Here is a 115,343-nt window from a genome sequence, read left to right as displayed (position 1 = left end):
CATGGCCTCCAGCACCGGCAGCCCGAACCCCTCGCCGCGCGACGGGAACGCCACCACGAGCGCGCCCCCGAGGAAGCCCGCCAGGTCCGGCATGCGCAGGAACCCGGGGCGCACCACCTTCACCGTGGCCTCGACCTCCCGGCAGGCTGTGTCGACGTCGTCCTCGTGGACGCCGCCGCCGAGCACCAGCGCGGGCGGCTCGTCGAGGTTCTTGACGGCGGCGGCGAAGCCGCGGATGAGGTTGGGGACGTTCTTGCGGGGGTCGAGCGCGCCGAGGAAGGCGACGTAGGGCCGGCCGTGCAGGCCGAACCGCTCGGCCGCGCGCCTGCGCTCCTCCTCGCTCGGCGGGTGGAACAGGCCCTGGTCGACGCCGTGGTAGGCGACGTCGATGCGGGTGGGATCGGCGGCCAGCACGCGGACCAGCTCGTCACGGGTGGCCTTGGACGGCACGATGAGGCGGGTGGCGTGGCGTACGGCCGTGCGGGTGGCCGAGCGGAAGAACGCCGCCTTGCTGGGGCTGTCGTGCTCCGGCTCGGTGAACCAGGTGACGTCGTGGACGGTCGCGACCGTGGGCAGTCCCGCGCCCAGCGGGATCGTGTAGTAGGGCGCGTGGATGACCTCGGCTCCCGCCTGGCGGGCGAGCAGCGGCAGGCCGGTCTGCTCCCAGGTGAGCCGGGCGGCGCGGTTGGTGAGCGAGACCGGACCCGGCCGGATGTCGGCCGAGGGCGCGAGGCGGCGGTACCGGTCCGCGTCGGGCCGCTGGCAGACCACCACGAGGTCCGCCCCCGCGGCGTCGAGCCCGGCCACCAGTCCGTCCACGTAACGGATGAGGGCGCCGCGGTCCGTGGGGACGGCCGCCGCGTCGACGAGCACTCGAGGCATTACGAAGATCTTCTCCCCTCAAGATCAACGTGGGAGCCCTGGCGTCCCCCTCTGGGTTCAGCTTATGACCAGCCTCCCCCAAATCGAGGCTCAAATCACACGCCGCCGCGCCGTGCAGCTATTCCCGCCAAACCCGCGCAGATCAGGTCCCCGATCACGATGATCATCCTGGAGCAGAGCGCCATCGCGATGGCCGATCCCTGGTCCAGCACCGGGGACAGCACGGCCACCATGGCCACCTCGCGCACCCCCGCCCCCGCCGGTACGACGAAGGTCAGGATGCCGAGGCACCACGACAGCGCGAACGCCCCGACGGCGAACAGCAGGCCGCCCTGCGGGACGAGGAAGTACAGGTGCAGGCCGTAACACGTCCAGCCGGCCAGGGCCCAGCCGAGCGCGGTGAGCATGCCGCGGCGGGTGAGCGGCCGCTCCAGCGGCTCCTTCCTGAGCCTGCGCAGCCCGAAGCCGATCACAGCGTTGATCACCTTCGGCTCCAGCAGCACCAGCAGCACCGGGACCAGCAGGAGCAGCCAGCCGAAGCGGTCCCAGCCGAGCGTCACCAGGGTGACGAGCAGGCCGGTGGCGAGCTGGATCGGCATCGTCAGGAAGAACGCGGCGGCGCTGCGCGCCCGGGGCACGCCGAGGTCGCGGCCCATCTCCATCTGGGCGAGCACCGGCCAGACCGTGCCGGGGATGTACTTGCCGAGCTGGCCGACGAAGAACACCTTGGCGGCCGGGCGGAACGGCAGCGGCGAGCCGAGGTCGGCCAGCAGGGTGCGCCAGGTCAGCATGCCCCCGAGCAGCGCGGCGACCACGCCGGCCAGCGAGGCGGCGAGCATCGGCCAGCTCAGCGTGGCCAGCCCGGCCACGACGTCGTCCCACCGCGAGGCCACGGCCCAGCCGCCGAAGCCGAGGGCGATCAGCAGGAACCCGAGGCGGACGACCCGCCGGGCGACCGGCCGCCGCCCGACGCCGGCCTCGGTGCTCACAGCGGCTGCGGGGGTTGCGGGAGCGCGGCGCCCGCCGGGCGGCGCGGCGTCTTGGTGGCCACCCACAGGTACGTGGGCACGAGCGGCAGCGTCAGCCGCAGCACCGCCCGCGGCGTGCGCGCGAGCACCGCCTGCGCCGCCCGCCCCACCGCGCCGGGGAACAGCTCCGAGCCGGCGAAGCGGGTGGGGGTGGCCAGCACCGGGAGCGTGTAGTCCCACACGTGGAAGGCCCGCAGCATCCGGCGCAGCCCCCGGCGGGTGCGGTAGCGCTCGTAGTAGTGGTCGGCCCGGCCGAAGGCGCGCACGTAGCGGTCGGCCAGCGCGGGCGGCAGGTAGGACAGGAACGGCAGCTTGTAGTGGGGCTCCATGATGCCGAGCCGGTTGCCCAGGCCGAGGTAGAGGACGCCCTTGTCGGACAGCACCCGGTGCATCTCGGCCACCACCGCGTCGGGGTCGACCACGTGCTCGTAGATGTGGTTGAACACCAGCACGTCGATAGAGCCGTCGGGGAACGGCAGAGCCGTGCCGTCACCGCAGACGAACGCCACCCGCCCGCCGAACCGGTCCGCCGCCCTGCGCAGCCCCGGCACGTCGATGTCCACCCCGAGCGTGTGCCCCGCGCCCGCGCCCGCCAGCTCGTCGGCGATGAACCCGGCCGAGCAGCCCACGTCACCCACGACCAGGCCGTCGAGCGAGCCCTGGAAGTGCTCCAGCACCGCGATGATCTTCGCGGCCTTGCGCCTGCGCTTGGCCTCGTCGAGCATGGCCGACTGGAACTCGGAGTACTCCAGCTGCGCGACCCGTTGCTTTCCCACGACTTGCTTTCCCACGGGGCCCAACAGTACCCGCGACCGGGCCGCCGATCGCCCGGCCGAGCGTGCCCCCTACCCGGTCCCGCTGATCACGCGTACCCTTGGCGGATGCTCCGCCGCCTGCTGCGCGTCGTGCTCGCGCTGGTCGCGCTCGGTTTCCTCGGCTACGGCCTGGCGCGCAACTGGGACGAGACCACGTCGGCCGTGGCGCGGCTGTCGCCCTGGGCGCTGCCCGGCGCGTTCGCCGCGGTGCTGGCCGGTCAGTTCTGCAGCCTGCTCGCCTGGCGCCGGGTGCTGGCCGGGCTCGGCTCGCCGCTGCCGCTGCGGGTCGCCGGCCGCATCATGTTCGTGGGGCAGCTCGGCAAGTACATCCCGGGCTCGGTCTGGGCGTACGCCGCGACGATGGAGCTGGGCCGCGACCACGGCAGCCCGCCGCGCCGGACGTTCGCCTGCATCTCGCTGTCGCTGGTGATCAACCTCGGGGTGGCGCTGTCGATCGCCGCCGCCACGCTCGCCACCCAGCAGGTCCTGCGCCAGGCGTGGTACCTCCTGCTGCTGGTGCCGGTGATCATCGTGTGCCTGCACCCGAAGGTGCTCACCTGGGGTCTCAACCTGGCGCTGCGCCTGGCCCGCAAGGAGCCGCTGGAGAGCGTGCTGCCCGGCCGCGCGGTCGTGGCCGCCGTGGGCTGGACGGCGCTCGGCTGGTTCGTGTACGGCATCCACACCTGGCTGCTCGTCGGCCGCTGGGACCTGTACGTGATCGCCACCGGGGCCTACGCGTTCGCCTGGGCCACGGGGCTGCTCGCGTTCTTCGTGCCCGCCGGGGTGGGGGTGCGCGAGGGCGCGATGGTGCTGGTCTTCACGCCCATCGTCGGCACCGGGCCGGCCCTGGCCGCGGCGGTCGTGTCACGGCTGGTGTTCACGCTGTCGGACGTGGCCGCCGCGGGGATCGCGTTCCTGCTGGGCCGTCAGAGCGCCAGCAGCTCCGAGGCGTACGCCGACCAGAACGGCTCGGGGTCGACCGCCTTGACGCCCGACCGCAACCTCTCCGGCTCGCCCGAGGCGTAGAAGCGCTCGATCGCGGCGCGCAGCGCCCCTACGTCGCCCGGCTCCACCAGCAGCCCGTCCACCCCGTCGGTGACGTGGTCGGCCAGCGCCCCCACCCGGGTCGCGATGACCGGCACGCCGTGCTCGTGGCCGAGCCACACGTTCTGGCTCGCGGTCGCGCTCCGGTACGGCAGGACCAGCGCGTCGGCGCGGGCGAACAGCCCCGGCACGTCCTCGGCCGCCACGTAGCCGGGCCGCAGCTCCACCCGGTCGCCGACGCCCAGCTCGTCGATCAGCGCCCGGGTCTCGTCCAGCCCGCCCCAGAACTCTCCGGCCACGGTCAGCGACACGTCCTCGGGCAGCGCGCGCAGCAGCAGGTCGAGCCCCTTGTACGGCCGCACCAGGCCGAAGAACAGCAGCCGCCGGTGAACCCCCGAGGACGGCTCGGCCCGGGTGGAGGGCAGGTGCGGCGGCAGCCCGGCCACACGCACCGGTGTGGCGGCCAGCGTCCTGGCCAGGTCCGCCTGCTGCCCGGAGTGGGCCAGCACGCCGTCCACCCGCCGCAGCAGCGCCCGCATCAGCGGCCGGTCGTACGGCTTCGACTCGTGGGGCAGCACGTTGTGGCACAGCGCGACGGCGCGGGCCCGGCGGCGCAGGCCGTACAGGATGCCGAGGTAGGCGGGCACCTGCACGGGGCTCAGCACGGCGAGGACGACCAGGTCGGCGGAGCGGAGCCGCCGGCCGGCGGCGACCCACCCGTCGGGGCGGCGCCAGTCGAGCCGGCGCTCGGTCCGGGGGTACGGCGTGCCCTCGGGGGCGTCGATCGTCTGGCGGCCGGGGTAGAGGAACGACGGGTACTGGGCCCGCCATGACTCGATGACCACGTCGTGGCCCAGCGCGGCCAGCCGGTGCGCCAGCTCGGTGGTGTGCTGGGCGCCGCCCCCCTTGTACGGGTAGGTGGGGCCGACGATCGCGACGCGCACGCTACTCGCCCCGCGACCGCACGATCAGGTCGGCCAGCAGCGCGACCGAGCCGATCAGCAGGCCCGACAGGAAGATCATGACGGTGTTCTCCGGGAAGTAGAACGGGTGCCGGACCATGTCCCAGATGCCCTTCACCAGCCCGATGGCCACCAGCCAGAGCGCCGGCGGCATGAGCACCTTGAGCGGGTTGAAGTACATGATCATCCGCAGCACCTGGAGGATGTAGCGGTAGGCGTCGGAGACGAAGCTGAACTTCGACTTGCCGGCCCGCTTGGCGTACTCGATCGGCAGGTAGTGGACGTCGTGCTGGTTCATCAGGAACGACAGCGTGATCGTGGTTACGCAGGAGAACCCGGGGGGCAGGAGCCGCAGGTAGGGCCTGGCCACCGACTTGCGGAAGGCCCGCAGCCCCGAGTTGAGGTCGGGGATCTTCTGGCCGGCGAGCATCTCGGCCACCTTGCGGATCACCCACTTGGCCGGCACGCGCAGGACCTTGTGGGAGCCCTCCTCGGTGGTGCGGGCGCCGACCACCTGGTCGATCGTGGCGTCCTTCTCCAGGAGCTGCACCAGCTCGGGGATGCGCTCGTTGGGGTAGGTCATGTCCGCGTCGGTCCAGACGACGATCTCGCCCCGGGCCTCCTGGGTGCCGATGCGGCGCACGGTGCCCGAGCCGCCGTTGCGGTGGAAGGCGCGGATCCTCAGGTGCGGGAAGCGGGGCGCCGCCTCCTCCAGCCGGGCCAGCGTGTCGTCGGTGGAGCAGTCGTCGACCGCCACCAGCTCGTAGGTGTAGCCGCTCGTGTCCATCGCCCGCGTGATGCGCTCGACCTCGTCGATGACGTGGTCCTGCTCGTTGTAGCAGGGCAGGACGATCGTGACGTAGGGCGCTTCATCCACGGTGGTTCCACTCTGGGCGATCTCAGGCGTGCTCACGTGCGTCGAGGGTACTCTGCCCCGAGGCGGCCCGGGTCCACATCCGCGCGCCCCGCCGCTGCTCCACGCGCCTTCCGGGAGCCCCTCGCGGTCAGCCGGCGGCCATCCAGGCCGTGATCCGCAGCGTCCATGTGGCGTCGGGCGGGCCGGTCAGCGAGCGCTCGTCCTGGCGTGTCTCCAGGCCCATGACCTGCGTCGGCGTGCCGTACGGCGCGACCTGGGCCGGGTCGGCGGCCAGCACGACCGGCACGCGCCCGGCCGCCCTGATCCTCGCCGTGAGCCGCCGCACCTCGTCCGCGGGCGCGGTGTCCTTCCCGTCCGTACGGCGGACCTCCGCGACCGGCAGGCCGCAGGAGCCCCGCACCACCTGCATGAGCCGGTCGCCGGTGACGCGCTCGACGACCAGCACCGACGCGTTCGCCGGGAACCGCGCGCACATGGCGGCCACGGCCGCCCGCTCGCCCCGCTCGACCGGGCTGAACGCCGTGCCGATGGACGTCACGACCGGCGGCACCAGCAGCAGGGCCACGCCCGCCGCGGTCACCCACCGGGGGCCGCGCGCGCCGTACCGGCGCCACCGGGGCCTGTCGCGCACCCACCGGACGCCCCAGAACGCGAGCAGGATCAGGCCGGGGATCACGACGGGCACGAGCCGGCGCGACGCCCACGGGTGGTCGGGGGTGATCTCCGGGCGCAGCAGCGTGGTGACCGTGGTCCAGCCGATCACCGCCAGCGGCAGCAGCCAGGGGAACGGCCGGCCGTCGCGCAGCAGCCGGCGCACCAGGACGGCGGCGGCCAGCGTCGCCAGCAGCACGGCGGGCACGCCCAGGTACCAGACGACCCAGTGCAGCGACTGCTCGAAGTAGAGGTGCTCGCCGTCGAGCGGCAGGCCGTTGCTGCGCTGCGTCTCCTCGATGAACCGCGCGGTGAGCCGGTCCTCCGGCGTCACGGGCACGCGCCGCACCGTCTGGAACAACGGCCGCGCCGCCAGCCCCGCCATGACGAGGACGGTCAGCGCGGCGCCCGCCATCGGCAGCCACCGCGCCAGCCGCTGGGGGCGCGGCAGGCGCGCCACCCACGGCGCCACCGCCGTGCCCAGCACGGTCAGCGCCAGCACGGCCGCGCAGATCAGCAGCAACGGCTGGACGGACCGCGACAGGTACGCCAGGTAAGGCCGGGCCAGCTCGTACGCCGCGTACAGCCCGAGCCCGGCGCCCACGGCGACACCGGCCAGGAGCGGCGGCCCCGCCACGCCCTCCGGCCGGCCGGAGCGGCGCATCGCCACCAGCAGCCCGGCGAACGCCAGCACCGGCAGCACGTCACGCAGCCCGTCCACCCGCACCAGCACGGCCAGCCCGAACACCAGCCCGGCCACCGCCGCCTCCGCCCACCTGCGGCCCGGCGCGCCCGGCGCGGCCACGGCCCGAGACAGCGTGTCGTGCAGCAGGGCCAGGCCGCCGAGCAGCAGGATCAGCGACGGGATCTCGCTCAGCGTGGTGCGCGAGGCGTAGAGCACCGGCTGGCACACCGCGAACGCCAGCGCGGCAGAGGCCGCCCACCGCGCCCCCACCAGCCGCGCCGCCACCCCGGCCACCGTGAGCACCGCGAGCGCCCCCAGCACGGCAGGGGTCACCAGCAGCCCGCCCGCCCACTGACCGGCGGCGAACAGCAGCGGCGGGCCGGGCATGAACTGCGGCACGACCGCGCCGTTCACCTCGTAGAAGCCCATGCTCTCGAACACCAGGGCCGGGTCCGGCCCGCCGAACGCCGCCAGCTGCGGAGGGATCGGGAGCGAGCCGCGGCCGGCCAGCCAGACGGCGTACTGGGCGTAGGTGGCCGGGTCGCGCCGGACCACGAGCTGCTCGGAGTGCAGGACGGCGTTGAACACGCCGGACGCGAGGGCCGTCCCGGCGACCCCGGCCACCTGCCACCGTCCCGCTCCGAGCCCGTCCTTGAGCCCTGGGCCGTCACCGGCCGGGGAGCGGAGGGCGGCCAGGCACAGCAGCGCGATCACGGGCAGGCCGAGCGCCAGCGCGGGCAGCGGCCGGTACACGCCGGCGAGCAGCAGCGGGAGACCGGCCAGCAGCCAGCCCGCCACGACCAGGGCGGGCAGCACCGAGGCCACGGCGAGCACCCTGCCCGCCGACGGCCCTCGCGCCTGGCCGAGCCCGCCGGATCCCATCGTGATCGCGAGGGTATCCGACCTGCGGGTACAACCGGGCCGGGTAGCGTACGCGACGTGCGTCATCGTCCAGCGTCCCACCGGCTCTCCCGCCCAGCGGCGCGCGGGGCCACGGTGGCCCGTCGTATCCCCAGGCACGGGTGGTTCCTCGGGGTGCTGGCCGCCGGCGCGGCGCTGCGGGTGCTGACCATGCTGGGCTACCGGCCGGTCCTGTGGTTCCCCGACTCCTACACCTACATCGTCACCGTCTTCCGTCCCCGCCCCGACCTGGTGCGCCCCGCCGGCTACTCCGCGTTCCTCAAGCTGCTGGAGCCGTTCCACTCCTTCGCGGCGGTGGCGGCGGCGCAGCACCTGCTCGGGCTGGCGACGGGCGCGCTCGTGTACGCGGTCGCGCGCCGGGCGGCGCCCCGGTGGGGGGCCGCCCTGGCGGCGGCGCCGGTGCTGCTCGACGCCTACCAGGTCGAGCTGGAGCACCTGCTGGTCTCCGACACGCTGTTCATGTTCCTGCTGGTCGCGGCGGTGGCGCTGGCCATGGGCGGAAGGCGGCGGGCCGTGGCGATCGGGCTGCTGCTGGCCGCGGCGACGCTGACCAGGACCGTGGGCCAGCCGCTCATCCTGGTCCTCGCGGTGTGGTTCGTGCTGGCCGGGCGGTTGCGGCGGGCCGCGGTGGTGCTCGCCGCCGCGCTGATCCCGCTCGCCGCGTACGGCGCCTGGTTCTACGGCACGTACCAGCGCACGGGCCTGGTCGGCGCCAACGGCGCGTTCCTGTACGCGCGGACGATGTCGTTCGCCGACTGCGCGAGGATGGACCCGCCCGCCGACCTGCGGGTGCTGTGCGACCCGCGCCCGCCGGAGCGCCGGCCGCCCTCGCAGGAGTACCTCTGGGCCGCCGACTCCCCGCTGGTCGAGCTGCCCGGCATCACGTTCACCAAGGCGAACGACGACCTGGCCGCGCGCTTCGCGACGCTGGCGATCCGCTCGCAGCCGCTCGACTACGCCGGCTCGGTGCTGTCGGAGCTGGGCCGCACGTTTGTGTGGGGCCGGCCGGTCTACCCCGACCAGGAGGTCTACGGCTACTACGAGCTGCCGTCGGCCTCGCCTCCTCCGCCGGGGCGCCGGGCTGCGCAGCTCGGCGTGGACATGGGCAAGAGGTACGAGCAGGGGCCGATCGGCACGGAGGTGGTCGAGCCGTACGCCGGATGGATGCGCGCCTACCAGGGGGCGGTCCGACTGCCCGGCGCCGTGCTGCTGGTGATCCTGCTGGCGCCGCCCGCCCTCGTCGCCGTGCGGGCGGCGAGACTCCGGAGGGGCGCGGCCGGAGATCCGGCGCCGAGGCGGTTGCCGCTCTGGGTGCTGCCCTGGTCGGTGGCCGTGGTGCTGCTCGTCGTGCCGCCCGCGGTGGCCGAGTTCGACTACCGGTACGTGCTGCCCGCCGTGCCGCTGGCCTGTCTGGCGGCCGCTGTCTCTACCCGCGATGAGCTGGCCAAACCCCAAGAGTTTGAAGATGATATTCCACGGATTGTCTAGCTCTGAGTATGCTTTTGGCCGGTAACATCACGCCCGGGTCACGGCGAATTCCGCCGGTCATGGCTACGGGTACGCCGTACGTGACCTAGTCTCGTGGCGCAGAACGACCATGCCGAAGCGTGAGGCGCGCAGACCAGGCGAGGGGGCGTATGAGTGACTACAGGAGCGTGTCCGTGCAGGACCGCAGGGTCGCCCCGACAGAGCTCGGCCACCGGATGTCCCGCCGAGCGGCGGCGGGATCCCCGCCTCCCCCTGCGCCGGGTGACGGTGACGAGCCTCCGCGCGGCGGCCGCAGGGCCGCCCCGGGCAAGGGCGGCGGCGTCAACAAGATGCGCGTCCTGGCCTGGATCAGCATCGGCGCCACGACGGTGATGGTCGCGGGCGCGCTGACCGGCTACACGGTCTACCGCGACGCCTTCGGCGACATCCACCAGAAGCCCGTCAAGATCCTCACCCCGCGGCCGCCGAGCACCGGCGCGCTCAACGTGCTCCTGGTCGGCTCCGACACCCGCGCGGGCGAGGGCAACGCGAAGTACGGCCAGAAACTGGCCCGCAGCGCCGACGCGGGCGGCAAGCGCACCGACACGATCATCCTGCTGCACCTGTCGCCCAACCGCGACAAGGCCCAGCTCATCAGCTTCCCGCGGGACTCGATGGTGCAGATCCCCACCTGCCAGAACGAGACCACCAAGCAGCCGATGCCGGGCTACCGCGGCCAGATCAACGCCGCCTACAGCTCCGGCGGCATCTCCTGCACGATGTCCACGCTGGAGACCCTCACGGGCATCCGCATCGACCATTTCGTCGAGGTCGACTTCAGCGGGTTCAAGAACATCGTCGACGCCCTCGGCGGCATCCAGATCTGCCTCAGGTCCGGCGTCGACGACAAGAACTCCAAGCTCAAGCTGCCGCCGGGCAAGAGCCTGCTGAACGGCGAGCAGGCCCTCGGTTATGTGCGGCTGCGCCACTACGGCGACGGCAGCGACATCCAGCGCATCAAGCGCCAGCAGATCTTCCTCAGCAAGGTCGTGGCGAAGGCGACCAGCGGCGAGCTGCTCACCAACCCCGTCAAGCTGACCGGCTTCATCAAGGCCGCGGCCCAGTCCGTGACCATGGACCCCGCGCTGGCCGGCGACACCGCCAAGCTCCTGGAGATCGCCCGGAGCGCCGAGAAGCTCACCGCGAACGGCGTCAAGTTCATCACGATCCCGTGGGTCCCGGACCCCGCGGACAAGAACCGGGTCGTCTGGAAGGAGCCCGACTCCACCGAGCTGTTCAACGCCATCAAGAGCGACATCGAGGTGGCCAAGCCGGAGCCGTCGACCAGCACCGGCACCGCGCCCAAGGTCGCGCTCAAGCCCGAGCAGGTCCAGGTCCAGGTGCTCAACGGCACCACCACGTCGGGCCGGGCGCGCACGGTCGCCGACCAGCTCAGCAAGCAGGGCTTCAAGGTCGTCGGCCTCGGCAACTACCAGGCCCCCGACGGCAAGACGATGGCCAAGACCGAGGTCCGCTACGCCAAGAAGGCCGCCGACGGCGCCGACTACGCCGGGGTGCTGGCCGGGATGGTCGTGCCCAAGCCCGCCCCCACGGCCGGCAAGATCAGGCCCACGACCACGGACGTCTACACCTCGCCGGTCGCGCTGCCCTCGGGCGGTGCCAAGGCCGCGGGCACGCCGGTGATCCAGCTGATCGTCGGCGAGGACTTCCAGGCGGTCAAGGTCGAGAATCTTCCTGACAGCGTCAAGAACAGCACCATCGTCGCCGCGGACCAGAAGAACGTCTGCACGTGACCTCCGAGTTCCCTGTGTAAGCGGGCCTTCGGATGCGTGTCGAGAGACAGGACCGTCCTGGCCGGGATATCGTGGTGCGGGTCGGCGACACCGCTCGTCCTCCACCGTCAGGGCGTCTGTAAGGCGTGGCGGCCGTCGCGTTCCCCCGGCCCCGAGCGAAGCTGAGCGACTCCGTAGTGTCTGAGACCAAGCCGTCCGCCCCGGTCACCACTCCCCCGGCTCCCGGGGGTCCCGGCGAGGCCGCCGGCCCCGCGAGCACGGGAGCCAGCTGGCCGCTGCCGGAGGAGACGTTCTGGAGCGAGCAGACCGATCCCCACGGTGTCCGCCCCGACCCGCTGGCCCTCGGAGCGGCGCCGCCCGCCACGGACGACCCGAAGACGGCTCCCCGGACCCCGAGCGCTCCGCCCAGCGCCCCGAAGGCGGCTCCGGGCGACCTGGCGGCGCCGGTGACGGCGGTGGCCGAGGCTCCCCGGGCGCAGAGCGCGCCGGAGCAGCAGCCCGAGCCGCCCCGCCGTAAGCGCGACCCTTACCTCGACAACGTCAAGTTCCTCCTGATCGCCCTGGTGCCCATCGGCCACTCCCTGGTGCCGACGCTCGACGCCGACTCCTCACGCGCCGCGTACATCTTCATCTACGTCTTCCACATGCCGCTGTTCGTGGTCATCAGCGGCTACCTGTCCCGCAACTTCTGGAACTCCAACGCGAAGACCAACAAGCTCGTCGACACGTTCGTCGTGCCGTACGTCATCGTGGAGGTCGGCTACGCGGTGCTGCGGTCCGCGCTGGGCCAGAAGTGGTCGCTGACCATCATCGACCCGGCCTGGCTCAACTGGTACCTCCTGGCGCTGCTGTTCTGGCGGCTGTCCACTCCGGTGTGGAAGCGGATGAAGTACCCGGTGCCGGTGGCCATCGCCATCTACCTGTTCTCCGGGTTCTCGCAGATCTCCGGCGACTTCAGCATGGACCGCTTCTTCGGCCTCATGCCGTTCTTCGTCATCGGCCTGGTCATGCAGCCCGAGCACTTCGAGCTGCTCGACCGGCGCTGGATCAAGATCGTCTCTGTGGGCGTGCTGGCCGCCGCCGCCGCGGTCGCCATCTACATCGCGCCGAAGGCGACGCTCAAGCCGTTCTACTTCAAGCACAGCTACGCGGACATGGACCTGTCCTGGTGGATGGGCCTCGGCGTGCGCATGGGCCTGCTCGTCTGCTCGCTCGCCGTGTGCCTCGCGGTGCTCGCGCTCGTGCCCCGGCGCGAGACGTGGTACTCCGACCTGGGCACCCGCACCCTGTACTGCTACCTGCTGCACGGCATCCCGGTGCTCATCGCCAAGGAGATGGGCTGGCTGGAGCTGCCGTGGCTGCACGGCCCGCTCGGCGTGCTGGCGATCAGTTCGAGCTGCTTCGCGCTGGCCATCGTGCTGTGCCTGCCGGAGACCCGCACGGTGTTCAAGTGGGTGCTGGAGCCGCGCCTGACCTGGTTGTATCGGCGGCCATCCGGAAGTTAAGCGGTAGTTCGGCCCGCATTAACGTCATTGACCTGGTCAGCACCGAGCATCGACGCATGCGGGTATGCGTAGCCACCACCGTCCACCATCCCGAGGACGCCCGGATCATGCACCGGCAGATCAGGGCGCTGCTCGACGCGGGCCACGAGGTGACCTACGTCGCGCCGTTCACCCATTTCAACGTCACACCGCCGATGGGCCTCGCCCCGATCGACGTGCCGTACGGCGGGCACTTCGGCCGGGCCGCCACCGCGCTCAGGCGCGGCCTGCGCGGCGCGGACCTGCTGCTCGTCCACGACCACGCGCTGCTGCGCCTGCTGCCGCACCGCCGCCCGCCGGTCGTGTGGGACGTGCGTGAGCCCGTCTCCCCCCGGCGGCTGGCGCGGGCCGGGCGGCGGCACCACGTCTGCTCCTCCTCCGTGGTGCCGGAGGCGACCGTGGTGTCCCCGAACCCGCCCGCTCCCGGCGACACCCGGGTGGTCCACCTCGGCCGGCTGTCGGCCGAGCGCGGCCTGGCGGAGCTCATCAGGGTGGCCGAGCGGCTGGTGCCGCACGGCATCCGGATGGAGCTGATCGGCGCCGCCGAGCCGGGCGTCCGCCCGCTGCTGCGCGACGCCCAGCGGGTCGGCCTGCTCGACTGGTACGGCCACGTCCCGAACCGGCACGCCCTGCGGATGGCCGAGGGCGCGCTGGCCGGCCTCTCCCTGGCCGCCGAGACGGTCACGGGGGTGCCCACCAAGATCCTCGACTACATGGGCCGCGGGGTTCCTGTGATCACCACACCGCAGGCGGCGCCGCTGGTGGAGGGGGTCGGCTGCGGGATCGTGGTGCCGCTGGACGTGGACGCGGTCGTGGACGCCGTGCTGGACCTCAAGGAGGACCCGGCGCGGCGGGTCGCGCACGGCGCGCGCGGTCACGCGGAGGCCCGGCTGCGGCACCACTGGCCGGACCAGGCACCGGCGTTCGTGGCCCGGATGGAGGCGTGGGCGGGGGTCACCGCCCCGGTCCGTCACTCCGCGGTCAAGATCCCCCTGTCGCGAGGGGCCTGACGGGACGGTCGAGATCGAAGGCCACGTCGGCCAGCCGGATGGTGCGCACCCGCGGGTCCTCCAGGAGCTTGCGCAGGTCCTCGACCGAGGCCAGGTCGTCCATGTAGGCGTACACGAGACCCTCCTTCGCGGCCTTGCGCAGCCGGGCCAGCGACAGGTCGAAGCGGTGGAGGTTGGCGTCGTCGTAGTCGCGCAGCATGCCGACCCAGCGGCGGAAGTTCTCCAGGTCCACCCTTGGCTGCGCGTCGCAGGGAGTCTCCTTCTCCATGTTCAGTGGAGCGCGGTCCCAGGTGGTCATGTCCCACGTAATGGGGACCGAGCCGGGACGCCGCTCGTAGACGACCCTCGCCGTGCACCCGTGGCCGAGCCTCCCCAGCTCCTCGGGCGTGACAGGACTGGTGAACTCGACGACGGCCATCGCGTTGAGGGCCGTGGGCAGCCGCGCCAGCACCTTGCGCACCTGCTCCTTCCCCGCAAGGTCGGTGCCGACCTCGCCCAGCGCGGAGCTGAGGCGGGTGTTCGCGTAGTTTCCGAGGGGCAGCCGGCCGACCCGGCCGAAGAAGTCCTGGGTGATGGTGTAAGAGCTGCCCGCATCGCCCTGGAAGCCGCCCTGGGCCCGTCTCTGGCGGGCGGAGACGGTGAGCGACATCGACAGCGGCGTGGTCTGGCAGCAGTCCTGGACGTCGATGGCGTACGCCGGGTTGTAGATCTTGAAGGCGGTGCCGAGCACGTCCCACATGCGCCGCTCACGGTCGCCGCGCTTCTGCACCGCCGCCGAGCCGAGCGTCGCGACGAGCGCGACCGCCACCAGCGCGGCCAGCACCACCGTCGCCGTCCTGACGATCCCCCGGCGGACCGACCTGCGGGTCGCCCTGGGGTCGAAGTCCGGCAGCTCCAGCACCGGCTCGTCCTCGCTCATCGCACTCCTCCGTACGTCTCGGCGAACGCGGCTCTCGCGCGCCACACCGCGGTCTTGATCGTCGCGTGCTTCGTGCCGGTCATCGCGGCCACCTCCACCAGCGAGAAGCCTTCGAGGTAGACCAGCGTGAGCAGCCTGCGGTGCCGCTCCGGCAGCCGGTCGAGGGCGTCGCGCACCTCCAGGGCGTCCACGTGCAGCGGCGGCGCGCCGAGCTCGTCGGCGTCGGGTAACGCGAGCTCCCGGCGCGAGCGCCGGACGTGGTCGATGAGGACGTTGCGGGCGATCGTGAGCAGCCAGGCGGCCGGGTTCTCGCCGCGCCAGCCGAGCAGGGCCCGGGTCGCCTTGACGAACGTCTCCTGGGCGAGATCCTCGGCGAGATGGGAATCGCGGGTGCGGCGCAGCAGGAACCCGCACACGAGCGCCCAGTGCTCGCGGTAGAGCTCCTCGATGATGACGGCCTCCGCGTGGTCAGGATGGTCACATCAGCACAGACGGTGCCCCCCCGGGAATGGTCACATCGCTTTCCGGTTGATGTACTGGACGCATGGCATCGCATGTGATCCAAGGGCGTACGGTCAGCATGCCTGTCGAGGTCAGAGACGCGACCGTCTGCAGCGCGATGTTCCCCGTGCGGGCCGACGCGGCCCGCGCGGTGATCGCCTACTCCGGGCTGGACGTGGCGGAAGTGCTCCCGGGCAAGGCCGTCTGCGTGTTGACGTTCGTCGACTACCGCGACGGCGACCTCGATCAGTACCACGAGTTCGGCATGGCCTTCATGGTCAGGCCGCCGGGCGTGGCGGGGTCGGCCGGGCTGGCCGACCTGAGGCAGGCGGGCGTGTTCATCCACTGGCTGCCGGTGGACCAGCGGTTCACGCTGGAGGCGGGGCGGTCGATCTGGGGGTTCCCCAAGGAGCTGGCGGACATCGAGCTGCGGCTGTCGTCGCCGTACAAGCGTTGCATCGTGCGCAAGGACGGCCGGCTGGTGCTCGACATGCTGCTCCGGCCGGGCCTGCCCGTGCCCGGTTCCGGGCCCATGACGCCGCTCGACGCCTACACCCACCACGACGGGCTGACGCGGCGCGTGCCCTGGTCGGTGCGCCCGCGCGGGGTCAGGGTGCGGCCGGGCGGGGCGCTGATCCGGCTCGGCAACCACCCCATCGCCAAGGAGCTGAGCGAGCTGGGCCTGCCCAAGCGGGCCCTGACCTCGACCACGGTGGAGCGCGTGGAGATGACCTTCGGCGAGGCGCTCAACCCCTAGGCGGACCGCGCCTCCGGACGGGGCTGAGGGCTGGTTCCTCAGGCCCGTCCGGAGGGCAGGTCAGACGATCGGGGGGCGGCCGAGCTTCACCATGCGCCAGGCCGTCCGCCACGCCATCGGACGGCGCTCGCCGGCGGACGTGCGCAGCCCTTCGAGGAAGCCGGCGAACCACGCCTTCAGCGCCTCGGAGGAGCCCCGCTCGCGGATCACGGTCAGCACGATCCAGTCGAGCAGGTAGAGGGCCGCCAGCGGCCACGGCAGGTTGCGGCGGGCCAGCCAGACCCGGTTGCGGGCGTTGAGCCGGTGGAAGTCGGAGTGCCGGGTCGGCGGGACCTGCGGATGGTACATGACCGTCTCGGCGTCGTACTCGATCCGGTAGCCTTCGCCGAGCAGCCGCCAGGCCAGGTCGGTCTCCTCGTGGGCGTAGAAGAACCGCTCGGGCAGCCCGCCCACCTGGAGGAAGGCCGAGCGCCTGATGGCCGAGGCGCCGCCGAGGAACGTGGTGACCGGCGAGGACCGCTCGGGATCGCCCGCGCGCAGCCGGGGCACGTGGCGGCGCTGGCCGGTGCCGCCCTCCGGGTCCATCACCCGGAACGAGATGACGGCGAGGTCGGGCTCGGTGGCGAACCGGTCGCGCACGTGGGAGACGACCTTCTGGTTGGCGTACCAGCCGTCGTCGTCGAGGAACAGCACGACGTCGCCGGAGCACTCCTCGACGCCGCGGTTGCGGCCGGCCGGGATGCCGGTGTTGCGGTCGAGCCGGATCGTCTTGACGATCGCGGCCGAGCCCTCGGGTGGCGTCGCCGACACCTCGGGCACGTCGGCGCCGTTGCCGACGATCACCACTTCGACGTCGCCGTCGATCTGGTTGAGCGCGGACTCGACCGCCCGGTTCAGCTCCGCGACCCGGTTGCCCATGGTGAGGATGACGCACGAGATCTTCAACGAATCATCGTCCTGACGCGTTGAGAGCACGAGCGGAGCATTCTTTCATGATCACCGAGTCTGCTGGTCGCATGGTCCTGATGTTGGTGGAGCTAAGCGTATCGGAACCGGTCGTGAACCCCCGCCGAACGACGGAGGTCCGATCAATACGACGGCCGAGACGGGCAACCGGTTCCGGGCTACTGATCAAGCAAGCCGCCTCGACGCCATGATGCTGACCAGGTGGAGCACGACCTGGAGGCAGGCCGCCACGAAGCAGGCGACGAGCAGCACCCGGGTGGCCGTGAAACCGCCGATCACCATGTCGATCACCGTGGTCACCACGACGAGCAGCGAAAGCTCGATCGGCTGCACGATCCGGTGGAACTTCGTGGCCCCCAGCACCCGCCTGCCCAGTCCCAGCAGCCCGGAGCGGAACTGCGCGACGGACGCCTCGGTGGCGGCCGGCAGGCCGCCCTTGGCCCGCGCCACGTCCACGAGGTCGGTCTCGGCCTTGATGAGGATCGCGCCGAGCGCGGCGGCGACCCCCAGCACGGTGTACCAGTCGGGCAGGACGGCCGAGACCCGCCAGCCGAGGCCGACGAGCACCGCGGCCTCGGTGAAGTAGGCGCCGACGCGGTCCAGGTAGACGCCGGTCAGCGAGGTCTTGCCGGTCCAGCGGGCCAGCTCGCCGTCGGAGCAGTCGAGCAGCAGGTAGACCTGCACGAGCAGGGCGGCGACCACGACGGCCCAGAACCCCGGCAGCGCCAGCACGACCCCGGCCGCGACCCCCGCCAGTGTCATCACCCAGGTGAGCTGGTTGGGCGTGACGGGCGTCTTGGTCATCAGCCAGGTGACGTAGATGGACATCCGGCGCATGTAGAGCACACCTGCCCAGTGCTCGCCGTTCCTGCGCTCCAGATGGCCCGCGGGCTGGGCCACCCGCCGCAGCTCAGCTACCGAAGGCCCGGACATAGTCCTCCACCCGATCGCGGATCTCGGACTCCCCCATGCGAAGGTGCTCCAGGATCGTGTAGCGGCCGGGACGCGTGGCGGGGGCCAGCGCGACGGCCTCGGCGAACTGCTCCGCGCTCAGCCCGATCTCGGCCGGCGACACGGGCAGCCTGTGCCGGCGCAGGCAGCCCGTCACCTGCGCGAGCCGGGCGTCGTCCTCCCTGAGGAAGAAGCAGAAGGCGGCACCGATGCCGGCGAGCTCGCCGTGGTTGGAGGTGCCCGGGAAGAGTTGGTCCACGGCATGAAGGATCTCATGGTCGCCGCCGCTCGAAGGCCGTGAGGACCCGGCGATCACCATCGACATCCCCGACAGGATCAGGGATTCGGCGAGGACCGTCAGGAACGCGTCCGACTCGATCGAGTCGGGGCGGCCGATCAGCGCCTCGGCGGAGGTACGCGCCATCGAGCAGGCCAGGCCGTCGATCGGCTCGCCGCGCTCGACGTTGCTGAGGATCCAGTCGTCGATGGCCGACAGGTTGCTCACCACGTCGCCCACGCCCGAGCGGACCAGCGACTCCGGCGCGTTGTGCACGAAGTCGAGGTCCACCAGGATCGCCAGCGGCATCGGCACGCCGAAGGAGCCCTTGCCGCCCTCGTACGTCAGCGAGGCCGTCGGGGAGCAGATGCCGTCGTGGGACAGGTTGGTGGCCACGGCGACCATCGGGATGCCCGCCAGGGAGGCGGCGTACTTCGTCGCGTCGATCGTGCGCCCCCCGCCGACGCCCACGACCACCTCGTAGGCGCCCTTACGCAGGTCGGCGCCGAGCGAGACGGCGGCCTCGACCGACCCGTCGGCGACCCGGAACACCTCGGCCTCGTCGAGCGTGGGCGCGATCAGGCCCTCGATGTGGTCGCCCTGGCCCGGCCCGACCGCCACCGCGACACGGCCGGAGGTCGCCACCCGGCTGTCGGCGAGCAGCGCGCCGAGCTGCGCCACCGCGCCCCGCCTGACCTCCATGGTCAGCGGCGCCGGCAGCATCCGCGCTAGCAACGGCATGCGGCCCCCTCAGGAGCGGCTCGAAGCGGCATCCGGGCCCCCTCAGTAGCGGACGGCGATGGTGCGGGCCTTGGCCAGGTCGTCGTGGTTGTCCACCTCGACCCAGTCGACCTCGCCGATCGGCGCGACGTGGATGCCCTCGCCGCGCTCGATCATCTCCTGGTAGCCGTCCTCGTAGTAGAGCTGGGGGTCGCGCTCGAACGTGGCGCGCAGCGCGTCGGCGAGCCGCTCGGCGGCGCCCGGCCGGATCAGCGTCGCCCCGATGTACTCGCCGTACGCCTCGGCCGGGTCCATGAGCTTGGTGATCCGCTTGACCGCGCCGCCGTCGAGGGTGACCTTCATCTCCTCGTCGGCCAGCTTCTTCACGTCGTCGACCGCGAGCAGGATGTCGCTGGTCTCGGGAGCCGACAGGAGCGTCTTCTCGACCGAGACGGGGTGGACGGTGTCGCCGTTGACGAGCAGCGCGCCCTGCGCGAAGTACTCGCGGGCGCACCACAGGGAGTAGGCGTTGTTCCACTCCTCGGCCTTGTCGTTGTGCACGAGGGTGAGCTTGACGCCGTGGCGCCGCTCCAGCTCCTCCTTGCGCTCGTGCACCGCCTGGGCGGCGTATCCCACGACGACCACGACCTCGCGCAGGTCCACCTCGGCCAGGTTGCGCAGCGCGATGTCCATGATCGTCGTCTCGCCGTCGACCGGCACGAGAGCCTTGGGCAGCGTGTCGGTGTACGGCCGCAGACGTCTTCCGGCTCCAGCGGCCAGCACCATTCCCAGCAACGTGCACTCCTCAGTCGAGCGTGACTCCGTACGGACGGGCCCCGTCCGCGGGGCGGATCGCTGAACGCGCCCCGCCGTACGCACGGACTCCGTCACGTGGTGGGTCGCCGGACGCGCACCACCGTAGGCCCAAAGGTTAGTTGGCTTTGGGCCCTGTGCGGGTAATCCGGCGTCAGTCTTGTGTTCCCATGTCGGCCGCCTCGGGCGCGGGCTCCGGTCCGGAGCGCGGCGCGGCGAGCCAGCAGGTGAGGCTCTCCCACCCGAACAGGCCCCACAGGTAGAGCGCGAGGAGCGCGTAACCGAACGTCATCACGCCGGCGACGCCCGCCAGCGCGATCACCAACATCCGCCCCTCCCACCCGAGCCCGAGCTTGGACAGCCACGGCGGCGGGTAGACCCGCTGCCGCAGCCGGTACACCAGGTCGTAGTGGTGGAAGGCGAGCGCGCCGAGCAGCGCCACGATCAGCACCGGGTGGACGCCGTGGGCGAACCCGCAGGCGGCGACGAAGGAGTACTCGATCACCCGCAGGATCGGCGGCACCAGCCAGTCGAAGCGGCCGTCGTGCGGGTGGGAGCTGCCCGGCCCGGCCAGCAGCAGCGTCACGGCCGGCGCGAAGAGCGCCAGCCCGTCGCTGCCGGCCACGCCCAGCATCAGCAGCACTCCGGTGACGAACGCGCCCGCGATGACCGGCGGCAGCGGCGGGAGCTGGCCCGCCACGAGCGCGCCCATGCCGCGCGAGAGCGACCCGTCGTCGCGGTAGGCGACGACCGTGCTCCTCGGCACCGGTGTCATGTGCACGGTGATCATCGCGTCGACCTCGCGATCCGCCCGGTGAGCTGGTAGAGGGCCGCGACGCTGCCCCAGGTGATGAGCGCCGCGAACGTGACGCGGGCGTTGAAGAAGGCGGCGGTCACGGCTATCAGGGCCATCCGCTCGCCGATGGGCAGGACGATCATCTTCTTCGCCCAGCGGACGATCGAGTCGCGCTCCAGCCGGTGGGCGATGCCCAGCGCTCCCGGCCCGGGAGCGCCGGCCCGCCCGTCGGTCTCCTCCAGCAGCGAGCGCACCGGCTTGGCCCACATCGCGCCGATGCGGTTGGCGTCCGCCACCGACCCCCCGAACGCGAAGTCGATCGCGTGCCGGACGACCTGGAGGATCATCGCGGCGATGGCGAGGTACCAGATGCCGTCGGGCCCGCCGTTCTGCCACGGCAGGCCGTCGGCGTAGCCGATGGCCAGACCGGCGTAGACGACGTACTCCTTCAGCCGGTCGGCCATCCCGTCCGCCCATGCCCCGAGCGGGGTGAACGCGCGGGTGTAGCGGGCGAGCTGGCCGTCCAGGCAGTCGAGCACGAACGACAGGTAGACCAGCGCGGCCCCCGCCACCTGCCCGCCGCGCGTGCCGGCCGAGAACCAGACCGCCGCGAGGACGGCCAGGGCGACGGAGCAGCCCGTGACGGTGTTGGGCGTGAGCTTGAGCCGGGCCGCGGGGCGCACCAGATGGCGTGACCAGGTGGAGACGAAGAACGTGGTGAAGAAGCCGTCGCGGTCCTTGATCGCGGTGTCGAGGCGCACCTGGTCCTCGTCCACCTCCGCGAGGCGGGCGATCGCGCTGTCGCAGGTGGACTGCCCGGCCACCCGGTCGGCGTGCAGCCGGCCGAGCCGGGCGGCGCGGACCCGCGCACCGGCCCTGACCATGCCCACCAGGAGCAGGTCCACGGCCTCGACGGTGCTGACGGGGCCGAGCCGCCCGCTCTCGGCGAGGTCGGCCAGCTCCTCCGCGACGTCGGCGAGCGAGGCGAGGTCGGCCTCGCCCGCCTGGAGCACGCCGCGGAAGGTGGCGTTGGCCTGCGGAACGGTGTGGAAGGAGCTGCCCGCGGCGACCACCCGGCCGCCCTCCACCCGTACGGGCGGGCGCAGCGGCCCGCCCTCCGCGTCGGACGAGACGAGCGCGGCGGAGCCACGCGCGGGGTGCTGGAGCAGCAGCCCCAGCGCGTCGGTGTGGGCGACGAGGTCGGCGGGCAGCACGACGACGGCGCCGGTCGAGCCGCGGGCCAGCTTGGCCACGGCCCGCAGGTCGGCGCCGAGCCCTCCGGCGTTGTCGGCATGCTCCGCGTCGGGCTGCTCTCCGTACGTGAGCAGCGCGCCGCCTGGCGTCAGCACCTGTACGTCGCGGACGGAGAGCGTCGCGAGCTGGTCGCCGAGCCGGTCGAGCAGCGTGCCGTCCGCGTAGGAGAGCCTGCATGCCGGGGTCGTGGCGAGCAGGACCACCGAGGCGGCCGAGCTCGCGCGGGTCAAGGAGTCGGTCAAGGCGCAGGTCCTCCCGGTAGTGAGGGAGTGCGTGGACTCAGCGTAGCGACAGGGCGACGGGATATCACGGACCCAGGCCGTTACGCTCCGGGTATGGATTCTGGGTTGCGCGCCGTCGGGGTCGTTCTGGCGGGCGGAGTGGGGCAGCGGATGGGGCTCGGGCGGCCCAAGCAACTCGCCACGATCGCCGGGCGGACGATCCTGGAGCACACGATCGCCCTGTTCGACGGCTCCCCCGACATCGACGAGGTCGTGGTGCTGATGACGCCGGGCCTCGCGGACGAGGCGAGGGCGCTGGTCGGGCGGGCCGGGTTCCGGAAGGTCAGCCAGGTGGTCGAGGGCGGGGCGAGCCGCACGGAGAGCACCTGGCGGGCGCTCCAGGCGATCGGCACGGAGGAGTGCGACGTGCTGCTGCACGACGCCGTCCGGCCCTTGCTGGAGCCCCGGATCATCACGGACTGTGTACGGGCTCTGCGGACCCATCGGGCGGTCGAGGTGGCGATCCCCAGCTCCGACACCGTCTTCACGGTCGACTCGGGCCCCGCCGGGGAGACTATTGCGGAGGTTCTGGACAGGTCGCGGCTGCGACGCGCACAGACGCCGCAGTGCTTCCGGCTGTCGGTCATCAGGGAGGCGTACGAGCGGGCGCTGGCGGACCCCCACTTCGGCAGCCGGCCGGCGACCGACGACTGCGGGGTGGTGCTGCGGTACCTGCCGGACGTGCCCATCCACATCGTGCCGGGCAGCGAGCGCAACCTGAAGATCACTCATCCGGTGGACGCGCGGATCGCGGCCGGGCTCCTCGCGACGTCGCCGGCGCCGGTGGTGCCGGAGGCGGGCCTGCGGGCGGCGCTGGCGGGGCGGACCGTGGTGGTGCTCGACGCGGGGACGGGTCCGGGGAGCGCGGGTCCGGAAGGCGCGGAGGCGCGGGCGGCGGCGGAGCTGACCGAGCTGGCCGCCGGGCACGGCGCGGTGGTGCGGGTCCTGTCCCGCGAGCGGGACGGGCTGCGGCTGGACGACCGTGCCGCCGTGGCCAAGGCCCTGGCCGGGGTGGGGCGGATCGACCATCTGGTCCTGGCCGTGTCCCCTGGACGGGCGGGGAGCCTCGTGGACGCCACGGACGAGAGCGTGGCCGAGGCGGCGGTGTCCGGCTACCTGGGGCCGGTCAACGTGGCGCGGGCCGCGTACCCGCGCCTGCGGGAGAGCGGCGGGGGGCTGCTCCTGTGGGCCCCGGCGCCGCCGGACGCCCCCGGCCTGGTGGACGCGGCCGGGGCGGTGCCGGGCCCGGGGGACGCGCTGCGGGCGCCGGCCGGGGCGGCGGTGACCGCGCTCGCCCGGTCACTGGCCGCCGAGTGGGCCGGCGAGGGCGTGCGGGTCAACTGCGTCACCACCGGCGGGACGGGCTCCGGGACAACCGGCGGGGCACCAGGCGGGACGGCGCGGGCGTCGCTGGCCGTACTGGCGTCGGGCCTCACGGGTCAGGTCGTGGACCCGTCACTCGGCGACGGCTGACGGCCTTCCGCGAGCGCCCGGCCGTCCGTACGGCGCGGACCGGCTCGTACGGGGCGAGGACGGCCCCGTACGGGCGCGGGTCACCTCGCGGTGCGCGCGCCCGTGACGGTCGTCAGTGCAGCTCCAGGTGGCCCTGCTGGGGCGACGGGCGGGCCAGCTTGCGCGGGCTGGTCAGGAAGCCCCAGCCCCACGAGAGGTGCATGGTGGCGTACACCAGCGGCAGCTTGGCCTTGACCGCCGCCGGATGGCCGCTGCCCGTCAGCACCGAGCCGACCACGAGGGCCAGCGCGTAACCGCCCGGGATCACCAGCCCGAGCGGGAAGAACGGCGAGACGACCAGCCCGAGCGCGATGGCCAGCACGGCGGCGGGCGGCGCGAGGTAGCGCAGGTTGATCGTGCCCTCGTGGGTGCGCGAGACTACGCGCCGCCAGCGGCCGTAGTGGAAGTACTGCTTGGCCAGCGCCTTGACGTTGGGCCGGGGCCGGTAGGACACCCGCATGCGCGGCTGGAACCACACCAGGCCGCCGCTCTGGCGGATGCGGTGGTTCATCTCCCAGTCCTGGGCACGCTGGAAGTGCTCGTCGTAGCCGCCGACACGGTCGAGGGCGGAGCGACGGAACACGCCCAGGTAGACCGTGTCGGCCGGGCCGGCCGTGCCGCCCACGTGGAAGGCCGCGGCGCCGACGCCGATCTTGGAGGTCATGGCGCAGGCGACGGCCTGCTCGAAGGCGGTCACGCCCTCGGCCGCCATGACGCCGCCCACGTTGTCGGCGCCGGTCTCCTCCAGTGTCTCGACCGCCACCCGCAGGTAGTCGGGCGGCAGCATGGCGTGCCCGTCGACCCGGGCGACGATGCCGTTGCGCGAGGCCGCGATGGCGGCGTTGAGCGCGTTGGGCGTGCGGCCGGTCGGGTTGGGCACCACGACGACCCGCCGGTCGGCCGCCGCGATGGCGTCGGCGACCTCCTGGGTGCGGTCTTGGGATGGCCCCACGGCGAGGATGACCTCGATCTCACCCGGATAGCTCTGGGCGAGGATCTGGGCGACGGCCTCGCGAAGATGCCGCTCCTCGTTGAGGACCGGCATGACGACGGAGATGGGCGGCCAGCTTCGGGTCTCCGCTGGCGCGTGCGGCGAGTCGGGGAACTGCTTCATGGCGGGGCTCACGCTACTGTACGGGCAGGGGAGGAGGGCAATCGAAGGCCCGATCCTCGCGGCGGCACACGAGGGGGACGGGATGCGCGACCCGGGCGAGGAGGACGCTGGGGTGCATGTGGGCGGAGACGCCTACGGCGGCGTCAGGCTCGCGTCCGGTCGCAAGCGCAGGCACGGCCGCGGCGCGCGGGCGCGGCGGCGCAACCTGGTCCTGTCGGGCCTGTTGTCGGTCGGGGTGCTGGTCGGCACCGGCGTGGTGTGGGCGACCCCCAGGCAGATCGGCACGGTCGACGCGGGCGTGACCGAGCCGGTGTCCCGCGGCGCCATGAACGTCCTGCTCGTCGGCGTCGACAAGCGCGACGACCTCACCCGTAAGCAGCAGAACCAGCTCAAGCTGGGCCGCGAGGTCGGACAGCGGACCGACACGATGATGGTCATCCACCTGTCCGAGGACCACCGCAAGGTGACCGTGGTCAGCCTCCCCCGCGACACCTGGACGACCATCCCCGGCAAGGGCCAGCACAAGATCAACTCCGCGTACCAGTTCGGCGGGCCGAAGCTCGCCAAGCAGACCGTGGAGCAGGTGACGGGGCTGTCCATCAACCGCTACATCGAGGTCAACGTCCTCGGCTTCATCGACGTCGTGGACGCGCTCGGCGGCGTCACGGTGTGCACCCCGGTCGCCATCAACGACCCCAAGGCGGGGCTCACGCTCACCGCCGGGACCCATGAGCTGCACGGCGCGCAGGCGCTCGGCTACGCCCGCACCCGCGCCACGGCCCGCTCCGACCTCGACCGCATCGACCGGCAGCAGCAGGTCATCTCCGCCCTGCTGAACCGCGCCCTGAGCGCCGGCACACTGGCCAACCCGGCCAAGCTCGCCTCGTTCGTCGACTCCACGCTGCGCACGATCAAGGTCGATCCCGACGACGGGCTGATGGGACTGGCCGCGCAGATGCGCGACGTCTCGCTGGACGACGTCGCGTTCGCGGACGTGCCGTTGAAGAACGCGGACTTCAAGGCGCCGACCGGCGAGTCGGCGGTGCTGTGGGACGAGGCGGCGGCGCGCGAGCTGTTCCGGCGGATCGGCGCCGACGAGGACCTGGTCAAGCCCAGCCCCTCGCCCTCCGCCTCCTCCTCGGCGAGCGCCACCGCCAAGCCCGCCGGCGAGGCGATCCCGCCGGAGCGCATCGCGGTCACGGTCAAGAACGGCACACTCATCACGGGCCTGGGCGCCCGGACCAAGGAGGCGCTGGTGGCGGCCGGGTTCCGCGTGCCGGACCAGCCGGGCAACACCCCGCGCAAGGACTACAGGAAGACGGTCATCCGCTACGCCGCCGACCGCGAGGACTCCGCCCGTACCGTCGCCGCCGCGATCCCCGGGGCGGAGCTGCGCGAGGCGGCGGACGTCAAGGGCGTCGAGGTCATCGTGGGCAGCGACCAGCCGAAGATCTCAAAACCGGCCCAGACAGCCACGCCCGAGGTGAAGTCCACGCCAACCGCTACACCGTCCACGAAAACGGCAACTCAGAACATATGCAAGAAATAGGTATAAGTATCCTAACTTCGGGCACTGGACCGTCATGGTGGTCAAGTACTGGCGGGAGGACCCCTGTACGGTTGTGCGCGTTGTCGGTGATCTCGACGTGGCCGGAGCCCCGCGTCTGCGGGCGGAGCTGGACCACATCCTCACCAGGACCGACTCAAGCAACGTGGTCATTGACCTGACAGCGGTCCCGTTCTGCGATTCGGTAGGGCTAGGCGTTCTGGTGAGCGCGTTCAACCATGTTCACCACGTACATGGCAGACTCATCCTCGTGCTGGCGGATGGCATGATCAGCCACCTCCTCACGATCACCAACCTCGACCGTCACTTCGAGACGGCCTCCTCGGTCGAGGAGGCGTGCTCGGCGGTGTCGGCGGCGGCCGCCTGACACCCGGCGGGGGCCTCCGGACGGCTGCGGCCTCCCGGCGTACTGGATACTCGGATGCCGATCGGCCGCTGCCCCCTACCGGCGGGCGGCCCGTGGAGGCGATCATTCCTGGGGGCGTGACACGCCCGCCGGACATGGTCGTGCCACCCGACGGTGACGACACAGGAGGCCGCTGTGAGGCTCGGAGTGATGTTCGACCGCGACCTGGCGCCGGAGCTGCTGGTGCCGTTCGCGCGGGAGCTGGACGGCCTGGAGGTGGCCGACCTGTGGGTCGTGGAGGATCTGGGGTGGACCGGCGCCGTGTCCTCGGCGGCGACCGCGCTGGCCGTGACCGAACGCCTGCGGGTCGGTATCGGCATCACCCCCGCTCCCCTGCGCAACCCCGCGCTGCTGGCGATGGAGCTGGCCAACCTGGCCCGCCTGCACCCCGGCCGGCTCGCCGCCGGCATCGGGCACGGGGTACAGGACTGGATGCGCCAGGTCGGCGCCGCCGTACCGTCGCCGCTGGCGCTGCTGGAGGAGACGATCACGTCCGTCCGGGCTCTGCTGCGCGGTGAGACCGTGACCCTGCACGGCCGGGCGGTGCACCTGGACGGCGTCTCGCTCGTCCACCCGCCCGCCGAGCCGCCGCCGGTGCTGGCCGGGGTGGTCAGCCCGCGCTCGCTCGCGCTGTCGGGCCGCGCGGCCCAGGGGACGATCGTCCCCGAGGGGCTGCGGCCCGACCAGTTGCCCGCCGTCCTGGAGCAGATCGGCGCGCCGGAGGGGCACGAGCTGGTGGCGTTCACGTTCCTGTGCGTCGGAGACGACGCCCGTGAGGTGATGCGGCCGGCGGCGGAGGGCCAGGCGGCGTTCCTCAACGTGGCGCCCGAGGAGGTCGTCATGGCTGCGGGCTCGCCGGAGGAGGCCGCAGCGCAGGTGCGCGAGCTGTGGAAGGCGGGGGCGACGACGGTCGCGGTACGGCCCATGGGCGCCGACCCGCTGTCCCACGTCCGCAAGCTCCTCGCCGCCCTCTGACCCGTTCGGCTCCGACCCGTGCGGCGGTGAGAGACGCGGCTGCCTCCGGTCACGGAGGGGAAATGCGGCCGAACGGCGGAGCCGGACTCGGCCGGATGGCCGATGGCGGGGCGATGCCGCCGGACGACGATCTTCCCATGAGACGCATCACGGGGACGATGGCGGCGATGGCGGTGGCCGTGCTCGGAGTGGCGACGGCCGGCTGCGGGATCGAGCTGGACGCCAAGGAGGTGCACGGCAGCCGCGCGTTCGCGCACCCGAGCGGGCAGCTCACCATCCGCAGCTCGACGGGCGGCCTGCGCGTCCTGCCCGGCGACCCGGGCGGGGTACGCGTGGACCGGTGGGTGCGCGGCAAGGCCGCCGGCGAGGGCAACGCGTCCTGGTCGCTCAAGGACGGGGTGCTGCGGCTGGGCGCCGACTGCACGACGGTGTTCGGTGACTGCGGCGCCCGCTACCACGTACGGGTGCCGCCCGGCGTGCGGATCGTGGTGCAGGCGTCGGACGACGGCGTGATCCTCGACGACCTCGCCCAGGACGTGGACGTGTCGACGCACGGGCCCATCACGGCGCGCCGGACCTCGGGACGGCTGCGGCTGCTGGGCACCGACGGGGTGGTCTCGGGCGAGGGGCTGAAGTCGGCCGGCGTACGGGTGCGGACGACCTCCGGGGCCGTCCGGCTGACGTTCGCCGCTCCCCCGACGGAGGTGGACGTCATGTCGCGTGACGGCTACGTCAGGACGACGGTGCCTCGGGGGCCTTACGCCGTGACGGCGCAGAGCCGGTACGGCGACGAGCAGTCGCAGGTCACGGACGTCCGGAGCGACCGGACCATCGTCGCGAAGAGCACCTCCGGCGACATCCGGATCCTCACCCGCTGACCGAATTTTCGAGGGGATTCCTCATCGCGCCGGAGTACGCCTCGGGCGCCCCGTCGAGGTGCTCGGCCACCTTGTCCATGAAGGCGCGCAGCAGCGGGGTCGCGTTGTGCCGGTCGAGGTCCTCCTGCGAACGCCAGACCTCGTAGAGGAAGAACCGGCCGTCCTCCTGCTCGTGGAGGTGGTACTGCAGGCTGCCCTCGTGCCCCCGGGACGGCTCGACCAGGTCCAGGAGGAGCGTCCGGAGCTCGTCGGCATGTCCGGGCTTGGGGGTCAGGAATCCGTAGAGCGAGACGGGTGCTTGTGCCGTCGATGTCGTTGTCATGCGGCCAACGGTAGGAGCTGACACCAATGTGAGCTTCAAGCCGCCCGCGCGTGAAGTAGGTCACACATACATCCCGGAGCACGCTCCGGCACCCGACGGGGCTCACGTCGAACGGTCCCCGCGGCTGGTGCAGCCGCAGGGACCGTCTCAGGGCCTGCTGTCTCCGCATCGGTCCGTGCCATGCCCGCCTGCCGGAGCTCCCGGCAGGGCCGGCCTACTCCACGGGCGGTGCGCTGTCGACGACGCTCACCTTCAGCTGCGCGCTCGACGACACCAGGCTCCCGACCGGAGCCTGGGCCTTCTCGGCGTCCACGACCACCCCCCGGCGGCCGAGGTAGTCATAGGTCTTCCGGTCGAAGATGTACTCCTCCCTGATCCCGCCGGGCGACACCATCGCCGCGGCTATGCCCTTGCGCCCCGCGGCGTCCTGCGACTCCTTCACCGTCACCACCCCGGGGATCGTGGCCGCCGCGCGGAAGAGCGCGGCCCGCTGCGCGGCGGGCAGATAGGCCTCCGTGAGCAGCCCGCCGACCCGGTTCCACGCCTCGAAGTCGCGCAACCCGTCGGCGGGCACCTGCGTGTAGAGGTGCCTGCGCATGCCTTCTGTGTCGGTCGGCAGCTTGCTGACGTAGGCGTAGTCGTTGCGCAGGTACTCGGCGCGGTCGTCGAAGTCGGCCGCCCGCTCCGGACCGCTGGGCTTGCCCACCAGCTCCTGCTCCGCCCGAGCCTCCGGCGGGAGCGTGCGCCCCGGATACGGAAGCGGCGCCAGGATCTCCTCCTGCAGGACTCCCTTGACGGCGTCGCCCTCCACCGGCAGCCAGATCCTGCGCTTGTGGCGCGACAGCCACGACTGCCCTTCCGATGCGGCCAGGTCCATGCTCTGCGACTCGTAGACGAGGAACTGGCCGGGCCTGGGACGCAGCTCCGGACGCCGGCCCGCGTGCTCGGCCGCCCGCGACAGCACCTCCACGGCCGCGACCGTGCGGATCATCGCCGCGGGCGGGACCGGGGCGGGCGAACTCTGGACGAGGAACACCGCCGCTCCTGCCACAGTCGCCAGGCCCCCTGCCAGGGCAGCCCGCAGTCCGATGCGACGAAAGTCCGGCCGGACCGGGGCCGACATGCCGGCCACCAGACGCTCCGCCTCGGCGCGCAGGTCGTCCTGCGCGGGCACCTCGGAGCGGAAGTCGTTGAGCTGGGCCAGCTCATCCATGGCGAATCTCCTCGACGACGAGTGCTGTGGGGTCGATCCCGCCCAGCTCCTTGCGGATCTTGGCGCGGGCGCGGTTGACGCGCGAACGTACCGTTCCGACGCGGATGCCGAGCGCCTGGGCGGCCTCGGTGTAGCTCAGGCCGCCCCAGGTCACCAGGAGCAGCACGTCGCGGTGCCCGGCGGGCAGCGCGGCAAGCGCCGCGGCCAGGCTCCGCTGTACGGCCTGGGCGCTCAGCCGGTCGTCGCTACGCGGGGTGAAGGGTTCGGTGACCGGGTCGACGCCGGTGCGGGCCAGGAGATTGAGCTGCCTGGCCTCGGTCCGCTTGTGGCGGCCGATGAGGTTGGTGGCGATGCCGTACAACCAGGGCAGGGCATCGTGCCTGGCCAGGTCGTACCGTCCGCGCTGACGGAAGGCGGCGAGAAAGGTCTCCGCCACCACGTCCTCGGCGACGTCGAGTCCGAGGCGGCGGACGACGAATCTCTTGATCTCGGGCGCGTGCCTGCGGAAGATCTCCGCGAACACCTCGGGCTCCTGCCGGGACCGCGCTATGACCGCGGAATCGGCCGGGCTCGTTTCTGACATGCTCTGGCCTCTCGGCTCACGGGTGGGACACCCCTACTTGCCCGCCCGCGGCCGACCGGTTCCCGCCATCCCGGACGTCGCGTAGGTCATCGTCCGGCAGGCGTTGATCCCGCTCTCCGGAACGATCAGTTTTGGAGAAGCACAGGTCACCGGGCCGCAGATAACGTGACAGCCATGGACATCACCATTCACACGACCTTCCTCCCCCATGACGACCCGGACGCCGCTCTGGCCTTCTACCGCGACACCCTCGGCTTCGAGGTACGCAGCGACGTCGGGCACGGCAAGATGCGCTGGATCACGGTCGGCCCGGTCGACCAGCCCGGCACGTCCATTCTCCTGGCGCCGCCGGCCGCCGACCCCGGCATCACCGAGGACGAGCGCCGCACGATCATCGAGATGATGGCCAAGGGCACCTACGGCTGGATCCTGCTGGCCACCCGGGACCTGGACGGCACCTTCGAGAAGCTGCAGGCCGGCGACGCCGAGGTCGTCCAGGAGCCGACGGAACAGCCGTACGGCGTCCGTGACTGCGCCTTCCGCGATCCCGCGGGCAACCTGGTCCGCATCCAGCAGCTTCGCTGAGCCCGCTCCACCCTCACCGGCGAGCACCTCGCCATGCGGCCCGGGTGCTCGCGCACATCCATGAAAGGAGTTCTCTCATGTGTCATCCCGCATGGGGACGCGCGCTCACCGCGGCACAGCACCTGAACGACCTCGCGCGACTGCGCCGCGTCCGCGATCGGATCGACCGGGAGTACGCGCAGCCGCTCAACGTCGAGGCGCTGGCCCGCAGCGTGCATGTGTCGGCCGGGCACCTCAGCCGGCAGTTCCGGCTCGCCTACGGGGAGTCGCCGTACGCCTATCTGATGACCCGTCGCATCGAACGCGCGATGGCGCTGCTGCGTCGTGGCGACCTCAGCGTCACCGAGGTCTGCTTCGCGGTCGGCTGCTCGTCGCTGGGCACCTTCAGCACCCGCTTCACCGACCTGGTCGGCATGCCGCCCAGCGTCTACCAGCGCCGCACCGCGGGCGCCGGGACGGGGATGCCGTCGTGCGTGGCGAAGCAGGTGACGAGACCGGTCAGGAATCGAGAAGCGCCGGTCAGCGAGCCGCAACCAGCGTGACGGATGTCTGCGGGCCTCGAAGGCGCCGACGACCGGCTTCCGTGGGTTGTGATGTCGCCCGGACCTGCCGCTGTTCTCCCCCGGGCGGCAACCGATCAGTTTTCGAGAAGCCGCCGGCCGCGGCGGATCCCTAGGATCAGATTGTCCGGATCAACCCGGTAAGTCGTTGTAAGTCTTGTAAGTCTTGTAAGAGAGGAAACCTGCCATGGAGAGCACGCAGACGTCCGCCAAGAGCACCGGCGCAGCCGCGGAGAAGTACGACGGGTTCACGGATGAGGAGCGGAGCGCGATGAAGGAGCGCGCCCGGGAGCTGAAGGCGTCCACGCGGCGCGGCTCGGGCGCGGCCAAGCCGGACCCGGAGAGCGAGGTGCTCGCGAAGATCGCCGAGATGGAGGAGGCGGACCGCGTCCTCGCCGAGCGGGTCCATGAGATCGTCAAGGCCAACGCGCCGGCCCTCTCTCCGAAGCTCTGGTACGGGATGCCGGCGTATGCCAGGGACGGCAAGGTCGTCTGCTTCTTCCAGAGCGCCCAGAAGTTCAAGGCCAGGTACGCCACTCTCGGCTTCAACGACTCCGCGAACCTCGACGAGGGCACCATGTGGCCGACCGCGTTCGCTCTGACGCAGTTGACCGCCGCCGACGAGGCACGGATCGGCGAGCTCATCAAGAAGGCCGCGGGCTGAGACGGCCCTGCCCGCGACTGCCGAACGACACCGGAGGGGCGCTCCCGGATCTTCACCGGCCCCGGTGGCGGGCTCTCCGCCGGGAACGCCGCCGAGCGCCGGAGCTCGGTTGTGGAGGCGTTCCTCGATGGCCTGGGTCGAAGACCAGATTCGTCATCCGGGGCGGTCTATCCTGACGATTACGCGCTCCGGAACCCGCCGCCTGCGACTGACGTGAGGACGCGTCCCCCTACATCAAGGCCTTGACCTGCAATTCCAAGCGGAAGGTGGGCTGTATCGGTAGCGTGAAGGTGTAGCTAGCTTGGAGGTCAACGGTGTCCACCCCGCATCAGGACAGCGAGGCGCTGATCCCTCGCCCACCACTGACGACCGCCGCCCTCAGGGCAGCAGTCGCCCAGATTGCTCCTGCCTACCTCAGCCAGTTCGTCGACCATCTCGACCAGGCGACAGAGCGGGCGGCGCGTCAGAGCACCGTGGCGCCTCTGCAGAGCTTCTTGCAGCAGTGGGGCGAGTTCGTGGCCATTCAGCGCTTCCCCGCCCAAGCGGCTCGCCTCCAGGCACTGCAGACGGAAGTCGCCACCGCGACCGACAGAGTCACGCTGGACTCAGCTCTGGCCGAAATCAGTGAGATCACGTCCTCCGCGCGCCGAGAAGCCATCGGTGAGTGACGCCTGGAACTGGGAGTACAACCCCGACGCGGAGCATGTCATCGCTGGGCTCCCTCCCACTGTCATCCTTGAGGTCGAGCGACTTGCCGACAGTCCTCGGGAGGGATGCGGTCCGTGCTGGCAGAGGCATGTTGCACGGGGGAGGTCTTCGGACGCTTGATCTGTTCGGCGGACGCGGGTTCGTCAACTTCATCGTCGCGGAGCATCTGCGCCTTGTGCTGATCGTTCGCGTTACCTGGATAAGTTGACGCGACCTCGCCTTCGCCTTGGGTGGCGATCGCCGGGAACACGCCGTTGGCAAGGGTGTCAGCAATATCTCAAGATTACCCTGACGAACAAGAAGGCCCGCTCCAGGTCATCCCTGGTCACGGGCCTTTTCGCTGTGGGCGGCACTGCTGTGAGCGGCACTGCTGTGGGCGGCACTGCTGTGGGCGGCACTGCTGTAGGTGGCCGAGAGGGTTCGGCCACCTGACCGAGTAGTACGTGGATGCCGCGGCAGCTCGCACCGCCGTCACGCCGGCTTCATCGACCCGGCTTCCTCGGGCTCGCCGGCGCTGTCCGCACGGGCGGGCAGAAGCAGGGCGGTGACGACCACGGCCAAGGACAGCACCGCGCCGATGATGAACGCCAGCCGCATGCCGTCGAGGTTGGCGAGCGCCTCGGGGGCACCCGCGGACTTCAGGGCATCGGCTCGCGCGCTCATCACGGTGACCACGAGCGCGGTGCCGAACGCCGCGGCGACCTGCTGCAGCGTGCTCAGGATCGAGCTGCCGTGAGAGTAGAGCTGCGAGGGAACCGCTCCGAGCCCGAGGGTGAACACCGGGGTGAAGGTCGCGGCCAGGCTCACCATCAGCAGCGCATGCAGGCCGAGGAGCTGCCAGTACGGCATGGTCATCGTGACCTGGGTGAAGCCGGCGAGCGCGAGTGTGATCCCGATCGCGCCGGGGATGACCAGAACCCGGCCGCCGAACTGGTCGAACAGGCGGCCGACGACCGGACCCAGCAGTCCCATCGCGAGGCCGCCCGGCATCACGAGGAGCCCGGTCTGCAGAGGGCTGAGCTCGCGGATGTTCTGCAGGTACAGCGGCAGCATGATCATCGAGCCGAGCATCGCCATGAAGGCCACCGACATCAGGATCAGCGCGACCGTGAAAGTGCGGTGGCGCAGAGTACGCAGGTCCATCAGCGGCACACCGCGCTTCTGCAACGCCAGCTGGCGGACGACGAAGACGGCGATGGCGACCAGGCCGGCCACCACGATCGCGGCGGCGACGCGGACGTCACCGCCCTCGAACCGGCTGAGCCCGTAGACCAGGCCTCCGAAACCGGCGGCGGCGGTCACCACGCTCAACCAGTCGATGGTGCTGAACTGGGGCTCTCCGACGTTCTTGAGCTGCTTCAGGCCGCCCCATGTGATCACGGCGGCGATGGGGAGCACCACCGCGAACAGCAGCCGCCAGGACCCGAACTGGAGGATCACACCCGAGACCGCCGGGCCCATCGCGGGCGCGACGGAGATGGCCAGAGTGACGTTGCCCATCACCCGGCCACGCTCCGCCTCGGGCACCACCTGCATCAGCGTGGTCATCAGCAGCGGCATCATCACCGCGGTCCCGGACGCCTGGATGATGCGGGCGCCCAGCAACACCTCGAACGTCGGCGCGACGGCGGCCAACGCGGTGCCGATCAGGAACAGACCCATCGCGGTGGTGTACGCGCTGCGGGTGGACACCCGCTGCAGGAACCATCCGCTGATCGGGATGACCGCCGCCATGGTCAGCATGAACGCGGTCGAAAGCCACTGTGCGGTCTGCTCGGTGATGTGCAGAGCGTCCATCAGCCGCGGGATGGCATTGATCATGATTGTTTCGTTGAGGATGACCACGAATGTGGCCAGCACCAGCAGCCGGATCACGGCCGGGGTGCGACCCGGGACGGCGGCCGCGGACTTGGCGGGTGAGTCGAGCTGTGGGGTGGACACGGCACCTCGATCGGGGTGGTCGGACAAGACGTGGTCGTGGCTGGCGTCACAGCCGTGGGTCTCACGAGAGGTTGTGGTCATCTGCAAAGAGTGACCGGCAGCACCGACAAAACTCATCGCCCATGCCCAGCATCCCGGCAGGCGATGCGAAATGCCACCCGGTTTTCACCGGTGGACAACGCTCTGCAGACGCGAGAAGGAGCGCCCGCACGTGCCGCTGACTCGGCGCAGAAGGGGAACGGCCAGGAGTATCACAGGTCACGGTAGCGGGGCGAGCGGCCACACATTCCGCCGGGACATCTGATCCGTTAGAGTTTCCCGACCGCCTGCTGTGAATCATGGCGTGGAGGAGACATCGCCGCCGACGATCCGTCCCTTGCGGGGGCGGCGCAGTTCAACCCGGAGATCTGCGTCAGCGCGGGGAGAGGCGTCCGGGAGGCCGCCGACGATCTGGCCCGGGGCGTGGACACGTTCTGCCGGGCGATGGATGAGCGGCCCTTCGGTCAGGACGATCTGGGCCGGGCGCTGTTCGAGGGCCATCCCGAGGCCGGCCTGCCGGGCTTCGCCCGATTGCGGGACGATCTGCTGAATGACCTGGTCGTGGCGGTGAACCTGTTACGCGGGATGGCGGCCGGGTTGGCCGTCGCCGGCGACACGTACGCCACGGCCGAGGCGGCCAACCTCGGCATTCCGTACGCGCAGCGGTGCCCGGGATGGCTGACCGATCCGGACAAGTACCAGCTTGAGGTGGGCCCGGGCGGCCTGCCGACGACCACGCCACCACCTGACTTCGTGCGCCAGGCGATCTGGTTCCTCGAGTCTGTGGGGTTCGGCTCCGCGTGGCCGGATGCCGATCTCGACGGTGTGACACGGCTGCGCGATGCCGCGACGGCGCTGGCACGCGTGGTCGGCGACGTTCAGGAGCAGATCGCCGGGCAGGGCGGGCGTGTGACCAGGGCCGGGTTCGGTCCGGCCACGGCCGCGTTCGGGCGGGCCGCGCGAGTGGTGCACGACGAGAAGGGGCCGCTGGCTGACCTGCGGCGGCGGTGCGAGCATCTCGCCTACTGCGGCCAGATCGCCAATGACGCGATCGTCAAGGCCAGGCGGCGATTCGTGACATCCGCGGCGTTCGTGGTGACGCTGATGCTCCTCGCAAGGCTACTGGCCCCCCGGCTCGGCCCGCTCCTCGACGTTGCGGTGCGCAGGCTTCTCCGAGCGGAGGGCCTGGCACTGCGGATCATCTTGCTGGTCATCCGGCAGGCCGCGCTGGGTGCGATGTACTCCGGCGGGCTGAGCGCGATCGATCAGTTGTTCACCACCGGCGACGTCGATGGGGCGGAGCTGGCTCGGGGCATGTTCCACGGAGCGCTCGCCGGCGGGCTGATGGCCGGTGCGCACGCCGCACTGCCCCCGCTCCTGCGCCGAGGCGGGCCCGCGCTGACCGGCCTGGCCGAGGCCATGGAGTCGGCCACCTGGGAGCGGGCATTCTCCCGGGTCATGGCCGGCGGGGCGGTGAGCACCACCGTGCTGGCGACCGCTGGATGGGCCGGTGGCGCCGGCTGGAACTGGAAGCACGCCGCCGAGATGGGATTCGGCATGGCTGTTCTCAGCACCGGCGCGGCACTCGCCTCCCGAGCCTGGCCCGTCCCCGGCTACGCGAGTCTGAAGGGCAGAGCCTGGAAGCAGAGTCCGGCCAAGCGGTGGCATGACGTCAAGTGGGCATCGGGGATACTCCTGGTCACCGCCCCCGCGGTCGCCGTCTTCGCGCTCGCGAAGTTCGCCGAGGACAGAAGGAATCCCTTCTTCCTGCAGAAACGAGTCGGCCAGTTCGGCGACGAGTTCGACCTCGCCAAGGGCCGTTCGATGAGCACGACCGACGGCAAGGACAGCAGTCTCGGCTCGTCGGATTCGCGGCGTACGAGGATCGGCGAACTCTGGGCGAAAACCAGCCTCGACGAGTTCGTCCAACTCGCCTACAACGTCCTCTACAAGGGTGACATGTCAGTCATCAACGACCGACCGCTCCTGAGTGCCACCAGACAGGAGACGATGAACGCCCTCGGCCCCACCTTGGGACCGCGTTGGAACGAGGCGGACCTGGCCGGAAAGCCCGGGCTGTTCGGCCCGTTCCCCAACAAGATCGTCGAGCTCGGTCTCAAGCCGAAGACAGAGGCGTTCGACCTGCAACGCGGCTACACAGGCATCTGGCACGACAGAACGGCGAGCCTGCATTCGGACCGGAGCATCCTCTGGGAGTTCATCTCCACCTACATGAAGCGCATTTCCTGACCTCCTTCTTTCGCGCGCCCAGCGGAACAAGGAGACGGAGCCCTGCCAGGCAGGCGATCGATTCCCGGCCGTTCCGCCCTCGGCCGTCGGCGTGGGCACCCAGGAGCTCGCGCTCGGCGGATCCGGCGCACCAAGCGGACCCGCCGAACGGCGTGGTCCGCTTCGCCCTGCCACGGCTGTCGAGCAAGAAGCCCTGGCCTACTTCAGCAGCTGCCTGGCCATCACCATGCGCTGGATCTGGTTCGTGCCCTCGTAGATCTGGGTGATCTCCGGCGCCCCAATCAGTCACCTGCGGACGCTCGGCAATCACGAGGCTGAGCAGGCATTACGACTATGGCCAGCTTTCATCATCTCTCGTTAGTTCCGGCGTCCTCACGGAACAGTGACGGAACGGGGCAGACCATGAGCGGGAAGGATGCTGTGCCGTTCCACACCGAGGCCGCCCACCGTCCGCTCGGTCTACAGAGCATCCGATCTCGATCGCATCAACACTGCCGCGCTGGACCGATCCAGAATGTATGCATGACCTCATGATCTGGTTACGACGACACCCTCACGCCGCCGCTGCGCTGGCACTGGTCGGCCTCCTCACCGCCTGCGGCGGGGCCACGACGAACAAGGACGCCGCTGCCATCATCGGCGCCCTCGGCACCAACGGGGTGCCCGCCAAGCTCGGCACCGTCTACAACGAGAACACTGACCCGAACAAGCTGCTTGGCCGCCCCAACGGCTACCTCAGCAAGGCTGAGTTCACCGATAGCAGGGTCAAGGCCGATAAGGCGGGCAGTGTCGAGGTGTTCGAGGACGCCGGCAGCGCCGAAGCCCGCGCCGAGTACATACAGGCGCTCGGGAAGACTCCGATGCTGGCCGAGTACACATATGTCAAGGGGAACGTCGTGGTGCGCGTGGACAAGGACATGGCCCCCTCCGATGCCAAGGCGTACGAGGACGCACTCAGCAAGATCATCGGATAGATCCGGAACTCACCAAACGGCCCCGTTTCCAGAAGAGGACGGGGCTGGAGCTGCTGGGCGAGCGAAGCCTCGAGAGTTCCGTGCGGCCAAGCTCTCCGCAGCGAAAGGTGTTTCGCTGGTGGAGCCTAGGAGATTCGAGTCCCTGACTTCCTGCTTGGGGTGCGTGAGTTCTTTGCTACGAGGCCGGCGCGGCCGTTCTCGATGAACTGACGCTTCCAGGTGCCGATCGACTGTTCCGAGACTCTGGCACGGCGGGCGGCCTGGGCCACCGTCATCTCTCCGGCCAGAATGCTCAGCACGATCCGGACCTTCTCATCGACCGGGATCGCAGGGGGTTGAGGCATCACGAACTCCTTGGTCAGAGGACAAGCATGGACCTCTGCCAGAAATCATGACGCGGGACACGCCGACGCGTTCTACGAGGCCGCGATCGACAAGGGGGCAGACCCGCCTTGCTCGGGATCTTGAGGTATCCCCTCGCAGTTCCTCCCTCCTGTTCATGAGGGCTTGCAGCCACCACCATGTCACCCAGCTCACACTCTCGAATCCGCGTCTCCAGCCCTACCAACTACGCGGAATGCGGCTCGCGGTAAGGCTTCTACCTTACGAGGTGTCCTTCGCAGTGTGCCGACGGCAGCATAAAGGGCACTCATTCTCCCAGCTCAAATGGCACCTCATGTGACTTTCAGGCTCGAACTTCGGGCTTCACGACGTGGAACCAGGCTAAGATGCTCCTATGGACATGTCTGGGTTGCCGGAAGGCGCGAACATCAACAATATCGAGATAGCCAATGATGATTCCTCGGCTGCTCCTCGCAACCTGGAGGGGTTCTCGCCCTACGCTGCCTATGTCGCCAGGAGTGAGGAAATCGAGGAACTCATCTCACTCACCTCGATATCATACGCGCTTTCCCAGCAACTCCTTCTTTCCACTCCGCCAGAACAGCTCGCCGATATTACGTTTGCCAAATCGACGCCTCAGCGCCGGTCGTTTTCAATGGCCGACGTCACTATTGGTGACATTCTTGAGATGTCGGCCGGCTGGCTTCCATATGAAGAATACGCTCAGAAAACGGGTCGAAATCTTCAGGATGTAGTCAATCAGGCGGAGGCTGGCCTGCTTGGCCCGGTTCGGATCCGCCCTTCCGATGGAGCCCCGGTCATTCTTTGGCCGCCTGAAAGCGAGAGAGAAGCAGATTTTAAGGCGCCCGAGATCGATTTTCGCAGCATCAAGTCGAGCGTTGTAGTTACGGCCAAGGTTGCCACCGATTTAACATTGGATCCATCCGACCCGGTGCAGGCCAGGGCGACTCAAAAGCATTTCCTAAAGTTGGCCAGCTCGCTAGGGAAGGTCGATGAAGTAGTGAAACGGGCCGAATTTCTCCTATTTCGCGCAGCCTTCCTGCTTCAGTGGACCAGCTTCGAAGTATTTCTCCGAGAGACGATTGAGGAGCTCTTGGCAAGACATCCTCAGGTAATACTCGAGTCGGCGGGAAAGAAGGAGAGCCTGTCCTATGAGCAGTTGTTTTCGATGACTCACAGGCTCTCTTCGATAGAGAGTCTACGCCAAGAACTGATCGACATGGAGATCGAGAGGCTCCGCTCAAATGGTCGCTCAATCCATGGAATGATCAACTTTCTCAAGAGTGCTTTCCGCTTCAAGCGCGATCCCTACAAGGCTTGGTATGTTTACAAAGGTAAGCGTTATGAAGCAACCTACAGCACGCTTATCGACATCAAGGAACGAAGAAACATTTTAGTGCATGAGGCGTCAGATGCTAGATCTGCTATTTCAGGCAAGGAAGGGCAGAGTTTGAGCGAGGAGGATTATGTGAAATATGTCCTGGCCCTACGCTCTGTCGCTTATAGCATTTCATCTAGTGTGCAATTCAAGAAGTATGAGGTACAAATTTCCAATGGTCCTGCCTAGCTAGGGCCCGCTGCTTGTACCTGGCCCGGCACGTGGGGCCGTCCGTCGACAGTCGGAGAACCCCGTTATCCGGTGGCAAGCGGACCCGGAGCGCAGGGCCGCCAGGCCCGAGCACCGGAAGCCGCGCGGCAGCCGATCGCCCCGCTGGTTCGGAGATCGCCGAAGTGAGCGATCGTCACAGCGTTCGCCATGGCCTTCGTCAAAGACCTCTGGACCAAGACAATCCGCACCCCGGACGGCAAGCCGCAGAAGGTCAAGACCGCACGCCACGGCAAGGGCAAGCGCTGGCTCGCCGTATGGCTGGACCCCGACGGCCACGAGCGCTCAGCGGCGTACGACCGCAAAGCCGATGCAGAGCGCAAGATCGCCACCATGGGCGCCGACATCGCCCGCGGCGACTACATCGACCCGAGCGCCGGCAAGGTGCTCTTCGCCGACCTCGCCGAACGGTGGCTCGCCTCACGCATCGTCGACCCCTCGACCAAGATCCGGTACGAGTACATCCACCGCCTCCACGTCGCGCCGGCCTTCGCCAAGCGTCAGGCGAAGAGCATCAAGCCGTCGCAGATCCAGGCATGGATCAGTGACCTGAGCAGCCGTTTCGAGACCTCAACTGTACAGACGGCCTTCCTGGTCCTGCAGGGCATCCTCGACCTGGCCGTGGCCGACGAGGCGATCAAGCGAAGTCCCGCCAAGTCGCCGATCGTCCAGGTGCCGAAGCGCACCGCTGAAGAGATCACGGCGTGGTCGGACGAACGGGTCCACGCCCTGATCGACGCTCACCCCGCCCTCTTCCGCCTGCTCCCGATGCTCGGAGCCGCGTGCGGGCTACGGCAGGGAGAGCTGTTCGGCCTGGCGCTCGAAGACATCGATTCGATGAGCGCCTTCTCCGTGTACGACGACAAATCAAGAAGCTGGGAGCCGACCACATCTTCGCCCTCCCGAAGAACGACCGTGAGCGGGTCGTACCGCTGCCCGACTGGGCCGCCGAGGCCATCACGCGGCACGTCTCGACCTATTCGCCGCTGGCCTGCTCCCTGCCCTGGGAGAAGGTGGACGGCAAGCTTCGCACGCACAACTTGCTGTTCCGATGGACGGACGACCGCTTCATCAAGGCCAGAAGCTACAGCGAGACCGTCTGGAAGCCCGCCCTCGTAAAGACTGGGGTGATCCCCGACCCTGCTAAAGACTCACGCCAACGCGTCCGCTTCGTCACCTCCCGTAAGGAAGGGCTTCACCAGCTTCGTCACTACTACGCCAGCGTCATGCTCGCTGGCGGGGTCTCGGTCAAAGAACTTGCCGAGTATTTAGGGCACGCCGATCCCGGCTTCACCCTGCGTGTCTACGCTCACATGATGCCGGGCTCACATGATCGCGCCAGACAGGCGATCGACAACCGGCTGTTCCAGCCTCGGGCCACCAGGATCGAGCCCGAGGAGCTGGCGTAGCGCTCGACGCATCCCCGTATCAAGCGGACCCCGCCAACGGTGTGGTCCGCTTCGTTCTGCTGGGCTCATCAGGTAAGGCCGTAGTGCCGTGCAAGCCGTGGAAGACGACGAGCGAACTCAGCCTCGTCATCGAAATCCCAATCCTCGCCATCAGGCTCCGCGTGGTAGGTCAGAAAGGGAAACTTGCTGTGGACGCCTCGTGCGCGAACGGCATCCCCCAAGCTGTCCGTTTCGAGGCCGGTCGCCCGCTTGTAGGGCTCGAAGGTGACGTAGGCAAAGGACTCGAACTTCGGGTAATCCTCACTCGGCCACAGCTCTCGCCGGATGCGAGTGACCCGCTTCAGGCGGAACTTGCCCTCCCGGCCCCAGGTCGTCCTCTCGTGGGAGAAGTTCTTCGACAGCTCGAAGAGGCGCTGTACTTCCGGCAGCTCAAGGATCCGATCAGGACAGTCGGCGACCTTCTCGAAGGCATGACGGCCGCGGCTGATCAGCCAGTTCACGAAGTATTCGAAACCATCGGACGACCCGAATCCGGTGATGGTCCAGAACACCGCGTACATGTCCCAGGAGCAGGCCCGGTTGGCGCACACCGTGAACCAGACGTCGAAGTCCACGATCTCCTCGGCGGACAGGCCGGAGAGCTGGTCCTCCAGCCATGCCACTCGTGCTTGCCGGGTCCCGGTCTCGCGGGCCGAGCGCTCCACCAGCTCCCAGAAGCCGTCGATGTCCACGGTTGTGATCATGACACCTCACGGGCCTCCTGCCCAGTGATCACGGAACAGCGACGGAACAGCGCTCTTCCGAACCGCTCGACTGATACACCAAAACCCGGGACCGTACGCGCTCAGCCCCGGGTTTGCGCGGCTCATAGACCCATTTGAGTAGCTGCCGGACCATCACCATCCGCTGGACCTGGTTCGTGCCCTCGTAGATCTGATCTCCGACGCTCTACCCGGCCATCTGGGAAGCCCGACGATCAGGCAGCTGAGAAGGGATTACGCGTACGGCTGGCTCTCGTCATCCTTCATTGGTGCTGGCGTCCTCACTCAACAGGAATGGAACAGCGAAGGGTACAAATGGACCGCGACAGCGCCGAACGCAGCCACCGGCTCTTCATCGACCAACAGCGTCGAACTGAGGGAGCGGCCGGCGGGGGGACAGCATCGCCGCGCATCTCGACGTTGTGCCGCACCACCTGCCGGGCCGTCCATTTCTCAGACGGCGACACGTACACCAACCGATCTCGGCGCACGGCCACCACCTTGAACTCGAACGCGTCGACCGGACGTCAGTAGCATTCAGCGATGTCAGTCATCACGGACATCTTTCTCTTGCGCACGTCCAGCAGAAGTCCTGGGAGGCGATAGCGGATCTCCCATGCCCTGAGTCACTCGTGCGGTGGCTCATTGGCCGTCGGCGTCGGGTGTCGTCTCGCGAATCCAGGCCCTGATCGTGGGCCACTCCTCCGGCAAGGCGAACATGGCATAAGTGAGGCCGTCCAGGAAGCTCGCCCCTTCATTGAGGGAGCGCAGGCTGTGGCGGACCGCGTTGGCTGCCACCCACCGCCGCCAGGCGTTATCGTCTTCCTCCCGGACGGCGTAGCCGCGCCCGGCCCATCGCGCGCCGAGGTGCTCCCATGCCTCCCGCACCCCCTCCAGCAGAGCATCATCGACAGGTTCCCCGCCGCGTGCAATACGCACAGCGCGTGTGATCGCGGGAAGGCTGAGGTCGAAACGTTCGACGAGAATGCCGGTCACGTGCAGCAGCACCGCCCGCCTCTGCTCATGGGACGCTGACCGGAGCTTGGCGTTCAGATCTGGCTCATGATGCCACAGGCCGATCGGCGGGCAATCATCGCCGATCGGTGGATCAACGACGGCCACCGGATGGGCCTCGTCGAACCAGTCAATGGGCAGACGGGCTCCGCTGCGCCGCTCGATCAACGCCATCGCGGTCGCCTTCCGAGTGGTCCAGGAGGCACGACCGGCTTGTGCGAGGGCTGCCACCTCCTCCTGTAACTCGGCGGGGTCGGCGCCATGAACCGATAGGGCATCCAGTCCGGGTATCCGGGTCAGTTGCTGCCCGTCAGCCCAGTACTCCAGGACTTTGCTGCCGGTGTGGTTCCACGACAGGTGCCAGACCTGCGCATCTTGGCTAAGCCAGGCCATTACTTGCGGTGTTGCGACGTAGCTGAATCCTCCAGGTTCGAGCAGCATGACCGTGTCACCGGAGTGACCCAAGTAGACCGCGTGTCCGGCGAGGAATTCGGCCTCTTCGTCGAATTCCTCGCCGGACTCCATGAGGAGCGGATGCCCGCCACCGATCACTCGCGAAGCCACCGCATCGAGTGACAGAGGTTCGCTGAGAGGGACGATAACGGTCCAGGCGAGAGCTTCGTTGAACGTGGCACTGGATCGAAGCAGGTCGGTGTAGTAGTCCACTGTTTCACTGAAGGGCATAGGTGTTTCGTTCCATTGGGATCGAGTGGCGATTACGACAAACCGCCGTGGAAACGATGGACGTTTCCACGGCGGCGGTGGTCAACGGCTACTTGACGCCCGTATAGTAGTCGGAATTCTTATTGATGTGCCCCGGCCAGCAGTGGTCCTCCATCTTGGGGAGCGGTATCGGGGCACCGGTGTTCTCGTTGTCGCCGACGAACCTGTTGAACCATCCGTCGCCGTCGAGGATGCGATCCTGGTTATAGAACCGGCGCAGCAGGTTGCCGGCTATTTGGTTTGCTTCCCACCTTCCGGCGGGCATCGCGCAGACGGAGAGGTTCCCCTTCTGATCTTCCTCAGCGGAACGGTTGCCCGACGAGGCGAACGGGTACTCGTCGCACTCCTGCGGGTTGGGATCCGCGGTGTAATTGGGCCATAAGCTCCGGCATCTGGTCACAGCACGACCATTGTTGTTGTTGATGTTCGCGCGCAGCCGCCAGAGGTTTTTGGTCACGTCGGGCCGGCCGGATCCGTTGATGGCGCAACCGGGTATGGCCTTCGGGGCGTTTCGCTTAGGGAAGGTGTCCGTGGAGTTGTAGCAGGCTTTCCAGTAATGGATGTAGGCCTCCTCGTATCCACCGGACTGCTTCCACTGGATCGACGGCACGATGGGAACCGTGCAACCGCCGGTCGTCCGAGACACATAGTCCGCGCTGTCACATCTGACCTTGAAGTCGTGCTCGGTCGTCGTGAAGTCGAAGTCGACCTTGTGCTCGATCTGCGCTCCAGCGGAGATCTCCGCGTACGGCTGGAAGACGCAGTTAGAAATCCTTTCGGTGTTGGTTTGAACTTCGGTCTGGTACCAATCGGTGCGAGTCGCAGGCGCGTGCGCCGGGTCGGCACGGAACTGGAACGTCGCTACCTTGTTCCACTCATCGGCCTCGTCCCAGGCCGTATCGTCCCAGTCGTCGACTTTCTTCGTCACCTTGTTTTGATTTCCGATGACGTCGCGACAGGCCGTCTGATTCCTCGCCGGGCGCATTCCCACGGTGAGACCGTCATCGCCCACCTCGACCGACGGCAGAGCGACGCCGTTGTACTCCCCCGTTGCGATGAACACATCGAACCAGGTGTCACGCGTTGTCGCACCCGGGTCATTAGAGGACTTGCCGGTGTAAGTTTTGGCGACGAAGAGCAGTTCGGCGTCCCAGGAATTGCCGTCCGATATATCGATATCATCGTCGTCCTGATCTACCCGGTGGTGCACCGACACCTTGTATTTGATGCAGCCACTGAAACGGTTCTTCATCAGGCCATGCGTCCGCTTGCCACCACCGTATTCCTTGTGGCACGTAGCCGGATCGATCCGGCTGTATTTGCCCGCGAGCACCGCGTTCGCAGGTCTTGCGGAGGAGTCGCCCTCTGCCGGTGTTTCGGCGGCGGGGCCGCCGTCCATCACTCCGAAGACCTCTTCGTCGGTGAGATCTCGGTCGAAGACCCATACGTCGTCCAGACTCCCCCTTAGGGCGGTGCCCAGGGTCATCGGAGCGGTCGAATTCCAGGCCGGGAAACTGACCGCCGAGCTTCCGATCAGGTTTCCGTCCAGGTACAGGGCCACTCTTCCGGACGTCTTCGAGTAGACCCCCGCCACATGGAACCACGTATTGACGGGCGGCTTGACGCCGGACAGCACTCCCTCCGCGGAAGCGCCCGCGTCATCGGCACTGCTGAGGGTGAATACCAAGCCATGCTGGGGATCGTTTCCGAACCTGAAGGGTGCCTGGCGTGTGCCTCGCTGCTCCAAAAAGTTGGCAGCGGTATCTCGATCAGACAGCCGAAGCCATGCGGCCACAGTGAAAGCCTGATCAGTCTGCAGAACCGGCCCTGCGGTCTGGGCGAAAGGCCCGCTACCCGCCTGGCTTACGGACACGGTGAGCTGCTGCCACTCCGCCCAGGGGGAAGCCGTCTCACCGGCGATGACGCGAACGCGCCAGCGGATCTTCCAGCCGTCGGTCAGCTTGCCGTCCTGCACCGTGACGGCCGCCTGGGCGCCGGAAGTGAGGTTGTCCACTGCGGCAGCCCAGATCGAGCCGCTGCCCTGGCCCTCCTCCGCGGCGGGGTCATGTTCAACCTCGAATTGAGCCCGTAGCGCACGCCCTTGAGGATCAGTCACCGTCGCCTTCAGCGTCGGTGTGGTGAGCGTCGTCACCGTGATGCCGGCCACAACTGAAGACGGGATGACCGTGAGATCACGCACGCTGGGCTTCGGCAGGGCGAGGGTGAGGAGCTGCCAGCCGCTCCAGTCCGAGGCCAACTCGCCAGCAACCGCGCGAGCGCGCCAGCGAATCCTCCAGCCGTCGGTCAGCTTGCCGCCAGGTACGGCGATGCTGGCGTGAGTGCCGGCCTGGACGTTGTCGACGGCACCGGCCCAGATCCGGCCGCTGCCCTGTTCCGCTGCCGCCGGATCGTGCTCGAGCTCGAACTCGGCCCTGAGCGTGCCGCCCACGGGGTTGCTCACCTGCGCGAGCAGAGTCGGCGTCAGGCTGCTGGTGACGGTCGCCCCATCCACCTGCTGTGACGGATTGACCTGTAGCACCCCGACCGACGGGTCCGAGATTGGGTCCGGCAGGTCGACGGTCATGGCCTGCCAGTCCGACCACGGCGAGCCGACCGTGGTGGTGGTGTTGATGGCGCGGACTCGCCAGCGCACCTTCCACCCGTCGGTCAGCTTCCCGTCGGGCACGGTCGCCGAGGCTTGAGTGCCGGAGGCGACGTTGTCGATGGCGCCGGTCCAGATCCGGCCGGTGCCTTGCCCGGCGGCGGCTGGGTCGTGCTCGACCTCAAACTCGGCCCGTACCGGCTGGGCGGCCGGGTCGGTGACCGTGGTGCGCAGGGCCGGCGTCAGGCTCGTGGTCACCATGACGCCGTTCACCACCTGTGAAGGGGTGACCTGGAAGGCGCCGACCGTCGGGTTCGGAACGTCGACCGTGACCGTCTGCCAGGCCGACCAGGCCGAGGTGGTGGCGGCGGTGGCGTTGGCCGCGCGGGCCCGCCAGCGGATCTTCCAGCCGTCGGCGAGCTTCCCGGCGGGGACGCTCACCGTGGCCTGGCCGCCGGAGGTGACCACCGCGGAGGCTCCGGCCCAGATCTGGCCGCTGCCCTGCCCGGTCGCGGCCGGATCGTGCTCGACTTGAAACTCGCCGGTGAGACGGCCGCTCGCGGTGTCGGCGACGGTCGCGGCCAGCTGCGGGGTGAACGAGGTGGTCACGGTGACGCCGTTCACGCTCTGCGCCGGCGTGATGGCGAGGTTGGAGACGACCGGCTGCGAGACCGGTCCGCTGGTGGTGATGGTCAGTGTGGGCGGCTGGTTGAAGTCGGTGTCTTCGGACGCTGTGAGGTAGCGCCAGTTTGTTGCTGTGCTCTCGGTCGGCGACTGCACCACCAGGCCATGGTCGGCGGCTCCGGCCGCCCAGTCCTGGGCGATGCCGGTGACGTTCCACACCAGAGGCTGGGCTCCGCCTGGGCATTCGAGGTCGTAACCGGCCTTGTTGATCTGCGCGTCCTCGGTGGTCGCGGCCGGCTTGTTCGCCCAGTAGAGGTTGTTGACATCCCAGGCGCCGGTCACCCGGCGGGCCTGCAGGCCGTCACTGACCGACGTTCCGCAGGCTGAGCTGACGATGTTGTACAGCGACAGCTTCGCGTCGGTCACCGTCTGGCCCTGCAGACTTCCTGTGGGGAAGCGCAGGTACGAGCGCATCTTCTGCCCCGTCTGCACGCCGGTGATCATGGTGGGGCTGTCGGGGTACGCCGGTGAGTCCACCGTGTCGGTGCTGGCGAGCGAGACGTCCTCGCTACTCGTCGACGCCGCCAGCGGCTGGATCCGGACCGGGTAGGTGGTCGCGGAATCGGCCATGAAGTGGTGGTCAGGCTTGACCACCAGCTCGGTGCGGCCATCCCGTGCGGTCACCTCGGTGTTGACCGGGACGCTCTTGGCCAGCGGGCGCCGTCCCTTGGCACTGGCGTCCCACATGACCGGGCGCGGCGCCGAGACGACAGTCTTCTTGTCCTTGCCCTTCAACAGCAGCCGGCCGCCCTTGCCCTCGGTCAGGGTCAGGCCGTCGTCTTCGACGCCGATCCGCAGCTCCAGCGGCTTGGCGGGCCGCTGGCGCAACACCACCTCGTGCCGGAACCCGGCCGACAACGCCGTCACCACCAGGTCGGCACCCGCACCGGCGGCGTCGGTGTAGGTGGCCACACTGCCCTTGACCGTCGGCTTCGGCAGCGGCGTCGGCCAGCGCAACGCGTAGGACTTCCCATCGGCGGTCATCTTGACGAATGCATCCGTGCCACCGGCGGATAGTTCAACAGCCACACCGTCGGCGATGACGTTTGGCGTCAATCTGCCGCTCTGGGTTGCCAGTGTGGTGTCGATGGGCACCCACCGTCCGTTGCGCTCGGCGCGAACCGGCCCCGCTGTCACTTCGGTGATGAACGACCGCCCACCGGGCTGAGCATAGGTGACGCTGGTCTCCGTAGTTTCTTCTGGCACTTCTACCTTGACGTTCCCTACAGCTGCCTGCTGTGCGGCGGCAATGCGAGCCGGCAGGAGGCTCTCCGCGGCGGGAGCGTTGCGAGCCGCGTCACCCGCTCCGACGTTGGTGAGCGCCGAGTTGCTGATCCCAGGAGTCCAAGCGACGCCCGGGTTTACGGTGGCCGGATGGTCCTTTCCGGATACGTCGGCGGCTGTACTGCCGGAGGCTTCGCTGAAGGGCCAGCGACCGGCAATTCCCGTGTCGGGTGCGTCGACCGGCGTCAGGTCCAGATCATCGGTGGAGGCCGCGTAGTCCTGATCGCTCGAGGCTCGGTATTCCGCGTCCTGCGCGTTGGTGATCGGCTCTGGCTCCGGCAGATAGGTGGAGACCCGGCCCTTCGCTGCCCACTGATCGAGTTCAGCTTTCGTCGCGGGACGCTCCTCGTCCATCTCGAGGAGGTACACAGCGGCGACATGCCTCGTGGGAACAAAGTCCACCGTCAAAATGGGCGGGTGAAGTTGTCCCTTGCAGGCTTCCAGCGGCGACGTCATGCACCCGCCGGCGTCCTCGGAGCGGTAGCGCCGCCAGTTTCGCAACTCGGATTCGTTGCCCGCGGTGAGCTGGATGCCGTAGTTGGTGGCGCCGTCGACCCACTCCTGGACGATCCCGTTGAGGCTGTGCGTCAGATCCCAGGCGTAGTTCATGGAGCCGGTGCAGTCTTCGCTGTAGGCGCCGAGCTCGGTGTCCGCACCCACACTGGTGACGGATGGCTGGCTGTTCCACTTCAGCGTCGTCTCATCCCAGTCGGAAGTGATCCTCCGCGCCGTAATGCCGGAGCCAACCGACATCCCGCAATCGTTGGACTGGTAGTTCCACAGGTGCAGGTCAGCGTTATCCACCTTGCTGCCCGCGAACTCGGCGGGGATATCGGGAAACTGGAGATAACCGCGCCAGCGCTTGGCGACGCTGCTGGCGTAGGACTTGCCGACCACGATTTGGTCCTGGGTGAAGGTGTCCCAGCTGTCCTGGTAGTCGACGTCGTTGATCCAGGTGTCCATGCCGCCGTGCGACCAGTCACCAGTATGGCCTTCGTACCAATCAGAGGCCGCAGCGGTCATCGTCACCGGATACGTCGTGGCCGGATCGGCCAGGAACGCGGCGTCCGGCGTGAACACCAGGGCTTTGCCGTCCTGGGCTAGCGTGACGGCGGCCCTGCCGACCTTGCCCGCGTCGATCGGGGCGTTGGTGTCGGCGGCCTTGGCGTCCTGCACCAGGGTCGGCCGCACTTCGGTGAGCGTCTTGCCGTCCTTGCCCACGATGATGGGTCTGCCGGCGGCGTTCATCTTGAACGACAGCCGTTCGGGCAGATCCACCGCAACTTGGAACGAGACCGGGCCAGCGGGCCGTTCGGCGATGGTGATCTGTTGCCGGAAGCCGGTCGCGTTCGCGGTCACCACGAGATCGCGGCCCTTGCCGTAGGCGCCGGGGTAGGTGGCGGTGTTGCCCTTCAGCCTGGGCTCGGGCAGCGCCGACGGTGTGCTGATCTTCGCCGTGGCATCGGCCACCTGGCTTTTGAGCAGGGTCTTGTCCCGGCCGGCGGACAGGACGAGCCCCCCTTTCGCGGCCTTCGGCTTGATGGTGCCGTCCGCCTCGACGAGGGTGGTGTCGATCGGCGTAAAACCCTTGCCATCAGCGTTCTTGACGCGGATCGGCTGGGAAGAGAGCTCCATGCGGATCGTCTTGCCGTCCGGATTGGCGTAGAAGGTCGCGCTCTCCGAACGCAGCGACTCGATCTCGACCCGCCGGTTGTCCTTCTTCGCCTTCGCCAGCGCCTTGCTGGTAGGCGTGGTGGGAGCGCTTGGCGGCGACGTCGTGGATTTCGGCGTTGGGGGTGGTGTCGGGGCTTGGGCGATCGCGGGTGCGCTCATCAGCGAGGGCGGCAACACCAAAGCCGCGATCAGGGCAGCTCGACGGCGCGTCCAGGCGGGTAAGCCGGACGCTGAGTAACGTGTTCTCACTCACAGCCTTTCGAACGAATGTGGCAAAACGGAGTGATCATGACATAAGGTGCAAGTAAAAGTAAAGATCATCTTCAGTGAAGAAAAAGTGTCCTCACGTTGGAGGTCTCAAGAGCGAGGGGGAACTGAAGCCGGGCCAGGCAGAAGGCAGCCAAGAGCGACTGCGACTCTCCCGATGACGTCGGGGTTCAGAACCAGGGCGGGTCCATCGCCATGGCACTGCCCGGATCGGCTAGCTGGAATGGCCGATGCGCTTTCGATGCTAAAGAAGCGCAGCTAGGTTGCGAGCGAGCCCTGATCGCCAGCAGGCTCTTGACCCCGGCGGGATAGCATGCACCCCATATCTCGGCGAAGACGTCGATGCGCTGCTGCACGATCACGGCGTGGTCGGACGAACGGATTCAAGCCCTAATCGACGCTCACCCCGCTCTCTTCCAACTGCTCCCGATACTCGGGGCCGCGTGCGGGTTGTGGCAGGACGAGCTGTTCGGCCTGGCCCTCGAAGACATCGACTTCGGCAAGCAGGCCCTCCGTGTATGACGGTAGATCAAGAAGCTTGGAGCCGACCACGTCTTCGCCCTGCCGAAGAACGACCGTGAGCGGGGCTACCGCTGCCTAACTGGGCCGCCGAGGCCATCACGGGGCACCTCTCGGCCTATTCCCCCGCTGGCCTGTTTCCTGCCCTGGGAGAAGGCAGACGGCAAGCTCCGCACGCACAACCTGCTGTTCCGCTGGATGGACGACTGCTTCATCAAGGCAAGGAGCTACAGCGAAACCGTCTGGAAGCCCGCTCGTACAAACGGGCGTCATCCCGGCACCGGACAACGACACACGCCAGCGAAGCCGCAGCACCGCCTCCCGCAAGGAGGGCCACACCCACTCAGGCACAACTACGCGGGCGTCATGCTGGCCGGCGGCGTCTTGGTCAACTCTCCGTGTACCTCGGGTACGCCGATCCCGGCTTCACTCTCCGCGTGTACACCCACATAATGCGGGGCTCCCACGACCGGGCCCGCCGAGCGAGCGATGACTGCTTGTTCTGTCCTCGCACCTCTCCTGATAGCTCGCATTCGACACCGCGGTGTCACCCTCCCATCGTGAGCCATAAGCCACTAGCCGCCATTCGCCGATGGTCCTTTGCAGCCGCTACGGGATTACGCGCACCTCATGAAGACATCCGACCTGGCCAGACCCTGGGTGAAATCCGCTTGACCAAGGCCACCCGTGAGATGGCCTAGCAACGGCCTAGGGCAGAGATTGTCGGTCATGAACCGTAGGGTGAGCGGCAACAGCTGCTTGGCGACGCCAGGCATGTTTCGCCTTGGCATGGCGAAAGGAGATCTCTATGGCAAAGACCGACCAGAATGCTTCCTCCCTTTCTTCACAGGTCGTTGAGGGGCAGCGGCCTGTTCACCGGCCAAGCTGGGAGGAGAAGGGGCAGAAGCCTGTGTCGAATGTAGTTCCGCCAAGTCAAGCGGAGCCTCAGATTGAGAAAGCGAAGCCGCAGCCACCGTCTCAGGGGAAGAAGTAGCAGAGGACTCAACGTTCGGGTCCACGTAAGACACGCTGACCGCGAGGATCCGTCGGGCAGAGATCGTCACCGCCCCACAGTTGAGAAGGGTGGCATTCTCCGCTATCGCATCGGGTTCCTTGTAGTGCACTGGGGCTACCAGGATCAGTTCGCGGTCAGCGTTCTCTTCAGAGGACGGATTGTACGAAAGCAGAGGGCCTTCGAAGAAGGCGCCGTTCTCCAAGTCCACGCGGACATGAACAGCCCTGTCCCCGCGGAACTCATCGAACAGCCGGTACCAAGCGGACGCTGCCGACGGATGACTGTAGGGTGTCTTGAGCCAGCATCACGTGGGTGAGCCGCGCAGTAGGTCAAGAGAACCGCCATGACCAGGAGCCCAAGCTCCTACCTGCATGTAGTGCCCGCGCACCCGACCGGACCGATCGCCGATTAAGTACTCGTTGGGATCCCGGAGTAACGCATCGAGATCGAAGGTAATGCCCGCCATAGGGTGCGGAGTACCAAGAAGAGAACAAGAACTGTGAGATCTGCGACGACGCTGACCACCACGACGGACGTTGTCTCGCGCCAAGCCGAGACTCGGCGCTCTGCGCCAGCACGGTCCCGGCTGATGATGTAAGCGAACCCGGGAAACAGCAGCGCAACGAGCAGTAGTAACCCGGAAATGGTCGTCGGCATCGCGCGCCTTCCTTGAGAAGCTCGGCGAAGGGTCCGAATGAACATAGCCGTCTTGTCACAACCGAAGAGGCGATCCCGACCGCGGCGCAGACCTCCACCGTCGCCGGCCCTGGCGCACGAGCGCGCCAAGCGCAGGTTTGCCTCCACAGGCTTAGCCCGGGCGGACACCCCGATTGGTGTTGCGCTGGCCATCGACGACCGCCTGTTCCAGCCACGTACCGTCTATGACGGAACAGGCACGGAACAGTGATTCTTTAGAGGTCGCGTCCAGACGCAGCGGACCCCGCCCACCCGGTACGGGAGGCGAGGTTTCCGCATGTCAGGTGCTACTTCAAGAGCTGCCTCGCCATCACCATTCTCTGGATCTGGTTGGTGCCCTCGTAGATCTGGGTGATCTTGGCGTCGCGCATCATGCGTTCCACCGGGAAGTCCTTCGTGTACCCGTACCCGCCCAGCAGTTGCACCGCGTCCGTGGTGATCTCCATGGCGGCGTCCGAGGCGGCGCACTTGGCGGCGCTCGACAGGAACGTGAGGTCCTTCTGCGGCTGCCCGTGCATGGCGAGCTCCGACTTGGCCGCCGCGTGGTAGGTGAGCTGCCGCGCCGCCTCGAGCTTCATGGCCATGTCGGCCAGCATGAACTGCACGCCCTGGAAGTCGGCCACCGCGCGGCCGAACTGCTTGCGCTCCTTGACGTACCCGATCGCGAAGTCCAGCGCCCCCTGGGCGATGCCGAGGGCCTGGGCGGCGATGGTGACGCGGGTGTGGTCGAGCGTGGCCAGGGCGGTCTTGAAGCCCGTGCCGGGGTCGCCGATCATGCGGGAGGCGGGGATGCGGACGTTGTCCATGATGACCTGGCGGGTCGGCGACGCCTTGATGCCGAGCTTGCGCTCCTTCGGCCCGAAGGAGACGCCCTCGTCCGACTTCTCCACGACGAACGCGGAGATGCCGCGCGCCCCGGCCGACGGGTCCGTGACGGCCATGACCGTGTAGTACTCGGACACGCCCGCGTTGGTGATCCACATCTTGGTGCCGTTGAGCACGTAGTGGTCGCCGTCGAGCACGGCGCGGGTCTTCATGGCGGCGGCGTCCGAGCCGGCCTCGGGCTCCGACAGGGCGTACGAGAACATCGCGTCGCCCCGCGCGACCGGCGCGAGGTAGCGGGCCTTGAGCTCCTCGGAGGCCGACAGGAGCAGCGGCACGGTGCCGAGCTTGTTGACGGCCGGGATGAGCGAGGACGAGGCGCAGGCGCGCGCCACCTCCTCGATGACGATGACCGTGGCGAGCGCGTCCGCCCCCGCGCCGCCGTACTGCTCGGGAACGTGGACGGCGTGCAGGTCCGCCGCGACGAGGGCCTTGTAGACGTCCCAGGGGAACTCGCCGGCATCGTCAGCCGCGGCGGCTTGAGGGGCGATCTTCTCGTCGGCGAGGGCCCGGACCGTCTCCCTGAGCATGTCGTGCTCTTCGGCGGGCGCGTAGAGAGGGAAGCTCATACCCAGATACTAGGATGTCCGACCACTTTGTTACCAGTCAGTACGGTTTGTGAAATGGCACAGGTGGCACAGAACGAGATAACGCGGGCCGGTAACATGCCTGGCGATCGAAAGGAGCTCACACGTGCCATATCGCCTCACGGTGATCGGGACCGGATACCTGGGCATCACCCATGCGGCCTGCATGGCGGACCTCGGATTCGACGTCCTGGGCCTCGACATCGACGCCGACAAGATCAATCGGCTCAACAGCGGTGAGCTGCCGATCCACGAGCCCGGCCTGGAATCCGTTCTGCGCCGCGGACTCGAGTCGGGCCGTCTGCGCTTCACCACCTCGTACGAGGAGGTGGCCGAGTTCGGCGACGTCCACTTCATCTGCGTCGGCACCCCGCAGAAACGCGACGAGTACGCGGCCGACGTCTCCTACATGGACGCCGCCGTGGATTCCCTCGCCCCGTTCCTGAACCGCGAGTGCCTGGTCGTCGGCAAGTCCACCGTGCCCGTCGGCACCGCCGGGCGGCTGGCCGAGAGGCTGGCCCGGCTCGCCCCGGCGGGTGTCCTGGCGGAGCTGGCCTGGAACCCCGAGTTCCTGCGCGAGGGCTACGCCGTCGAGGACACCCTCAAGCCGGACCGCATCGTCATCGGCGTCCGCTCCGAGCGCGCCGAGAAGATGCTGCGGGAGGTGTACGAGCCGCTGGGCGAGGTGCCCATGGTCGTCACCGACTTCGCGACCGCCGAGCTGGTCAAGACCGCCGCCAACGCCTTCCTCGCCACGAAGATCTCCTTCATCAACGCCATGGCCGAGGTCTGCGAGGCCGCGCACGCCGACGTCAAGCAGCTCTCCGAGGCGCTGTCGTACGACGACCGCATCGGCGGCCGGTTCCTCAACGCCGGGCTCGGGTTCGGCGGCGGCTGCCTGCCCAAGGACATCCGGGCGTTCATGGCCCGGGCGGGCGAGCTGGGCGCCGACCAGGCGCTGACGTTCCTGCGCGAGGTGGACGCGATCAACATGCGCCGCCGCGCCCGCATGGTGGACCTGGCCCGCGAGCTGGCGGGCGGCTCGTTCCACGGCTGCACGGTCGGCGTCCTGGGCGCCGCCTTCAAGCCGAACTCCGACGACATCCGCGACTCCCCCGCGCTCGACGTGGCGGTCACGATCGGCCACCAGGGCGGCCGGGTCACGGTGTACGACCCGATCGCGCTGGACAACGCCCGCAAGGCGCACCCCGAGCTCAAGTACGGCGAGTCGGCCCTGGAGGCGGTCCGCGGCGCCCACGTGGTGCTGCTGCTGACCGAGTGGCAGGAGTTCGTGGAGCTGGACCCGGAGGAGCTGGGCGCCGCCGTGGCGACCCGCCGGATCGTCGACGGCCGCAACGCGCTCAACGCGGAGGCATGGCGCTCCGCCGGCTGGCACTACCGCGCCCTCGGCCGCCCCTAGCCCCAAAGAAGCCGCTCCGGCCCGGAAGAAGCTCCGGAGGCCCTCACGTACGAGCAGGGGCCTCCGGAGGTGAGGTCAGCGGAGCTCTGCCGCCTCCTGGCGGAGTTTCTCGCCCTTGGCGTACGCCTGCTCCTTCAGCCTGCCCTGGAACTCCTCCATGCGCCGCTGGAGCTCCGGGTCCGAGGCCCCCAGGATGCGTACGGCCAGCAGCCCCGCGTTGCGCGCCCCGCCCACGGCGACCGTCGCCACCGGCACCCCGGCCGGCATCTGCACGATCGACAGCAGCGAGTCCATCCCGTCGAGGTACTTCAGCGGCACCGGCACCCCGATCACCGGCAGCGGCGTCACCGAGGCGAGCATGCCGGGCAGGTGGGCCGCGCCTCCCGCCCCGGCGATGATGACCTTGAGCCCGCGCCCTGCGGCCTGCCGGCCGTAGTCGATCATCTCGGCCGGCATCCGGTGCGCGGACACGACGTCGGCCTCGAACGGCACGCCGAACTCGGCCACGGCCTCGGCCGCCGCCCGCATGACGGGCCAGTCGGAGTCACTGCCCATGACGATGCCGATGGTCACGTGTACTCCCCGGTGGTCAGGTAGACGGCGGCGTGCCGGGCGCGGGCGCGGACCTCGTCGAGGTCGTCGCCCAGCGCGGTCACGTGGCCGATCTTGCGGCCGGGCCGGACCTGCTTGCCGTAGAAGTGCACCTTGACGCCCGGGTCGTGGGCCATCACGTGCTCGTACCGCTTGAACAGGTCGGGGTCGTCGCCGCCGAGCAGGTTGGCCATGACGACGACCGGCGCGGTCATGGCGGGCGAGCCGAGCGGCAGGTCGAGGACGGCCCGCAGGTGCTGCTCGAACTGGGACGTGCGCGCGCCCTCGATGGTCCAGTGGCCGCTGTTGTGGGGGCGCATGGCCAGCTCGTTGACCACCAGCCCGTCGCCCGAGTCGAACAGCTCCACGGCGAGCAGCCCGGTCACGCCCAGCTCCTGGGCGATGCGCAGCGCGATGTTCTGCGCCTGCGCGGCCCGCTCCGGGTCGAGGCCGGGCGCGGGGGCGAGCACCTCGACGCAGATGCCGTCCTGCTGGACGGTCTCCACGACGGGGTAGCTGACGCCCTGGCCGTGCGGCGAGCGCGCCACGAGCACGGCCAGCTCCCGCTGGAACGGCACGAACGCCTCGGCCATCAGCGGCACGCCGCCGGCGAACGCCTCGGCGGCGTCCTCGGCCGAGCGGCACACCCACACGCCCCGGCCGTCGTAGCCGCCTCTGACCGCCTTGAGCACCACCGGCCAGCCGTGCTCGCCGGCGAACCGGGTGACGTCCTCGACGCCGGAGACACGGGCCCAGGCGGGGCAGGGCGCGCCGATGGCGGTCAGCCGCTCCCGCATGACGGCCTTGTCCTGCGCGTGGACGAGCGCGTCGGCGCCGGGGTGGACGGTGACGCCGTCGGCGGCGAGCGCTCTGATGTGCTCGGTGGGCACGTGCTCGTGGTCGAAGGTGATCGCGTCGCAGCCCTTGGCGAAGTCGCGCAGGTCGGACAGGTCGCGGTAGTCGCCGATCCGCGTGTCGACGATCACCCGGGCGGCGCTCTCGTCGGCCGAGTTGGCCAGCACCCGCAGCTCCACTCCGAGCGCGATGGCGGGCTGCTGGGTCATCCGGGCGAGCTGGCCGGCGCCGACCACGCCGACGACCGGGCCGATGGGGCGGTAGGAACTCACGTGTCGTGAGCTTACCCGGCCTTTCCGGGCTCGGCCCGGTCCGGGTCAGCCCGCCGGGCCGCGGCGCACGCCGACGGTCGTGAGGCCGTCGGCGGCGGTGAGCACGCTGGCCAGCTCCACCAGCTCCGTCCCCTCCGGCGACAGCCCCTTCAGAGGGTGCCTGAGCGCCGCCCTCCCGGCCTTGGGCCGCTGCCGGTAGGTGAGCCGTACGACGTCGAAGACCAGCATGGACTCGTCCGACAGCGCGACGGCGCGCGGCGGGCCGTCGACCAGCTCGACGTCGATGGCCAGCCGGTCCGGCCTGACCTGGGCGGGTCGCCTGACGATCTCGTCCAGCAGCCCGCGCACGGGGTCGCCGGAGGGGAAGCGCACGCCGTTCACGCCGGCCGGGTCGGTCAGGTACGTGAGGTGGCGCTGCGGCACGAGCCGCGCCTGGGTGGCCAGGTCCTGCCCGGCCGTGACGCCGGCGTCGCCGGGACGGACGGGCTTGCCGCGCGCGGGGATCGGGCCCGCGCCGAGCCGCCAGCGGCCGTCCTCGAGGACGAACACGAAGTACGCGGGCGACGGCTTCCTCGCCAGCGCCGCGAACCAGCCGCCCTCCTCCGGCAGGAAGAACTCCGGCTCGCTGTAGAGGGCTGGGCGGCCGTTCCGGGTGCCCTTGCAGGCACGGCCGCCCAGCGGCTTCTCGGCCCACGTGGTGAGCCCGGCGACGGCGGCGCAGTCACGCCGCCTCCACGCCTCGTCGAGCTCGGTGAGAACGCCGAACGCCGACTCGGCCGTGGACTGGTCCACCCGCGGCGGCGGGGACTCCTGGGCCGGGAGCGGCTGCTGCTCGGCCACCACGCCGCCGCCGGTGTCGGCGGGCGCCGTACCCGCACATCCCACCGCGCACACGGAGAGAACGGCGAGCAGCACGAGCGGTCGTAACGGCACGGTTGGGTCCCGAGGGTCATGGCCGTGGGAACGGCGGTCCGTCTGAGCCCGACGCCGGCGCGCATGGCGCACCGGCGGTCTGCCTCCGCAGCGTAATACTCATGATCCGTATTTGTCCGGGCATAAGCCGATATTCAGGGGGGTGTTGGTAGGGGTCCCGGTCTTCACCGCTCCGGCCCGTGCGTGAGGTCACGGCCAGTACGCTGGTGTGGTCAGCCCGGCCGCGGGCAAGCTGTCACATACGCGGACACCAGGCGGTCAGGACGCGGAGCAGGAAGGGACCGAGCCGGAGACGTGGATTTCATCAGGGTCCTTTACCAACGGTTCTCGTCCTTGCTGCACGAGCTGACCAAGTTCGGGCTGATCGGCATCGCGGCGTTCGTCATCGACACGGGGATCTACAACGCCTTCCTCGTCCTCGACTGGGGACCGATGACGTCCAAGGTGCTGGCCACGGCCATCTCGGCCACCTTCGCGTACGCGGGCAACCGGTTCTGGACGTTCCGCCACCGCGAGCAGAGCGGCCTGCGCCGGGAGTACTTCCTGTTCTTCCTGCTCAACGGCATCGCGCTGCTGTTCGGCGTGCTGGTGATCGGCTTCACCAAGTACACCCTGCACCTGCACGACCTGTTCAGCCTCAACGTCGCCAACATCGTCGGCGTCGGGCTCGGCACGCTGTTCCGCTACTGGTCGTACAAGCGGTGGGTGTTCCTGGAGGCCACCGACCCGATCCCGGCCGAGCTGCCCGACACCGAGGTCCGCCAGGAGCGCTGACGCGAGGGATGGTCAGGCGGGCCCGCTGACCACCCGCGTCCGGTTGTTCTCCTCCACCGGCCGCAGGAAGATCGCGAATGTCGCCGGGCGGCGGCGCACCAGCTCCAGCCGGCCCCCGTCGGCGGCGGCCAGGGCGCGGGCCAGCGTCAGGCCGAGACCCGTGCCGCCTCCCCCGCTCACGTTCCGCTCGAAGACCTTGGGCGCGATGTCGTCGGCGATGCCGGGCCCCTCGTCGGCCACCTCGATGACGATGTAGCTGTCGCCCTGCGTGGTCGTGACGATGACGGTGCCGCCGCCGTGGCGCAGGGAGTTCTCCAGCAGGGTGGCGATGACCTGCCCGAAGCCGCCGGTGGTGGCCAGTGCCTTGAGCCCGCGGGTGCCCTCCAGCAGCAGCGTGCGGTCGCAGCCGCGGAACACCGGCTCCCACTCGGTGATCTGCTGGATCAGCACCTCGTCGATGGAGACGGGCTCGGCCTGGGCGTGCCGCTGGCGGCGGGCCGCGGCGAGCAGCTCGTCGATGACGGCCGTGAGCCGTTCGGCCTGGACGATGGCGGCCTCGCCCTCCTCGCGGACCACTGTGGGCTGGTCGGAGGCGGCGACGATCTCCTCCAGACGCATGGTCAGCCCCGTCAGCGGGGTGCGCAGCTGGTGGGAGGCGTCGGTGGCGAACTCCCGCTCCCGGGTGAGCAGGTCGGAGATGCGGGTGGCACTGCGGTCGAGCACCTCCGCGACCCGGTCGAGCTCGGGTATGCCGTAGCGGTGTCTGCTCGGCCGGGCGTCGCCGGAGCCGAGCCGCTCGGCTATCTTCGCCAGGTCCAGCAGCGGCAGCGTCAACCGGCGCGACTGCACGATGGCCAGGCCGACGGCCACGGCCAGAGCCGCGACGGCGAGGGCCACGATCAGCAGCAGGCGCGCCCGGACATCCTGCTCGACCTGGTCCCGGTCGCGGCTCACCCGGACGTAGATGCCGTTCTCGGACTGGGCGTCCTCGGCCATCTGGTGGCCCGGCGGCGAGGCCGTGCCGACGATGGTCGCCTTGGGAGGGTTCGCTCGTTCGTAGATCTGGATGTAGCGGCCGGGATACTTCTGCTCGAGTTGCTGAGGGTCCAGCGGCGTCTCCTGGATGCGGGCATACTCGACCTCCCCCACCAGGCGCGTCGCCTCCGCCCTGAGCTCCTGGGCCGCCTCGTCGACGATCAGACGGCTGACCACGATGCCCAGGGGGACCCCCAGCAGCAGGACCGCGATGACCGCGACGACCAGAGTGGAAGTGAGCAGGCGGCGGCGCATCGCCTACTCGCGTTCGAAGCGGAAGCCGACTCCCCGGACGGTGGTGATGTAGCGGGGCTTCGCCGCGTCGTCGCCGAGCTTGCGGCGCAGCCACGAGATGTGCATGTCGAGCGTCTTGGTCGAGCCCCACCAGTTGGTGTCCCACACCTCGCGCATGATCTGCTCGCGGGTGACCACCTTGCCGGCGTCGCGGACCAGCACGCGCAGCAGGTCGAACTCCTTGGTCGTCAGATGCAGCTCCTTCTCCCCCATCCAGGCGCGGCGGGAGTCTGCGTCGATGCGGACGCCCTGGACCACCGGAGTCTCGGACGTGCCTCGGCGCAGCAGCGCGCGCACCCGGGCGAGCAGTTCGGCCAGGCGGAACGGCTTGGTGACGTAGTCGTCGGCGCCGGCGTCGAGGCCGACGACCGTGTCGACCTCGTCGACGCGGGCGGTGAGTATGAGAACCGGAGTGCCGTGTCCTTCGGCGCGGATCCGGCGGGCGACCTCCAGCCCGTCCATCTCTGGCAGGCCGAGGTCAAGAACGATCAGGTCGATGCCCCCCGACAGAGCCCTTTCCAGGGCCTGCGGGCCGTCGGGGCTCACCTCAACCTGATAGCCCTCACGGCGAAGCGCGCGCGCGAGCGGCTCGGAAATCGAGGTGTCATCCTCGGCGAGAAGTACGCAGGTCATGAAGCGATCGTAGGACCTTAAGCGATCGTTTCCCGGGCACAGCGCACGGTTTGACTTGTCGTTGACCTATCCATTGACCTGGGCAAACGCTGATAAATATCGGTTAGCCGGGCTTAAATTACCGCGATTGGCGGCCGTGACGGCGAATGAGCGCGTCCAGCGGAGCGAAAAGCCGTACCGCGCCGGGCGTGTCGCACTCGGGCGTGTCGTTCATAAAATCCATCCCGGAATGTACGGGCGTGTCCCGTGCTTTCGGCGGCGCCCATCCGCCCGGAGACGGCGACGCCCGCCGGAGGGGGCCCCGGCGGGCGTGTCGCGCAGGCGGACGTCGGACGGACGTCGGACGGACGCCCGGCAGGCGCCGGACGGGCGTCGGACGGGCGTCAGACGGTCGGCGGCTCCGTGTAGCGGGCGAGGTAGAGCTGCTCGCCCAGGCTGTGGATGAGCGCCAGCTCCGTCTCCAGGTAGTCGATGTGGTGCTCCTCGTCGGCCAGGATCTCCTCGAAGATGCGGGCCGAGGTGACGTCGCCCTTCTCGCGCATGAGCTGGATGCCGGGCCGCAGCCGCTGCACCACCGACAGCTCGACCTCCAGGTCGGCCTTGAGCTGCTCCTCCACGGTCTGCCCGATGTGCAGCGTGCCGAGCCGCTGGTAGTTGGGCAGCCCTTCGAGGAAGAGGATGCGGTCCGTCAGCCGCTCGGCGTGCCGCATCTCGTCGATCGACTCGTCGCGGGTGTGTTTGGCCAGTTTCGTGTACCCCCAGTTCTCCTGCATCTTGGCGTGCAGGAAGTACTGGTTGATGGCGGTCAGCTCCGCCGTCAGCTGCTCGTTGAGCAGCTCGATGATCTGCTTGTCGCCCTGCATGTACGGGCCCCTCGTGCTATGCGGTCGTCAGTTCCTCAGACCGTTTCAGCATCGCACAGATTTTCCGGACACAAGAGGCACAGTCCCCACCGGCACCAGTGGTGTCGCGTACCTGCCGGGCGCTCCGCGCGCCGGCGGCGATGCAGTCGTGCACCTCGTTCTCGGTCACGGCACGACAGACGCACACGTACATGCGGGGGAAGCCTCTCACTCTCTGGACAGCCGGTAGGTTAGGCAAACCTAAATGTAGCCCAGTTTGGTAAGGCTTGCCTACGTTACCTCCGCCACATCGAGGTAAGGGTTCAGTGTCCTCGGGTCAGCCATTCCTCCAGGTGAGGCGCCTCGGCGCGGATCGAGGTGGACTCGCCGTGGCCGGTGTGCACGACGGTCTCGGGCGGCAGCGTCAGCAGCCGGTCGCGGATCGAGGCGATGATCGTGTCGAACGAGGAGTAGGACCGGCCGGTCGCGCCGGGCCCGCCCTTGAACAGGGTGTCGCCGCTGAACAGCACGCCCAGGTCGGGCGCGTGCAGGCACACCGCGCCCGGGGAGTGACCGGGGGTGTGCAGCACCTCCAGCGTGACGCCGCCCGCCTCCAGCTTCTCGCCGTCGGCCAGCGGCTCGTACGGCACCGCGTCGCCGTACACCTGCTCCCAGAGCACCTGGTCGGCGGGGTGCAGCCGGATCGGCGCGCCGGTGAGCGCGGCCAGCTCGCGGGCTGCGTTGATGTGGTCGTTGTGCGCGTGCGTGCAGACGATGGCCGTGACGGTGCGCCCGCCGACGCGCTCGGCGATGGCGCGGGCGTCGTGGGCGGCGTCGATGACGAGCACCCGGCGCGCGTCGCCGGCCAGCCAGACGTTGTTGTCGACGTCCCAGGTGCCGCCGTCGAGAGTGAACGTCCCCGAAGTAATGATCTTGTCCAGCACTGCTCCTCCTTGGCCGGGCTCCGCCCGGCGGCCTCTGACGGATGTCCTCGCTTCGCTGCGGATCCGTCAGAGGACCACCACCGATCGCAGCACCTCGCCGCGGCCCATCTTGGCGAACGCCTCCTCGACCTCGTCGAGCGCGATGGTCTCGGTGACGAACTTGTCGAGCGGCAGCCGGCCCTGCAGGTACAGGTCGATGAGCATGGGGAAGTCGCGGCTCGGCAGGCAGTCGCCGTACCAGGAGGACTTCAGCGCCCCGCCGCGGCCGAAGACGTCGAGCAGCGGCAGCTCCAGCGTCATCTCCGGGGTTGGCACGCCGACGAGCACGACCGTGCCGGCCAGGTCGCGGGCGTAGAAGGCCTGCTTGTACGTCTCGGGCCGGCCGACCGCCTCGATGACCACGTCGGCGCCGAACCCGCCCGTGAGGTCGCGCACGGCCTCGACCGGGTCGCTCTCGCGGGAGTTGACCGTGTGGGTGGCGCCGAAGTCACGGGCCCAGCCCAGCTTGCGGTCGTCCACGTCGATGGCGATGATCTTCGACGCGCCGGCCAGCGAGGCGCCCAGGACGGCGGCGCCGCCCACCCCGCCGCACCCGATGACCGCGACCGAGTCGCCGCGCGTGACGCCGCCGGTGTTGATCGCGGCGCCGAGTCCCGCCATGACGCCGCAGCCCAGCAGGCCGGCGACGGCCGCCGGCGCCTCGGGCGAGACCTTGGTGCACTGGCCCGCCGCCACGAGCGTCTTGCCGAGGAACGCGCCGATGCCGAGCGCGGGCGACAGCTCGGTGCCGTCCTCCAGCGTCATCTTCTGGGTGGCGTTGTGGGTGGCGAAGCAGTACCACGGCCGGCCGCGCAGGCAGGCGCGGCACTGGCCGCACACCGCCCGCCAGTTGAGGATGACGAAGTCCCCCGGCTCGACTCCGGTCACGCCCTCGCCGACGGCCTCCACGACGCCCGCCGCCTCGTGGCCGAGCAGGAACGGGAAGTCGTCGCTGATGCCGCCCTCCCGGTAGTGGAGGTCGGTGTGGCAGACCCCGCACGCCTGCACGGCGACGACGGCCTCGCCCGGCCCGGGATCGGGCACGATCACGTTCTCGACGGAGACTTCCCGGCCTTTACCTCGGGCGATGACGCCCCGCACTTCGTACGGCATGGCAGCCATCCTGCGTCAGGAGGATGATCGCCGCAAGAGATGGGGGCGCACCACGCCGAGACCCCGGGCGGTCCTGCGCCGCATGCCGCGCACCTCGAACCCCGGCTCGCCCGCCAGTCCTTCGGCCAGGCCGGAGTCGACGACGACCGTGCCGGGTCTGGCGATCGCGGTGAGGCGGGCCGCCAGGTTGACCGTGGTGCCGTAGACGTCGCCCATCATCGGCACGACGGGCCCGTACGCCATCCCGATGCGCAGCTCGGCCGTGCCGGCCAGGTCGAGCGCGATGGCGGCGGCCCGCGCCGGGGTGGGGGCGGTGAAGAGCACCTCGTCGCCGAGGGTCTTGACCAGCCGGGCGCCGTGGGCCGCCACGATGTCGGCCGCCCGCGCCTCGAACCCCTCGACCAGGTCGGCCAGCTCCCGCTCGTCCAGCTCCCTGGCCCGCCTGGTGAACTCCACGAGGTCGGCGAAGCCCACGGCCATCGCCACGCGGCCCGGCGCGGCCTCAGGCGTCGCCACGCGGCCCGGTGTGGACCCGTGGCGCGGTGCGGTCCCGGGGCGCGGGCCGGGTGCGGTCTCGGGGCGCAGGTCGGCCATGGCCAGCAGGCGCGTGCCCGCGGCGGCGAGCTGGGCCCGCCAGACGTGCACGAGCAGGTGCTCGAAGTCGGGCAGCAGCGCGCGGGCCGTGTCGAGCACGCGCGCCAGGTCGTCGTCGGACGGCTCGCCCTCCGCGGGCAGCAGGTGACCGATGATGATCTCGGCCTGCCACTGGGCCAGCCGGGCCGTGGTCTGGCCGAGGGCACGGGCCATGCGGACGACCGTGGCCTCGTCCAGCAGGCCGCGGTCGAGCATCGTCCGCACCCGCGTCAGGGCGGCCACGTCGGCCTCGGAGAACGCGACGGTGTCGTCGGCGTGGGTGGGGAAGCCCAGGGCGCGCCAGACCCGCTCGGCGAGCTCCTGGGAGACTCCGGCGCCGGCCGCCACCTCGGTGCGGGTGTGACGGGCGGGCGCGCCGGCCAGCAGCAGGCCGATCTCCTCGGCTGTGGGCCTGCGCGGCCCCTCCCGGCTCAACGGCCGTCCTCGCTCAACGGCCGTCGAGCTCGCCGTCGGTGGCGTCCTCCAGGAGCCGGAACAGGTCGGCCCGGACGTCCTGGAGGTGCGGGATGTCGCGCAGCACGATCTGGCCGCGGTCGCCCGCGGACTCCACGGTGAGCGTGCCGCAGCCGAGCAGCCGCTCGACGAACGTCTGGTCGGAGCTGACGGTGTTGACCTTGGCCATCGGGATCTCGTCGGTCGACTTGTTGAGCACCCCGGAGCTGATCGTGAAGCGGTGGGTGGTGAGCACGTAGCCGGTGTTCTTCCACTGGAGGTAGGGGACGAACGACCAGACGGTCAGCAGGACGAGGGCGATCGCGCAGACGGCGATCCTGGCGTAGGAGGCGTACTCCCAGTCGCCCGGGACGAAGTACACCGCCGCGCCCGAGGCCACGGCGATGAGCACGAGCGCGGCGACGGGGCCGACGAGGCGCTTCCAGTGGGGGTGGAAGGACCTGACGCGGCGTTCACCCTGTGTGAGGTGATGGTCCGGGATGGTCATGCGCACATGCTGCCACCTACCGGGACGCGCGGCTACGCCCGCGGGCGTAGGGCGGCGGTCACGCGGACGGGCGCAGGTGGACGACGTCGCCGGCGCTCAGCGTGTGCTGCTCGCCGCCGGCGGTGAGCTGGAGGCGGCCGGCGGGGTCGACGCCGGTGGCGCGGCCCGTCAGGAAGCGGCCGCCGGGCAGCTCCACCCGCACCTCGCGCCCGATGGTGGCGCTGGAGGCCTGGTAGGCGGCGCGCAGCCCGGCGGTGTCGGCGTCGCCGCCGGCCTCGGCCCAGTCGGCGTAGTGGCTCTCGACCTCGCGCAGCACGGCCCGCAACAGCGGGTCGCGGTCGAGGCAGGCGGCCTCCTGGATGGCCAGCGACGTGGCGGTCTGCACGGGCAGCTCGTCGGCCCGCAGCGACACGTTGAGGCCCATGCCGACGACCACCGCGTCCTCCACGCGCTCGGCCAGCACCCCGGCCAGCTTGCGGTCGCCGACGAGCAGGTCGTTCGGCCACTTGAGGCGCACGTCCACCTCGGCCAGGCGGCGCACGGCCGAGGCGGCGGCGACGCCGAACAGCAGCGGCAGCCAGCCGTGCGTGGTGACCGGCGGCACCGGCCTGAGCAGCACGGACACGGCCAGCCCGGAGCGGGCGGGAGCGGTCCAGGTGCGGCCGAGCCGGCCCCGGCCCGCCACCTGCTCCTCGGCGACCAGCACCGTGCCCTCCACGGCGCCCTCACGGGCCTGGCCGGCGAGGTCGGCGTTGGTGGAGCCGGTGCTCTCGACCACGGTCACGCCCGTCCACAGACCGTCCGGCCGGACGAGGGCGCGGTTGAGCGCCGCCTCGGAGAGGGGCGGGCGGTTGAGGTCGGAGTAGCGCGAGTCGGGCACCTGTCCATCTTGGCCGACGTGCCGCACCGCCCGGACGCCGCCCCTGCCCTCCACGCGGGAGAGCCGGTGCGCCCGGGGCTCCGCCCGGCCGGGAAGCGAGCAAGATGGAGGGGTGAGCAAGCTTCTCGATCCACGCAACTGGGCGTCCTGGCGGCCGTTCGGCCTCGGTCTGCGCAAGCCGAACAACTATCTCGAGTTGCTGAAGGCGTTCCGGGCGGTCAAGGGTCGCAGGCGTTACGCCTGGCGGGTCCTCACCCAGGGCACGTGCGACGGCTGCGCGCTCGGCACCAAGGGCATGCGCGACTGGACGATGAGGGAAGTCCACCTCTGCAACATCAGGTTGCGCCTGCTGCCGCTCAACACGATGCCGGCGCTGGACGTCTCGATGCTGCGCGACGTGTCGGGGCTGGCGGGCCGGCGCAGCGCGGAGCTGCGCGAGCTGGGGCGCCTGCCGTACCCGATGCTGCGCCGCGCGGGCGAGCCCGGCTTCACGCGCGTCCCGTGGGACGAGGCGCTCTCGATCGCGGCGGCCGGGCTGCGCGACGCGCGCTTCGGCGCGTACCTGACCAGCAGGGGCGTGCCGAACGAGAACTACTACGCCGCGCAGAAGGCGATGCGGGCGCTCGGCACCAACAACATCGACAACGCGGCGCGGATCTGCCACTCCCCCTCGACGGTCGCGCTCAAGGAGACGATCGGCGCGGCGGCCACCACCTGCTCCTACACCGACTGGATCGGCTCCGACCTGATCGTCTTCATCGGCTCCAACCCGTCGAACAACCAGCCGGTGGCGATGAAGTACCTCTACCACGCCAAGAAGGCCGGCACCCGGGTGGCGATGGTCAACGCCTACCGTGAGCCGGGCATGGAGCGGTACTGGGTGCCGTCCAACGCGGAGTCGGCCGTGTTCGGCACGAAGATCACCGACGAGTTCTTCGGCGTGAACGTGGGCGGCGACATCGGCTTCCTCAACGGGGTGCTCAAACACCTGGTGGAGCAGGAGTGGGTGGACGAGAAGTTCGTGGCGCTCCGTACGACGGGCTTCGAGCGGGCGCGCGAGGCGGTCGGGGCGCAGTCGTGGGAGGAGCTGGAGGCGCTGTCGGGGGCCTCGCGCGACGAGATGCTGCGGCTGGCGCGGCTGCTCGCGGAGGCCAGGTCGGCGGTGCTGGTGTGGTCGATGGGCATCACGCAGCACACCTTCGGCGAGGACAACGTGCGGGCCATCGTCAACCTGGCGCTCGCGCGCGGGTTCGTGGGTCGCGAGCACTGCGGGTTGATGCCGATCCGCGGGCACAGCGGGGTGCAGGGCGGCGCGGAGATGGGCGCGTACGCCACGGGGCTGCCGGGCGGGCTGCCGATCACCCCGGAGAACGCCGGGAGGTTCGCGGACCTGTGGGGCTTCGAGGTGCCGGCCACCCCCGGCCTGACCGCCACCGACATGATCGACGCCGCCCACGCGGGCGAGCTGGACACGCTGATCTCCAGCGGCGGCAACTTCCTGGAGGTGCTCCCCGACCCCGGGTACTGCCGCGAGGCGCTGCGCCGGCCGCGCCTGCGCGTCCACATCGACATCGTGCTGTCGTCCCAGATGCTCGTGCCGTCCGACGGCGACGTGCTGCTGCTGCCCGCGCAGACCCGTTACGAGATGACGGGCGGCGTGACCGAGACCTCGACCGAGCGGCGGATCATCTTCTCGCCGGAGGTGGAGGGGCCCCGGGTGGCCGAGGCGTGGCCGGAGTGGAAGATCTTCACCGAGCTGGCCGCCCGCAGCCGTCCCGCGCTGGCGTCGAAGGTCCGTTTCACCGGCACGCCCGCGATCCGCGAGGAGATCGAGCGGGCCGTGCCGTTCTACGCGGGCATCGCGAGGCTGAGCGCGTTCGGCGACAACGTGCAGTACGGCGGGCGGCACCTGTTCGCCGACGGCGGCTTCCAGACCCCCGACGGGCTGGCGAGGTTCTCGGCCGTGCCGCTGCCCGCGCTGGAGCGGCCGGACGGGACGTTCATGGTCGCCACCCGGCGGGGCAAGCAGTTCAACAGCATGGTCCACGAGCGGCTCGACGGCTTCAACGGCGCCACCCGCGAGGCGGTGCTGATGAGCGCCTACGACGCCGACCGGCTCGGCCTGCCCGACGGCACCCCGGTCGAGCTGCGCTCCGGCGAGCGCTCCTACCTGGGCAAGGTGCTGCGGGCTCCCGTCATGCCGGGCAACCTGCAGATCCACTGGCCGGAGGGCAACGTCCTGCTCGACGAGTCGCGCCGCTCACCTGACGCCCGGATCCCCGACTACAACGCGACGGTGACGGTGCGCCGCGCATGAGCGAGCGCCCCGGGCCCACGACCCGCGTCCGCATCCGGCGGCTGACCGGCCCGGCCGCCACGGAGCGCCGTGACGACCTGGCCACCGAGGAGCCGCTGGAGATCCGGCTCGCCTCGCTCGACGGCGGACGCCGCACGGTGGCGATCACCATGCGCACACCAGGCCACGACTTCGAGCTGGCGGCCGGGTTCCTGCACGCGGAGGGCCTGGTGCGGGCCGGCGGCATCGCCTCCATCGGCTACTGCACCGACGAGGACGTGCCGGTCGAGGCCCGCTACAACACGGTCACCGTACGGCTGCGCGGCCCGATCCCCGACCTGCCGGCGCTGGAGCGTCACTTCCTGACCTCCAGCGCGTGCGGCGTGTGCGGCTCGGCCAGCCTCGACGCGCTGCGCGACCGCTGCCGTCCGGCGCCGCCCGGCGCCGTCGAGCTCGTCCCCGAGGTCCTGTACGGCCTGCCGGACCGGCTGCGCGCGGCGCAGGGCGTCTTCGGCAAGACGGGCGGGCTGCACGCGGCCGGGCTGTTCACGGCGGAGGGCGAGCTGCTGGCCGTACGGGAGGACGTGGGCCGGCACAACGCGGTCGACAAGCTGACCGGCTGGGCGGCGCTGGCGGAGCGGCTGCCGCTGGACCGGCACGTGCTCATGGTCAGCGGCCGGGCCAGCTACGAGATCATGCAGAAGGCGCTGGCGGCCGGCATCCCGGTGGTGTGCGCGGTGTCGGCGCCGTCGTCGCTGGCCGTGGACGTGGCCAGGGAGTTCGGCATGACGCTGGTGGGCTTCCTGCGCGGTGAGCGCTGCAACGTCTACGCGGGCCACGACCGCGTCCGCGTCTGACCCCCCGGGGAGCGGCGCGCCCGCGATGTCCCGGCGCGCGAAGCAGTGGAATGAATCATTCCGTTCTGCTATTCTTGGATCAGAACAAAGCGTTCCGTTCCCCATCGAGAGGTGCCAGCATGACCGCCATCAGTGCCGAGATCCGTCCCTTCCGCGTCGAGGTCCCCCAGGCCGAGCTCGACGACCTGCAGACCCGCCTCGCGCTGACCCGCTTCGCCGACGAGATCCCGGGCGCCGACCAGGGCGTCAGCGTCGAGCGGGTCAGGCGGCTCGTCACCCACTGGCGCACCGGCTTCGACTGGCGCGCCCAGGAGGCCCGCCTCAACGCCCACCCCCAGTTCACCACCGAGATCGACGGGCAGAACATCCACTTCATCCACGTCCGCTCCGACGACCCCGGCGCCCTGCCGCTGCTCCTCACCCACGGCTGGCCCGGCTCGATCGCCGAGTACCTCGACGCCGTCGAGCCGCTGTCGCGCCATCACCACCTGGTCATCCCGTCGCTGCCCGGCTACGGCTTCTCCGGCCCGACCACCGAGACCGGCTGGGACAACGTCCGCATCGCCCGCGCGTGGGCCGAGCTCATGTCCCGCCTCGGCTACGACCGCTACGGCGCGGTCGGCAACGACGCCGGATCCATGATCTCCCCCGAGCTGGCCCGGATCGCCCCGGACCACGTCGTCGGCGTCCACGTGACCCAGCTCTTCTCCTTCCCCTCCGGCGACCCGGCCGAGTTCGCCGGCCTGACCGAGGAGGACCAGGCGGGGCTGGCCGTGCTCGACTGGTTCTGGAAGGAGAAGGGCGCGTTCAACGTCCTGCAGTCGCAGCAGCCGCAGACGCTGGCGCACGCCATCACCGACTCCCCCGCCGGCCTGGTCGGCTGGCTGGCCCAGCTCTTCGACGAGGACCTCGACGACGACTTCGTGCTGCTGAACGCCGCGATCCACTGGTTCACCGGCACGTCCGGCTCGGCGCTGCGCCTGTACTGGGAGAACGCCCGCGCCCAGCAGAGCGCCCAGCAGGCCGCCAAGGAGCCCACGACGGTGCCGATGGCGCTGGCCATGGCCGAGGGCGACTTCAAGTCCATCCGCCGCTTCGCCGAGCGCGACCACGCCGGGATCGTCTCCTGGAAGACCCTCCCGGCCCCGGCCCACGGCCACTACACGGCCCACACCGCCACGGAGGCCCTCACCTCCGACATCCGCGCCTTCTTCGCCGGCCTGCGCTGAGCCCCTGTGTCAGCCGGTGTTCTGGAGGCCGGCGGCGACGCCGTTGACCGAGAGCAGGAGGAGCGTGGACAGGCGCTCGCGCTCGTGGTCGGACGGGGCGCCGGTGCGCAGGGCGCGCAGGGCACGGAGCTGGAGGTGCGAGAGCGCGTCCACGTACGGGTCGCGGAGCTGGACGGCGCGCGAGAGGACCTTGCGGTTCTCCAGCAGCCGCGTGTGCCCCGTGACTTCCAGCACCAGGCGCCGCGTCCGGTCGTACTCCTCCAGGACCTGGCGCGCGAAGTCGGGCCGGCCACCCAGCTCCAGGTAGCGCTCGGCGATCGAGCGGTCGGTCTTGGCCAGCGACATCTCGGCGTTGTCGAGCAGGGCGTTGAACAGCGGCCACTCCTGGTACGCGGCCCGCAGCTCCTCCATCGAGCCGACCGAGGCCAGGCCGGCGCCCAGGCCGTACCAGCCGGGCAGGTTGACCCGGGTCTGCGCCCAGGCGAACACCCACGGGATGGCGCGCAGGTCGTCCAGGGAGCGGGGAGCGCCGAGGCCGCGGCGCGCCGGGCGTGAGCCGAGCCGCAGGGAGCCCAGCTCCTCCAGCGGGCTGACCAGGCTGAACCACTCGGGGAAGCCGGGCGCCTCCGTGAGCGACCGGTAGGCGCCCTCCGAGGCCGTCGCCACCTGCTCGGCCAGCGGGCGGAAGCGCTCGGCCGCGGCGGCCGTGCGCGCGCCGACCGTGACCGAGGAGGCGAGCAGCACGGCGTTGGCCACCTGCTCCATGTGGCGGCGGGCGATCGCCAGGTGGCCGTAGCGGGCGAAGATGACCTCGCCCTGCTCGGTGACCTTGAAGCTGCCCGCGACCGAGCCGGGGGCCTGGGCGAGCACGGCGCGGTTGGCGGGGCCGCCGCCCCGGCCCAGGGCTCCCCCGCGGCCGTGGAACATGCGCAGCCGGACGTCGTGCTCGGCCGCCCAGGCGGTGAGCCGCTCCTGGGCCTCGTACAGCCGCAGCGTGGCCGCGGCCGGGCCGAGCTCCTTGGCCGAGTCGGAGTAGCCGAGCATGATCTCCATGCGCCGGCCGGTGGCGGCGAGCCGCTCGCGCACCTGCGGGATGTCGAGCATGCCGGACAGCACGTCCGGCGAGTTGGCGAGGTCCTGGCCCGACTCGAACAGCGGCACCACGTCGAGCACCGGCGCCCGCGTCCCGAGCGCGTGCTGGGCCAGCTCGTAGACGGCGGCCACGTCGGCCGCGCCCCGGGTGAAGGACACCACGTAACGGGAGCAGGCGCGCACGCCGAACCGCTCCTGGATCCAGCCGATCACCCGGATCGTCGACAGCACCTCCTCGGTGCGCTCCGACAGCTCGCCGCCGGCCCTGATCTCCTCCAGCGCCGCGGCGTGGACCTGGGAGTGCTGGCGCACCTCCAGCTCGGCCAGGTGGAAGCCGAACGTCTCCACCTGCCAGATGAGGTGCTGCAGCTCCCCGTACGCCTGGCGGGCGGCGTCGCGGGCCAGCGAGTCCTGGGCCAGGCGCAGGTCGGCGAGCAGGTCGCCGGGCGACAGGTAGGCGAGGTCGAGGTCGCGGCGGCGGGTGGCGGCGATGCGGGCCGCGACGAACAGCAGCCACTGCCGGTGCGGCTCGCGCGGGGACCGGGTGGCCAGCTCGGAGACCAGCTCGGGGTGGGCGTCCTCGGCCGCGGCGATGGCGCTCTTCAGCTCGGGCGAGGGGGGCGCGAACTGGGCGGTGGCGGTGAGGGTGCGGCCGATGCGGGTGGTGGCGTTCTCCAGCGCGGTCAGCACGTGCTCGGCCTGGATCTGCACGGCCTCGCGGGTGACCTTGGCGGTGACGTTGGGGTTGCCGTCGCGGTCGCCGCCGATCCAGCTCCCGTAGCGGATGAACGGCCGGGCGAGCGGCGCCCGGGTGCCCGTGCCGTCGGCGAGCGCGGCGTCGAGCGAGCGGTAGACCTGCGGGACGACGCGGAACAGGGTCTCGTCGAAGGCGGCCATGGCGGTGCGCACCTCGTCGAGCGGGTCGAGCTTGCTCGGGCGCAGGTGGGCGGTGCGCCACAGGAGGTCGATCTCCTCCAGCAGCCGCCGCCGGCTCTCGGCCCGCTCGGAGGAGCCCCGGCCGGGGGCGTTGTACTCGGTGAGCTGGCCGCTGATCCGCTGGATCGCGGTGACGACGGCCCGCCTGCGCGCCTCGGTCGGGTGGGCGGTGAGCACCGGGTGCAGCTCCAGGCGCTCGACCAGCTCGGCGACGCGGTCGGCGCCCAGCTCGTGCACGGCGTGCGCCAGCGACTCGCGCTGGACGCCGCCCTCGGTGTCGCGCTCGCGCAGGGTACGGATGCGGTAGTGCTCCTCGGCCAGGTTGGCCAGATGGAAGTAGCACGTGAACGCGCGGGCGATCTGGACGGCCCGGTCGATCTCCCACGCCTCGACCATGGCGGTGATCTCGTCGGCCGACGCCTCGCCCCTGCGGGCGGCGATGACCGCCTTGCGCAGTCGCTCGACGTCGGCCAGGAGGTCTTCGCCCCCCTGCTCGGCGATGACCTGTCCGAGCAGCTTGCCGAGCAGCCGCACATCGTGCCGGAGCTCGTCGGGCATCTCGGTGACGGCGGCGCTACGACGCTCGATCCCCTGGTCAATCATGTGTCGAAGGGTATCCAGTCGCCGACGGAGGCCGTAGCCCGGTCTCACCTAATGGACTAGACCACTGCTCACGTGGGACGGGACACGGCCGCGACGAGCTCGGGCATCCGGGAGAAACCGATCGTCGCGCCGAGCCGGCGGCCGAGCGTCTCGATCAGCAGGCCGTACACCGGGGCGACGACACAGAGCCAGACGAGCCCGAACGCGATCGGCACCGCGAGCGGCAGCGTCAGGGCGGCGATCCCGGCGAACGCCCCCATGGAGGACACGAACGCCTGGCCGCCCTGCCCGGGGGCGGCTCCGGTGAAGGCGTTCATGCGCTCGGGCACCGTGTACGGGATCGCCACGCTGGTCACCGCGCCGACGCCGAGCCCGACGCCGAGCGCTCCCCAGCCGGCCAGGACGGCGAACGGGATGGCCGTCGGATGACCGCTCAGCACCGAGCCGGCCACGGCGATGGCGACCAGCAGCGGCGTCGCGGCGATGGCGTTGGCCAGGTGACGGCCGGCCAGGTCGGTGCGGAAGCCGTCCTCCGAGCCGATGGCTACGACGTTCATCCAGAGGGACGCCCCGTCGATGCCGAAGACGTTGCCCGACTGGAGCGCGATCATGATGGCGGCCATCGAGGTGGACGCGATGGGCAGCCACGGGCCGGCCCCGCCCGGGACGTTGGAGCTGAGCGAGAAGGCGAGCACGACGCTGACCACGACCGAGGTGAACCAGAGCACCCGGAACCGGGGCTCCCGCCGCAGGTACTTGAGCTCCTTGGCGACCACGGCCGCCAGCGGCCCGTCGGGCAGGAACCGGTCGGCCAGCCCGCTCCCCTCGCGCACGGAGGCGGCCTGGGTGGAGGCGTCGGGGGTGACCAGCGCCCGGCTCAGCGCCTTGATCCACAGCCAGGCGGCCAGCACCACGACGAGCGCCACGACGGCGACCTCGGCCAGGCCGACGAGGCCGCCGTCGGCGATCGCGTGGGCCAGCATGCCCGGCGGCGTCCACCGCAGGACTCCCGCCGTGCCGCGCAGCATCGCGGCGGGGTCGCCGAGGTTGGTGTTGAGGAGCAGGTTGGGCAGCTGGGCGAGCAGCACGACGAACAGCGCGGCCACGGCCAGCACGTCGCGCCCGCGCCGGGTGCGCAGCGCGCCCGACAGCGACGTGGTGACGAGCCGGGAGAGCACCAGGCAGAGGGCGAACTGCAGGAGCACCGCCACCAACCCCACGAGCACGCCGCCGGGGCTCGTCGCGAGGCCGGCCAGCCCGCCGGCGACGACCACGAGCGTGGCGACCGGCCAGACGCCGGTGGCCGACGCGGTGAACATGCCGACCGCCAGCTCACCCGTACGGAGGGGGAACAGCGACAGCCGGGCGGGGTCGAGCGTGTCGTCCAGCCCGAACGCGAGCAGCGGCACGATCATCCAGCCGGCGACGATGGCGGTGTAGGCGACGACGACGACGCCGGCGGCCACGTCGTGCGGCGCGAGGCGCACCAGCGCCATGAGCGCGAAGCCGAGCACGGCGAGGCCGGCGGCCATGACGAGGGAGAAGACGAAGCCGAGCTTGCGCTGGAGGTCGCCGCGCAGGTTGCCGGCGAGGAGGCGCAGCTTGAGCTGAGCGAACAGTGCGACCGTGCCGGTCACGACTCCTCCTGGTGGGCGCCGAGCCAGGTCAGGCCCGCGTCGCCGCCCGTGCGGGGGCCGCCGACGAGCTGGAGGAACGCCTCGTTGAGGCTGCGCCCGCCGCGTACCTCGGCGAGCGGCCCCTGGGCCACGATGTGACCGCCGCTCATCACCGACACCCAGTCGCACAGCCGCTCGACCAGGTCCATGACGTGGCTGGAGAAGATGACGGTCGAGCCGGAGGCGGTGAAGCGGCGCAGCACCTCGGTGAGTGTGCTGGCGCTGACCGGGTCGACGCCCTCGAACGGCTCGTCCAGGAAGAGCACGGCCGGGTTGTGCAGCAGCGCCGCCGCCAGCCCGATCTTCTTGCGCATGCCGGTGGAGTAGTCGACGACGAGCTTGCCGGCGGCGTCCTCCAGGTCCATGACCCGCAGCAGCTCGGTGGCGCGCCGCTCGACGTCGGCCCTGGGGATGCCGCGCAGCCGCCCGTTGTAGAGGAGCAGCTCCCGGCCCGACAGCCGCTCGAACAGCCGCAATCCCTCGGGCAGCACGCCGATGCGCGCCTTGACCTGGAGCTGGTCGCGCCATACGTCAAGGCCGCCCACCTCGGCACGGCCGCCGTCGGGGCGCAGTAATCCGGTGACCATGCTGAGCGTCGTCGTCTTGCCCGCGCCGTTGGGGCCGACGAGGCCGGCGAAGCTGCCCGCCGGGACGACGAGGTCGACACCCGCGACCGCCACCTGCGGTCCGTAGCGCTTGAGAAGGCCGTGCGTGCGAACCGCGTCCGTCATGGATCCACTCTAGGAGGAGGGATTACCCTTGCGCGCATGACAGCGGACGCCATACCAGAAAAGCCGGAGACCCACGCCACGGACGTCCACCCCACGGACATCCACACCACGGGCGGGAAGATCGCGGACCTGGAGCGGCGGCTGGACGAGGCGGTCCACGCCGGCTCGGCCGCGGCGGTGGAGAAGCAGCACGCCCGGGGCAAGATGACGGCCCGTGAACGGGTGCTGGCGCTGCTGGACGAGGGCTCGTTCGTGGAGTTCGACGCGTTCGCCCGGCACCGGTCGACGATGTTCGGGCTGGAGCGGCGCAGGCCGTACGGCGACGGCGTGATCACCGGCCACGGCACCGTGGACGGGCGGCAGGTCTGCGTGTTCTCGCAGGACGTGACGGTGTTCGGCGGCTCGCTCGGCGAGGTGTACGGCGAGAAGATCGTCAAGGTGCTGGACATGGCGCTGAAGACGGGCTGCCCGATCGTCGGCATCAACGAGGGCGGCGGCGCGCGCATCCAGGAGGGCGTGGTCGCGCTCGGCCTGTACGCGGAGATCTTCAAGCGCAACGTGCACGCGTCGGGCGTGATCCCGCAGATCTCGCTCATCATGGGCGCCGCGGCGGGCGGTCACGTGTACTCGCCCGCGCTGACGGACTTCGTCGTCATGGTGGACCAGACCTCGCAGATGTTCATCACCGGGCCGGACGTGATCAAGACGGTGACGGGCGAGGAGGTCACGTTCGAGGAGCTGGGCGGGGCGCACACGCACAACACCAAGTCGGGCGTGGCGCACTACCAGGCCGGCGACGAGAACGACGCGCTGGAGTACGTCAAGGAGCTGCTGTCCTACCTGCCCTCCAACAATCTGGACGAGGCGCCGGCCTACGAGCCGGCGGCCGACCTGGAGCCCGATCCGGAGCTGGACGGGCTGATCCCGGACTCGTCGAACCAGCCGTACGACATGCACCAGGTGATCGAACGGGTGCTCGACGACGGTGAGTTCCTGGAGGTCCACGCGCTGTTCGCGCCCAACATCGTGGTCGGGTACGGCCGGCTGGACGGGCAGTCGGTGGGCGTGGTCGCCAACCAGCCCATGCATTTCGCCGGATGTCTTGATATCAACGCATCCGAGAAGGCTGCCCGTTTCATACGAACATGTGATGCTTTCAATATCCCAATCCTGACATTTGTTGATGTTCCGGGATTCCTGCCGGGTACAGATCAGGAATGGAACGGAATCATCCGGCGCGGGGCGAAGCTCCTCTACGCCTACGCCGAGGCCACCGTCCCGCTCGTCACCGTGATCACCCGCAAGGCGTACGGCGGGGCGTACGACGTCATGGGCTCCAAGCACCTGGGCGCGGACGTCAACCTGGCCTGGCCGACCGCGCAGATCGCGGTGATGGGCGCCCAGGGCGCGGTCAACATCCTGTACCGGCGCGAGCTGGCGGCGGCCGACGACCCGGACGCCGAGCGCGCCCGGCTGGTGACGGAGTACGAGGACACGCTGGCCAACCCGTACATCGCGGCCGAGCGGGGTTACGTGGACGCGGTGATCAGGCCCTCGGAGACCCGGGCCCAGGTCGTACGGGCGCTGCGCGCGCTGCGCAACAAGCGAGCCTCGCTACCGGCGAAGAAGCATGGGAACATCCCCCTATGAAGCCGCACCTCAGGATCGTCCGGGGCGACGCCACGCCGGAGGAGATCGCCGCGCTCGTGGCCGTCCTCGCCACCCGCGCCGCCCCGTCGCGACCGGCCGCCGCTCCCACTCCACAAATGTGGCGAAACCCGGCTAGAAGGATGCGTAAGCCTCTCTCTCCGGGGAAGGCGGCTTGGCGGATGAGCGCCCTGCCCTAGAGAGATCCCAGGAAACGGGTGTCAACTTCCCAGGGAGTTGGGACTATCTAGAAAAAAGCAGGAGTATATAGTCGGCCGATCAACTAACGCTGCGGCCTGGAGGACATCATGGCCATCCCAGACCTCATGCCGCATCCTGTGGCGGCCAAGTACGCCGTCCTCGTGGATGTCGGATACCTGTACGCCGCCGCGGGTGAAGTCCTGCTGGGGGCGAAGGAACGCAAAGAATACCGGGTGGCCGCGGATGAGCTGATCCAAAGTCTCCAGAAGCATGCGATGGAGCGCATTTCCGGTGAGCTGCTGCGGATCTATTGGTATGACGCCGCCCGCGACCGTGTGCCCACCGTCGACCAGCGGGTCATCGCCCAGCTGCCCTGGGTCAAGGTACGGCTTGGCAACCTCAACGCCCGCGGCCAGCAGAAGGGCGTCGACGCGCAGATCAGGAGCGACCTGGAGGCGCTGGCCCGCCACCACGCGGTGACCGACACGATACTGCTGGCCGGGGACGAGGACATGGTGCCCGCCGTGGAGGCCGCCCAGGCGTACGGGGTGCGCATCCACCTGTGGGGCGTCGAGCCGCCGTACGGGACCAACCAGGCCGAGCGGCTGGTGTGGGAGTCCGACACCGTCGAAGTGATCTCCGCTGATTTCCTGAGGCCCTTTTTCAGCCGTGCCCCGCAGCCCGTGCCGGTCGCGCCGCCCGTGGCCGCCCCGTCGCCCGCGCAGGTGTTCGCCGGGCGCGCGCCCGTCAAGCCGCAGGTCAAGCCCGGCCAGGTGGCCAAGCTCGGCCCCAGCCGCCCGCGGGTGGAGGACGTCGGCGAGCACGTGGCGCAGAAGTGGATCCTCACGCGTGGCCGCGACAACATCCGCGACCTGCTTCCCGGCCCGATCCTGCCCACGGTCATCGACACGGAGCTGCTGATCGAGGCCGAGAAGGAGCTGGGCCACTCGCTGCGGCCGTTCCCGGAGGCCAGGGTGTGGCTGCGCGACGGGTTCTGGGCCCGGGTCTACCGGGAGTTCGACCTGGGCGTGGGCGTCTCGTCCAAGTGACCGCCGGCCGTCACCGCAGGTGCCGGTCAGGGATTGTGCCCGAGGAGCGCCTCGGCCACCGCGGTGCGCGCGTACAGGACGTACCTCCCGGTGCGGTGCGACGTGCACAGGCCGGCGTCGCGCAGTGCCGTGAGGTGCCGGCTCACGCCCGGCTCGGCCAGCTCCAGGCGCCGGGCGAGCTCCTGCGTGGAGGTGGGCTGGTCCAGCTCGGCCAGCAGCCGGGCGCGGGTGCGGCCGAGCACCGTCGCCAGCGCGGCGGGCGTGTCCGCCTCGCCGCGCTCCCACAGCGTGGCCACGCCGCGCGGCGGGTAGCGGACCGTCGGCTGGTACGGCGGCGTCGTGACGGAGAAGACCCTCGGCCAGGCGAACACGCACGGCACCAGCAGCAGCCCCAGCCCGCGCAGTGAGCGGACGCCCGACACGTAGCGGTGCCGCAGGTGCAGCCTGCCGTCCTCCCAGGTGACGCTGTCGTCGAGGTCGGCCAGCATGCGGTCCGCGCCGCCCTCGGCGAGCACCCTGGCGCGGCGCAGGATCTCGCCGTCGAGCAGCGACCTGATCCTCGGCCAGTACGGGGCGATGGCCGCCTCCCAGTACCCGCCCACCTCCTCCGCCAGGCGTTCCAGCCCCTTGTCCGGGTCGTCGTACAGGGCCTGGACGCGTTCGGTGCGGGGGCCGCCCACGCTGTCGAGGTCGGCGCGGACGCGGCCGGCGGCGGCGCGCATCGTGGCGAGCTCCACCTCCAGATCGGGCGTCGAGGTGGACGGCGGGGTGCAGGTGAAGCCGGCGATCGAGACCGTGGGGACGGGCACGAGGTCGGACAGCAGGCGGAAGTCGACGTCCGCCAGGCGGCGCCGTACCTGCTCGGCCCAGGGGCGCAGGGCGGAGTGGGCGGCGGGGTCCTTGACCACGCGGACACTGGCCACGACCTCGCCCAGGGGTGAGACGGCGAAGCGGATGTTGGCCATGTCCTGGGCCGTGAACGCCAGGGTGAGGGGCATGTGGATTAACGCCTCGCTTCATCAATAGCCCTATAGGCAGATATTTCAGCATCGTCGGTGGCATGACTTCCATCCCCCGCGTTTCCGTCCCCGTCCCCGTCCCCGCCGATGTCGGGGTCGGTGACGCGCCGCTGCTGCGGCACCGCGGCTTCCGCAGCCTGTACGTCGCCGGAGCGGTCAGCGGGCTCGGCAGCCAGGTCAGCCAGGTCGCCCTCCCCCTGCTCGCGGTCACCGCGCTCGGGGCGGGACCGGGCGAGGTCGGGCTGCTCAGCGCGCTTGGCACGCTCACGGTGCTGCTGCTCGGGCTGCCGGCGGGCGTCTGGGTCGACCGCTCACGGCGGCGGAGCCTGATGGTAGCCACCGATCTCGCGCGGGCGGCCGTGCTGCTGTCCGTGCCGCTCGCCTGGTGGTGGGGGTGGCTCGGCATGGGCCAGCTCTACGCCGTGGCGGTGCTGATGGGGGCCGGGACGCTGGTGTTCGACCTGGCGGCCGTGAGCGTGCTGCCGGGGCTCGTCGGACGGGACCGGCTGATGGCGGCCAACTCGCTGCTCGTGGGCACCCAGGCCGGGATGGACGTCACCGGCAAGAGCCTGGGCGGCGTGCTGGCGCAGGCCGTGGGGGCGCCGGTGGCGCTGCTGCTCGACGCGCTCAGCCACCTGTGGTCGGCCGCCTGGCTGCGCCACGTCCCCGAGCCCGCTCCCGCGGAGCGGCCGGCGACGGCCTCGGGGGTGGGACGGCAGATCGCCGAAGGGGTGCGCTTCCTGCTCGGCAACCCCGTCCTCGTCGGGCTGTGCGTGATGGGGGCCATGGCGAACCTGGCCTTCCCCCTGTTCTCGGTGCTGCTGCCCGTGCTCCTGGTACGGCAGCTCGGTTATCCGGAGTGGGTGCTCGGGACGTACCTCGCGGCGGGAGGGCTGGGCACGCTCGCCGGGTCGGCCACCGCGCACCTGTTCGGCCGCCGCCTCGGCGCCGGGCGGACGACCTTGGTGCTCGGCCTCGCCACGGCACCCCCGGCGTTCGTGATCCCGTTCCTGGACCGCGGCCCGTGGCTGTGGGCCGCGGCCGGGGCGTGGTTCGTGCTGATGTTCCGCACGGGGGTGAACAACGTGCTGCTGGTCAGCGTGCGGCAGCGGATCATCCCGGACGGGATGCTGGGCCGGGCGAACGCCACGATACGCCTCGTCCTCATGGGCGCCGTCGGCCTCGGCGGGCTGCTCGCGGGGGTGCTGGGCGAGGTGTGGGGCGTGCGGGCGTCGCTCTGGGCCGGGGCGGTGCTCATGGCGCTGAGCTGGCTGCCGGTCCTGCTGTCGCCCGTGCGCCGGCAGCCCTGAGCCGTGGGTCCCCCGAGGTCCGATTCCCGCCAGTTCCCCCTTCCCGCCTGCTGACCTGCGGTTTCACGCTGAGGTCCGATTTCCGCCGGTCGCACCCTTCCGGCAGCGCATAACGTCGGAGGCATGTCACCACTGGAGCTCGACTTCGAGTCCTGCTACCGGGCGGTCTCCTCTCGGGACGCCCGGTTCGACGGGCGTTTCTACACGGCGGTGACGACCACCCGCATCTACTGCCGCCCGATCTGCCCGGCACGCACGCCCGCGTCCAGGAACGTGCGCTTCTACCGGCACGCCGCCTCGGCTGAGGCCGCCGGCTTCCGGCCGTGCAAGCGGTGCCGGCCCGAGCTGTCGCCCGGCGACCCCGGCTGGGACGTGCGCGGCGACCTCGTCGGGCGGGCGCTGCGCCTGATCGACGACGGGGCGGCCGACGAGCGCGGCGTCGCCGGGCTGGCGGGGCGGCTGCACATCACCGAGCGCCACCTGCACCGGTTGTTCGTCGCCGAGCTGGGCGTGGGGCCCCTCGCCGTGGCCAGGACCAAGCGGCTGCTGCTGGCCAAGCAGCTCCTCACGGAGACGGCCCTGCCGGTCACGGACGTGGGGTTCGCCGCCGGGTTCGGCAGCGTGCGGCAGTTCAACGCCGCCATGCGGGAGACGTACGGCTTCACGCCGAGCGAGCTGCGCGCCACGGCCGGCGGTCCGGCGCGGGCCGCCGGGGCACGGACTCCCCGGGTGGGGGCGCCGTTGCGGCTGCGGCTGCACCGGCGCGAGCCGTACGACGTGGAGGGTGTCTTCGCCTTCCTCGCCGCCCGCGCGATCCCGGGGCTGGAAGTGGCGACCACCGCCTCCTACAGCCGGGCCGTGCCCGGGGGCGTCATCACGCTCACCCCGCTGCCGGGGCACATCGCCCTGGACGTGGCGGTGGACGACACCCGGCAGCTCGCCCGGCTCGTGGCCCGCTGCCGCCGTCTGCTGGACCTCGACGCGGACCCCGGCGCGATCGCCGAGGCGCTCGGGCAGACCTCGCTGCGTCCCCTGGTGGAGGCGCGGCCGGGGCTGCGGGTGCCGGGGACGTTCGACGGGTTCGAGCTGGCGGTGCGGGCCGTCGTGGGGCAGCAGATCTCCGTCGCGGGCGCCCGCACCCTGCTGGGCCGGATCGTCGCCCGCGCGGGCCGGCCGGCCGCGGGCGCGGACACCACGACGCCGGCGCTGCTGTTCCCCTCGCCCGAGCAGCTGCTGGAGGCCGACCTCCAGCAGCTCGGGCTGACCGGACGCCGCGTCCTCACCCTCAAGGAGCTGGCCGCGCGGGTGGCGGACGGCCGGCTCGACCTCGACGGCGGTCAGGAGCCCGCCGAGGCCGTCGAGGCGCTGCTCGACGTCCCCGGCATCGGCCCGTGGACCGCCAGCTACATCGCGTTGCGGGCGCTCCGCGACCCCGACGCGTGGCCCACCGGCGACCTGGTGCTCACCAAGCGCATGGCCGCCCTGGGCATCACCGACGACCACATCGAGCGGTGGCGGCCCTGGCGGGCCTACGCCGCCCTGCATCTCTGGAGCTCATCATGATCGACGCAATGGTCCTGCCCACCCCGATCGCCCCTCTCTCCCTGCTCGTACGGCAGGGCGTGCTGATCGCGGGCGGGTTCACCGGCGAGCCCGGCGAGCTGTTCGCCCGGCTGTCGCCGGAGCTGCGGGCCGAGGGCATGTCCGTCGCCGCCGACCTGGGCCCGGTGGCCCAGGCGGTCCGCGACTACTTCGACGGCGACCTCGACGCGCTGGACGCGATCCCGGTCCAGCAGCCGGGCAGCGAGACCCGCAAGCGCCTCCACCAGGCGCTTCGTGAGGTCCGGGCGGGCACCACCGTGTCGTACGCGGAGCTGGCCGAGCGGGCGGGGCTGCCGAGGACGGCGGCGCGCGCGGCGGGCTCGGCCTGCTCGCAGAACCTCATCGCGCCGTTCGTGCCGTGCCACCGGGTGCTGCCCAGCACCGGCGGCTACGGCGGCTACCTCTACGGCGTGCCGGTCAAGGAGTGGCTGCTGACGCACGAGTCCACCAGCCGGCCCGCCTGATCGCGCGTGCGCAGGGCGTGGAATCCCGCCAGGCCCGCCACCGCCAGCCCGGCGACCCCGAGCAGCGCGGCGGTCCAGGCGGGAGCCACGTACCCGAGTCCGGCCTCGATCGTGAGGCCGGCCGCGAACGAGCCGATGGCGTTGCCCACGTTGAAGGCGCCGATGTTGGCGGCCGAGGCCAGCGTGGGCGCGCCCGCCGCGGCGTCCAGCACGCGGGTCTGCAGCGGCGGCACCGTGGCGAACCCCGCCAGGCCGAACAGCGTGATCACCACCATGAAGGCGATCTGGTTCCGCGCGACCAGCGCGAGCGCCACGGCCAGCACCGTGAGCAGCGCGACCGAGCCGTAGATGGCCGGCATGACCGCCCGGTCGGCGAGCCGGCCGCCGACGAGGTTGCCCACGACGAGCCCCACGCCGAACAGCGCCATCACCACGGGCACGGCCCCGGTGGAGAACCCGCCCACACCGGTCATCATGGGCGCCACGAAGGTGATGACGGCGAACACCGGCGCGAACCCGAACACGGTCATCGCCAGCGCCAGCCACACGCCGCCCGAGCGGAACGTGGCCAGCTCCCGCAGCACGCCGCCCTCCGGGCGCGGCCGGCGCGGCACCAGGGCCAGCACGCCGGCGAGCCCGGCCACGCCGATCGCGACGACCAGCCAGAACGTGGCGCGCCAGCCGAAGCCCTGGCCGATCCAGGTGCCGAGCGGCACGCCGGCCACGTTGGCCAGGGTCAGGCCGGTGAACATGAGCGCGATGGCGCTGGCCCGCTTCTGCGGCGCGACGAGGTCCGCGGCCACCACGGAGCCGACGCCGAAGTAGGCGCCGTGCGCGAAGGCGGCCAGCACGCGGCCGATCATGAGCACGCCGTACGAGGGCGCGAGCGCCGAGAGCAGGTTTCCGGCGATGAACAGCACCATCAGGGCCAGCAGCATGGTCTTGCGCGGCAGCCGCCCGCCCAGCATGGTCAGGGGCGGCCCGCCGACCGCCACGCCCAGGGCGTACCCCGAGACGAGCAGCCCGGCGGTGGGGATCGTGACGCCGAAGTCCTTCGCCAGGTCGGGCAGCAGCCCGTTGATGATGAACTCCGTGGTGCCGATGCCGAAGGCGCTGATCGCGAGGGCGAACAGGGCGAGAGGCATAGAATACTCCTCAGACGACGTTAGTAAGCGTAGACATTATTTGCACACGCCGACTAACTCACCATACAACGATGTCTGGAGAGGTGTCACATGCCGCTGCCCGACGACGCCGCGGAGGCCCGCGCCCAGGGCTGGCGCCGGCTCGCCGCGCTGCACGCGCGGATCGAGGACAGGCTGGAGAGAGCCCTGCAGAAGGAGCACGAGCTGAGCGTGAGCGAGTACACCGTGCTCGACGCGCTCGGCAGGCAGGACGGCTGGCACATGCGCATGCAGCAGCTCGCCCGCGCGGTCGTGCTCAGCCAGAGCGCCACGACCAGGCTCGTCACCCGCCTGGAGAACCGCGGCCTGCTCCACCGCTACCTGTGCGAGGACGACCGGCGCGGCATCTACTCCGAGGTGACGCCCGAGGGCCGCGCGCTGCTCGCCGCCGCCGAGCCCACGCACGACGCCGTGCTCAAGGAGGTGCTGGCGGAAGCGGCCGAGGTGCCCGAGCTGGCCCCCCTGGCCGCCGTCATCGCCTGACCGCTTCCGGCCTTTTCGCGAGGCTTCATCCCGTGCCGTCGTCGCGTACGCTGCTCTGGACCTCGCCGACCGGCACGTCTCGGGTGGCGCTCATCTGTACGGGCTGGTACTGCACCTGCACCCCCGGGTCGGCCACCTCCACCGGCCACACCGTCGTCACCGTGAGCTGGTACACCTCGCGCGGCTGGTCGATCGACGCGCGCAGGTAGCTCACCCCGCAGGTGTACGTGCCGCCCTTCGCGTACGGCTTGCCGGCCGGACCGCAGTCGGTCGACACCTTCGCCCGGTCGTCGCCGGTGCCCGGGTCGATGTCGATGCTCTTGAGCGTGGCCACCACGGTCGCGCTCATGATGCCGGGCAGCGTCGCCGTGGCCGTCCGCCTCGTCTCGCCGGCGTCGTCCAGCCAGACCCAGGTCGGCAGGTTCACGAAGCTCTTGGCGTCGGGGTTCAGCCGGATCTTGGGCTCGGGCACGGTCAGCGCCGCCCGGGCGATGTCGGTCAATTCGCGGATCGTGATGCCCTGGGGCGGCGTGGTGTTCGGCGGCACGAAGATGAACATCTCCAGCCCGGTCCAGCATGAGATGCCCCTGGGGTCGTTCTCGCTGTAGGCGGGCGTCCACCAGCGGCCCGGCTTGCCGACCTTGTCCTTGAACTGCTCAAGGAAGCGCAGGAAGCTCTCCTCGTCGGCCTTGATCCGGGCGAAGTGGTCGGGCGAGCTCTCCTGCTGCTTCAGCATCTCCTCCGGTGTCGGACCCGGCTCGTACCAGCAGGGGCTGGTCAGGCGGTAGCCGTCACGCTTGCCGCCCTTGACGCCGTTGCCGCTGACCACGATCCGCGAGCCCTTGAGGGTCAGGACGCTGGTGTTCTTGTTCTGGGTCGCCTCCGCGGAGACACCGCCCAGATCCTTCGGCGGCTTGCCCTGAACACTCATGCCCTGGACACCCGCACCCTGGACACCCACACTCCGGGCGCCTGCGCTCTGGACACCTGCGGCGGTCACCATCAGGCTCGCGACCAGCAGAGAGATCAGCGGCTTCAACGGTTACACCCTTCCTCGCCGGCGACGAACGTCCGGATGCGCCACGTACCGTCGTCGTAGCGGTGCGCGGCCACGCCCTGTACATACGGGGCGCGCGTCCAGCCGGGCTGCTCGGCGACCGCCTTGCCGGTGCGCGTGGGCACCAGGCGCACGCCCGTCTCGTCGAAGCACGCGTTGACCTGCGCCCCCTTGCCCATGACGGACTGGACCCGCAGGTTGTACACGCGGGCGACGCCACGCAGGCTCCGCTCCCGGTCGGCGAACGCGTCCACCCACCGGCGGGCCACACCCACGGCGTCGTACTCCAGGTTGTCCAGGTAGCCGTCGTCACCGGTGACCACGGCCCGCCGGGTGTCCACGTAGTAGTCGGCGACCAGCCGCACCAGCGGGTCGGCGTCGGGCGGCCACTCGATGCGGACCCGCATCGCGTCACCGATCCGCACGGTCTGGGTGCCCTTCGGGATCGCCGACCTCGCCGTCGCCGGCCGTTCCGTGCTCCCGTCCGGGACGGACGGCGTGGTGGCGTCCGGGGACGTGGTCCCGGTCGGCGGCGCGCTCGTGGCGGGCGCGGGGGCACCACCCGGCGTGTACGGCCGCGCACCCTGCCCACCACACCCGGCCGCCGCCACGCTCCCGGCGGCCACCAGCACCACAACCCACCCGGGCCGCCTCATATGCCGCATCCCGCGAACTCCCGCATCCCACCGGCCCCTTCCGAAGCGAACGTCGGCTCCAGCACACAACCGGCCTCTTCCGAAGCCCCACGCACCGTCGGCTTCTCGCGTTGATCTCATGCCGTCGACTTCCTCACCACGTGGATGCGCCAGGCGGGCAGCAGCTCGTCGATCAGCGCCTCGGTCTCCGGCGCCAGCCCGCCCGTGTAGGAGTGCGCCCCGGACCTCCTGGTCAGCGCGTCGACCACCGCGCGCAGCCGGACGAAGTCCCGGGTCGCGTGCGTCGCGCGCAGCAGGTCGCGCCACAGCCCCTCGTCGTCGGCCGCCAGCAGCAACGCCGCCCGTACGGCCGCCACCGCGGACTCCGGCTCGCCGTGCGCGAGCCGCAGCTCGCACAGCCGGTGGGCCGCGTCCGCCACCTCCGCCGTGACGTCGTACTCCAGGTCGTCGGCCGCCAGCCACGCGTACCGGCCGGACGGCCGCCCGCTCAGCAGCGGCCCGCGAACCAGCCCCAGTGCCCGTTCGAGCAGCACGGCCCGCGCCGCCGGATCCCGGTGCGACCGGCGCACCAGCTCCCGGAACAGCGCCCAGTCCGTGCGCACCCCCGGGCCGAGGCTCAGCCGGCCCGCCTCGTCCACCCGCAGGTGCTCCTGGCCGAGCCAGCCCGCGACCCGGGCGATCGTGGCGTCGCGCACCATGCCCTGCACGCCGCGCGGCCACAGCACACCCCCGAGGACGACCGGGTGAACACCGCCGGGATGCGTGGCCAGGTACACCAGCATCTCCGCGGCCAGCGCCATCCGGCCCTCCTCCAACGGGTCCAGGCCGACGATCTCGATCGGGCCGAGCATCCTGACCTCCACCTCGGGCGGGCGGAGGTCCTCCAGCGGCTCGGCCTCGGCGATCGGCTCGCCGTCGTACCGGCCGGCCGTACGGAACAGGTCGACGAGCGCCTGGTAGTGGCGGCGCGGCAGGAGCTGGGCGGTCACCTCGAAGCCGAGCTCGGCGATCCGCGCCCTGCCCTCGGAGGTGATCTCCAGGGTCCAGGTGGCGTGCGGCACGTCGCCGGTCACCACGTAGCCCGCGGTGTCGTTGCGGGCCAGCAGCGCCAGCCGGCGGGCCTCCTCCTGGGTGGGGGTGACGGCGGACAGCAGGTAGTGGGCGTCGCACGGCCGGCCCGTGATCCGACCGGTCAGCACCTCCTGGCGCGGCGCGGCGGCCGCCTCCAGCTCCGGCAGCACCTCGGCCAGGCTGCCCACCGCCCTCACCCGTTCGGGGGCGATGGCGGTCAGCTCCTCGCCGAACCCGACCAGCGTGATGCTCATGCGGTCGGACCAGCGGTTGGTGGCCAGCTCGACGGCCAGCGCGGCGAGCGCGGCGGTGGTCTGCGGGCCACGGATGTTGATCAGGCCCTGGGCGGCCTCCAGGTCCACGAGTACCCGGCCGCCCGCGTCGGTGCCGAGCGACACCAGCCCCGGGTACGGCGCTCCGCCGGGGCCTCCGCCCTCACCGGCGGCGTCCCAGCGCTCGGCCAGCAGGCGGCCCTCGTGGGCCGGGAGCCGCCACACCTGGCCGCCGTCCTGCACGGTCCAGGGTGCGGGCGCGTCGCCGTCCGGCGGGTGGATCCACAGGTCGAGGGTGCGCGCCGACAGGTGAGCCGCGTACACGGTCGGCGGCGTGCGGCCCTGCGCGGCGAGCTCGGCGCCCAGCACCCGCAGGCCGATGTCGAGCAGGCGCGTGCCGGGGGCGTCGGCGCCGATCCGCAGCGCGACCTCGGCGCTGGCGGCGTCGCCACGCGGGCGGGCGATCCGGCGGCCGAACGCGCGCCGCCACAGCTGCTCGCGGCGCCGCCGGCCGAGCAGCGCCAGCAGGCCCGCGGCGGCCAGCGAGGCCCCGGCCAGGTAGTCGACGAGATCCAGCCCCTGCCCCTGCTCCTCCAGCCGCTCTGCGCCCTGCCGCTCGGCGCCCTGCTGATGCGGGGTTCGCTGCTCGGGGGAGTGGTGCTCGGGGGAGTGGTGCTCGGGGCTCTGCCGCCTGGCCTCCTGGCGGACCTCGTCGGCGACGCGGCCCGTCGTGACCGACGCCCGGCCGGGGTGCTCGCGCAGGGTCTGCGCCCGCGCCTGCTCGGCGGGGACGACGTGGGCGTGGCGCGCGTCGTCGGGCATGTCGAGGACCCAGCCGGGCCTGATCAGGTCGGCCATGCGCAGGCGGGCGCCGTCGGGCTGCTCCTTGTGCTGGTTCAGCTCGAAGATCTCGGGGTAGCGGCGGCCGTCGCCGAGGCACTTCTCGGCGATCTCCCACAGGCTCTCGTGGTGGCGGCCGTGCGGCGGCTGCACCACGTACACCTTCTTCGCCCGGTGCTGGACCGTGTGCGGCGTCTCGGCCGGCTGCTCCGCGACGGGCACGGTGAAGGCGACGGCCGCCACCACCGGCGCGGCAGGCGGAGTCATGCCGAGGCGCGCGATCGGCACGGCCACGGCCCCGGCGGTGAACAGCAGCAGCACCGCCGAGACGAGCCGGTTGGCCAGCGCCTGGGTGCCGCCGGAGAACGGGACGCGGGCGGGCATGCCGACCCTGCGCACCCCCGCGTACACCTCGACCATGACGCAGGTCACGAGCTGCAACCAGGCGAGCCACACGAGCAGGAGGAGCACGGCGACGATCGTGGACGGCCCGACGCTGCTGGTGAGGAGGTCGAGGTCGAGCAACTCGGGCGCGATGGGCGGTCCGGCGAACCTCAGCAGCGCGTACGGCACACCGCCGACGAGCCCGACCAGGACGACGAGCGCGCCGAGCCCGGCGACCACGTCACCGGGCCCCCGCCGCGCCGCGACCCGCGCATGCCCAGGCCCTACCCCGGCCCCACGCCTCTGCCCGACCTCCCGAGCACTCGGCCGACCAGCCGCCCGCGTCCCCTCCCGCCCGGCCCCGAACTCCCGCCCGGCCCCGAACTCCGGCCCAGCCCCGGACTCCCGCCCACGCCGCCGCCCACTCTCCGGCCCCGACGCCCAGGCGTCGCCCCGTCCACCACCCTCATGCTGGGAGTCCCACGCACCTCCACGGCCGCCGTCACGTCCCCGCCCAGCCTCATGGGGTGAGTCCCACGCACTCGCACGACCACCATCACGCCGCCGCCCAGCGTCACGCCCGGAGTCCCCGGCACTCGCACGACCGCCATCACGTCCGTGCCCAGCATCACGTCCGGAGCCCCACGCATCCTCGCGACCGCCGTCGCGTCTGGATTCACGGCCCCGGCGTTCGTCGGAGCGTTCGCGGCCGCGGCTCTGCCACGCCCCCCGGACCCGTTCCTGCGCGGACTCCTGCATCGGTTCCCGCACGGATCCCCGGCCCCGCTCGCGCCCGGACCGCGGCAGCCGCTCCTCCTCGGCAGCCCGCTCCGCCCCGGACCGCCGCGGCACTCCGCCGTCGTCGGCACCTCGGGCCTGCCTCGCGGCCGGATCCCTCGGCCCCCGCTCGCCCGCGTCCGCGCCAGACCGGTCGTCCCCTGAAAGCTCCTGTTCGGAACGGTCCTTTCCGGATCGCGCGTCACCAGGACTCCCGGCACGCCAGTCACCCGAGAACACAGACGGTCGCGGAGCCTGCCACGGCCCCGCCGCCGGCCGGCCACTCGCGGACGAAACCGGCGGCCTCGGCGGCACCGGCGGCACCGGCGGGGCCGAGCGATCCGGCGGGACCGGCGGGACCGAGCGATCCGGCGGGACTGAGCGATCCGGCGGGACCGGCGGGACCGAGCGATCCGGCGGGACTGAGCGATCCGGCGGGACCGGCGGAATGGAGCGATCCGGCGGGGCCGGCGAGCCAGGCGCGACCTGCGAACCGGGTGCTACCTGCGAACCCGAGGAACCCGGGGCACCCGACGAACCGGAGGAAGCAGGCGGAACCGGCGGGACCGGCCGGCCGGGGAGGCGTGGCCGGTCGCCGGAGGGCTCGCGCCTTGGCGGTGGGGGTGGCTCTGGCGTCGGCATCGCCTCTCCTTTCTCACATCCAGCGTGGGTGCTCATCGCCCCCACATCCATCAACTGACGGGAATCGGTCTGGCTCATCTCGCCTCGGGGCCGGCCGACGCCTCCCCTCGCATCTCGCCGCCCTGGAACCCGAGCGCGCCGAGGAAGAACGCCTGCCAGGCGACGTTCACCCCGACCGTCACCACGGCCTGGTCCCCGCCCACCTCGCAGGAGGCGGCGCCCACCCCGTCGTCACCCTGCGCGGTGATCAGCTCCTGGGCGCGGGCGCAGACCTCACCCTGGTCGAGCAGCCTGGTCTCGCCGGTCTCGCGCAGGTGGTCGATGTCGATCTTGTCGGCGCCGGCGCGGGCGGCCTGCTCGGCGATGTCGGCGGCCCGGAGCCGAGCGTTGATGGCCGCGCCGCCGTCGACCAGCAGTCCCGCCAGCATGAACACCACCACGGAGAACAGCACGGTGAACACCGACATGGACCCACGCTCCCGGCACCGTCTCATCCCGCGCGGCCACGGGCGGATACGCGGCCACGGGCGGATGCGCGGCGACGGGCGGACGCGCGACCCCGGGCCGGGGTGACGCGCGCTCACTCCACTCTCCTGAGCTGCTCCAGCGGGACCACCGCGGTCCCCGTCATGTCGTGGGTCGCTCCGAAGCCGAGGAACCCGAGGTCGAGCTCGCACGTGACCTCGGCCGTGGCCTGGCCCCCAGCCCGGAAATCGGACTTGCCGAGGGAGACCGACGGCTTCCCGCAGCTGCCCTGGAGCGCGGCGGTGGTGGCCTGCTCGGCCGCCTGGCCCGCCGCGTCGAGATCACGCTGAACGGAGGCGGCGCGGGCCGCGTCGCGGGCGGCGCCGTTGACCTCACCCTGCGCCTCCACCACCCGCCCGGCCCCGGCCAGGAACATGAGGAAAAGCAGGAAGACCGGCGCGAGCAGGACGGTCTCCACCGCCATCGACCCGCGCTCTCCCCGCCCACGCCTGCCGCGCCCGTGCGCGCTCACCTCGTTCGTGGTCATTGGCAGTCATCGCCCCCGTTGTCGGGCCGGAAGCACTCCACCGGTCCGCCCGACGTGGCGGTGATCGTGAACGTGAGCTGCGGCAGCAGCGGTATGACCTGTACGGCGCTGCCCGTCACGGTGACCCACCGCTGGTCGGGTTCGCGTTCGGAGGTCGTGGCCGTGGCGCCGGCCAGTAGGCGCGGCCCGATGGCGTGCACCACGTCCGTGGCCTTCACCGTGGCCGCCGTCTCCCAGCCGTCCGAGTCGAACGGCGCCGAGCGCGCCACCCGGGCGCCCTCGCGAGCCGCTGCCTCGGCCACCTGCCGGCCGTGGAACCAGAGCGCCACCTGCACGATGAGCAGGACGACGGCGAGCACGACCGGCATCAGCAGCGCCAGCTCGATCACGGTGGCGCCACGCTCACGCCGTGGCCGTTCCCGGGAACGCGGGCGAGGGAGGAGACGGGGGGAGGCTGCGATCATTGGTTGCCGCTGTCCCCGCCACCGCCGAAGCTGGTCTGGATGTCGTTCTGCTTCTGCTCCACGAGCGTCTTGATGAGCGTGGCCAGGCCGAGCGCGACGCCGGCGATGATCGCGGTGATGATCACCCATTCGACGGCCGAGGCGCCGCGGCTGGGCGCGGTGCGGGCGCGGTGGATGCGCACGCCGAGGTACGCGCGCAGGTAGACGATCCAGGGATGGTTCATCAGGACCCCAACATCTTCATAGCGGCCGGAAAACTGAGAAAGATGACGAACCCGGCGCAGAGCAGGAGCTGCGCCACGAGCATCGACTGGGAGCGCTCGCCCGCCCGGCCCTCGATCTCGGCCAGTTCGCGGCGGCGCAGCGTGGCGGCCCGGGCCGTCAGCGAGGCGCGCACTTTGGCCCCGTCGTCGGCGACGAGTCCCAGCGCGGCGGACAGGTCGCGCAGCTCGTCGACGTTGATCTCCTCGCCGAGCTGGCCGAGCGCCTGCCACGGGGTGATGCCGACGATCCGGGCGCCGCTCAACGCGTCGCGGATGCGGGACATGGCCCAGTTGGGCTGGTCGCCGCTGATGCTGACCGCCATCATGAGCGCCTCGGGCACGCCGCGCCCGCCCGCGAGGTTCATCGAGACGAGGTCGAGGAACGCGCCCACGACGTGCCGGAAGTCGCGCCGTTTGGCCGCCGCGTCCCGCTTGACCTGGAGGTCGGGCAGGAAGAAGAACACCGCGGCCATCACCAGAGCCGCCCAGAACGGGATCGTCAGTGACGCGCCCCAGCCCATGAGGAACAACCACGCGAGCAGTACGGGAAACGCGAGCAGCCCGGCCGCGGCGAGCAACGCCTTGGTGGCCAGGTAGCCCTCGAACGACCGCCCCACCAGCGCCAGATCGGCCTTGGTGGAGCGGACCTCCCAGCCGCGCGCGCCGTACAACTGTGCGAGCCGTACGCCGAGACCGCGCCGGAAGGCGCTGACCTCCTCCTCGGCCGTCACGAGCTGGATGCGCGGCGCGCCCGTGTCCTCCCGCACGGCCTCGATCGCGAGCAGCCGCGCCACCAGGCCGGGACGGGCCGGGAACAGCGCCCGTACCAGCAGGAACAGCCCGAGGCCGAGCACGCCGCCCGCGAGCACCCCCTCAACCACGGCCGCCTCCCCGGACGCCGGGCGCCTGGACCGTCGTGGTCAGGCCGTCAGCCATGGCCGCCTCCGACGAGCAGTCGCGTGGGTTTGTCGAAACGCGCCAGCCGCCGCATCCAGGCGAAGCCGGCGCCGAACAGCCCGGCCACGACCACCAGCACCGCCTGGCCGAGCAGGCTGCCGTACTCGCTGACGTACGACGGGTTGAAGACGACCAGCAGCCCCGCGAACACCAGCGCCGTGATCACCACGATCTGCACGCTGCGGCGGGTGGACCGGCGTTCGGCCTCCACGCGACGACGCATGTCGAGCTCCTCGCGGGCCGACACGGCCAGGGCGCCCAGCACGTCGCGCAGGCCGGGGCCGCGCAGCCGGGAGTTGAGGATGAGCGCCGCCACGACCAGGTCGGCGGAGGGGTCGTCGAGCTCGTCGGCGAAGAGGGCGAGCGCCTCGGGCAGGGCCATCCTGGTGTGCAGGCGGTCGATGAGGGCACGCAGGTGCGGTCTGAGCATGGGCGCGGCGGCCCTGATGGAGGCCGGGATGGCCTGTTCCAGACCGGCCGCGCCGGCGATGGTGTCGCGCAGCGACTCGGTCCAGGCGGCCAGCCCTTCGAGGCGATGCATCGCGGCGCGCTCCTCGGCGGCGCCGCCGGACAGGCCGCGCCAGGAGAACACGAGCAGCACCGCGCCCGCCGCGAACACCGGCCAGCGGGTCACCGCGAGCACGACGGCCGCGGCCACGGCGGCGATCGCGGTGCGCGTGGTCAGCATCTTGACGAGCTCGCGCTTCGGCCGGGCCGGGCGGGGGCGCATGCCGTACAGGGAGAGGAAGAGCAGGTAGAGGCCGCCGCCGGCGGCGGCGCCAGGGAGCAGGGCGAGCGGGTCGAGGCCGGTCATCACCACACCCCCGGGGTGTAGCCGTGGGCGATGAGCTCCTGCAGGCAGGAGACGGGGGCGTGCGGCAGGGCCGCGCCGTCCGGACCGGGCACGAACACCTCGCTGGACAGCACGCGCCCGTCGCAGCCGTTGACCTCGCGGATGCTGGAGACGTAGCGGCGCAGGGTGCCGCCCCGCTGGTAGTCGTTGCGTTTCTCCACGAACACCACGAAGTCGATGGCTCCGGCGATGAGCATGTGGGTGGCGTCGATGGGCAGGCGCTCCCCGGCCTGGAGGGCGTAGGTGGCGATGCGGTTGAACACCTCCATGCTGGAGTTGGCGTGGATGGTGGACAGGGAGCCGTCGTTGCCCTGGGTCATCGCGTTGAGCATGGTGACGATCTCGTCGCCGAGGACCTCGCCGACGATCACGCGGCTGGGGTTCATGCGCAGGGAGCGGCGGACGAGCTCGGCCATGGTGATCTCGCCCTGGCCCTCGGAGTTGGGCAGGCGCTGCTCGAAGGCCACCACGTTGGGGTGCAGCTCGGGGAACTGGTCGAGGCCGAGCTCCAGGGCGCGTTCGACGGTGATGAGGCGCTCCGTGGGCGGGATCTCGTTGGCCAGGGCGCGCAGCAGGGTCGTCTTGCCGGCGTTGGTGGAGCCGGCGATCATGATGTTCTTGCGGGCGGTGACGGCGGCCGTGAGGAACCTGCCGATCTCCGGGCTGATGGTCCCGTTGCCGACCAGGTCGCTGAGGAACACCTTGCCCAGGCGGGCGCGGCGGATCGACACGGCGGGCCTGAGCGTGACGTCCATGACCGCGCTCAGCCGGGAGCCGTCGGGCAGGCGCAGGTCGAGCTGGGGGTTCGCGGTGTCGAACGGCCTGCTCGACAGGCCGGAGTAGGCGGCCAGGATCTGGATCAGCTCGATGAGCTCGTCATCGGACTCGGCGACCGGCTCCTGCATGAGCTCCTGGCCGTCGGCGTAGCTGACGAAGACGCGGTCGCAGCCGTTGATGTCGATGTTCTCGACGTCGGGGTCGTCGAGCAGCGGCTGGAGGCGGCCGACGCCGAACAGCGCGGCGTGGATGCCCGCCGCCAGGGCCTCCTCCTCCTCGACGGTGGGCGGGGTGCGGCCGAGGCCGATCTCGTTGCGGGCGTGCTCCTCCAGCACCTGGGAGATGAGGGCGCGGGCGAACTGGCGCTCGTCCTCGCCGGTCATCGGGGTCAGGCCGTTGGCCTGGTCGAGCCTGCGCTGGTGGGCCAGCCGGTCGCCGACGTCCTGCCGGAACCGCTTGACGAGGGTGTGGTCGATCACGGCCGGCTCACCAGCCGTCCCGCGAGGTCGCGTGCCGTACGGATGAGCAGGGATCGGTCGAGGCGGCCGCCCCACTGGCCGCGCAGCAGCTCGGCGCCCTTGGGGTCGTGGGCGAGGCCGTGCACGAACGCCACGCTCGGGCCGACGATGCGGCGCACGTCCTCGATCGAGGATCGGTAGCTGCGCGGGTCGGCGATCACGACCACGCCGTGGGCCTTGGTGACGGACAGGCGTTCGCGCAGGTGGGCGACGTGGTCGAGGGTGGCCCTGGTGAGCAGCAGCACGGTCTCCGCCTCGGCGAGCAGGTCGCCGAGCTGGGGATGGGCCCCCAGGCGGCCGCAGTCGGCGATCACGTCGGCGTTGGGTATGGCGGCCAGCGCGCGGCCCAGCGGCCCCCAGAGCCAGGTGAGGCCGGCGGCCTGCTCGCCGTGGCTGAGCCCGGCCAGGACGTCCAGGCCGCCGACGATCTTCTGGGTGTGCTGGTGGATCTGCGCGGGCTCCAGGCCGCGCCGCGCGCCGGCGGCGAGGGTGAGCAGCCCTTTGCCGGGGTTGAGCACGCCACCGTCGGAGGCGGGGAGCCGGTAGGCGATGTCGCCGCCCGCCGGGTCGCACTCGGCCAGCAGTACGGGCCTGGGCCAGACGGCGGCCAGGGCCGTCGAGGCGGTGGTGACTCCGGGCGCGCCCTTGTCGGCGGCCAGCACGATGAGCGCCACGTCAGCGCGCTCCTGGCAGCTCGGCCACCGCGATCTCGCCGCTGGAGGCGTAACGGAGGATCTCCGGCGAGGCCGTGGCGTCGACGATGACGGTGATCAGACCGGTTGCGCCGGTCCTGCCGGGGGCGCCGACGCTGAAGACGAGCGCCTTCTCGGCGAGCACCCGGCTCTCCGTCTGGCTGGTACGGGCCGGGACGTGGACGATTTGCACCCGGTCGCCCTTCTGCAGCCCGGCCGGCGCCTGGCCGGACTTGAGCGCGAGACCCACCTTGGCCTTGCCCGGGACCAGCTCCGAGCTGGCCCTGACGCCCATGCCGTTGGTGAGCAGCGTGCCGGGCAGGATCGTCACCGCGGCGAAACTGTTGAGGACCTGCTGCCGCTGTGACCAGCTCACGTAGTCCAGGCCGCTGTCGGCGATCTGCACCTCTTCGAGTGCCTCCGCCGTGAACTGCTGGCCCGCGCCGATCTGCTGGGTGACGCGGATGGCGGAGATCCGGTCGCCGCTGCGCATGACGAGCAGCGTCGTCGCGAGCGCCCCGCCCAGGATCAGGAGCACCGCGAGGGCGGCCAGCGCAGGCTTCCGCTCGCGTGGAGGGACGGGCAGCTTGCGCGAGGCCGGGCCGGACAACCCCGCCGTGTTGACGGCGGGCTTTTCGCTGGTCCTCATGGGTGGGGGGCTCCCATTAAGTGGAATTGTGGAATTGTCGCCATTATGTGCAGCCCGGCCCTGGAGTGGGGCGGGAATGCGAGGAACCATGCTCGTTTCGCAGGTGGGAAGCTGTCAACTCGACATATTCGATACTCATTGTTTCTACCGAGTTGACGGCATTGCCCTTTTAGGACTATGTGTCACAACTGTCACAGCGGTCCCGTTACGTACTGGCCTTTATGCCACTTTTCAGCGGGCCGGGTGGTAGGCGGCCTGTCGGCCGCGTGGGCGGCCGCTGGGCGGATCGCCGCCGGCTGCCGTTCGTGGCATGATCGAGCGGCGCACATGGGCATGGCTCCGGTCGAAAAAGACGCATCATCCGGCGAGCCCTATAACCGCCCGAAACCCCCAATAGGACCGATCCCGAATCCCTCGCAACCGAAAAACCGGCGTGGCGTCCACAGGCCATTTTTCCGAACCACGCGTTATCCACAGCCGGTCGCTTCCATGCCATTGGCGTCAACCCGGAAGCCTAATCTCGCTGCGGGCGCTACCTTGGCGCCGAGATCCGACCGAGGAGACGGCACATGCGGATCATGCTCACCGTGCTCGGCGAACGGGGCGACCGTGACATCGTTCTGGAAGGCGACGACGGGGCCACTGTCGACGCGGTGAGCGAGGCGATCGACGGGCGGCAGCCGCTCGCCCAGGTCGTCCGTCTGCCCCGCTCGCGAGCCCCGTACGGCCTCCGGGGCGCGGAGCCTCCGGAAGCGTCCCACCCGTCATGGGGGCGGGGGCAGCCGGCCGAGCCCGGCGGCACGCTGTGGCGCAACGGGCGCGCCCTCGACCCCGGGGCCCCAGCCAGGGCCGTGCTGCGCGACGGCGACAAGGTGACGCTCGAGCCGCACCTGGCGCGGCTGACGATCACCGAGGAGCCCGGCGGGGTGGCCGAGGTTCGCGTGGTGGGCGGACCGGCCGCCGGCGCCGTGCACCGGCTGGGCCTGGGCGTCCACGTCATCGGCTCCGATCCCATGTGCGGGCTCGCCGTGGCCGACCCGGCGCTCGCGCCCGAGGCCGTCGTGCTGCGCGTCACGCCCGGCGCGATCACGGCGGAGCCGGCCCGTCGCGCCGCCCCCGGTCAGGCTCCCCGGCTCAAGCTCAAGGGGCGATGGGCCGACGAGGTCGCCGAGATGACCGCGCGGGTGGCGGAGCGGGAGGCCGCAGCGGCTGATCCCGGGTCGTGGCAGCCGCCCGAGCTCGACGGCCGCCCGCTGGCCGGCCCGGCCGACTGGCCTCAGCACGCGGTGCTGACGTGCGGGTCGTCCGTGTTCGCGCTGACGGCGATCGAGCCTCAAGACGCGCACCTGGATCCCCGGCCCGAGGGCGGCGTGGCCTACAACCGGCCGCCACGGCTGCGCCGCACCGACGGCGAGCGCGCGTTCGAGCGGCCCGCGGAGCCGCGCCGGGCGGAGGGGATGCGGCTGCAACTGCTCGCCGCGTTCCTGCCTGCCGTCCTCGGCTGCACGCTGGCGTACGTCCTGCACCAGTGGTACTTCCTGCTCATGGCCCTGATGACCCCCGTCATCATGATCGGCCAGTGGTGGAGCGACCGGCGGCACGGCCGCAAACAGCACCGCAAGGCGCTCAAGGAGTTCCAGCAGCGGCTCAGGGAGTACGAAGAGGCCGTGGAGCGGGCCAGGGCCCGTGACGAGGTGACGCGCAGGTCCGACGCGCCCGACCCGGCCGAGGTGCTGCTCACGGCGACGGGCCCGCGCAGGCGCCTGTGGGAGCGGCGCGTCCACGACCCCGACGCACTGCGTCTCCGGATCGGTCTGGCCGACCTGCCCGCCGACCTCGACCTGACCGAGGAGCAGGGCGGCCCGATCGACCCGCCGGTCTGCCGTGCCGTGCCCGTGGCGCTGGCCATGCGCCGGCTCGGCGTCGCCGGCATCACCGGGCCGCGCGACGCGGCGACGGGCCTGGCGGGATGGCTCGTTGGCCAGGCCGCCACCCTGCACAGCCCGCGCGACCTGGCGATCGTGGTGCTGTCCGCCCGGGCCGACGGCGAGCGCCGCTGGGGGTGGGTGCGCTGGCTCCCCCACTGCGCGCCCCGGGGCGGCGAGGACTGCGTGGCCCTGGTCGGCACCGACCCGGAGTCCGCCGCCCGGCGCGTCACCGAGCTGGCCGCCCTCATCGACGAGCGGCAGAACACCACGGCCCCCGAGCTGGGCAGGATCCCCACCGGCTGGGGCGACGCCGGCGGCTCGGAGAAGCCGGTCTTCTCCACCTACGACGAGCGCCCGTACGACGTGCTGGTCCTGCTCGACGGCGCCCAGACCCTGCGCGGTCTGCCCGGCATGCCGCAGATCCTGCGCCAGGGCCCGCGGGCCGGCGTCTACACCCTGGCCATCGACGAGGACCAGCGGCTGCTGCCCGAGGAGTGCGCCACGGCGGCCGCGTGCGGCACCGACGGGTACGTCCGGCTGCGCGGTGGCGGCCTCGACGTCATCGGGCCGGTGCTGGCCGACCTCGTGTCGCCGACCTGGTGCGACCGGCTCGCCCGCGCCCTGTCCCCCATCCGCGACGTGAGCAGGGACGACCCGTCGGGCAACCTGCCCAGCGCGGCGCGCCTGCTCGACCTGCTCGGCCTCGCCACGCCCACCGGCCAGGCGGTGGCCGCCCGATGGCGCGGGCGCGGCTCCACCAAGGCGATGATCGGCATCGGTCCGGACGGGCCGTTCGCGGTCGACCTCGCCCTCGACGGTCCCCACGGGCTCATCGCCGGCACCACGGGCGCGGGCAAGTCCGAGCTGCTGCAGACCCTGATCTGCTCGCTGGCCGTGGTCAACCGCCCCGACCAGCTGACGTTCGTGCTCATCGACTACAAGGGCGGGGCCGCGTTCAAGGAGTGCGTACGGCTGCCGCACACCGTCGGCATGGTCAGCGACCTCGACGGCCACCTGACGCAGCGGGCGCTCGACTCGCTGGCGGCGGAGCTCAGGCGCCGCGAGCGCCTGCTCCTCGCCGCCGGGGCCAAGGACATCGAGGACTACACCGGCGATCCGCTGCCGCGGCTGGTGCTGATCATCGACGAGTTCGCGGCGCTGGTGGCGGAGCTTCCCGACTTCGTCACCGGCCTGGTCGACATCGCCCGCAGAGGCCGCTCGCTGGGCATCCACCTGATCCTCGCCACCCAGCGCCCCGCCGGCGTGGTCACGGCCGACATCCAGGCCAACACCTCCCTTCGCATCGCGCTCCGGGTCACGGAGCCGATGGAGTCGTCGGACGTCATCGACATGCCGGACGCGGCACACATCTCGAAGACGACTCCCGGGCGCTGCTACGTCAAGTCGGGCGCGAGCGCGGCGACGGCCGTGCAGACGGCCAGAGTCGGCGGACGGAGCCCCCTGCCTCGTCCTCGCCGCTCCCGCCACCTCCTGTCGGCCCCGCCACCCGGCCTTCTCTCGGCCCCGACACCCGAAGACGATCACGCACTCCCCACTGTCCAGCCGGAGAACGCGACACGGGCCGAGCTCCACGCCCCGCACAGCCGGCGAGACCCCGCCGCCCTCCACTCCCCCGGCACCACGAGCTCGCAGCCCTCTCACGCCAGTCCGGACGCCGGTGGACAACCGACCACCCACTCCCCTCACCCTCGACCCGACGGCCACCCCCACGACGCCCCCAGCTCACCGACGAGTGCCGCCCCCACGAACGCCACCCAATCCAGCCCGAATACCGACGACCGCCACCACGCCCCCTACACCACCCGCAATTCAGACGACCGCCACCACGCCCCCTACACCACCCGCAATTCAGACGACCGCCACCACGCCCCGTACACCACTCGCGATTCAGACGACCGCCACCACGCCCCGTACACCTCGCGGAGCCCAGACGGACGCCCCACCCAGGCGGACGCTGTGCCAACCGCAGACGGCTACGTCAACGGACCACACCCCCGGACGGATGCGCTCGGGAGCGACATGCCGAAGGGCTCATCGGCCCCCGGCAGTGCGGCGGACCCGCACGCTCCCACCGCTCAGCCCGGCTCCAGCCGAACAGGCGGCGCGGTCCCCGGCACAAGCCGAACGAGCGGCGCTTCCATGGGCACAACCGGCCCAGGCAGCGCTTCTCACGGCCTGACAGGACCCGGCGGCACTTCTCACGGCCTGACAGGACCCGGCGACGCGACTCGCGGTGCAAGCGGGCCGGACGGCCCCTCGCCAGGTGACCGGTTCCCGGGCGTGGCCTCGCTGCCCCGTACCGACGGCTTGTCCGTGCGCCGTGGCAAGGCACCGGCTTCAGGAGGCCGCCCGCCCAGAACCGACAGCTCGCCACCAGACCCGAGCGGAAGCGGGATCCCGGGTTCCCCGCCCCCACCGCTGACTTCTGCGCCTGGGCGGAGACATTCCGCTCAGGACCCCGACCACCTCGGCGCCCCGGTTCTCCCCTACGACGGTCACTCGGCTTTCCCTCACAACCCCCCTTCCGCGGACGACATGCTCCGTCTTTCCCCTCGCCACCCGGTTGCGCCAGGCGACGGCTCGCCGGGAGATCTGGTGTCATCAGGCGACCCTGCTTCGGCTGGAGCGCCCGGCCTCCCCGGTGAGGGTCTCGGACGGGACGGGCTCCATGAGATCTTGAACATTCTCGGCCCCGCTGACCGGGGAGGACCGGCGAGCGGCGGTTACATGTTCGGGTCGGGCGACGGCGGTGGAAGCGGATCCAGGGGCGATGGCGGTGGAGGTGGATTCCGGGGTGATGGCGGTGGCAGCGGGTTCGGGGCTGCCGACGACGGCCGAGGGAGCATACGGGTCGTCGACGTGGACTGGCGGTCGCTGGGCAAACCGTTGCCCGCACCTCCGGAGCCTCCGGAGGAGTCGACCGTCACCGACCTGTCCATCCTGGCCGACGCCGTTGTGGAGGCCACCCGGCTGACCGGGGTCCGTCGACAGCCGAGCCCGTGGCTGGAGCCCCTGCCGACACACCTGGTCCTCGACCAGGTCCACCCCATGACCGGCCGTCCGGCGGCGTACACCGGGCTGAGTCCTCTGCCCGGCCCTCCGCAGACATACACCGGACCAAGCCCTCTACCCGGCCCCCCGCAGACACACACCGGACCAAGCCCTCTACCCGGCTCTCCAGAGGCGCACGCGGGACAGGGACCCCTGACCGGCCGCCCGCAGTCGCACGCAGGACATCGACCCCTGACCGGTCGTGCGGATGCGGATCCTGGTTCGTATCGGTCCGGGGTGGCGGAGGTGGAGCCGATCCCGTTCGGTGTGGTGGACCGGCCGTGGGCGCAGGACCGCCGGGCCCTCGCGCTCGACCTGAGCCAGGGCGGCCATCTGCTCATCGCGGGCTCTCCGCGCACCGGTCGCTCCACTGCGCTCCGGACGATCGCGGGCGCCATCGCCGCCCAGGCCTCTCCGTCCGACGTCCACGTGCACGCGATCGACTGCGGCTCCGGCGCGCTGCTGCCCTTGATGGCGATGCCGCATTGCGGCGCCGTGGTGACACGCGACCAGCTCGACCGCGTCGAGCGTCTTCTCGGCCGGCTTCGTGCCGAGGTGGGCCGCCGGCAGCAGTTGCTCGCGGAGGCCGGTCATGCCTCCCTGGCGGAGTACCGGCTGGCGGGTCATCGTCTTCCGTGGCTGGTGTTCATGCTGGATCGCTGGGAGGGGTACGTCGCCGCGTTCGAGAGCTATGACTACGGGCGGTTGATCGACGCGGTCCTGCAGCTGCTGCGGGAGGGGTCGGCGGTCGGCCTGCGAGCGGTCGTGACGGGTGACCGGTCGTGCCTCATGGGGCAGGTGTCCACGGTGTTCGACGACCGCCTGATCCTGCGGCTCGCCGATCCAGCCGACTACGGGCTGGCCGGGCTGCCGCTCAAGGGGTTGCCGTCGTCCATGCCGCCCGGACGGGCGTTGTCGATCGGTGAGCACGGCATCGTCGAGAGCCAGATCGCGCTGCTGACGGCTGACCCCTCCGGCCCCGCCCAGGTGGGAGCCCTGCAGGACCTCGCTCGGGGGGTCTCGGGCGGGCGCCACGCGAGGAGTGCCGGGCAGGCCACTGCCGTGCGAGGGCCGTGGCTGTGGGAGGGCGAGCCGCCGCTGCGGGTCGACGCGCTGCCCATGCGCATCACCGCCGGCGAGGCCGCGGCCCTGGACCCCGGGTTCAGCCCTCCCTCGCCGCTGTGGGCGCTGGTCGGCGCGGGCGGGGACGCGCTGTCGCCGCTCGGCATCGACCTGTACGCCCAGGGGCCGGGCGCGGTGATCGCCGGTCCCTCGCGCTCCGGCCGGTCCTCGGTCCTGCTGACCGCCGCTCACTCGCTCATCGCGCACGGCACCGCGGTGGTCGCGATCGCGCCGCGGCGCAGCCCCTTGCGTGACCTGCGGGGCGCCGTGGCGGTGCTGGACGGCAACGCCACCGACCTCCAGGACCTGCTGGCGGCGCTCCAGGAGTACGTGGTGCTCGTGGACGACGCGGAGCTGATCAGCCCGGACGGGCCGCTCGGCATGGCGCTGGAGGAAGTGCTGCGGTCCGGGCGTGACGGGGACCACGGGCTGATCATCGCGGGGTCGACCGGTGATCTGACGCAGGCCTACCGGGGTTTCGTGGCCGAGACGCGTAAGTCGCGGACCGGGGTGCTGTTGTCGGTGCAGAGCCCGGCGGACGGGGATCTGCTGTCGGTACGGCTGCCGCGCGGCGCGGTGGGAGGCCCGCCCGGCCGAGGACTCCTCGTCACGATGGGCACCATGACACCCATCCAGACCGCCCTTCCGGAGGCGGACGGGTGAGGGCGCCGCGCGCGAGATTCCGGGTCAGGCGCTACCCAGAGTGTGGTCGACGGCCCCGTCGAAGGCCCCGCCGGTCCAGTGATCGTCGTCGAGGTGAAGCCAGTACTGGCTCTGCTTCTCCGTTTGCTGTTCGGCCGCCGCGCCCCCGCCACCGTGCGGGATCAAGGGGACGCCCGTCCCCGCCGCGCCCGTCGCGCTGCCGCGGGCGGCGAGCTGCTGGGCGTTGGCCGCCGCCGACGAGCTGTCGCCGCGGCCCGTCGTGTAGGAGCCGTCCGCCGTCGAGGCGCCGCTCGGGTTGGACACGCCGTACGGGGTCGAGGCGCCATAGGGGGTCGAGGTGCCGTACGGGGTCGAGGTGCTGTTCGGGTTGGTGGTGCTGTATGGGTTGTTGTAGCCGGTCGAGGTGGGCGAGGGGGTGGTGCCGTTGGGGTTCCAGCCGGAGGTGGTCCCCTCCAGGCCCGTGGGCCGCTGGTGATCGGCCAGTACCGTCTTCGTGGAGCCGTCCGGCGTGGTGAGGCCCTTGCTCGGGTCCGTGAGGCCCAGGCCCTTGCTGGGGTCGGTGATGTTGACGCCGGAAGGGCCGCCGCCCTGTGAGGGGTCCGTGATGCCGCCGCCAGGCGTGGTGACGCCCCCTGGGGTGTCGATCCCGCCGGGCGTGGTGACGCCGCCGGTCCCGCCCGTCCCGCCGGAGCCGCCGGTGCCCGTACCGTCGCCGGTGGAGCCGCCGGGGCCGCCGGGCCCACCGGGGCCGCCGGGTCCGTTGAGGTCTCCAGAGGTGCCGTCGCGCTTGCTCGGGTCGTCCAGGTTCAGGCCGTTCGAGCCGTTGGTGTCGTAACCGTTGATGCCGCCTCCGGTGAGGTCCTGCCCGTTGTAGGCGGTGGGCGTCACCTGGTGGGGGTTGTAGGGCGGGATGTCGGTGTTGACGTCCTTCATCCGGTCGCTGTCCGGCAGAGCCGGGTCCTTGATGTCAGGAAGGTCCTTCTGGACGAAGTCAGGGAAGCGGGCGTATGCCTCGTACAGGTCCTTGTTGAGGACGCCGAGGTGCCTGCCGGCAAGCTCGTCCTGCGACCCTCCCTCCCAGCCCTTGTCGATCGTGCGGAAGACGCCCCCGATGGAGTCGTCCCAGCTGCCCATGTCGCCGACCGGATTGCTCCAGGTGGCGGTCCCGTTCTCGACGAAGTCCTTGTGCTCGCGGACGCGGTCGGCGAGGGTCTGCATCGGCTTGTGCATCCCCTCCATGCCGCCGGAGAGGTTGACGATGGTGTCGTGGAGCTGCCGCAGCGCCTTCTGCGCCTCGACGGACGCCTTGCCCTTCCAGATCCTGGCCAGCTCGGCGCTGACCTCGTCGATCGTGTCCAGCGTCTTCGACAGCCGCTCCGCGGCGTCACCGTACGCGGTGGCGGCGGCCTCGAAGGTCTGGGGGGTCAGCATCGTGATGAAGTTCTTGACCTCGGCGACGCTCCGGCCGCCCTCGTCGACGCTGAAGTTGTCGCACTGGGTCTTGATCCAGTGGGTCGCCTTGGGGTTCTTGGTGGGGTCAGCCATGTGCGATCACGCGTTCCAGCTGCTCAGCTCGTCGGCCGTTTTGTAGATCCCGCCACCGGCCAGGATGAGACCGATGGCGATGCGGAGCTTGTCGTTGACCTGCCCGTAGATCTCGGTGAGCTGCTCCTGGCCCTTCTGGGCCGTCTCGACGAAGACCGTGCCGCCGTCCCAGCGCTTGATCTCCTTGACCTGGTAGCGCAGGTTGTCCAGGTTGGCCTTGGACTGCACGTCCTGCAGCGAGCCGGGCTTCATGCCGGTCAGTGCCGTGAGTTCGGCGGTCAGCTGGTCGGCGAGCTCCTGGAACTTCTTCTTGGGATCCTCGGGATGCTCGAGAAGCTCATGATCGGCGTCAAGTCCGGGCCACTTCTGACCGCAATGCCGGTGATCCTTCGCAGGCACGACACCCTCCCCAATGGCTCTTGATCCGCAACTTTACTCGCATCGCCATCGCGTCGTACAGAAGTTGACATATCCCCCATGCCACTCACCCGTAACATAACGCGGGAGCCGGACCGGAACGGAGTGGGATGCAGACCCGCAAGGATCTCTACCAGGCGCACAAGTTCATGACCCAGCGCCTCGGCATGGCCCTGCTTCAGGGCGAGCCGGACCTGCCCGAATCGCCCATGCGCCGGCACAACGTCGCCATGTTCGCGGGCATCCTCATCGCCATCCTCATCGCCGCGGGCTTCGGCATCTACGGCATGCTGAAGCCGGGCGGCGCGACCAAGCTCACCGATCCCGGGCAGCTGCTCGTCGAGGAGGAGACCGGCGCGGCCTACGTCTACAGCGAGCAGGAGGGCCGGCTGCTGCCGGTGGCCAACTACGTCTCGGCGCGCCTCCTGCTGGACAGCGACCAGATCAAGGTGCGGACCGTGTCGTCGGAGTCGCTGGCCGGCTTCGCGCGCGGGCCGCAGGTGGGCATCGCGGGCGCGCCCGACTCGCTGCCCAAGCCGCAGCGGATGGTCAAGACGCCGTGGTCGGTCTGCGTGACGGAAGGGCAGGACGTCGCGGGGACCCGCCGCTCGTACGTGACGCTCGTGGGCGGGACGGACGTCGGCGGCGCGTCCCCCGGCGCCGCCGACGCGCTGCTCGTGAACGACGGCCAGAACAGCTGGGCGCTGTGGGCGAACCAGCGGATGCTCGTCCACAACGTCGACCGGCTCACCGACCAGACGCCGCGCCGGGTGCCCCTCTCGTGGATCAACGCCATCCCGGAGGGCAGCCCGTTCGCCGCACCCGTCATCTCCGGGCGCGGCAAGCGCATCCCCGGACCGAGCGGCATGACGCTCCGGGTCGGGCAGGTCTTCAAGGTGGACGCGGTGGCGGGCGCCCCGGCCCGCTGGTACGTGCTGCTCGCGGACGGCCTCGCGGCCATCACCCAGACGCAGGCGACGCTGCTGACCCAGGACCCCGCCAGCAAGGCCGCGTACGGCGGCAACCGCGTGCGGGAGATCCTGATCGACGCGGCGAACGCCAACGCCACCAAGCAGTCGGCCCAGAAGATCAAGGGCGGCGGCATGCCGGACACGATGCCGCGCTTCCAGGCCCCGGCGATGTCGGCGCCGCTGTGCATGGTGTACGCCGACCTGCTCAAGGGCTCGGTCAAGGGCCGGCTGACGGTCGGCAGCACGGTGCAGATCCGGGCGCCGAAGACCAGCGCGAGCTCGGAGAGGTTCGACCAGGTGGTGCTGCCGCCGGGCGGCGCGGCGGTGGCCGGGCAGTTGCCGGGCGAGGGCCAGCTCTCGTCGGTCCACCAGTTCTACCTGATCACGGATCAGGGCAGGAAGTTCCGGCTGGCGACGCCCGACGTCGTGACCAAGCTCGGCTACGACGCCTCCCACGTGGCGCCCCTGCCGCCCCACCTGCTGCGGCTGATCCCGGACGGGCCGGCACTGGACCCGGCGGCCGCCCGTACCCCGCTGTCCGACACGCCGTCGCTGCGCGCCTCAGGGCCGTGAACTGGGCATTTCATAGACGGCAATCCCGGTAAACAGTAGTATTCCAGGGTTCAGTGTGCCTTAAGGGACTTTGGGGGACATATGGGGGACACTGCCGACGGGTACGATGTCATACCGCCAGCACTGGCCAAGGCCATGCAGGCCTGCGCCGACCAGATGGCGGCCGTCCGGGACTGCGTCAACGTCTTCGCTCCCGCGAGACTGGCCAAGAGCGACTTCTCTCTCGCTCCCCAGTCCGAGGAGCTGGCCGCCGCCTACGTCGACGGCACGCAGGAGATGAACCACAAGGACAAGCGGTACGACTCCGTCGTCGACTACCTGAACGACCTGTGGAACGCGCTGGAGTGGATCGCCGAGTCCCTCGACGCGTCGGCGTACAACTACAACCTGGCCGAGCAGGCCAACCTCGGCAAGGCGAGACCATGAGCCAGGGCCACGTCAACCCGCTGCAGTGGAACTGGACCACGTGGCCGTTCGACGTCAACTTCGGCTCGATGCTCGACCCGGGCCCGCTGGTGGCCACGATCAAGGCGATGTGGCACGCCCTGCCCTCGCTGGTCGGCGCCGACGGCTCAGAGGACCGGCTGCGGCACGCCGCCAACGCGCACGAGCTCATGGCCGACCGGCTCGGCAAGGTCTTCGAGGTGCTCGACACACGCGCCCAGGGCCAGAGCTCCGGTTACATGGACCGGATCGTCAAGGAGTGGAAGGGCCGCGCCGCCGACGAGTTCCGCAAGGTCTGGGGCGAGGTCGTCAAGCACGAGAACCGGCAGGCGGTCGCGACCAGCGCGACCGGCATCGCGAGGATCCTGCGGGCGGTGGCCGACTCCGCGGCGATGACCAAGAAGGCCCTGATCGAGCTGCTCAGGGCCGCGGCCGTCTGGGCCGGCGCCTTCATGGCGCTCAGGTGGGCCGCCGCCACGTGGGGCGGCCTCATCGCCGCCCGCATGGCCACCTACGCCGCGTACCTGCGCACCACCCGTCTGGTCGGCATGGCCGTCCAGGTCCTGATCAGGTTCTTGTCGATGCTGCGCACCTGCGCCCTGGCGCTGCGCAACCTGCCGGTCGTGGGCCGGCTCCTCCTGCGCATGCCCGGAGCGGCCAAGCTGCGCTCGCTGCAGGCCACGGCCTCGATGACCAGAGCCGAGCTGGAGATCGCCAAGTTCACCAAGTATGCGGGGTACGCCGAGAGGTTCGGCAAGACCACCTTCTCCAGCTTCGCGAAGAACTCCGGTTGGGTCTACACCGGGGTCATCGGGTCCCAGATGCTCTCCCAGGGCATGCAGGGCAACAGCATCTTCAACCTCGACCCGCTGACGTTCACCCAGGCGGCCCGCATCACCACGGGCGCCACCCTGGCCGCCACCTTCGCGCCCCTCAGCGGGCTCAGCGTGAAGGGCCTCGCCAGCGGCGGCACGGCCGGGTCCTTCACGGCGCCGCTGACCAAGACGGGCCAGGCCGTGGCCGAGTCGGGCGAGGCGTTCGGCGGTTTCGTCGCGCTGCGCAACCCGGCGTACGAGGCGCTCAAGAAGAAGTTGCCGACGCTCGGCGGCAGAGGCAACGGGCACAAGACGTTCTACCAGGCCATCCCGACGGCGGTCTTCCGCGTGTGGCGGCCCCTGCACACCACGGACAAGCCCGAGGAACTGCCGCAGTGGCAGCAGCCCGGCACCGGCGAGCACACGATGGCCCAGCCGCCGCGGGCGCAGGCGCAGGCGCAGAAGGTCGGCTACACGCCGGCGAACGGGTCTCTGTACGACATCGCGCAGAAGGTGTACGGCGACCCGGAGCGCTGGCGGGAGATCTACGCGGCGAACAGGGACGTCATCGGGCCGGACCCCGGGGTGCTGAAGCGGGGCCAGCTCCTGCGCATCCCGCTGGACGACTGAGCGCTGTCCGGGCGGCCGGCGAAGGCCGGCCGCCCGGAGAAGGTCACAAGTCGAAGCTCTGGGTCCCCAGGGTCTTGCTCGGGTCGTCCATCTTCTGGGTGAGGCCGAGCTGCTCGTCGTACTGCAGGGCGGTGTTGGAGAACGGCGGCTGACCGTCGCCGGACTTCATGGCGCTCATCTCCGTCGGCATGCCGGTCTTCATCATGGGGAAGAGCTTGCCTGACGTCTCGGTCTGCTGGTTGGCCATGTACAGGAGGAAGCCGAGGGCGGCGACGATCTTGAGCTGCTTGCCGACGGCGCCCCTCAGCACGCTGGTGGTCGTGGCCCCCTGGGCGATGGACTCCCCCTCGGCGGCGACGGCCGCGACCGGGTGCAGCATGCTCATGATCCGCTTGCGAATGCCGAAGACCAGCATGCCCGTGGCGACGACCCCGGAAAGGATCGCGATCATGCTGAACGCCCTGCGGGCCGCGTCCACCCCGTCGCCCGTGGCGTTGCGGAGGTCGGCGAGGGCCGTGATGCCCTTCTTGAACGACTCGTAGACGCCCTCGAACGTCTCCCAGGCGGAGCCCTCCCACTTCCCCTCGTCCTGGAGGCGCTTCTTGAAGGCGGCCATCTGGGTCGCGAGCTCGTCCAGCTCCATGACCTGCCCCTGGTGGTCCTGGGTCTTCCACTGGTCCTGCGACTGCGACATCCCGCTGACGTGGCCGTAGACCGTGCCCATGAGCGTCGTGACGTACCACGCCCACGGGCTGCCGATCAGACCCGCCGCCGCCGTCGCCGTGGCGATGGCGGAGACCATGACTTTCTCGTCGGCCATTTAGACGTCCACCCCGATCGTTTGGGGCGCCGTGGGGTCGTCGCCGCCCCAGATGCTCTCCTCCTCGCGGAGCGGGTACTGGTCGTCGCTCCCACTGCTGGTGTCGCCGCCCGGCGGGCTCATGGGCATCATCGGTGCCATCGGCATGCCGCCGGCCGTCAGGCCCGCCGTCGCCGCGCGCAGGTTCGTGGGCACGGCGGCGGCCGCTCCGCCGCCGCCGCTTACCGTCCCTCCGCCGGTGCTGGTCTGTACGGGCGTCGCGGTCCTGCCGACGCCGCCGTTCGGGTCGGCGGTCAGGGGGTTCAGGTCAGGGGTCTTCACCTGAGGAGTGTTCGGCTGGTAGCCGGAGAGCTCCGTGGGCGTCGGGACCTTGGCGTCCAGGCCGGACAGGTCGGGCCGCCGGCCGTTGAGCGCGGAGTCGAGGTCGGGCACCTTGGTGTCGACCTGGCCCAGTCCGCTGGTGTCGGGCAGGTTCGGCTTCGGCAGGTCGGTGCTGGGCAGTTCGGGCTTCGGCAGGGTCCTCGGTGTGTCGGGGATGCCGTCGCCGTTCAGGTCGACGTCGGGGATGCCGTCGCCGTTGAGGTCCTTGTCCGGGATGCCGTCACCGTTCACGTCGATGTCCGGGATGCCGTCGCCGTTGAGGTCCTTGTCCGGGATGCCGTCACCGTTCACGTCGACGTCGGGGATGCCGTCCCCGTTGAGATCCCTGTCCGGGATGCCGTCACCGTTCACGTCGACGTCGGGGATGCCGTCCCCGTTGAGATCCCTGTCCGGGATGCCGTCGCCGTTCAGGTCGGGCATCCCCGGACCGCCGAGGTTGCCGAGGCCGCCGGGGTTGCCAAGGCCGCCGGGGTTGCCGAGGCTCCCGGGGTTGCCGAGGCCGCCCAGGTTGCCGAGGCCGCCCAGCTTGTCGTTGATCTGCTGCATGGTGTCGTTGCCGGCGCCGGTGTAGTTGGCGTCGGAGTCGTGCAAGGCCTTCTTCCAGCTGTCCAGGGACTGCTGGGCGGTCCTCGCCGCCTTGCTGTGGGTCTCGATCGCCTTCTCGTGCAGCTTGCTGAGGCCCATGCCGATGACGGCGAAGGACGGCCAGGGCACGCCGAGGGCGCCGCTCCTGCCGTCCAGCGCCCCCAGCGTCTCGTTCTGCGTGTCGAGCGTCTTGCCGTTGTTCTTGAGCTGGTTCTCGGTGAACGAGACGCGCGACGCCGCCCCGGCCGTCAGCCCGCTGAGCGCGCCGTTCTGGTTCAGAGCGCTGTACGCTCCCGCGCCGTTCGCCTCGTTCGCCGAGTTCGCCATGTCGCCTAAGCCTGTTCCTGAGTGCCGAGAACCGCACCGGGCAGGACCGCCCCGTCCGCGACGTGCCAGTCCTGCGGAAGGTAGTAGTTCCGCGGAGTCTCCTCGCCGTCCTGGCCGGCGCCGGCGCCGCCGATCAACGGCGCGACGGGCATGCCGGTCCCGCCGGTCGCGGACCCGCGCATGGAGCCGGCCGGGAGCGCCTCTCCCGCCATCGCGCCCGCACCGCCGTGGGGGTTGCCCAGCACCGAGGGCACGTACGGCGTGCCGCCCGTGGGACTGATCGGGCTCACGGGCGTGACCGTGGTGGTCGGGGTGGTGAACGGGTTGGAGTACGTGGTGGTCGTCGGCGACCAGCCCGTGGTGGTGGTGGGCGTGGTCATCGTGTTCGTCGGCTGGTAGCTCTCCATCTGGGTGTGGCGCGAGGGCGTGGTGTCGTCGCCGCCGATGACCGGCGGGGCGGTGCCGTCCTTGCTGCCGGTCGAGCCCGGGTCGTGCGTGCCGGGGATCTGGCCGTTCGGGTCGCCGGTGCCGCCCGGGATCTGACCGTCCGGACCGCCGGGGTTCTGCCCGTCGGTGGAGCCGTCGCCGGTGCCCGTCCCCGAGCCGCCGTCCGAGCCGTCCTTGCCACCCGTGCCGCCCGTGCCGTCCGAGCCGCTGGAGCCGTCCTGCTTGCCGCCGGTCGAGCCGCTCGGGTCGCCGGAGCCGCCCGTGTGGCCGGTGCCACCGGTGCCGCCCGTGTGGCCGGTGCCGCCCGTACCGCTCGTACCGCCCGTGTGCCCGGTGCCGCCGCTGCCCGTGGAGCCGACGGTCCCGTAGCCGGAGCCGCCGCCCGAACCGCCGTTGCCGCCGCCGTCGATGCCGCCGACGCTCGTCGGGTACTTGGCCGTGTCGTACGTGCCCGGACCGCCCGGGATCGACACGGCGGGCAGCTCGTAGGAGACGTCGTGCGGCACCTGGAGGGTGTACAGGTCGACGATCTTCTTGTTGAGCTCCTGCATGGCCTGCTGGGCCTGGCGGTCCTCGGCGGCCTTCAGGCTCGCGGCCTCGGCCGCCGACTTGGTCTCCGGGTCGCCGTACGTGCCGCCGGAGCTGCCCTCCGACTCGGCCTTGATGCCCTCGACCTTGGCGACGGTCTGGGGGATGTAGCCGGCGTACTGGCGCAGCGCCGAGCCCATCATCTCCAGCTTGGTGGCCAGCTCGCCGCCGCTGGCGTGCATCATCTGGATGGCGTGCTTGGCCTTGGTGGCGTCGGCGCCCTTCCAGACCTGCGCGATCTTGCCGGCGTGCTCCTCCAGCGTGGCGAGGCTGCTCTCGATGGCGCTGGCCGCCTTCTCGTACGCGAAGCCCGCGTCCTCGATCTGCGACGGCTGCGTCTTGTGCAGCATCTGCAGGATCTCGTCCTTGGAGGCGTTGACCGTGCCGCCTTCCGGCATCTTGTCGAAGGACAGGATGACGACGACCTGCCGCCCCGTCTTGCGTCCCGCCATCACTTACCGCCTTCTGTGGCGACGTCGGCGGCGGCGTGGTTGGCGGCGTTCGCCTCGATGGCCGCGATGATGTCTTTGAGCGCCTGGATGTACTGGCTGTACACGTCGGCGAACTTCTGGGCCCCACTGGACTTGCCGACCGTCTGGGCGAAGGCGCTGGCGTCGTGCCAGGTGCCGATCTGCGCCTCGGTGAGCTGGCAGTGGTCGAAGATGGCCTTGACGGAGCCGGTCGTGTAGCCCTCCGCTGATCCGGGGCCCTCCAGGGCGCTGACGGCAGTCCGCAGCTCCTGGGCAATCGTCCGCATGGTGGAGGGCGAGTGCTCCCGCTCCCCACCATCGAAGAGATCAGGATCGACGTACAGCGGGTCGGTACCGCCGTCCATCGCGTCCTTCTGGGTCATCCCAACCCCCTAGACGAGCGAACTCGGCCACCGCGCGACGCGATGACCGAGACAGAGTACGGCTGTCGCGCGCGGCGTCAGTCGGACCAGATCTGGATGTTCTTCTTCTCAGCGGCCTGGTAGTTGCCGTTGGCGATCTGGACAACCTGCGCCGCGTTGAAGAGCTGCTCACCCATGGCCACCTCGAGCTTGTTCCACTCGGCCTTCTTCTCCTCGAACCAGTTGCGCGCTCCACCCACCCAGATCTCGCTGAGCTCGTTGTAGAGGTCCTTGTAGAGGTCGTCCGTAGCCTTGTCCAGCTCGGTGATGACCTTCTTCAGGTCCTCGTAGGCGAGGTCCATGTTGCCGAAATGGATGCGTACGCGGTCGTCGAGGTGGTTGTTGGGGTTAGGCGGCGTCGCCATGATGATCCTCCGTGTCGTTCAGGTACTCAGCGGTTCTGAAGGGCCGGGGCGGCGACCTCGTTCTTGTGCGTGTGCGTGTTGATCAGAGAGTCGATCCCGCCGGTCTGGCCCGTCCCCATGAGACCGTGGACGAGGTCCATGTCCTCGGCCGCGGCGTTCGCGTACACCTTGGCGCCCGCGTTGAGCTTGTTGTAGATGCCTTCGAGGATCTTGATGACCTGGTTGAACTCGACGTCCCACTGGTCGAGGGCATTGCCGAAAGCCCTGGCCGCATTGGCCTCCCAGTTGGCCCTGATGAAGGCCTTGATCTCCTGGACGCGTCGGCGCTGGCCTTCGATGTACTGGGCAGTGCTCTCGCAGTAGCCCGCCGCCTTCGTCAAGGACGTCGGAGAAGTTCCGGCCAGGGCTGTGTCGATATCCGCCATTGGACCTCCATGTCAGAAGGGCGTGATCCAGCTCGCGGCACCCCGGGTCGCGCGACCCGATGATCCCCGCAAACATCATCAAAGGGCATGGTAGCCACCATCTGCCCCACAAATAACAGATTCTTAACATAACGGCTAGATCACGAGAAGGCGTCTTTGCGGCAAACAGCCTGGTAGGAGCGCTGCGTTTTCCTGACCAGCGGAAAGCGACGTTGGTCGCCGTACGAGGTAAAGGTCGTTGTCTGTACGGTTCGACGATCACGGGGCTAGGCTTTTCGCGCGTTTCGCTGTTCGACAGCGTGGTTGGAGGGGCATCGGTGACTGAGGTCACGAGCGGGGAACGGCCGAGCATCGAGAGTCTGCTCAACTGGAGCAGCCCGCCCCCTGGCGCGGCCGGGATCGCGGTCGGCGAGCCTGATCCGCACGGGCGGCCTGGCGGCCCCGGCGAGCCGGGAGGCAACGGCGGGCCTGTCGAATACCCGGGTGGCCCCGGCGAGCCCGGACGACACGACTGGCCCGGCGGCCATGACGGCCCGGGTGGCCCCGGCGACCACGGGGGCCATGGCGGTGACCACGGCGGTCACGGTGGCCATGACGGTCACGGTGGTGACCACGGTGGCCCCGGAGGCGATGACGGCAGGTACGGCGTGCCGCAGGGTGAGGCGGGCACGGCTGATGACGGGATCGGCTGGGGCGTCAACGGGCCGGACGCGAACCTGGAGGTCGTCGTCACCGACCGGACCGCCCTCCAGGGCGACACCGGGGGACGCGACGACACCGGCGGCCAGGACGGCACCAGCCGGGACAACGGCGGTCAGGGCGACTCCCAGGACGGCGGCGACGAGCCGGTGGACACGGAGCCCGGCATGGTGGACCCGCAGGCGGCGGAGGGCGACCCGCAGTGGGAGCCATCTGATGCCCAGCAGGACGACCAGGACCTCGGAACGGACGACAACCAGGCCGTGGACCCGCTGGACCCGGACGGCCCGGACGCGCCCGTGGAGGAGGCCACCGACCCCGAGGCGTCCGACGGCAAGGACGGCGACGGGAACGACTCCGGGACCGACCAGGACGGCTCGTCCGGGCAGGACGACGGCTCCCAGGGCGACGGTTCCCAAGGCGACGGTTCCCAAGGCGACGGCTCCCAGAACGACGGCGGCCAGGGCGACGGCTCAGGCGACAACGGCCAGGACGGCACCGGGCAGGACGGCACCGGGGGCACGGGCGACACCGGAACCGGCGACCAGGGAACCGGCGACGGGACCGGTACCGGCGACGGCACAGGTACCGGCACGGGTGACGGAACCGGGACCGGGACCGGGGATGGAACCGGGACCGGAACCGGCGACGGCTCCGGCACGGGTACCGGCGACGGGACCGGTACGGGCACGGGCGACGGCACGGGCACCACTCCGGGCACCGGCGACGGCACAGGCACAACCCCGGGCACCGGCGACGGCACAGGCACAACCCCGGGCACCGGCGACGGCACAGGCACAACCCCGGGCACCGGCGACGGCACAGGCACAACCCCGGGCA

The 115,343-nt window shown here is 70.7% G+C and carries 97 protein-coding genes and 4 pseudogenes (1 of these 101 cut by a window edge); 37 read left to right on the top strand and 64 right to left on the bottom strand.

Going from position 1 to position 115,343, the window contains the following annotated elements:
* The 3 genes from AB0H64_RS24670 to AB0H64_RS24660 form a co-directional block, all read right to left on the bottom strand.
* Positions 1-882: the 5' portion of a glycosyltransferase family 1 protein gene (locus AB0H64_RS24670; RefSeq protein ID WP_357628569.1), read on the bottom strand. The gene continues 237 nt to the left of window position 1, outside the view; the window shows 882 of its 1,119 coding nt (coding positions 1-882); its start codon is at positions 880-882; its stop codon lies off the left edge, out of view.
* A 95-nt stretch (positions 883-977) separates the two neighbouring features.
* Positions 978-1,871, bottom strand: a complete 894-nt coding sequence (locus AB0H64_RS24665; RefSeq protein WP_357628566.1) for a lysylphosphatidylglycerol synthase domain-containing protein — start codon at positions 1,869-1,871, stop codon at positions 978-980.
* A complete protein-coding gene (locus AB0H64_RS24660; RefSeq protein WP_357628563.1) occupies positions 1,868-2,701 on the bottom strand; it encodes a class I SAM-dependent methyltransferase in 834 nt (277 codons plus the stop codon). The genes AB0H64_RS24665 and AB0H64_RS24660 overlap by 4 nt, the downstream gene beginning before the upstream one ends.
* A gap of 90 nt (positions 2,702-2,791) precedes the next feature.
* Here AB0H64_RS24660 and AB0H64_RS24655 point away from each other — a divergent pair, with 90 nt between their 5' ends.
* Positions 2,792-3,751, top strand: a complete 960-nt coding sequence (locus AB0H64_RS24655) for a lysylphosphatidylglycerol synthase transmembrane domain-containing protein (protein WP_357628561.1) — start codon at positions 2,792-2,794, stop codon at positions 3,749-3,751.
* Here the strand turns inward: AB0H64_RS24655 and AB0H64_RS24650 are convergent.
* The 3 genes from AB0H64_RS24650 to AB0H64_RS24640 all read right to left on the bottom strand — a co-directional run bounded on the left by AB0H64_RS24650 (position 3,652) and on the right by AB0H64_RS24640 (position 7,826).
* Positions 3,652-4,713: a glycosyltransferase family 4 protein gene (locus AB0H64_RS24650; RefSeq protein WP_357628558.1), complete on the bottom strand. Its 1,062-nt coding sequence runs from the start codon at positions 4,711-4,713 to the stop codon at positions 3,652-3,654. The genes AB0H64_RS24655 and AB0H64_RS24650 overlap by 100 nt on opposite strands.
* 1 nt (position 4,714) lies before the next feature.
* Positions 4,715-5,608 carry a glycosyltransferase family 2 protein gene (locus AB0H64_RS24645; RefSeq protein ID WP_357628555.1) on the bottom strand — a complete coding sequence of 298 codons (894 nt, stop codon included), beginning with the start codon at positions 5,606-5,608 and terminating at the stop codon, positions 4,715-4,717.
* 127 nt (positions 5,609-5,735) lie between these two features.
* The gene (locus AB0H64_RS24640; protein ID WP_357628553.1) at positions 5,736-7,826 is read right to left on the bottom strand and encodes a hypothetical protein; all 2,091 of its coding nucleotides are present in this window, start codon (positions 7,824-7,826) and stop codon (positions 5,736-5,738) included.
* Positions 7,827-7,883: 57 nt separating this feature from the next.
* On the opposite strand from AB0H64_RS24640, the gene AB0H64_RS24635 reads away from it, so the two are divergent.
* The 4 genes from AB0H64_RS24635 to AB0H64_RS24620 all read left to right on the top strand — a co-directional run bounded on the left by AB0H64_RS24635 (position 7,884) and on the right by AB0H64_RS24620 (position 13,700).
* Complete coding sequence (locus tag AB0H64_RS24635; RefSeq protein WP_357628550.1) at positions 7,884-9,353, top strand: hypothetical protein; 1,470 nt, start codon at positions 7,884-7,886, stop codon at positions 9,351-9,353.
* Between the two features lie 149 nt (positions 9,354-9,502).
* Positions 9,503-11,146, top strand: a complete 1,644-nt coding sequence (locus AB0H64_RS24630; protein ID WP_357628547.1) for an LCP family protein — start codon at positions 9,503-9,505, stop codon at positions 11,144-11,146.
* Positions 11,147-11,322: 176 nt separating this feature from the next.
* On the top strand, positions 11,323-12,651 hold the full coding sequence (locus AB0H64_RS24625) for an acyltransferase family protein (protein WP_357628545.1): 1,329 nt from the start codon (positions 11,323-11,325) through the stop codon (positions 12,649-12,651).
* Positions 12,652-12,707: 56 nt separating this feature from the next.
* Positions 12,708-13,700: a glycosyltransferase gene (locus tag AB0H64_RS24620; protein ID WP_357628542.1), complete on the top strand. Its 993-nt coding sequence runs from the start codon at positions 12,708-12,710 to the stop codon at positions 13,698-13,700.
* Here the strand turns inward: AB0H64_RS24620 and AB0H64_RS24615 are convergent.
* The gene (locus tag AB0H64_RS24615) at positions 13,672-14,619 is read right to left on the bottom strand and encodes a hypothetical protein (protein WP_357628540.1); all 948 of its coding nucleotides are present in this window, start codon (positions 14,617-14,619) and stop codon (positions 13,672-13,674) included. The genes AB0H64_RS24620 and AB0H64_RS24615 overlap by 29 nt on opposite strands.
* Positions 14,616-15,074: pseudogene (locus AB0H64_RS24610) on the bottom strand (RNA polymerase sigma factor); the annotation flags it as partial. The gene AB0H64_RS24615 and the pseudogene AB0H64_RS24610, both read right to left, overlap by 4 nt.
* Positions 15,075-15,163: 89 nt before the next feature.
* Here AB0H64_RS24610 and AB0H64_RS24605 point away from each other — a divergent pair.
* A complete protein-coding gene (locus tag AB0H64_RS24605) occupies positions 15,164-15,877 on the top strand; it encodes an acetoacetate decarboxylase family protein (RefSeq protein ID WP_357628538.1) in 714 nt (237 codons plus the stop codon).
* Positions 15,878-15,937: 60 nt separating this feature from the next.
* Here AB0H64_RS24605 and AB0H64_RS24600 read toward each other — a convergent pair whose 3' ends face one another.
* The 6 genes from AB0H64_RS24600 to AB0H64_RS24575 all read right to left on the bottom strand — a co-directional run bounded on the left by AB0H64_RS24600 (position 15,938) and on the right by AB0H64_RS24575 (position 21,896).
* Positions 15,938-16,822 carry a glycosyltransferase gene (locus AB0H64_RS24600; RefSeq protein ID WP_310708205.1) on the bottom strand — a complete coding sequence of 295 codons (885 nt, stop codon included), beginning with the start codon at positions 16,820-16,822 and terminating at the stop codon, positions 15,938-15,940.
* 186 nt (positions 16,823-17,008) lie between these two features.
* Entirely contained in the window at positions 17,009-17,776 is a 768-nt protein-coding gene (locus AB0H64_RS24595) for a CDP-alcohol phosphatidyltransferase family protein (protein ID WP_310708206.1), read from the bottom strand.
* Entirely contained in the window at positions 17,754-18,794 is a 1,041-nt protein-coding gene (locus AB0H64_RS24590) for an iron-containing alcohol dehydrogenase family protein (protein WP_357628621.1), read from the bottom strand. The genes AB0H64_RS24595 and AB0H64_RS24590 overlap by 23 nt, the downstream gene beginning before the upstream one ends.
* A 60-nt stretch (positions 18,795-18,854) precedes the next feature.
* Positions 18,855-19,586, bottom strand: a complete 732-nt coding sequence (locus AB0H64_RS24585) for a phosphocholine cytidylyltransferase family protein (RefSeq protein WP_310708207.1) — start codon at positions 19,584-19,586, stop codon at positions 18,855-18,857.
* A 172-nt stretch (positions 19,587-19,758) separates the two neighbouring features.
* Positions 19,759-20,394, bottom strand: coding sequence for a DUF5941 domain-containing protein (locus AB0H64_RS24580; protein ID WP_357628535.1), 636 nt, complete (start codon positions 20,392-20,394; stop codon positions 19,759-19,761).
* A complete protein-coding gene (locus tag AB0H64_RS24575) occupies positions 20,391-21,896 on the bottom strand; it encodes a CDP-alcohol phosphatidyltransferase family protein (protein ID WP_357628533.1) in 1,506 nt (501 codons plus the stop codon). The genes AB0H64_RS24580 and AB0H64_RS24575 overlap by 4 nt, the downstream gene beginning before the upstream one ends.
* A gap of 93 nt (positions 21,897-21,989) precedes the next feature.
* On the opposite strand from AB0H64_RS24575, the gene AB0H64_RS24570 reads away from it, so the two are divergent.
* A complete protein-coding gene (locus tag AB0H64_RS24570; protein ID WP_357628530.1) occupies positions 21,990-23,408 on the top strand; it encodes a bifunctional cytidylyltransferase/SDR family oxidoreductase in 1,419 nt (472 codons plus the stop codon).
* Between the two features lie 112 nt (positions 23,409-23,520).
* Here the strand turns inward: AB0H64_RS24570 and AB0H64_RS24565 are convergent, their stop codons facing one another.
* Positions 23,521-24,561 (bottom strand): glycosyltransferase family 2 protein, encoded by a 1,041-nt coding sequence (locus tag AB0H64_RS24565; protein ID WP_357628527.1) that lies wholly within the window; start codon positions 24,559-24,561, stop codon positions 23,521-23,523.
* Positions 24,562-24,643: 82 nt separating this feature from the next.
* On the opposite strand from AB0H64_RS24565, the gene AB0H64_RS24560 reads away from it, so the two are divergent.
* The 4 genes from AB0H64_RS24560 (at position 24,644) to AB0H64_RS24545 (ending at position 28,387) form a co-directional block, all read left to right on the top strand.
* A complete protein-coding gene (locus tag AB0H64_RS24560; RefSeq protein ID WP_357628525.1) occupies positions 24,644-26,110 on the top strand; it encodes an LCP family protein in 1,467 nt (488 codons plus the stop codon).
* 34 nt (positions 26,111-26,144) lie between these two features.
* Positions 26,145-26,495 carry an STAS domain-containing protein gene (locus AB0H64_RS24555; protein WP_357628522.1) on the top strand — a complete coding sequence of 117 codons (351 nt, stop codon included), beginning with the start codon at positions 26,145-26,147 and terminating at the stop codon, positions 26,493-26,495.
* Between the two features lie 174 nt (positions 26,496-26,669).
* Complete coding sequence (locus tag AB0H64_RS24550; RefSeq protein WP_357628520.1) at positions 26,670-27,509, top strand: LLM class flavin-dependent oxidoreductase; 840 nt, start codon at positions 26,670-26,672, stop codon at positions 27,507-27,509.
* A gap of 137 nt (positions 27,510-27,646) precedes the next feature.
* Positions 27,647-28,387, top strand: coding sequence for a DUF4097 family beta strand repeat-containing protein (locus AB0H64_RS24545; RefSeq protein ID WP_357628517.1), 741 nt, complete (start codon positions 27,647-27,649; stop codon positions 28,385-28,387).
* Here AB0H64_RS24545 and AB0H64_RS24540 read toward each other — a convergent pair.
* The 3 genes from AB0H64_RS24540 to AB0H64_RS24530 form a co-directional block, all read right to left on the bottom strand.
* Positions 28,377-28,709: a putative quinol monooxygenase gene (locus AB0H64_RS24540; protein WP_357628515.1), complete on the bottom strand. Its 333-nt coding sequence runs from the start codon at positions 28,707-28,709 to the stop codon at positions 28,377-28,379. The genes AB0H64_RS24545 and AB0H64_RS24540 overlap by 11 nt on opposite strands.
* A 214-nt stretch (positions 28,710-28,923) precedes the next feature.
* Positions 28,924-29,922 carry a CU044_5270 family protein gene (locus AB0H64_RS24535; RefSeq protein WP_357628512.1) on the bottom strand — a complete coding sequence of 333 codons (999 nt, stop codon included), beginning with the start codon at positions 29,920-29,922 and terminating at the stop codon, positions 28,924-28,926.
* Positions 29,915-30,505 carry an RNA polymerase sigma factor gene (locus tag AB0H64_RS24530; protein WP_357628510.1) on the bottom strand — a complete coding sequence of 197 codons (591 nt, stop codon included), beginning with the start codon at positions 30,503-30,505 and terminating at the stop codon, positions 29,915-29,917. Before AB0H64_RS24530 ends, AB0H64_RS24535 begins: the two co-directional genes overlap by 8 nt.
* A gap of 174 nt (positions 30,506-30,679) precedes the next feature.
* On the opposite strand from AB0H64_RS24530, the gene AB0H64_RS24525 reads away from it, so the two are divergent.
* The 4 genes from AB0H64_RS24525 (at position 30,680) to AB0H64_RS24510 (ending at position 32,982) form a co-directional block, all read left to right on the top strand.
* Positions 30,680-31,090 (top strand): VOC family protein, encoded by a 411-nt coding sequence (locus tag AB0H64_RS24525; RefSeq protein WP_357628507.1) that lies wholly within the window; start codon positions 30,680-30,682, stop codon positions 31,088-31,090.
* A 77-nt stretch (positions 31,091-31,167) separates the two neighbouring features.
* Positions 31,168-31,632, top strand: a complete 465-nt coding sequence (locus tag AB0H64_RS24520) for an AraC family transcriptional regulator (protein ID WP_357628504.1) — start codon at positions 31,168-31,170, stop codon at positions 31,630-31,632.
* Positions 31,633-31,837: 205 nt separating this feature from the next.
* Entirely contained in the window at positions 31,838-32,314 is a 477-nt protein-coding gene (locus AB0H64_RS24515) for a DUF1801 domain-containing protein (RefSeq protein WP_357628502.1), read from the top strand.
* Between the two features lie 314 nt (positions 32,315-32,628).
* Entirely contained in the window at positions 32,629-32,982 is a 354-nt protein-coding gene (locus AB0H64_RS24510) for a hypothetical protein (RefSeq protein WP_357628499.1), read from the top strand.
* 511 nt (positions 32,983-33,493) lie between these two features.
* Here the strand turns inward: AB0H64_RS24510 and AB0H64_RS24505 are convergent.
* A complete protein-coding gene (locus tag AB0H64_RS24505) occupies positions 33,494-35,044 on the bottom strand; it encodes an MDR family MFS transporter (protein ID WP_357628496.1) in 1,551 nt (516 codons plus the stop codon).
* Between the two features lie 555 nt (positions 35,045-35,599).
* Between AB0H64_RS24505 and AB0H64_RS24500 the strand changes: the two genes are divergently transcribed.
* Together AB0H64_RS24500 and AB0H64_RS24495 are read left to right on the top strand one after the other, a co-directional pair.
* Positions 35,600-37,252 carry a sugar transferase gene (locus AB0H64_RS24500; RefSeq protein WP_357628494.1) on the top strand — a complete coding sequence of 551 codons (1,653 nt, stop codon included), beginning with the start codon at positions 35,600-35,602 and terminating at the stop codon, positions 37,250-37,252.
* Between the two features lie 530 nt (positions 37,253-37,782).
* Positions 37,783-38,226 carry a hypothetical protein gene (locus tag AB0H64_RS24495; protein WP_357628491.1) on the top strand — a complete coding sequence of 148 codons (444 nt, stop codon included), beginning with the start codon at positions 37,783-37,785 and terminating at the stop codon, positions 38,224-38,226.
* A gap of 125 nt (positions 38,227-38,351) precedes the next feature.
* Here AB0H64_RS24495 and AB0H64_RS24490 read toward each other — a convergent pair whose 3' ends face one another.
* Complete coding sequence (locus AB0H64_RS24490) at positions 38,352-38,570, bottom strand: helix-turn-helix domain-containing protein (RefSeq protein WP_357628489.1); 219 nt, start codon at positions 38,568-38,570, stop codon at positions 38,352-38,354.
* A 392-nt stretch (positions 38,571-38,962) separates the two neighbouring features.
* On the opposite strand from AB0H64_RS24490, the gene AB0H64_RS24485 reads away from it, so the two are divergent.
* The 3 genes and pseudogenes from AB0H64_RS24485 (at position 38,963) to AB0H64_RS24475 (ending at position 41,604) form a co-directional block, all read left to right on the top strand.
* Entirely contained in the window at positions 38,963-40,156 is a 1,194-nt protein-coding gene (locus tag AB0H64_RS24485; RefSeq protein WP_357628486.1) for a hypothetical protein, read from the top strand.
* A gap of 189 nt (positions 40,157-40,345) precedes the next feature.
* Positions 40,346-40,735, top strand: a pseudogene (locus tag AB0H64_RS24480) (hypothetical protein); the annotation flags it as partial.
* A 164-nt stretch (positions 40,736-40,899) separates the two neighbouring features.
* A complete protein-coding gene (locus AB0H64_RS24475) occupies positions 40,900-41,604 on the top strand; it encodes a tyrosine-type recombinase/integrase (RefSeq protein ID WP_357628618.1) in 705 nt (234 codons plus the stop codon).
* Positions 41,605-41,672: 68 nt separating this feature from the next.
* Here AB0H64_RS24475 and AB0H64_RS24470 read toward each other — a convergent pair whose 3' ends face one another.
* From AB0H64_RS24470 to AB0H64_RS24440, 7 genes and pseudogenes are all read right to left on the bottom strand, one after another.
* Positions 41,673-42,335, bottom strand: a complete 663-nt coding sequence (locus AB0H64_RS24470; RefSeq protein ID WP_357628484.1) for a DUF4240 domain-containing protein — start codon at positions 42,333-42,335, stop codon at positions 41,673-41,675.
* 672 nt (positions 42,336-43,007) lie between these two features.
* Positions 43,008-44,045 carry a DUF6461 domain-containing protein gene (locus AB0H64_RS24465; protein ID WP_357628481.1) on the bottom strand — a complete coding sequence of 346 codons (1,038 nt, stop codon included), beginning with the start codon at positions 44,043-44,045 and terminating at the stop codon, positions 43,008-43,010.
* 106 nt (positions 44,046-44,151) lie between these two features.
* Positions 44,152-50,505, bottom strand: coding sequence for a DNRLRE domain-containing protein (locus tag AB0H64_RS24460; RefSeq protein WP_357628478.1), 6,354 nt, complete (start codon positions 50,503-50,505; stop codon positions 44,152-44,154).
* Positions 50,506-51,003: 498 nt separating this feature from the next.
* Positions 51,004-51,165: a hypothetical protein gene (locus AB0H64_RS24455; protein WP_357628475.1), complete on the bottom strand. Its 162-nt coding sequence runs from the start codon at positions 51,163-51,165 to the stop codon at positions 51,004-51,006.
* Between the two features lie 773 nt (positions 51,166-51,938).
* Positions 51,939-52,409 (bottom strand): annotated as a pseudogene (locus AB0H64_RS24450) (DUF6338 family protein); the annotation flags it as partial.
* A gap of 146 nt (positions 52,410-52,555) precedes the next feature.
* On the bottom strand, positions 52,556-52,804 hold the full coding sequence (locus AB0H64_RS24445) for a DUF6338 family protein (RefSeq protein WP_357628472.1): 249 nt from the start codon (positions 52,802-52,804) through the stop codon (positions 52,556-52,558).
* Between the two features lie 326 nt (positions 52,805-53,130).
* Complete coding sequence (locus AB0H64_RS24440) at positions 53,131-54,294, bottom strand: acyl-CoA dehydrogenase family protein (RefSeq protein WP_357628470.1); 1,164 nt, start codon at positions 54,292-54,294, stop codon at positions 53,131-53,133.
* A 124-nt stretch (positions 54,295-54,418) separates the two neighbouring features.
* Here AB0H64_RS24440 and AB0H64_RS24435 point away from each other — a divergent pair, with 124 nt between their 5' ends.
* Positions 54,419-55,732 carry a UDP-glucose/GDP-mannose dehydrogenase family protein gene (locus tag AB0H64_RS24435; RefSeq protein WP_357628467.1) on the top strand — a complete coding sequence of 438 codons (1,314 nt, stop codon included), beginning with the start codon at positions 54,419-54,421 and terminating at the stop codon, positions 55,730-55,732.
* Positions 55,733-55,807: 75 nt separating this feature from the next.
* Here the strand turns inward: AB0H64_RS24435 and purE are convergent, their stop codons facing one another.
* The 3 genes from purE to AB0H64_RS24420 are packed head-to-tail and all read right to left on the bottom strand — an operon-like array spanning position 55,808 to position 58,383.
* Positions 55,808-56,287 carry a 5-(carboxyamino)imidazole ribonucleotide mutase gene (purE, locus tag AB0H64_RS24430; RefSeq protein WP_357628615.1) on the bottom strand — a complete coding sequence of 160 codons (480 nt, stop codon included), beginning with the start codon at positions 56,285-56,287 and terminating at the stop codon, positions 55,808-55,810.
* A gap of 14 nt (positions 56,288-56,301) precedes the next feature.
* Positions 56,302-57,450, bottom strand: coding sequence for a 5-(carboxyamino)imidazole ribonucleotide synthase (locus tag AB0H64_RS24425; protein ID WP_357628465.1), 1,149 nt, complete (start codon positions 57,448-57,450; stop codon positions 56,302-56,304).
* A 45-nt stretch (positions 57,451-57,495) separates the two neighbouring features.
* A complete protein-coding gene (locus tag AB0H64_RS24420) occupies positions 57,496-58,383 on the bottom strand; it encodes a hypothetical protein (RefSeq protein ID WP_357628462.1) in 888 nt (295 codons plus the stop codon).
* Between the two features lie 333 nt (positions 58,384-58,716).
* Between AB0H64_RS24420 and AB0H64_RS24415 the strand changes: the two genes are divergently transcribed.
* Entirely contained in the window at positions 58,717-59,157 is a 441-nt protein-coding gene (locus AB0H64_RS24415; protein WP_357628460.1) for a GtrA family protein, read from the top strand.
* A 12-nt stretch (positions 59,158-59,169) separates the two neighbouring features.
* Here the strand turns inward: AB0H64_RS24415 and AB0H64_RS24410 are convergent, their stop codons facing one another.
* The 9 genes from AB0H64_RS24410 to AB0H64_RS24370 form a co-directional block, all read right to left on the bottom strand.
* Complete coding sequence (locus tag AB0H64_RS24410) at positions 59,170-60,447, bottom strand: ATP-binding protein (protein ID WP_357628458.1); 1,278 nt, start codon at positions 60,445-60,447, stop codon at positions 59,170-59,172.
* Between the two features lie 3 nt (positions 60,448-60,450).
* Complete coding sequence (locus AB0H64_RS24405) at positions 60,451-61,119, bottom strand: response regulator transcription factor (RefSeq protein WP_043620820.1); 669 nt, start codon at positions 61,117-61,119, stop codon at positions 60,451-60,453.
* A gap of 383 nt (positions 61,120-61,502) precedes the next feature.
* Entirely contained in the window at positions 61,503-61,982 is a 480-nt protein-coding gene (gene bfr / locus AB0H64_RS24400) for a bacterioferritin (RefSeq protein ID WP_357628455.1), read from the bottom strand.
* Between the two features lie 16 nt (positions 61,983-61,998).
* Positions 61,999-62,175: a (2Fe-2S)-binding protein gene (locus tag AB0H64_RS24395; RefSeq protein ID WP_310708232.1), complete on the bottom strand. Its 177-nt coding sequence runs from the start codon at positions 62,173-62,175 to the stop codon at positions 61,999-62,001.
* Positions 62,176-62,284: 109 nt separating this feature from the next.
* Positions 62,285-62,905 carry an MBL fold metallo-hydrolase gene (locus AB0H64_RS24390; protein WP_357628453.1) on the bottom strand — a complete coding sequence of 207 codons (621 nt, stop codon included), beginning with the start codon at positions 62,903-62,905 and terminating at the stop codon, positions 62,285-62,287.
* 66 nt (positions 62,906-62,971) lie between these two features.
* Positions 62,972-64,057, bottom strand: coding sequence for an S-(hydroxymethyl)mycothiol dehydrogenase (locus AB0H64_RS24385; protein ID WP_310708234.1), 1,086 nt, complete (start codon positions 64,055-64,057; stop codon positions 62,972-62,974).
* Positions 64,058-64,072: 15 nt separating this feature from the next.
* Positions 64,073-65,125 carry an adenylate/guanylate cyclase domain-containing protein gene (locus tag AB0H64_RS24380; protein ID WP_357628449.1) on the bottom strand — a complete coding sequence of 351 codons (1,053 nt, stop codon included), beginning with the start codon at positions 65,123-65,125 and terminating at the stop codon, positions 64,073-64,075.
* A gap of 13 nt (positions 65,126-65,138) precedes the next feature.
* Complete coding sequence (locus AB0H64_RS24375) at positions 65,139-65,651, bottom strand: PH domain-containing protein (RefSeq protein WP_357628447.1); 513 nt, start codon at positions 65,649-65,651, stop codon at positions 65,139-65,141.
* A gap of 58 nt (positions 65,652-65,709) precedes the next feature.
* Entirely contained in the window at positions 65,710-66,531 is an 822-nt protein-coding gene (locus tag AB0H64_RS24370; protein ID WP_357628444.1) for a biotin--[acetyl-CoA-carboxylase] ligase, read from the bottom strand.
* A 112-nt stretch (positions 66,532-66,643) separates the two neighbouring features.
* On the opposite strand from AB0H64_RS24370, the gene AB0H64_RS24365 reads away from it, so the two are divergent.
* The 3 genes from AB0H64_RS24365 (at position 66,644) to AB0H64_RS24355 (ending at position 70,913) form a co-directional block, all read left to right on the top strand.
* A complete protein-coding gene (locus AB0H64_RS24365) occupies positions 66,644-68,848 on the top strand; it encodes an FdhF/YdeP family oxidoreductase (RefSeq protein WP_357628442.1) in 2,205 nt (734 codons plus the stop codon).
* Positions 68,845-69,684, top strand: a complete 840-nt coding sequence (fdhD, locus tag AB0H64_RS24360; RefSeq protein ID WP_357628439.1) for a formate dehydrogenase accessory sulfurtransferase FdhD — start codon at positions 68,845-68,847, stop codon at positions 69,682-69,684. The genes AB0H64_RS24365 and fdhD overlap by 4 nt, the downstream gene beginning before the upstream one ends.
* A 119-nt stretch (positions 69,685-69,803) precedes the next feature.
* On the top strand, positions 69,804-70,913 hold the full coding sequence (locus tag AB0H64_RS24355; protein ID WP_357628436.1) for an epoxide hydrolase family protein: 1,110 nt from the start codon (positions 69,804-69,806) through the stop codon (positions 70,911-70,913).
* Between the two features lie 9 nt (positions 70,914-70,922).
* Here the strand turns inward: AB0H64_RS24355 and AB0H64_RS24350 are convergent, their stop codons facing one another.
* The 3 genes from AB0H64_RS24350 to AB0H64_RS24340 all read right to left on the bottom strand — a co-directional run bounded on the left by AB0H64_RS24350 (position 70,923) and on the right by AB0H64_RS24340 (position 75,951).
* Positions 70,923-73,544 carry a phosphoenolpyruvate carboxylase gene (locus AB0H64_RS24350; protein WP_357628433.1) on the bottom strand — a complete coding sequence of 874 codons (2,622 nt, stop codon included), beginning with the start codon at positions 73,542-73,544 and terminating at the stop codon, positions 70,923-70,925.
* 68 nt (positions 73,545-73,612) lie between these two features.
* On the bottom strand, positions 73,613-75,181 hold the full coding sequence (locus tag AB0H64_RS24345; protein WP_357628431.1) for a hypothetical protein: 1,569 nt from the start codon (positions 75,179-75,181) through the stop codon (positions 73,613-73,615).
* The gene (locus AB0H64_RS24340; RefSeq protein WP_357628428.1) at positions 75,178-75,951 is read right to left on the bottom strand and encodes an ABC transporter ATP-binding protein; all 774 of its coding nucleotides are present in this window, start codon (positions 75,949-75,951) and stop codon (positions 75,178-75,180) included. The genes AB0H64_RS24345 and AB0H64_RS24340 overlap by 4 nt, the downstream gene beginning before the upstream one ends.
* A 36-nt stretch (positions 75,952-75,987) precedes the next feature.
* On the opposite strand from AB0H64_RS24340, the gene AB0H64_RS24335 reads away from it, so the two are divergent.
* From AB0H64_RS24335 to AB0H64_RS24325, 3 genes are all read left to right on the top strand, one after another.
* Entirely contained in the window at positions 75,988-77,601 is a 1,614-nt protein-coding gene (locus tag AB0H64_RS24335; RefSeq protein WP_357628426.1) for an acyl-CoA carboxylase subunit beta, read from the top strand.
* Positions 77,598-77,798: an acyl-CoA carboxylase subunit epsilon gene (locus AB0H64_RS24330; protein ID WP_357628424.1), complete on the top strand. Its 201-nt coding sequence runs from the start codon at positions 77,598-77,600 to the stop codon at positions 77,796-77,798. Before AB0H64_RS24335 ends, AB0H64_RS24330 begins: the two co-directional genes overlap by 4 nt.
* A 108-nt stretch (positions 77,799-77,906) precedes the next feature.
* Entirely contained in the window at positions 77,907-78,848 is a 942-nt protein-coding gene (locus AB0H64_RS24325; RefSeq protein WP_355440072.1) for an NYN domain-containing protein, read from the top strand.
* 26 nt (positions 78,849-78,874) lie between these two features.
* Here AB0H64_RS24325 and AB0H64_RS24320 read toward each other — a convergent pair whose 3' ends face one another.
* Entirely contained in the window at positions 78,875-79,846 is a 972-nt protein-coding gene (locus tag AB0H64_RS24320) for a DUF5937 family protein (protein ID WP_357628421.1), read from the bottom strand.
* Between the two features lie 62 nt (positions 79,847-79,908).
* Between AB0H64_RS24320 and AB0H64_RS24315 the strand changes: the two genes are divergently transcribed.
* The 3 genes from AB0H64_RS24315 (at position 79,909) to AB0H64_RS24305 (ending at position 83,243) form a co-directional block, all read left to right on the top strand.
* The gene (locus AB0H64_RS24315; protein ID WP_357628420.1) at positions 79,909-81,177 is read left to right on the top strand and encodes an MFS transporter; all 1,269 of its coding nucleotides are present in this window, start codon (positions 79,909-79,911) and stop codon (positions 81,175-81,177) included.
* Between the two features lie 123 nt (positions 81,178-81,300).
* On the top strand, positions 81,301-82,740 hold the full coding sequence (locus tag AB0H64_RS24310) for a DNA-3-methyladenine glycosylase 2 family protein (RefSeq protein WP_357628418.1): 1,440 nt from the start codon (positions 81,301-81,303) through the stop codon (positions 82,738-82,740).
* The gene (locus tag AB0H64_RS24305; RefSeq protein WP_357628415.1) at positions 82,737-83,243 is read left to right on the top strand and encodes a methylated-DNA--[protein]-cysteine S-methyltransferase; all 507 of its coding nucleotides are present in this window, start codon (positions 82,737-82,739) and stop codon (positions 83,241-83,243) included. The genes AB0H64_RS24310 and AB0H64_RS24305 overlap by 4 nt, the downstream gene beginning before the upstream one ends.
* On the opposite strand, the gene AB0H64_RS24300 is transcribed toward AB0H64_RS24305, so the two are convergent.
* A complete protein-coding gene (locus AB0H64_RS24300; protein WP_357628413.1) occupies positions 83,183-84,388 on the bottom strand; it encodes an MFS transporter in 1,206 nt (401 codons plus the stop codon). The two genes, AB0H64_RS24305 and AB0H64_RS24300, sit on opposite strands and share 61 nt — an antisense overlap.
* 90 nt (positions 84,389-84,478) lie before the next feature.
* Here AB0H64_RS24300 and AB0H64_RS24295 point away from each other — a divergent pair, with 90 nt between their 5' ends.
* Positions 84,479-84,910, top strand: a complete 432-nt coding sequence (locus AB0H64_RS24295) for a MarR family transcriptional regulator (protein WP_310708253.1) — start codon at positions 84,479-84,481, stop codon at positions 84,908-84,910.
* A 25-nt stretch (positions 84,911-84,935) separates the two neighbouring features.
* Here the strand turns inward: AB0H64_RS24295 and AB0H64_RS24290 are convergent, their stop codons facing one another.
* From AB0H64_RS24290 to AB0H64_RS24235, 12 genes are all read right to left on the bottom strand, one after another.
* The gene (locus AB0H64_RS24290; RefSeq protein ID WP_357628409.1) at positions 84,936-85,841 is read right to left on the bottom strand and encodes a hypothetical protein; all 906 of its coding nucleotides are present in this window, start codon (positions 85,839-85,841) and stop codon (positions 84,936-84,938) included.
* Between the two features lie 104 nt (positions 85,842-85,945).
* Positions 85,946-86,623, bottom strand: a complete 678-nt coding sequence (locus tag AB0H64_RS24285; protein WP_357628406.1) for a hypothetical protein — start codon at positions 86,621-86,623, stop codon at positions 85,946-85,948.
* Positions 86,624-86,739: 116 nt separating this feature from the next.
* Complete coding sequence (locus tag AB0H64_RS24280) at positions 86,740-89,430, bottom strand: BTAD domain-containing putative transcriptional regulator (protein ID WP_357628404.1); 2,691 nt, start codon at positions 89,428-89,430, stop codon at positions 86,740-86,742.
* Positions 89,431-90,683: 1,253 nt separating this feature from the next.
* Complete coding sequence (locus AB0H64_RS24275; protein WP_357628402.1) at positions 90,684-91,076, bottom strand: flp pilus-assembly TadE/G-like family protein; 393 nt, start codon at positions 91,074-91,076, stop codon at positions 90,684-90,686.
* Between the two features lie 113 nt (positions 91,077-91,189).
* Positions 91,190-91,621, bottom strand: coding sequence for a TadE family protein (locus AB0H64_RS24270; RefSeq protein WP_357628400.1), 432 nt, complete (start codon positions 91,619-91,621; stop codon positions 91,190-91,192).
* Entirely contained in the window at positions 91,618-92,010 is a 393-nt protein-coding gene (locus AB0H64_RS24265; RefSeq protein WP_357628398.1) for a TadE/TadG family type IV pilus assembly protein, read from the bottom strand. The genes AB0H64_RS24270 and AB0H64_RS24265 overlap by 4 nt, the downstream gene beginning before the upstream one ends.
* A gap of 71 nt (positions 92,011-92,081) precedes the next feature.
* Positions 92,082-92,309, bottom strand: a complete 228-nt coding sequence (locus AB0H64_RS24260; protein WP_357628396.1) for a hypothetical protein — start codon at positions 92,307-92,309, stop codon at positions 92,082-92,084.
* The gene (locus AB0H64_RS24255) at positions 92,309-93,229 is read right to left on the bottom strand and encodes a type II secretion system protein (RefSeq protein WP_357628394.1); all 921 of its coding nucleotides are present in this window, start codon (positions 93,227-93,229) and stop codon (positions 92,309-92,311) included. The genes AB0H64_RS24260 and AB0H64_RS24255 overlap by 1 nt, the downstream gene beginning before the upstream one ends.
* A 47-nt stretch (positions 93,230-93,276) precedes the next feature.
* Positions 93,277-94,119: a type II secretion system F family protein gene (locus AB0H64_RS24250; protein ID WP_357628391.1), complete on the bottom strand. Its 843-nt coding sequence runs from the start codon at positions 94,117-94,119 to the stop codon at positions 93,277-93,279.
* A complete protein-coding gene (locus AB0H64_RS24245; protein ID WP_357628389.1) occupies positions 94,119-95,414 on the bottom strand; it encodes an ATPase, T2SS/T4P/T4SS family in 1,296 nt (431 codons plus the stop codon). The genes AB0H64_RS24250 and AB0H64_RS24245 overlap by 1 nt, the downstream gene beginning before the upstream one ends.
* On the bottom strand, positions 95,411-96,127 hold the full coding sequence (locus AB0H64_RS24240; protein WP_357628387.1) for a hypothetical protein: 717 nt from the start codon (positions 96,125-96,127) through the stop codon (positions 95,411-95,413). The genes AB0H64_RS24245 and AB0H64_RS24240 overlap by 4 nt, the downstream gene beginning before the upstream one ends.
* A 1-nt stretch (position 96,128) precedes the next feature.
* On the bottom strand, positions 96,129-96,794 hold the full coding sequence (locus AB0H64_RS24235) for a hypothetical protein (RefSeq protein ID WP_357628385.1): 666 nt from the start codon (positions 96,792-96,794) through the stop codon (positions 96,129-96,131).
* A 569-nt stretch (positions 96,795-97,363) separates the two neighbouring features.
* On the opposite strand from AB0H64_RS24235, the gene AB0H64_RS24230 reads away from it, so the two are divergent.
* Positions 97,364-103,579 (top strand): FtsK/SpoIIIE domain-containing protein, encoded by a 6,216-nt coding sequence (locus tag AB0H64_RS24230; RefSeq protein ID WP_357628382.1) that lies wholly within the window; start codon positions 97,364-97,366, stop codon positions 103,577-103,579.
* 24 nt (positions 103,580-103,603) lie between these two features.
* Here AB0H64_RS24230 and AB0H64_RS24225 read toward each other — a convergent pair whose 3' ends face one another.
* A complete protein-coding gene (locus AB0H64_RS24225) occupies positions 103,604-105,124 on the bottom strand; it encodes a WXG100 family type VII secretion target (protein WP_357628380.1) in 1,521 nt (506 codons plus the stop codon).
* Between the two features lie 6 nt (positions 105,125-105,130).
* Positions 105,131-105,523: a hypothetical protein gene (locus AB0H64_RS24220; RefSeq protein ID WP_357628378.1), complete on the bottom strand. Its 393-nt coding sequence runs from the start codon at positions 105,521-105,523 to the stop codon at positions 105,131-105,133.
* 128 nt (positions 105,524-105,651) lie between these two features.
* Here AB0H64_RS24220 and eccB point away from each other — a divergent pair, with 128 nt between their 5' ends.
* From eccB to AB0H64_RS24205, 3 genes are all read left to right on the top strand, one after another.
* Complete coding sequence (eccB, locus tag AB0H64_RS24215) at positions 105,652-107,085, top strand: type VII secretion protein EccB (RefSeq protein WP_357628375.1); 1,434 nt, start codon at positions 105,652-105,654, stop codon at positions 107,083-107,085.
* Positions 107,086-107,166: 81 nt separating this feature from the next.
* A complete protein-coding gene (locus AB0H64_RS24210; protein WP_357628372.1) occupies positions 107,167-107,511 on the top strand; it encodes a hypothetical protein in 345 nt (114 codons plus the stop codon).
* Positions 107,508-108,974: a hypothetical protein gene (locus AB0H64_RS24205; RefSeq protein WP_357628370.1), complete on the top strand. Its 1,467-nt coding sequence runs from the start codon at positions 107,508-107,510 to the stop codon at positions 108,972-108,974. Before AB0H64_RS24210 ends, AB0H64_RS24205 begins: the two co-directional genes overlap by 4 nt.
* A 43-nt stretch (positions 108,975-109,017) precedes the next feature.
* Here the strand turns inward: AB0H64_RS24205 and AB0H64_RS24200 are convergent, their stop codons facing one another.
* The 6 genes from AB0H64_RS24200 to AB0H64_RS24175 all read right to left on the bottom strand — a co-directional run bounded on the left by AB0H64_RS24200 (position 109,018) and on the right by AB0H64_RS24175 (position 113,804).
* Positions 109,018-109,794, bottom strand: a complete 777-nt coding sequence (locus tag AB0H64_RS24200; RefSeq protein ID WP_357628367.1) for a hypothetical protein — start codon at positions 109,792-109,794, stop codon at positions 109,018-109,020.
* Entirely contained in the window at positions 109,795-111,087 is a 1,293-nt protein-coding gene (locus AB0H64_RS24195) for a hypothetical protein (RefSeq protein ID WP_357628365.1), read from the bottom strand.
* A 5-nt stretch (positions 111,088-111,092) separates the two neighbouring features.
* Positions 111,093-112,574, bottom strand: coding sequence for a WXG100 family type VII secretion target (locus AB0H64_RS24190; RefSeq protein ID WP_357628363.1), 1,482 nt, complete (start codon positions 112,572-112,574; stop codon positions 111,093-111,095).
* Positions 112,574-112,975 carry a hypothetical protein gene (locus AB0H64_RS24185; RefSeq protein WP_357628361.1) on the bottom strand — a complete coding sequence of 134 codons (402 nt, stop codon included), beginning with the start codon at positions 112,973-112,975 and terminating at the stop codon, positions 112,574-112,576. The genes AB0H64_RS24190 and AB0H64_RS24185 overlap by 1 nt, the downstream gene beginning before the upstream one ends.
* A gap of 77 nt (positions 112,976-113,052) precedes the next feature.
* Positions 113,053-113,379, bottom strand: a complete 327-nt coding sequence (locus AB0H64_RS24180; protein ID WP_357628358.1) for a hypothetical protein — start codon at positions 113,377-113,379, stop codon at positions 113,053-113,055.
* A 26-nt stretch (positions 113,380-113,405) separates the two neighbouring features.
* Positions 113,406-113,804 carry a WXG100 family type VII secretion target gene (locus tag AB0H64_RS24175; protein WP_357628356.1) on the bottom strand — a complete coding sequence of 133 codons (399 nt, stop codon included), beginning with the start codon at positions 113,802-113,804 and terminating at the stop codon, positions 113,406-113,408.
* A 317-nt stretch (positions 113,805-114,121) separates the two neighbouring features.
* Between AB0H64_RS24175 and AB0H64_RS24170 the strand changes: the two are divergent.
* Positions 114,122-115,343, top strand: a pseudogene (locus tag AB0H64_RS24170) (hypothetical protein); the annotation flags it as partial.

Source organism: Nonomuraea sp. NPDC050733 (genome assembly GCF_040654215.1).
In the GTDB taxonomy this organism is placed as follows: Bacteria; Actinomycetota; Actinomycetes; order Streptosporangiales; family Streptosporangiaceae; genus Nonomuraea.
The sequence above is the reverse complement of the archived record's forward strand: the minus strand, read 5'-3'. Positions and strand labels throughout refer to the sequence as shown.

Coding starts and splice junctions, on each gene's coding strand:
- AB0H64_RS24655 (WP_357628561.1), top strand. CDS start 2,792: ATGCTCCGCCGCCTGCTGCGCGTCGTGCTCGCGCTGGTCGCGCTCGGT.
- AB0H64_RS24640 (WP_357628553.1), bottom strand. CDS start 7,826: ATGGGATCCGGCGGGCTCGGCCAGGCGCGAGGGCCGTCGGCGGGCAGG.
- AB0H64_RS24630 (WP_357628547.1), top strand. CDS start 9,503: ATGAGTGACTACAGGAGCGTGTCCGTGCAGGACCGCAGGGTCGCCCCG.
- AB0H64_RS24620 (WP_357628542.1), top strand. CDS start 12,708: ATGCGGGTATGCGTAGCCACCACCGTCCACCATCCCGAGGACGCCCGG.
- AB0H64_RS24615 (WP_357628540.1), bottom strand. CDS start 14,619: ATGAGCGAGGACGAGCCGGTGCTGGAGCTGCCGGACTTCGACCCCAGG.
- AB0H64_RS24605 (WP_357628538.1), top strand. CDS start 15,164: ATGGCATCGCATGTGATCCAAGGGCGTACGGTCAGCATGCCTGTCGAG.
- AB0H64_RS24595 (WP_310708206.1), bottom strand. CDS start 17,776: ATGTCCGGGCCTTCGGTAGCTGAGCTGCGGCGGGTGGCCCAGCCCGCG.
- AB0H64_RS24590 (WP_357628621.1), bottom strand. CDS start 18,794: ATGCTGCCGGCGCCGCTGACCATGGAGGTCAGGCGGGGCGCGGTGGCG.
- AB0H64_RS24580 (WP_357628535.1), bottom strand. CDS start 20,394: ATGATCACCGTGCACATGACACCGGTGCCGAGGAGCACGGTCGTCGCC.
- AB0H64_RS24570 (WP_357628530.1), top strand. CDS start 21,990: ATGGATTCTGGGTTGCGCGCCGTCGGGGTCGTTCTGGCGGGCGGAGTG.
- AB0H64_RS24565 (WP_357628527.1), bottom strand. CDS start 24,561: ATGAAGCAGTTCCCCGACTCGCCGCACGCGCCAGCGGAGACCCGAAGC.
- AB0H64_RS24560 (WP_357628525.1), top strand. CDS start 24,644: ATGCGCGACCCGGGCGAGGAGGACGCTGGGGTGCATGTGGGCGGAGAC.
- AB0H64_RS24555 (WP_357628522.1), top strand. CDS start 26,145: ATGGTGGTCAAGTACTGGCGGGAGGACCCCTGTACGGTTGTGCGCGTT.
- AB0H64_RS24545 (WP_357628517.1), top strand. CDS start 27,647: ATGAGACGCATCACGGGGACGATGGCGGCGATGGCGGTGGCCGTGCTC.
- AB0H64_RS24540 (WP_357628515.1), bottom strand. CDS start 28,709: ATGACAACGACATCGACGGCACAAGCACCCGTCTCGCTCTACGGATTC.
- AB0H64_RS24535 (WP_357628512.1), bottom strand. CDS start 29,922: ATGGATGAGCTGGCCCAGCTCAACGACTTCCGCTCCGAGGTGCCCGCG.
- AB0H64_RS24530 (WP_357628510.1), bottom strand. CDS start 30,505: ATGTCAGAAACGAGCCCGGCCGATTCCGCGGTCATAGCGCGGTCCCGG.
- AB0H64_RS24525 (WP_357628507.1), top strand. CDS start 30,680: ATGGACATCACCATTCACACGACCTTCCTCCCCCATGACGACCCGGAC.
- AB0H64_RS24520 (WP_357628504.1), top strand. CDS start 31,168: ATGTGTCATCCCGCATGGGGACGCGCGCTCACCGCGGCACAGCACCTG.
- AB0H64_RS24515 (WP_357628502.1), top strand. CDS start 31,838: ATGGAGAGCACGCAGACGTCCGCCAAGAGCACCGGCGCAGCCGCGGAG.
- AB0H64_RS24505 (WP_357628496.1), bottom strand. CDS start 35,044: ATGACCACAACCTCTCGTGAGACCCACGGCTGTGACGCCAGCCACGAC.
- AB0H64_RS24495 (WP_357628491.1), top strand. CDS start 37,783: ATGATCTGGTTACGACGACACCCTCACGCCGCCGCTGCGCTGGCACTG.
- AB0H64_RS24490 (WP_357628489.1), bottom strand. CDS start 38,570: ATGCCTCAACCCCCTGCGATCCCGGTCGATGAGAAGGTCCGGATCGTG.
- AB0H64_RS24485 (WP_357628486.1), top strand. CDS start 38,963: ATGGACATGTCTGGGTTGCCGGAAGGCGCGAACATCAACAATATCGAG.
- AB0H64_RS24460 (WP_357628478.1), bottom strand. CDS start 50,505: ATGAGCGCACCCGCGATCGCCCAAGCCCCGACACCACCCCCAACGCCG.
- AB0H64_RS24445 (WP_357628472.1), bottom strand. CDS start 52,804: ATGCCGACGACCATTTCCGGGTTACTACTGCTCGTTGCGCTGCTGTTT.
- AB0H64_RS24440 (WP_357628470.1), bottom strand. CDS start 54,294: ATGAGCTTCCCTCTCTACGCGCCCGCCGAAGAGCACGACATGCTCAGG.
- purE (WP_357628615.1), bottom strand. CDS start 56,287: ATGGGCAGTGACTCCGACTGGCCCGTCATGCGGGCGGCGGCCGAGGCC.
- AB0H64_RS24410 (WP_357628458.1), bottom strand. CDS start 60,447: ATGCGCCGCCGCCTGCTCACTTCCACTCTGGTCGTCGCGGTCATCGCG.
- AB0H64_RS24405 (WP_043620820.1), bottom strand. CDS start 61,119: ATGACCTGCGTACTTCTCGCCGAGGATGACACCTCGATTTCCGAGCCG.
- bfr (WP_357628455.1), bottom strand. CDS start 61,982: ATGCAGGGCGACAAGCAGATCATCGAGCTGCTCAACGAGCAGCTGACG.
- AB0H64_RS24395 (WP_310708232.1), bottom strand. CDS start 62,175: ATGTACGTGTGCGTCTGTCGTGCCGTGACCGAGAACGAGGTGCACGAC.
- AB0H64_RS24385 (WP_310708234.1), bottom strand. CDS start 64,057: ATGCCGTACGAAGTGCGGGGCGTCATCGCCCGAGGTAAAGGCCGGGAA.
- AB0H64_RS24375 (WP_357628447.1), bottom strand. CDS start 65,651: ATGACCATCCCGGACCATCACCTCACACAGGGTGAACGCCGCGTCAGG.
- fdhD (WP_357628439.1), top strand. CDS start 68,845: ATGAGCGAGCGCCCCGGGCCCACGACCCGCGTCCGCATCCGGCGGCTG.
- AB0H64_RS24355 (WP_357628436.1), top strand. CDS start 69,804: ATGACCGCCATCAGTGCCGAGATCCGTCCCTTCCGCGTCGAGGTCCCC.
- AB0H64_RS24350 (WP_357628433.1), bottom strand. CDS start 73,544: ATGATTGACCAGGGGATCGAGCGTCGTAGCGCCGCCGTCACCGAGATG.
- AB0H64_RS24340 (WP_357628428.1), bottom strand. CDS start 75,951: ATGACGGACGCGGTTCGCACGCACGGCCTTCTCAAGCGCTACGGACCG.
- AB0H64_RS24335 (WP_357628426.1), top strand. CDS start 75,988: ATGACAGCGGACGCCATACCAGAAAAGCCGGAGACCCACGCCACGGAC.
- AB0H64_RS24330 (WP_357628424.1), top strand. CDS start 77,598: ATGAAGCCGCACCTCAGGATCGTCCGGGGCGACGCCACGCCGGAGGAG.
- AB0H64_RS24325 (WP_355440072.1), top strand. CDS start 77,907: ATGGCCATCCCAGACCTCATGCCGCATCCTGTGGCGGCCAAGTACGCC.
- AB0H64_RS24320 (WP_357628421.1), bottom strand. CDS start 79,846: ATGCCCCTCACCCTGGCGTTCACGGCCCAGGACATGGCCAACATCCGC.
- AB0H64_RS24315 (WP_357628420.1), top strand. CDS start 79,909: ATGACTTCCATCCCCCGCGTTTCCGTCCCCGTCCCCGTCCCCGCCGAT.
- AB0H64_RS24310 (WP_357628418.1), top strand. CDS start 81,301: ATGTCACCACTGGAGCTCGACTTCGAGTCCTGCTACCGGGCGGTCTCC.
- AB0H64_RS24305 (WP_357628415.1), top strand. CDS start 82,737: ATGATCGACGCAATGGTCCTGCCCACCCCGATCGCCCCTCTCTCCCTG.
- AB0H64_RS24300 (WP_357628413.1), bottom strand. CDS start 84,388: ATGCCTCTCGCCCTGTTCGCCCTCGCGATCAGCGCCTTCGGCATCGGC.
- AB0H64_RS24295 (WP_310708253.1), top strand. CDS start 84,479: ATGCCGCTGCCCGACGACGCCGCGGAGGCCCGCGCCCAGGGCTGGCGC.
- AB0H64_RS24290 (WP_357628409.1), bottom strand. CDS start 85,841: ATGAGTGTTCAGGGCAAGCCGCCGAAGGATCTGGGCGGTGTCTCCGCG.
- AB0H64_RS24285 (WP_357628406.1), bottom strand. CDS start 86,623: ATGAGGCGGCCCGGGTGGGTTGTGGTGCTGGTGGCCGCCGGGAGCGTG.
- AB0H64_RS24275 (WP_357628402.1), bottom strand. CDS start 91,076: ATGTCGGTGTTCACCGTGCTGTTCTCCGTGGTGGTGTTCATGCTGGCG.
- AB0H64_RS24270 (WP_357628400.1), bottom strand. CDS start 91,621: ATGACCACGAACGAGGTGAGCGCGCACGGGCGCGGCAGGCGTGGGCGG.
- AB0H64_RS24260 (WP_357628396.1), bottom strand. CDS start 92,309: ATGAACCATCCCTGGATCGTCTACCTGCGCGCGTACCTCGGCGTGCGC.
- AB0H64_RS24250 (WP_357628391.1), bottom strand. CDS start 94,119: ATGACCGGCCTCGACCCGCTCGCCCTGCTCCCTGGCGCCGCCGCCGGC.
- AB0H64_RS24235 (WP_357628385.1), bottom strand. CDS start 96,794: ATGAGGACCAGCGAAAAGCCCGCCGTCAACACGGCGGGGTTGTCCGGC.
- AB0H64_RS24230 (WP_357628382.1), top strand. CDS start 97,364: ATGCGGATCATGCTCACCGTGCTCGGCGAACGGGGCGACCGTGACATC.
- AB0H64_RS24225 (WP_357628380.1), bottom strand. CDS start 105,124: ATGGCTGACCCCACCAAGAACCCCAAGGCGACCCACTGGATCAAGACC.
- eccB (WP_357628375.1), top strand. CDS start 105,652: ATGCAGACCCGCAAGGATCTCTACCAGGCGCACAAGTTCATGACCCAG.
- AB0H64_RS24210 (WP_357628372.1), top strand. CDS start 107,167: ATGGGGGACACTGCCGACGGGTACGATGTCATACCGCCAGCACTGGCC.
- AB0H64_RS24205 (WP_357628370.1), top strand. CDS start 107,508: ATGAGCCAGGGCCACGTCAACCCGCTGCAGTGGAACTGGACCACGTGG.
- AB0H64_RS24200 (WP_357628367.1), bottom strand. CDS start 109,794: ATGGCCGACGAGAAAGTCATGGTCTCCGCCATCGCCACGGCGACGGCG.
- AB0H64_RS24195 (WP_357628365.1), bottom strand. CDS start 111,087: ATGGCGAACTCGGCGAACGAGGCGAACGGCGCGGGAGCGTACAGCGCT.
- AB0H64_RS24190 (WP_357628363.1), bottom strand. CDS start 112,574: ATGGCGGGACGCAAGACGGGGCGGCAGGTCGTCGTCATCCTGTCCTTC.
- AB0H64_RS24185 (WP_357628361.1), bottom strand. CDS start 112,975: ATGACCCAGAAGGACGCGATGGACGGCGGTACCGACCCGCTGTACGTC.
- AB0H64_RS24180 (WP_357628358.1), bottom strand. CDS start 113,379: ATGGCGACGCCGCCTAACCCCAACAACCACCTCGACGACCGCGTACGC.
- AB0H64_RS24175 (WP_357628356.1), bottom strand. CDS start 113,804: ATGGCGGATATCGACACAGCCCTGGCCGGAACTTCTCCGACGTCCTTG.